The organism is Undibacterium sp. GW821-FHT11H02 (assembly GCF_058808015.1).
The window spans coordinates 3,519-118,861 of record NZ_JBXARG010000015.1; the positions used below are offsets into that span (position 1 = coordinate 3,519).

General features: G+C 46.3%; 94 protein-coding genes and 1 riboswitch (1 of these 95 only partly in view). Of the genes, 47 read left to right on the forward strand and 47 right to left on the reverse strand.

The genetic code is table 11. From position 1 onward, the window contains the following. Positions 1–2,515 (forward strand): autotransporter family protein (locus AC1RR2_RS14770; RefSeq protein ID WP_493223030.1); only part of this gene is annotated, 2,515 nt, incomplete at its 5' end. 397 nt (positions 2,516–2,912) lie between these two features. Here AC1RR2_RS14770 and hslO read toward each other — a convergent pair. Beyond that, on the reverse strand, positions 2,913–3,839 hold the full coding sequence (gene hslO, locus AC1RR2_RS14775) for an Hsp33 family molecular chaperone HslO (protein WP_493223031.1): 927 nt from the start codon (positions 3,837–3,839) through the stop codon (positions 2,913–2,915). Positions 3,840–3,887: 48 nt separating this feature from the next. Further along, positions 3,888–4,421: a gamma carbonic anhydrase family protein gene (locus AC1RR2_RS14780; RefSeq protein WP_493223032.1), complete on the reverse strand. Its 534-nt coding sequence runs from the start codon at positions 4,419–4,421 to the stop codon at positions 3,888–3,890. 88 nt (positions 4,422–4,509) lie between these two features. On the opposite strand from AC1RR2_RS14780, the gene AC1RR2_RS14785 reads away from it, so the two are divergent. From AC1RR2_RS14785 to AC1RR2_RS14830, 10 genes are all read left to right on the forward strand, one after another. Then, positions 4,510–5,385, forward strand: a complete 876-nt coding sequence (locus tag AC1RR2_RS14785; RefSeq protein WP_493223033.1) for a ferritin-like domain-containing protein — start codon at positions 4,510–4,512, stop codon at positions 5,383–5,385. Between the two features lie 43 nt (positions 5,386–5,428). Next, positions 5,429–6,436, forward strand: a complete 1,008-nt coding sequence (locus tag AC1RR2_RS14790; RefSeq protein ID WP_493223034.1) for a flagella assembly protein FlgT middle domain-containing protein — start codon at positions 5,429–5,431, stop codon at positions 6,434–6,436. Positions 6,437–6,642: 206 nt separating this feature from the next. Continuing rightward, positions 6,643–7,524, forward strand: coding sequence for an alpha/beta fold hydrolase (locus tag AC1RR2_RS14795; RefSeq protein ID WP_493223035.1), 882 nt, complete (start codon positions 6,643–6,645; stop codon positions 7,522–7,524). Positions 7,525–7,771: 247 nt separating this feature from the next. Continuing rightward, positions 7,772–8,377 carry an RNA polymerase sigma factor gene (locus AC1RR2_RS14800; RefSeq protein WP_493223036.1) on the forward strand — a complete coding sequence of 202 codons (606 nt, stop codon included), beginning with the start codon at positions 7,772–7,774 and terminating at the stop codon, positions 8,375–8,377. Between the two features lie 48 nt (positions 8,378–8,425). Continuing rightward, positions 8,426–8,962 carry a hypothetical protein gene (locus AC1RR2_RS14805; protein ID WP_493223037.1) on the forward strand — a complete coding sequence of 179 codons (537 nt, stop codon included), beginning with the start codon at positions 8,426–8,428 and terminating at the stop codon, positions 8,960–8,962. Between the two features lie 116 nt (positions 8,963–9,078). Beyond that, positions 9,079–10,269 (forward strand): hypothetical protein, encoded by a 1,191-nt coding sequence (locus tag AC1RR2_RS14810; protein WP_493223038.1) that lies wholly within the window; start codon positions 9,079–9,081, stop codon positions 10,267–10,269. Between the two features lie 162 nt (positions 10,270–10,431). Then, complete coding sequence (locus tag AC1RR2_RS14815) at positions 10,432–11,673, forward strand: cystathionine gamma-synthase family protein (RefSeq protein ID WP_493223039.1); 1,242 nt, start codon at positions 10,432–10,434, stop codon at positions 11,671–11,673. A 37-nt stretch (positions 11,674–11,710) separates the two neighbouring features. Continuing rightward, positions 11,711–14,242, forward strand: a complete 2,532-nt coding sequence (locus AC1RR2_RS14820) for an ABC transporter permease (protein ID WP_493223040.1) — start codon at positions 11,711–11,713, stop codon at positions 14,240–14,242. 151 nt (positions 14,243–14,393) lie between these two features. After that, positions 14,394–14,792 (forward strand): group II truncated hemoglobin, encoded by a 399-nt coding sequence (locus AC1RR2_RS14825; protein WP_493223041.1) that lies wholly within the window; start codon positions 14,394–14,396, stop codon positions 14,790–14,792. Between the two features lie 69 nt (positions 14,793–14,861). Then, a complete protein-coding gene (locus AC1RR2_RS14830; RefSeq protein ID WP_493223042.1) occupies positions 14,862–16,319 on the forward strand; it encodes a DNA recombination protein RmuC in 1,458 nt (485 codons plus the stop codon). A 118-nt stretch (positions 16,320–16,437) separates the two neighbouring features. Here the strand turns inward: AC1RR2_RS14830 and AC1RR2_RS14835 are convergent, their stop codons facing one another. The 5 genes from AC1RR2_RS14835 to AC1RR2_RS14855 all read right to left on the reverse strand — a co-directional run bounded on the left by AC1RR2_RS14835 (position 16,438) and on the right by AC1RR2_RS14855 (position 21,951). After that, entirely contained in the window at positions 16,438–17,127 is a 690-nt protein-coding gene (locus tag AC1RR2_RS14835; protein WP_493223043.1) for a hypothetical protein, read from the reverse strand. A 185-nt stretch (positions 17,128–17,312) separates the two neighbouring features. Next, positions 17,313–18,926: a diguanylate cyclase gene (locus AC1RR2_RS14840; protein ID WP_493223044.1), complete on the reverse strand. Its 1,614-nt coding sequence runs from the start codon at positions 18,924–18,926 to the stop codon at positions 17,313–17,315. A gap of 42 nt (positions 18,927–18,968) precedes the next feature. Continuing rightward, the gene (locus AC1RR2_RS14845) at positions 18,969–19,427 is read right to left on the reverse strand and encodes a hypothetical protein (protein ID WP_493223045.1); all 459 of its coding nucleotides are present in this window, start codon (positions 19,425–19,427) and stop codon (positions 18,969–18,971) included. A gap of 7 nt (positions 19,428–19,434) precedes the next feature. Further along, on the reverse strand, positions 19,435–20,703 hold the full coding sequence (locus tag AC1RR2_RS14850) for a hypothetical protein (protein WP_493223046.1): 1,269 nt from the start codon (positions 20,701–20,703) through the stop codon (positions 19,435–19,437). Positions 20,704–20,913: 210 nt separating this feature from the next. Next, positions 20,914–21,951: an NADP-dependent oxidoreductase gene (locus AC1RR2_RS14855; protein ID WP_493223047.1), complete on the reverse strand. Its 1,038-nt coding sequence runs from the start codon at positions 21,949–21,951 to the stop codon at positions 20,914–20,916. 159 nt (positions 21,952–22,110) lie between these two features. Here AC1RR2_RS14855 and purU point away from each other — a divergent pair, with 159 nt between their 5' ends. The 3 genes from purU to AC1RR2_RS14870 all read left to right on the forward strand — a co-directional run bounded on the left by purU (position 22,111) and on the right by AC1RR2_RS14870 (position 27,869). Beyond that, positions 22,111–22,977 (forward strand): formyltetrahydrofolate deformylase, encoded by an 867-nt coding sequence (gene purU, locus AC1RR2_RS14860; protein ID WP_493223048.1) that lies wholly within the window; start codon positions 22,111–22,113, stop codon positions 22,975–22,977. Between the two features lie 37 nt (positions 22,978–23,014). Next, positions 23,015–23,557 carry a YaeQ family protein gene (locus AC1RR2_RS14865; protein WP_493223049.1) on the forward strand — a complete coding sequence of 181 codons (543 nt, stop codon included), beginning with the start codon at positions 23,015–23,017 and terminating at the stop codon, positions 23,555–23,557. A 370-nt stretch (positions 23,558–23,927) separates the two neighbouring features. Then, the gene (locus AC1RR2_RS14870) at positions 23,928–27,869 is read left to right on the forward strand and encodes a two-component regulator propeller domain-containing protein (RefSeq protein ID WP_493223050.1); all 3,942 of its coding nucleotides are present in this window, start codon (positions 23,928–23,930) and stop codon (positions 27,867–27,869) included. 61 nt (positions 27,870–27,930) lie between these two features. Here AC1RR2_RS14870 and cysK read toward each other — a convergent pair whose 3' ends face one another. Then, positions 27,931–28,905: a cysteine synthase A gene (gene cysK / locus AC1RR2_RS14875; protein ID WP_493223051.1), complete on the reverse strand. Its 975-nt coding sequence runs from the start codon at positions 28,903–28,905 to the stop codon at positions 27,931–27,933. Between the two features lie 380 nt (positions 28,906–29,285). On the opposite strand from cysK, the gene AC1RR2_RS14880 reads away from it, so the two are divergent. Beyond that, a complete protein-coding gene (locus tag AC1RR2_RS14880) occupies positions 29,286–30,065 on the forward strand; it encodes a DUF4349 domain-containing protein (protein WP_493223052.1) in 780 nt (259 codons plus the stop codon). A 71-nt stretch (positions 30,066–30,136) separates the two neighbouring features. On the opposite strand, the gene AC1RR2_RS14885 is transcribed toward AC1RR2_RS14880, so the two are convergent. Continuing rightward, complete coding sequence (locus tag AC1RR2_RS14885; protein ID WP_493223053.1) at positions 30,137–32,641, reverse strand: penicillin acylase family protein; 2,505 nt, start codon at positions 32,639–32,641, stop codon at positions 30,137–30,139. A 310-nt stretch (positions 32,642–32,951) separates the two neighbouring features. Between AC1RR2_RS14885 and AC1RR2_RS14890 the strand changes: the two genes are divergently transcribed. Together AC1RR2_RS14890 and AC1RR2_RS14895 are read left to right on the forward strand one after the other, a co-directional pair. Then, positions 32,952–34,748, forward strand: coding sequence for a DUF418 domain-containing protein (locus tag AC1RR2_RS14890; protein ID WP_493223054.1), 1,797 nt, complete (start codon positions 32,952–32,954; stop codon positions 34,746–34,748). A 93-nt stretch (positions 34,749–34,841) separates the two neighbouring features. Continuing rightward, positions 34,842–36,611, forward strand: a complete 1,770-nt coding sequence (locus AC1RR2_RS14895; RefSeq protein ID WP_493223055.1) for a DUF418 domain-containing protein — start codon at positions 34,842–34,844, stop codon at positions 36,609–36,611. Between the two features lie 91 nt (positions 36,612–36,702). Here the strand turns inward: AC1RR2_RS14895 and AC1RR2_RS14900 are convergent, their stop codons facing one another. The 3 genes from AC1RR2_RS14900 to yjgA are packed head-to-tail and all read right to left on the reverse strand — an operon-like array spanning position 36,703 to position 38,601. Next, a complete protein-coding gene (locus tag AC1RR2_RS14900) occupies positions 36,703–37,380 on the reverse strand; it encodes an alpha/beta hydrolase (protein WP_493223056.1) in 678 nt (225 codons plus the stop codon). 5 nt (positions 37,381–37,385) lie between these two features. Further along, complete coding sequence (gene mog, locus AC1RR2_RS14905; RefSeq protein WP_493223057.1) at positions 37,386–38,015, reverse strand: molybdopterin adenylyltransferase; 630 nt, start codon at positions 38,013–38,015, stop codon at positions 37,386–37,388. Continuing rightward, positions 37,993–38,601 carry a ribosome biogenesis factor YjgA gene (gene yjgA, locus AC1RR2_RS14910; RefSeq protein ID WP_493223058.1) on the reverse strand — a complete coding sequence of 203 codons (609 nt, stop codon included), beginning with the start codon at positions 38,599–38,601 and terminating at the stop codon, positions 37,993–37,995. The genes mog and yjgA overlap by 23 nt, the downstream gene beginning before the upstream one ends. Positions 38,602–38,678: 77 nt before the next feature. Between yjgA and pmbA the strand changes: the two genes are divergently transcribed. Next, on the forward strand, positions 38,679–40,031 hold the full coding sequence (gene pmbA / locus AC1RR2_RS14915; protein WP_493223059.1) for a metalloprotease PmbA: 1,353 nt from the start codon (positions 38,679–38,681) through the stop codon (positions 40,029–40,031). A 155-nt stretch (positions 40,032–40,186) separates the two neighbouring features. Continuing rightward, entirely contained in the window at positions 40,187–41,272 is a 1,086-nt protein-coding gene (locus AC1RR2_RS14920) for a TRAP transporter substrate-binding protein (protein ID WP_493223060.1), read from the forward strand. Between the two features lie 112 nt (positions 41,273–41,384). Here AC1RR2_RS14920 and AC1RR2_RS14925 read toward each other — a convergent pair whose 3' ends face one another. The 3 genes from AC1RR2_RS14925 to argH all read right to left on the reverse strand — a co-directional run bounded on the left by AC1RR2_RS14925 (position 41,385) and on the right by argH (position 45,166). After that, positions 41,385–43,052, reverse strand: coding sequence for a TRAP transporter large permease (locus AC1RR2_RS14925; protein ID WP_493223061.1), 1,668 nt, complete (start codon positions 43,050–43,052; stop codon positions 41,385–41,387). Positions 43,053–43,065: 13 nt separating this feature from the next. Next, positions 43,066–43,650: a TRAP transporter small permease subunit gene (locus tag AC1RR2_RS14930; protein ID WP_493223062.1), complete on the reverse strand. Its 585-nt coding sequence runs from the start codon at positions 43,648–43,650 to the stop codon at positions 43,066–43,068. Positions 43,651–43,765: 115 nt separating this feature from the next. Beyond that, complete coding sequence (argH, locus tag AC1RR2_RS14935; RefSeq protein WP_493223063.1) at positions 43,766–45,166, reverse strand: argininosuccinate lyase; 1,401 nt, start codon at positions 45,164–45,166, stop codon at positions 43,766–43,768. 357 nt (positions 45,167–45,523) lie between these two features. Between argH and AC1RR2_RS14940 the strand changes: the two genes are divergently transcribed. From AC1RR2_RS14940 to AC1RR2_RS14950, 3 genes are all read left to right on the forward strand, one after another. After that, positions 45,524–46,573 (forward strand): sensor histidine kinase, encoded by a 1,050-nt coding sequence (locus AC1RR2_RS14940; protein ID WP_493223064.1) that lies wholly within the window; start codon positions 45,524–45,526, stop codon positions 46,571–46,573. 11 nt (positions 46,574–46,584) lie between these two features. Further along, positions 46,585–47,415 carry a LytR/AlgR family response regulator transcription factor gene (locus AC1RR2_RS14945; RefSeq protein WP_493223065.1) on the forward strand — a complete coding sequence of 277 codons (831 nt, stop codon included), beginning with the start codon at positions 46,585–46,587 and terminating at the stop codon, positions 47,413–47,415. 72 nt (positions 47,416–47,487) lie between these two features. Then, positions 47,488–49,332 (forward strand): sensor histidine kinase, encoded by a 1,845-nt coding sequence (locus AC1RR2_RS14950; RefSeq protein ID WP_493223066.1) that lies wholly within the window; start codon positions 47,488–47,490, stop codon positions 49,330–49,332. On the opposite strand, the gene AC1RR2_RS14955 is transcribed toward AC1RR2_RS14950, so the two are convergent. From AC1RR2_RS14955 to kbl, 3 genes are all read right to left on the reverse strand, one after another. Then, positions 49,329–50,711 (reverse strand): L-serine ammonia-lyase, encoded by a 1,383-nt coding sequence (locus AC1RR2_RS14955; protein ID WP_493223067.1) that lies wholly within the window; start codon positions 50,709–50,711, stop codon positions 49,329–49,331. The genes AC1RR2_RS14950 and AC1RR2_RS14955 overlap by 4 nt on opposite strands. A gap of 82 nt (positions 50,712–50,793) precedes the next feature. After that, entirely contained in the window at positions 50,794–51,744 is a 951-nt protein-coding gene (locus AC1RR2_RS14960) for an NAD-dependent epimerase/dehydratase family protein (protein WP_493223068.1), read from the reverse strand. Between the two features lie 131 nt (positions 51,745–51,875). Then, a complete protein-coding gene (kbl, locus tag AC1RR2_RS14965) occupies positions 51,876–53,099 on the reverse strand; it encodes a glycine C-acetyltransferase (protein WP_493223069.1) in 1,224 nt (407 codons plus the stop codon). A 182-nt stretch (positions 53,100–53,281) separates the two neighbouring features. Here kbl and AC1RR2_RS14970 point away from each other — a divergent pair, with 182 nt between their 5' ends. Beyond that, positions 53,282–53,869 carry a helix-turn-helix domain-containing protein gene (locus tag AC1RR2_RS14970; RefSeq protein WP_493223070.1) on the forward strand — a complete coding sequence of 196 codons (588 nt, stop codon included), beginning with the start codon at positions 53,282–53,284 and terminating at the stop codon, positions 53,867–53,869. Positions 53,870–53,982: 113 nt separating this feature from the next. Here the strand turns inward: AC1RR2_RS14970 and AC1RR2_RS14975 are convergent, their stop codons facing one another. Together AC1RR2_RS14975 and AC1RR2_RS14980 are read right to left on the reverse strand one after the other, a co-directional pair. Then, positions 53,983–55,998: a CHAT domain-containing protein gene (locus tag AC1RR2_RS14975; RefSeq protein WP_493223071.1), complete on the reverse strand. Its 2,016-nt coding sequence runs from the start codon at positions 55,996–55,998 to the stop codon at positions 53,983–53,985. Continuing rightward, entirely contained in the window at positions 55,998–57,533 is a 1,536-nt protein-coding gene (locus AC1RR2_RS14980; protein ID WP_493223072.1) for a metallophosphoesterase, read from the reverse strand. Before AC1RR2_RS14980 ends, AC1RR2_RS14975 begins: the two co-directional genes overlap by 1 nt. Positions 57,534–57,863: 330 nt before the next feature. Between AC1RR2_RS14980 and AC1RR2_RS14985 the strand changes: the two genes are divergently transcribed. The 6 genes from AC1RR2_RS14985 to thrC all read left to right on the forward strand — a co-directional run bounded on the left by AC1RR2_RS14985 (position 57,864) and on the right by thrC (position 66,265). Next, entirely contained in the window at positions 57,864–60,260 is a 2,397-nt protein-coding gene (locus tag AC1RR2_RS14985; protein ID WP_493223073.1) for a GMC family oxidoreductase N-terminal domain-containing protein, read from the forward strand. 50 nt (positions 60,261–60,310) lie between these two features. Further along, a complete protein-coding gene (locus AC1RR2_RS14990; RefSeq protein WP_493223074.1) occupies positions 60,311–61,567 on the forward strand; it encodes a metallophosphoesterase family protein in 1,257 nt (418 codons plus the stop codon). 42 nt (positions 61,568–61,609) lie between these two features. Continuing rightward, positions 61,610–62,668 carry an alpha/beta hydrolase family protein gene (locus tag AC1RR2_RS14995; RefSeq protein WP_493223075.1) on the forward strand — a complete coding sequence of 353 codons (1,059 nt, stop codon included), beginning with the start codon at positions 61,610–61,612 and terminating at the stop codon, positions 62,666–62,668. 9 nt (positions 62,669–62,677) lie between these two features. Then, on the forward strand, positions 62,678–63,550 hold the full coding sequence (locus tag AC1RR2_RS15000) for an acetoacetate decarboxylase family protein (RefSeq protein ID WP_493223076.1): 873 nt from the start codon (positions 62,678–62,680) through the stop codon (positions 63,548–63,550). 23 nt (positions 63,551–63,573) lie between these two features. Further along, positions 63,574–64,536 (forward strand): patatin-like phospholipase family protein, encoded by a 963-nt coding sequence (locus AC1RR2_RS15005; RefSeq protein WP_493223077.1) that lies wholly within the window; start codon positions 63,574–63,576, stop codon positions 64,534–64,536. Positions 64,537–64,792: 256 nt separating this feature from the next. Further along, positions 64,793–66,265, forward strand: coding sequence for a threonine synthase (thrC, locus tag AC1RR2_RS15010; RefSeq protein ID WP_493223078.1), 1,473 nt, complete (start codon positions 64,793–64,795; stop codon positions 66,263–66,265). 134 nt (positions 66,266–66,399) lie between these two features. On the opposite strand, the gene AC1RR2_RS15015 is transcribed toward thrC, so the two are convergent. Further along, the gene (locus tag AC1RR2_RS15015; RefSeq protein ID WP_493223079.1) at positions 66,400–68,736 is read right to left on the reverse strand and encodes an ATP-binding protein; all 2,337 of its coding nucleotides are present in this window, start codon (positions 68,734–68,736) and stop codon (positions 66,400–66,402) included. Between the two features lie 742 nt (positions 68,737–69,478). On the opposite strand from AC1RR2_RS15015, the gene AC1RR2_RS15020 reads away from it, so the two are divergent. From AC1RR2_RS15020 to AC1RR2_RS15050, 7 genes are all read left to right on the forward strand, one after another. Beyond that, positions 69,479–69,832: a PilZ domain-containing protein gene (locus AC1RR2_RS15020; RefSeq protein ID WP_493223080.1), complete on the forward strand. Its 354-nt coding sequence runs from the start codon at positions 69,479–69,481 to the stop codon at positions 69,830–69,832. 132 nt (positions 69,833–69,964) lie between these two features. Then, positions 69,965–70,186, forward strand: a riboswitch (cobalamin riboswitch). A 205-nt stretch (positions 70,187–70,391) separates the two neighbouring features. Further along, positions 70,392–72,254 (forward strand): TonB-dependent receptor domain-containing protein, encoded by a 1,863-nt coding sequence (locus tag AC1RR2_RS15025; RefSeq protein WP_493223081.1) that lies wholly within the window; start codon positions 70,392–70,394, stop codon positions 72,252–72,254. 27 nt (positions 72,255–72,281) lie between these two features. Beyond that, positions 72,282–73,304 (forward strand): FecCD family ABC transporter permease, encoded by a 1,023-nt coding sequence (locus AC1RR2_RS15030; RefSeq protein ID WP_493223082.1) that lies wholly within the window; start codon positions 72,282–72,284, stop codon positions 73,302–73,304. Beyond that, a complete protein-coding gene (locus AC1RR2_RS15035; protein WP_493223083.1) occupies positions 73,301–74,083 on the forward strand; it encodes an ABC transporter ATP-binding protein in 783 nt (260 codons plus the stop codon). Before AC1RR2_RS15030 ends, AC1RR2_RS15035 begins: the two co-directional genes overlap by 4 nt. Then, a complete protein-coding gene (locus AC1RR2_RS15040; RefSeq protein WP_493223084.1) occupies positions 74,080–75,423 on the forward strand; it encodes a cobyrinic acid a,c-diamide synthase CobB in 1,344 nt (447 codons plus the stop codon). The genes AC1RR2_RS15035 and AC1RR2_RS15040 overlap by 4 nt, the downstream gene beginning before the upstream one ends. Before the next feature lie 24 nt (positions 75,424–75,447). Further along, positions 75,448–76,893 (forward strand): cobyric acid synthase, encoded by a 1,446-nt coding sequence (locus tag AC1RR2_RS15045; RefSeq protein ID WP_493223085.1) that lies wholly within the window; start codon positions 75,448–75,450, stop codon positions 76,891–76,893. A gap of 276 nt (positions 76,894–77,169) precedes the next feature. Further along, positions 77,170–79,413, forward strand: coding sequence for a TonB-dependent receptor plug domain-containing protein (locus AC1RR2_RS15050; protein WP_493223086.1), 2,244 nt, complete (start codon positions 77,170–77,172; stop codon positions 79,411–79,413). Positions 79,414–79,560: 147 nt separating this feature from the next. On the opposite strand, the gene AC1RR2_RS15055 is transcribed toward AC1RR2_RS15050, so the two are convergent. Then, the gene (locus AC1RR2_RS15055; protein ID WP_493223087.1) at positions 79,561–80,052 is read right to left on the reverse strand and encodes a pilin; all 492 of its coding nucleotides are present in this window, start codon (positions 80,050–80,052) and stop codon (positions 79,561–79,563) included. A gap of 224 nt (positions 80,053–80,276) precedes the next feature. Here AC1RR2_RS15055 and AC1RR2_RS15060 point away from each other — a divergent pair, with 224 nt between their 5' ends. Continuing rightward, complete coding sequence (locus AC1RR2_RS15060) at positions 80,277–81,401, forward strand: C1 family peptidase (protein WP_493223088.1); 1,125 nt, start codon at positions 80,277–80,279, stop codon at positions 81,399–81,401. 119 nt (positions 81,402–81,520) lie between these two features. Here the strand turns inward: AC1RR2_RS15060 and cydX are convergent, their stop codons facing one another. Genes cydX through AC1RR2_RS15085 form a run of 5 tightly spaced genes read right to left on the reverse strand, consistent with a single transcriptional unit; the run spans position 81,521 to position 85,342 of the window. After that, the gene (gene cydX, locus AC1RR2_RS15065; protein ID WP_493223089.1) at positions 81,521–81,679 is read right to left on the reverse strand and encodes a cytochrome bd-I oxidase subunit CydX; all 159 of its coding nucleotides are present in this window, start codon (positions 81,677–81,679) and stop codon (positions 81,521–81,523) included. Between the two features lie 35 nt (positions 81,680–81,714). Further along, positions 81,715–82,854 (reverse strand): cytochrome d ubiquinol oxidase subunit II, encoded by a 1,140-nt coding sequence (gene cydB / locus AC1RR2_RS15070; RefSeq protein WP_493223090.1) that lies wholly within the window; start codon positions 82,852–82,854, stop codon positions 81,715–81,717. A 31-nt stretch (positions 82,855–82,885) separates the two neighbouring features. Next, on the reverse strand, positions 82,886–84,484 hold the full coding sequence (locus tag AC1RR2_RS15075) for a cytochrome ubiquinol oxidase subunit I (protein WP_493223091.1): 1,599 nt from the start codon (positions 84,482–84,484) through the stop codon (positions 82,886–82,888). A gap of 39 nt (positions 84,485–84,523) precedes the next feature. Next, positions 84,524–84,760, reverse strand: a complete 237-nt coding sequence (gene cydP, locus AC1RR2_RS15080; protein ID WP_493223092.1) for a cytochrome oxidase putative small subunit CydP — start codon at positions 84,758–84,760, stop codon at positions 84,524–84,526. 12 nt (positions 84,761–84,772) lie between these two features. Further along, on the reverse strand, positions 84,773–85,342 hold the full coding sequence (locus tag AC1RR2_RS15085; RefSeq protein WP_493223093.1) for a GbsR/MarR family transcriptional regulator: 570 nt from the start codon (positions 85,340–85,342) through the stop codon (positions 84,773–84,775). A 201-nt stretch (positions 85,343–85,543) separates the two neighbouring features. On the opposite strand from AC1RR2_RS15085, the gene AC1RR2_RS15090 reads away from it, so the two are divergent. Beyond that, positions 85,544–86,113, forward strand: a complete 570-nt coding sequence (locus AC1RR2_RS15090) for a hypothetical protein (protein ID WP_493223094.1) — start codon at positions 85,544–85,546, stop codon at positions 86,111–86,113. A 25-nt stretch (positions 86,114–86,138) separates the two neighbouring features. On the opposite strand, the gene AC1RR2_RS15095 is transcribed toward AC1RR2_RS15090, so the two are convergent. After that, complete coding sequence (locus tag AC1RR2_RS15095; RefSeq protein ID WP_493223095.1) at positions 86,139–87,068, reverse strand: EamA family transporter; 930 nt, start codon at positions 87,066–87,068, stop codon at positions 86,139–86,141. A 151-nt stretch (positions 87,069–87,219) separates the two neighbouring features. Continuing rightward, positions 87,220–87,528: a DUF1272 domain-containing protein gene (locus AC1RR2_RS15100; protein WP_493223096.1), complete on the reverse strand. Its 309-nt coding sequence runs from the start codon at positions 87,526–87,528 to the stop codon at positions 87,220–87,222. Positions 87,529–87,916: 388 nt separating this feature from the next. Between AC1RR2_RS15100 and AC1RR2_RS15105 the strand changes: the two genes are divergently transcribed. The 4 genes from AC1RR2_RS15105 to AC1RR2_RS15120 all read left to right on the forward strand — a co-directional run bounded on the left by AC1RR2_RS15105 (position 87,917) and on the right by AC1RR2_RS15120 (position 93,325). Continuing rightward, the gene (locus AC1RR2_RS15105) at positions 87,917–88,735 is read left to right on the forward strand and encodes a TatD family hydrolase (RefSeq protein ID WP_493223097.1); all 819 of its coding nucleotides are present in this window, start codon (positions 87,917–87,919) and stop codon (positions 88,733–88,735) included. A gap of 15 nt (positions 88,736–88,750) precedes the next feature. Further along, a complete protein-coding gene (locus AC1RR2_RS15110; RefSeq protein ID WP_493223098.1) occupies positions 88,751–91,222 on the forward strand; it encodes a DNA internalization-related competence protein ComEC/Rec2 in 2,472 nt (823 codons plus the stop codon). Then, positions 91,179–92,108, forward strand: coding sequence for an alpha/beta fold hydrolase (locus AC1RR2_RS15115; RefSeq protein ID WP_493223099.1), 930 nt, complete (start codon positions 91,179–91,181; stop codon positions 92,106–92,108). The genes AC1RR2_RS15110 and AC1RR2_RS15115 overlap by 44 nt, the downstream gene beginning before the upstream one ends. 287 nt (positions 92,109–92,395) lie before the next feature. Beyond that, the gene (locus AC1RR2_RS15120) at positions 92,396–93,325 is read left to right on the forward strand and encodes a lipid A-modifier LpxR family protein (protein WP_493223100.1); all 930 of its coding nucleotides are present in this window, start codon (positions 92,396–92,398) and stop codon (positions 93,323–93,325) included. 7 nt (positions 93,326–93,332) lie between these two features. Here AC1RR2_RS15120 and AC1RR2_RS15125 read toward each other — a convergent pair whose 3' ends face one another. From AC1RR2_RS15125 to AC1RR2_RS15155, 7 genes are all read right to left on the reverse strand, one after another. Next, positions 93,333–93,938: a sigma-70 family RNA polymerase sigma factor gene (locus AC1RR2_RS15125; RefSeq protein ID WP_493223101.1), complete on the reverse strand. Its 606-nt coding sequence runs from the start codon at positions 93,936–93,938 to the stop codon at positions 93,333–93,335. Between the two features lie 119 nt (positions 93,939–94,057). Continuing rightward, positions 94,058–94,513 (reverse strand): group I truncated hemoglobin, encoded by a 456-nt coding sequence (locus tag AC1RR2_RS15130; RefSeq protein ID WP_493223102.1) that lies wholly within the window; start codon positions 94,511–94,513, stop codon positions 94,058–94,060. A gap of 54 nt (positions 94,514–94,567) precedes the next feature. Next, a complete protein-coding gene (locus tag AC1RR2_RS15135; RefSeq protein WP_493223138.1) occupies positions 94,568–95,377 on the reverse strand; it encodes a DUF3034 family protein in 810 nt (269 codons plus the stop codon). Between the two features lie 421 nt (positions 95,378–95,798). Beyond that, positions 95,799–96,533, reverse strand: a complete 735-nt coding sequence (locus tag AC1RR2_RS15140; RefSeq protein ID WP_493223103.1) for an anti-sigma factor — start codon at positions 96,531–96,533, stop codon at positions 95,799–95,801. Then, positions 96,530–97,096: a sigma-70 family RNA polymerase sigma factor gene (locus AC1RR2_RS15145; protein WP_493223139.1), complete on the reverse strand. Its 567-nt coding sequence runs from the start codon at positions 97,094–97,096 to the stop codon at positions 96,530–96,532. The genes AC1RR2_RS15140 and AC1RR2_RS15145 overlap by 4 nt, the downstream gene beginning before the upstream one ends. 365 nt (positions 97,097–97,461) lie before the next feature. Further along, positions 97,462–97,806, reverse strand: a complete 345-nt coding sequence (locus AC1RR2_RS15150; RefSeq protein ID WP_493223104.1) for a terminase — start codon at positions 97,804–97,806, stop codon at positions 97,462–97,464. A gap of 53 nt (positions 97,807–97,859) precedes the next feature. Further along, entirely contained in the window at positions 97,860–98,471 is a 612-nt protein-coding gene (locus tag AC1RR2_RS15155) for a GNAT family N-acetyltransferase (RefSeq protein WP_493223105.1), read from the reverse strand. A 305-nt stretch (positions 98,472–98,776) separates the two neighbouring features. On the opposite strand from AC1RR2_RS15155, the gene pyrG reads away from it, so the two are divergent. From pyrG to AC1RR2_RS15180, 5 genes are all read left to right on the forward strand, one after another. Then, on the forward strand, positions 98,777–100,414 hold the full coding sequence (pyrG, locus tag AC1RR2_RS15160) for a CTP synthase (protein ID WP_493223106.1): 1,638 nt from the start codon (positions 98,777–98,779) through the stop codon (positions 100,412–100,414). A 33-nt stretch (positions 100,415–100,447) separates the two neighbouring features. Next, the gene (gene kdsA / locus AC1RR2_RS15165; protein ID WP_493223107.1) at positions 100,448–101,302 is read left to right on the forward strand and encodes a 3-deoxy-8-phosphooctulonate synthase; all 855 of its coding nucleotides are present in this window, start codon (positions 100,448–100,450) and stop codon (positions 101,300–101,302) included. Between the two features lie 255 nt (positions 101,303–101,557). Further along, the gene (gene eno, locus AC1RR2_RS15170) at positions 101,558–102,841 is read left to right on the forward strand and encodes a phosphopyruvate hydratase (RefSeq protein WP_493223108.1); all 1,284 of its coding nucleotides are present in this window, start codon (positions 101,558–101,560) and stop codon (positions 102,839–102,841) included. Between the two features lie 91 nt (positions 102,842–102,932). Continuing rightward, positions 102,933–103,259, forward strand: a complete 327-nt coding sequence (gene ftsB / locus AC1RR2_RS15175; RefSeq protein WP_493223109.1) for a cell division protein FtsB — start codon at positions 102,933–102,935, stop codon at positions 103,257–103,259. A gap of 421 nt (positions 103,260–103,680) precedes the next feature. Beyond that, entirely contained in the window at positions 103,681–103,869 is a 189-nt protein-coding gene (locus tag AC1RR2_RS15180) for a hypothetical protein (RefSeq protein ID WP_493223110.1), read from the forward strand. A gap of 547 nt (positions 103,870–104,416) precedes the next feature. On the opposite strand, the gene waaC is transcribed toward AC1RR2_RS15180, so the two are convergent. The 11 genes from waaC to rfbB all read right to left on the reverse strand — a co-directional run. Continuing rightward, positions 104,417–105,403 carry a lipopolysaccharide heptosyltransferase I gene (gene waaC, locus AC1RR2_RS15185; protein ID WP_493223111.1) on the reverse strand — a complete coding sequence of 329 codons (987 nt, stop codon included), beginning with the start codon at positions 105,401–105,403 and terminating at the stop codon, positions 104,417–104,419. A gap of 291 nt (positions 105,404–105,694) precedes the next feature. Beyond that, on the reverse strand, positions 105,695–107,071 hold the full coding sequence (locus AC1RR2_RS15190; protein WP_493223112.1) for a phosphomannomutase/phosphoglucomutase: 1,377 nt from the start codon (positions 107,069–107,071) through the stop codon (positions 105,695–105,697). A 140-nt stretch (positions 107,072–107,211) separates the two neighbouring features. After that, positions 107,212–109,110 carry a polysaccharide biosynthesis protein gene (locus AC1RR2_RS15195; RefSeq protein ID WP_493223113.1) on the reverse strand — a complete coding sequence of 633 codons (1,899 nt, stop codon included), beginning with the start codon at positions 109,108–109,110 and terminating at the stop codon, positions 107,212–107,214. A gap of 31 nt (positions 109,111–109,141) precedes the next feature. Then, complete coding sequence (locus AC1RR2_RS15200; RefSeq protein ID WP_493223114.1) at positions 109,142–109,702, reverse strand: sugar transferase; 561 nt, start codon at positions 109,700–109,702, stop codon at positions 109,142–109,144. Between the two features lie 25 nt (positions 109,703–109,727). Next, entirely contained in the window at positions 109,728–110,687 is a 960-nt protein-coding gene (locus AC1RR2_RS15205; protein ID WP_493223115.1) for a UDP-glucose 4-epimerase family protein, read from the reverse strand. A gap of 9 nt (positions 110,688–110,696) precedes the next feature. Then, positions 110,697–111,509: a glycosyltransferase gene (locus AC1RR2_RS15210; protein ID WP_493223116.1), complete on the reverse strand. Its 813-nt coding sequence runs from the start codon at positions 111,507–111,509 to the stop codon at positions 110,697–110,699. A 43-nt stretch (positions 111,510–111,552) separates the two neighbouring features. After that, entirely contained in the window at positions 111,553–112,884 is a 1,332-nt protein-coding gene (locus AC1RR2_RS15215; RefSeq protein WP_493223117.1) for a flippase, read from the reverse strand. 1 nt (position 112,885) lies between these two features. Then, complete coding sequence (gene rfbD / locus AC1RR2_RS15220) at positions 112,886–113,836, reverse strand: dTDP-4-dehydrorhamnose reductase (RefSeq protein ID WP_493223118.1); 951 nt, start codon at positions 113,834–113,836, stop codon at positions 112,886–112,888. Beyond that, a complete protein-coding gene (gene rfbC / locus AC1RR2_RS15225; RefSeq protein ID WP_493223119.1) occupies positions 113,833–114,390 on the reverse strand; it encodes a dTDP-4-dehydrorhamnose 3,5-epimerase in 558 nt (185 codons plus the stop codon). The genes rfbD and rfbC overlap by 4 nt, the downstream gene beginning before the upstream one ends. 9 nt (positions 114,391–114,399) lie before the next feature. After that, complete coding sequence (gene rfbA, locus AC1RR2_RS15230) at positions 114,400–115,284, reverse strand: glucose-1-phosphate thymidylyltransferase RfbA (RefSeq protein ID WP_493223120.1); 885 nt, start codon at positions 115,282–115,284, stop codon at positions 114,400–114,402. A gap of 49 nt (positions 115,285–115,333) precedes the next feature. Beyond that, positions 115,334–115,343 carry the end of a dTDP-glucose 4,6-dehydratase gene (gene rfbB, locus AC1RR2_RS15235; RefSeq protein ID WP_493223121.1) on the reverse strand. 1,052 nt of this gene lie beyond the right edge of the window, so 10 of the gene's 1,062 nt are visible here — the last part of the coding sequence; its start codon lies off the right edge, out of view; its stop codon occupies positions 115,334–115,336.

A 115,343-nucleotide genomic window follows, 5' to 3' on the forward strand; every position in this document is an offset into this window, starting at 1 on the left:
GGCCAACAGTAGTTCAAACAGTATTCTCCCCATAATTACGGGTAGTGCTACCAGTATCGCGGTAGTAGGTACAGCAGCGCACGGTACTGTTACAGTGAGCGGGATGGGCTTGATTTATACGCCGACAGCCGCTTATGTTGGTAGCGACAGCATTACGATTACGGCGACAGGGGCAGGTGGAACTTCAGCATCAGCGACGATTAGCATTACGGTGAATCCATTGCCGCCTGTGGTCAGTGCAAGTAGTGTCACTGTGCTGACCAATAGTAGTTCGAATAGTATTACGCCCGCCATTACCGGTAGCGCCACCAGTATTACGGTGACAGCGACAGCAGCACACGGTAGCGTTGTGGTAAACGGCATGGGATTAACTTATACACCCGCGGCCGCATATGTTGGTAGTGACAGCATTACGATTACGGCGACAGGGCCAGGTGGTACTTCAGCACCAGCGACGATTAGCATTACCGTGAATCCTTTACCGCCTATGGTCAATGCAAGTAGTGTCACCGTGCTGGCTAACAGTAGTTCGAATAGTATTACGCCCGTCATTACCGGTAGCGCCACCAGCATTACAGTGACAGCGACAGCAGCACACGGTAGCGTTGTGGTGAACGGCATGGGACTAAGTTATACACCCGCGGCCGCGTATGTTGGTAGTGACAGCATCACAATTACGGCGACAGGGCCAGGTGGTAGTTCAGCGCCAGCGACGATTAACATTACGGTGAATCCATTACCGCCTGTGGTCAATGCCAGCAGTGTCACCGTATTGGCTAACAGTAGTTCGAATAGTATAACGCCCCTCATTACTGGTAGCGCTACTAGTATTACGGTGACAGGGACAGCCGCGCACGGTAGCGTTGCGGTGAGTGGTATGGGATTGATTTATACGCCAACAGCAGGCTATGTTGGTAGCGATGCCGTCAGTATTAAAGCGAATGGGCCGGGTGGCGTGTCGGACCCTGTGACTATCTCAATTACAGTGCAAGCTATTGCCAATGCCTCAAATAACGTGATCGTTCAGGTCAATAGTACAGCCAACAATTTACCTGTAATGAGTTTGCCTGGGACGGTGAGTCTAAGTATTATTTCTCAGCCAGCACATGGCACTTTGACCCATAATGGAATGAGCTTAAGTTATTCACCTGCGACAAATTATGTGGGCTCTGATACGGTAAGTTATTCGCTATTAGGTAGTAACGGCAGTTTTGCTTCTGCCACGATTACTATCTCGGTGATTGCAGCGGCACCCGTTGTGCGCAATGCGAGTTTGACGGTCGAGGCTGGACGAAGTGGGGTCATTGATCTGGCGGGATTAATTTCTGGTCCTATTTTCTCGGGAGTCAGTATCAGTCTAAACAGCCCGCCCGCGCATGGCGTAGCAAGCGTGAGCGGTACGCGAGTCACCTATACGCCAGCACCAGGTTATATAGGCGGCGATAGTCTGAACTTTACTGCGAGCGCAATCGGCGGCGTTTCAAATGTTGCGCAATTAGTCATCACGGTGGTTCCTCGTCCCGATCCGTCTAAAGATCCAGGCGTACTAGCCGTATTCGCGGCGAATGCTGCTGCAGTACGTCATTTTGAACAGACTCAAATAGAACATTTTAACGGTCGGATGCTAGAGCTGGCATCGCAGGCTGCCGCTTCAAAAACGGATGAGAAAAATGAGCCTAAGAAAGATTGTGGTCCGCTTGCTATGTGGGTGTCTGGCTTGAATAGCGTTGGTAGTTATCGCAGTGCAAACGGTTTGAAATACACTACCATGGGATTTAGCGCTGGTGCTGATCGTTGCTTTGGTGGTGGCCAAACGCATATCGGTTTTGGTTTGGGTTATGCCCGCGATCATAGTGAGTTTGCACGCAATCCTTCCTTCATGACGGCAACCGCGAACACTGCTGCAAGTTATCTCACGACACAATTATTTCCCTCGGTGCGTTTCTCATTCATGTTGGGTGCGAACAAAATCGAAGACCGTTTCGGTCGCCAGGATAGCAATGATATGTCTATGGCCTTTGGTCAGTGGAAAGGAACGCAGATGATCAGTTCGGGTTCGGTTAGCAGCGATTTTAGTTTTGGCAAAATCATGTTGATGCCGTATGTACGTCTCGATATGACAAAATTGAAGCTAGATCCGTTTTCAGAGACTGGCACTGGGGCTTATCTTTTGCATTACCATGAACAGACGATGTTAAGTCAACGAAGTACAGTCGGCTTCACTAGCGAGATGAAGATCGCTACAGCATGGGGCGAATTGATACCGCGCTTGAAGATGGAATTCCAACGTGATTTTGCGCGTAGGGATAGCTTGAAAATAAATTACATCGATATGCCAGATGCGATTTATTTGATCCCTAGCAATGATATCGATAGAAGAATGTTATTGCTGACTTTAGGCGCAGATATGACGTGGAAAAACGGCATAGTCACGATTTTCACTTATACGCATGCTGATGCAAATGGCGGCAATAAAGCGAATCGTTTTAATGTGCGCTTCTCCTATCAGTATTGATGGCACTTGATTGAAAATAGTCCACATAAAAAAACAGTGTGTATTAGGGCCTGTTAACATTTAAATCGGGAGATGCGTTCAAGCAAAAAGGTGTGATGGCAAGGCGTAGTTCGCCGCCGAGGCTGATGCCTCGGCAAGAGCTGCAACGCTGTCCATCGCGCCTTTTGGCTTGAACCCTTCGGGAATGGGTAAAACGGGCACATGGCGTTGTTGCAAGTCGCTTACAGTGCTCGCACTGCGGCGCGCCTTGACGCCTAGCCCTGTGCCCGTTTTTCCGCATTCGCACTCCCAATTTAAATGTTAACAGGCCCTAAAGTTCGACCGAGCTTTAATACACACTACATAGAGGAGACCTCTCCACAACTGTCGCGAGGTCTTTAGAAACGGGGAATAAAACTTAGTGTTTGCTACCCGTTGGTGTTACAACGCCATCCACCAAAGTACTAGTGATAAATAATTGAGCACAGTCAACCGGATCGAATCCGTAATGTTTACCGCAAAAATCGCAATTGATATCGAGTTTATCTAATTCGGTAATTGCTGTTTTAATTTCTTCTTCACCCAGCATTTTCAACATATTCCCGACTTTTTCACGCGTGCAATTGCAATGAAATTGAGGATGCTGCAATTCAAAAACGCGCAGAGTTTCTTCCCAGAACAGACGATTCATGAGGGTGTCGATATCGGTATCTAATAATTCTTGCCGTTTCACCGTACTGCCTAAGATGACGGCGCGATTCCAGGCTTCTGTTTCATCTTCTACGCTAGATTCTGTGCCGCCGATTTTGGGTAGTTTTTGTAACAGTAAGCCACGCGTCACCTGATTATCTGCTGCTAACCAGAGCTTAGTGTCGAGCTGTTCTGAGCGCATCATATAATTTTCAATCACGGTTGCAATTGATTCGCCATCTAAAGGCACGATACCTTGATACGCTTGTTGTCCCGGCATTTTGTCGTTTGGATCTAAGGTAATTACGAAACGTCCTTGACCGTTCTGATGAACTAAATCACCCAAGCTAGCATCATCAGCAATCTCAACATCCGGCGCTAATTTTGCGGTTGCACGCATACGCATTTGCGCGTCACATTCAACGACCAGTAAACGTACTGGACCATCGCCATGTATTTGCATGATCATGGTGCCATTGAATTTTAAATTGGCACTGAGTAACGCCGACGCTGCCAGTAATTCACCTAATATCGTTTGTACCGCTTTAGGATAAGTCTGATGCGATAAAATTTCGCGCCAGGTATTCGGTAACTCGACCAGCTCACCGCGTACACCGGCGTGTTCAAACATAAATTTTTGCAGATTATCTTTCACTGTATTTCCTTGATTTTTTATGATGAGTTCTATGACGATTACTCAGTATCAATGCGCAGTATCAATGCGCTTTAATTGGGTTTTATATTCTTGTGCACGACGCACATAGTTTTGTGTGTTGGCTTGCATTTGCGCGATGGCTTCATCGCTGAGCGTGCGGACAACTTTGGCTGGCGAGCCAACAATCAGCGAATTATCAGGAAACGCTTTGCCCTCGGTGACTAGTGAACCGGCTCCGACCAGGCAATTTTTGCCTATTTTCGCGCCATTGAGAATTACCGCCTGTATGCCGATCAGACTACCTTCCCCTATGCTGCAACCATGTAACATCGCTTGATGTCCGACCGTCACATTCTTGCTAATGGTTAAGGGAAAACCCGGATCAGTATGCAAAACACAAGATTCTTGTAAATTGCTGTTTTCCCCGATGTGAATTAACTCATTGTCACCACGAATCACGGTGCCGAACCAGACGCTGGCGAACGCGTCGATTTTTACTTTGCCTATAATTTTTGCACTGTCGGTGATGTAAGCACTGGGATCAATGTCGGGTGTGACATCGCCTAATTGATAGATTGCCATGTTGCTTCCTATGAAACTTCTAAAGAGGAGGGCGGTAAATGCCGTAAAATAGTGGACTTAAATAATCCGTCATTTTACCGCCCTCCGCATGATTTCACCGACCTCACCAGAATTTTCTTCCTCAAATGACGACAGCACTCAGGGAAATGTTGATCGCGACTCAACGCAATTTGAATTGCGATCAGCTGCATTGGTATGCTTGATCGAAGCTGATGCCCGTAGCAAAGCAGCTGCTGTACTGGCATTACGGCAAGCGTATTTGGCGCAGCAATTGACGCTGAATGTCAGTGCACGATTGCTTGCGCCAGCTGAAATACCGGGGCGGCCATCAAGACCGGAGTTGGTACCGCCTCTTGGTGTCAAGCGCCGTGCCATGAACACTTTAGAAGGGCGCGCTACTTTAATTCATGCTCTGGCGCACATTGAGTTCAATGCCATCAACCTGGCCTTAGATGCAATCTGGCGTTTCGCTGATATGCCCGACGCGTATTACAGCGACTGGTTGCAAGTGGCTCAGGAGGAGGCGTATCACTTTAGCTTACTGGCCGATCATTTAGTTACATTGGGCTTTGAATACGGCGATTTTCCTGCGCATAATAGCTTGTGGGAATTGGCCGAACGAACTCAGGACGATGTGCTGTCACGTATGGCATTGGTCCCCCGGACGATGGAGGCCCGCGGACTGGATGCGACACCTGCCTTACGTGCCAAAATTGCACAAGCCGGTGATCAGGCCGCCGCTGAAATTTTAGATATCATTCTGCGTGATGAAATCGGACATGTGGCGATAGGTAATCGATGGTTTGCCTATTTATGCGAACAACGTCAGTTAGAGCCGATAGCTTGTTTCGCACAATTAGCTGCACAATTTAGAGCACCAACTTTGCGCGCACCGTTTAATGTAGCAGCGCGTCTTGCGGCGGGTTTTACGCAGCAAGAGCTTAGTGCTATGAATATTAGTTAGTATTAACAGTACAAGCCGATTTAGCAAAAAAAGGATAATAAGAATGTCTCAATATCGCGGTTCTTTTACATGGTCAAACACGAGCTTTTTTCAATTATTAAAAAGTGCTAGTCGATTTGTCAGTCGCGTTTTTGTGCTAAGCACTTTGGGAGCTACACTTTTAACACTGAGTAGTTGCGGCTTATTTTCCAAACCGCCAGCCCCCAAGCCGGCAGCAGAGCGAGTATTGAAAAAGAAAGTCGTGATGACGGGCTTTGCTGTCAATGTGGCCTCACAAGTGCAAGATCTTGACGATATCGCTCAGGGTTTTCCTCGTGAAATGCTAAATCGCCTGGAACGCAGCGGTAGTTACATTGTGCGCCAGTCACCGAATCTTTTATCTTTCGATTTAAAACAAAGCGCTCCGACTGCAAAAATGGTGCAGCAAGTCGCGGCTGAAAATGATGCGCAATTTGTGATCTCGGGTGAAATCAGAAATGCCGGTATCCGCAGCGATAAAAAATTCCTCGGCCTATGGGAAAGCCGGAATCGCCATATAGAAGTCGAATTTAATATTTATGATGGCTTGAGTGGCGCTTTTATAAGTCGTCATTTGCTATATCGTCCTGCGGATGATGATAGTAAGGTCGGACGCGACAAGCCTTTTGGCAGTGTCGCCTTCTATGCGACTAGTTTTGGCAAGGCGGTTGATGCAGTGATCGAAGAATCGGTGGCATGGATACGCAAGGATTTGGCGCCATTTCCTCTGATGGCGAAGATCATCAAAATCAAAGACAAGCAAATTATTTTTGATGCGGGTCTAAGTTCTAACATCATCGTGGGCGATCAGGCTTTGGTGGTATCCGATTACGATCAATTGCCGACTTTGGGTCTAAGTGCTCAGCAAGCCCGTCCTTTGCAGTATGGCATTCCACAAGCGAGCATGGGCAAGATGAAAGTCGTACAGGTGCAATTGCCATTTGCGGTGGCTGAGTTACTGGAGGACCAGAGTAATAAAACGGTGCAGGTGAAAGTAGGTGATTTTGTGCGATTTGATACCCTTGCCTACTGATAGTTACACAGTGGGCGGTAGCAGCGTTTGAATAGCGGCGATATTCATGTGAACGCGATGATGGACTTAACAAGAATGAGAAGGCAGCCGATTTATGTCAAAGTAAATCGGCTGCCTTTTTCATTAAAAGCGGGTCAAACAACAAAATGCTGCAATAGCGTATAATAATCGAACGGTCGTTCTATTTTTATCTTTAGGTCAATATTATGAAATCAAGTCACTCTGAATTCGTCTCCCTGCGTGGATTGAACATGCATATACGCCATTGGGGTAATCCCGATGCACCGTTGTTGTTTATGCTGCATGGCTGGATGGACGTGGCGGCCTCATTTCAATTTGTCGTTGATTGTCTGGCGCGTGATTGGCATGTTATCGCACCCGATTGGCGCGGTTTTGGCTTGACTGAATATCCAAAAGTAGAAAGTTATTGGTTTCCTGATTATGTTGCCGATCTGGATGCGATTTTGCAGCACTATTCACCTGAGCATGCAGTCAACTTGCTAGGACATAGTATGGGCGGAAATATCGCTATGCTGTACGCAGGGGTGCGCCCAGAACGCATTGCCAAATTGATTAACCTGGAAGGCTTTGGCATGCCGATGACGCAAGCCAAACAAGCACCAGGGCGTTATAGAAAATGGTTGGAAGAATTGCGTGAAGTGCCAAGTCTGCGCACTTACGCAAGTGTAGAAGAAGTAGCGGGACGCTTGCAAAAAACCAATCCGCGTTTGCCCGATGAGCGCGCAGCGTTCTTAGCGCAGCATTGGTCTAAGCAAAATGCACAAGGCGTTTGGGAATTGCTAGCTGATCCGGCACACAAAAATTCCAGTCCTATTCTGTACCATGTCGATGAAGTCCTGGAATGTTGGCACAATATTGCAGCACCCGTATTGTGGGTGGAGGCCAATGACACCGATATTTGGCGTATGATAGGTTCTAAAGAACAGGCGCGCGCCGAGATCGATCGACGCATGCAATATGTGCCTAAGATGCGCACAGAAATAGTGATGGACGCGGGACATATGTTGCATCATGATCAGCCAGAAGTTTTAGCAACACTGATAGAGGACTTCTTATTGGGTGATTGATACCGTTCTGGTGAATGCGTAGCGCTTTCAAGCATGTAGCGATAATTCGTTTAAATAAATTAAAAGCAACAAAAACCGTCAAAGTGTTTTTGTTGCTTTTTTTATTTCAGCGATTTTTTTTCGTTCTTTTAGCGATATTTGGAACTTTTTATGCCTTACTGAGGAATAGACGTATAAAACAAATTTGCGACGGAATGGCAGCTTAAGTTGTGCGAGACGACGTTACATAAAAAAACTATAGTGAAGCATGGATGATTTGATTTCTGATACCGAATTAATGCGACAGATGCGTAATGGCGATAAAAACGCTTTTGCCGTCTTATATCGCCGTCATCATGCTGCCTTATATCGTTATGCAGTCCTGCGTTGTGGCGCAAGCGCGATTGCCGCAGACGTGGTGCAAGACGTGTTTATCGGTTTAATGACGGATCAGTACAAATACGACGCCTTAAAAGGTCAATTGCATTACTTTCTATTTGGTGTGGCGCGTAATGTGGCGATGAAACATGATAGTGCCTTGCAAAAAACAGCAAGCGCGCTCACTGAATTCGAAGATGATGAGGATCAGGATACGCTAAGCGAAGTTATTTGCGAGGACGCTGCACCATTGGAGCGTTTGATGCGTGATCAAATGGCTGAAGATTTGCGGCAAGCAATCGCCAGTCTGGCACCGCATTATCGGGATGTGTTGATACTGTATGAGCTACATGAAATGTCTTATCTGGAGATTGCCGATATTTGCCAGATTAATGTAGGCACGGTGCGTTCTCGTTTATCGCGCGCTCGTCAAGCACTCGCGGAACGCCTAAGCCAGTATCGTAGTGGATATGCAGTAGATGCGCAGCGCGCTTGATGCAAATCCAGACAACAAAGAAATAATGCATAGTAATTGGAAACTGTAATGAAAAATTTTGATGAGACAGAAGCTATTTTTAAGCCCTATAAACGGGCTTTGCAGCAGGAGCTGGCGTCTTTGGAGGCACCTGCTTCGCTCGAGCAGACATTATTGGGGGCGTTTGAACAACATTTTCCCAAGCGTCCTTGGTATCGACGCTGGCAGGAATTTTCTTGGCAATTAACAAGCGGTTTATGTGCATGTCTGGTAGTCGTGGTGTTGGTGTTGAATCAGACCTCGCCTGTGGCATTGATCGCAAATAAGGACACAAATCAGGACACAAGTCAGGATGTAATTTTGGATAGCAGTGAACTTCAAGCTAGCTATGAAATGCATGAAGAGATACCTTTTTTGGCGTTGAATTCCGGTGCAGAAATTTTGAAACAGGATGATATGCGTATTGTTCGGGCGCAGATTCCGCATTCGGTATTGGCGACTATGGGCGTGACCGTGAATCCTGAGGTGGCAAATTTAAGTTCTAAAGCCGAAGTCTTGGTCGGGGCTAACGATGAATTTTTAGCGGTAAGGTTTTTGCCCAATTAGGCGAAATTGTTTGCTGGGTAGCTTGTGTAACGGAGTGCTGATTGAGTCAGTCGATTGCGTCAGCTGATTTAGTGAGCATGTTTAGGCTTAATTAAAGAAAAAAGGATGGTGTGAATATGAAACAATTAGTTATCAGTGCAGCGATTGCTGCTGCAATTTTGAGTTTGCCAGTCAAAGCGATCGATCGTTCAGATCCAATATCCGATACTAAGATCAGCAAAACGATTGCTGTCGACACTACTTTGGCATTTAACCTAGTATTGGATAATGAGCAGGACAAAGAAAAAGTTGAGGGACGAAAAATAGAAATTGAGCGTAGAGTAAATGGCTCGGGAGAAATGATATTTGCCAATCCAGCAAGTGGCATGAATTTCTTCCGTTTCTCAGGAAAACTGGTAAAAAATGCACCCTATAGCGCAGAGGTGATTTCTGAAAGTCAGCAAAAACTAGCTGACGGCAACGTGATTTCGAATAAGAGCTCGACGCTGACTTATCGCGATAGCCAGGGACGTACCCGCGAAGAAATTCGTGATGCGAAAGGTGAACTGCGTGAAATTATCATTAACGATCCCGCGGAAGGCCATATTATTTTGAATCCTAAAACCAAGGTGGCTACCAAGCTCATGGGCAAAATGGCGATGACATCTAAAATAAGTGGCGAACCTTTGAAAATAGTGACGGAAAATATCACGCGTTCAAAAGATGGTAAGGATATTGTCGAGTTGAAAATGACCGCTGGCGACGCCAAAGATACTGAGCGCCATGTGATAGTTCGTCGTGTAGAAAAAGCAGGTGCAGAAGCGAAAGCCGGCGACAATGAAAAAACATTGACAGTCAATGTGCTCGGTCAAGAAAACGGCCGTCAATTGGAGTTTGTCATGCCTGGCATGGCAAGCGGCGGTGCGATGAGCACTAGTCTGGTCAACGTCTTTGGCGATGCTAAATGGGCGAGCAAACGCCAAACGAAAGCGCTTGGTAGTAAAGATTTTGATGGCATCAAAGCAGAAGGGAAACAGAGCAGTTTTGAGATCCCGGCCGGTGAAATTGGCAATGCAAATCCTATTGTAGTGACAGACGAAACCTGGCATTCACCTGATTTGCAGATTACGATTTATTCAAAACACAGCGATCCACGCTCTGGTGACAGAATCTATCGCTTGAATAACATTAAACGTGATGAAGTTGCAGCTAGTATGTTTGCCGTACCGGGTGACTATAAACTGCGAGATATCGCCAAAGATCTCAAGGATACAAAAGAAATCAAAGAAATTCGGATTAAACGTGAAGACAAAAAAGAGAAAGAGTGATTAGAAACTTGCCTCTGTCAAAACAAGAAAAAGCGAACCAGTCTTTTTGAGGTTCGCTTTTTTTATCGTTGAATTGATAGCGAAATCGATCGCACTTGCAGCAAATTTGGCGTTAGCTGTTAAACTCTTCTTTTGTCTCGATTTCTGCAGGTAATTTTAGCGATGAATACTCCAAAATCCTTGGGTTTTACTACCACCATTTTGCATAACGACCGTCAAAAAGACATAGAGCACGGTTCTCCCCATAAACCTATTCATACTTCAGTCACTTACGGCTACAAGAATGCGCGTGATTTGGCCGAGGTATTTCAAGGTAAACAATCAGGTTACCGCTATGGACGTCAAGGTAATCCCACCGTTTCTGCCTTAGAAGACAAGCTGACGAAGATGGAGCAGGGTGTTGCCAGCATTTGTTTTGCAACGGGCATGGCGGCCATAGGCGCGGTGTTTCAGGGTTTGCTGCGTTACGGCGATCATCTCGTGTCTTCACGATTTTTATTCGGCAATACCAATAGCGTATGGCAAACCTGTGCCGAGCAAGGCATGGAGTTGTCATTGGTCGATGCCACGGATGTTGCCAATGTTGCCGCAGCGATTAAATCCAATACCCGCATGGTGTTTGTGGAAACCATTGCTAATCCACGTACCCAAATCGCCGATTTAAAACGCATAGGCGACTTATGTCGCGAACGCGGCATTTTGTTTGTGGTCGATAATACGATGACCTCGCCTTACTTATTTCAACCCAAAGCGGTGGGCGCTGGCTTAGTGATTAATTCCTTGACCAAATCGATTGCCGGTCATGGCAATGTTTTAGGCGGTGCAATTACGGATACGGGTTTGTTTGATTGGGCCAGCTATCCCCATATCGCTGCGAATTTCCGTAAGCAAGCACCAGCGCAGCAAGGCATGGCCCAATTGCGTGCTAAAGCCTTGCGTGACTTTGGTGCTTCGCTGGCACCCGATGCGGCGCATCAGATCGCTGTCGGCGCAGAGACACTGGCTTTGCGTATGGAACGTGAAAGCCTCAATGCATTGGCTTTGGCGCAGATGTTAGAAGCTGATCCACGCGTCGCCGTCGTGCATTATCCGGGTTTGCCTTCGCATCCCCAGCACGCACTGGCGAGCGAATTGTTCCGTGCTTATGGTGCCTTGTTCAGTTTTGAATTGCAGCCAGAGATTGATTGTTTTGATTATTTGAATCGCTTGAATTTAGCGATCAACGCCACCCATTTGGGCGATACCCGTACCCTGGTGATTCCGGTGGCGCATACCATATTTTTTGAAATGGGCGCGGAGCGGCGGGCGGAGATGGGGATTGCCGATTCCTTGATTCGGGTCTCAGTTGGGATAGAAGATACCGCCGATTTGTTGCATGATTTTGCACAGGCTTTAGCGGGCTGATTTTTACTCAGGTCCGCCACCACAATTTAGGAGTCTTATGTTTTCTAGCATTTTGTCACTCTCTCTGAAAATGACGCAACGCGATTGGCGTGCTGGAGAGCTGCGTTTTCTTTTGGTTGCTTTAATGGTGGCGGTTGCCTCTTTATCGTCCGTCGGTTTTTTTGTAGATCGTCTGCGTAATGGCTTGAACCGCGATGCGCATCAGGTATTGGCCTCTGATTTATTGATCAGTTCGGCGCAAGCGCTGAATCCAGATTGGAAAACAAAGGCGCAACAAGCTCGATTGCAAGTGGCGGAGACGGTGGTATTTCCTAGCATGGCATTATCGAGCGGCTCTAATGGTAGTAATGGGAGTAGCGACACTGGCATGGCAAAATTGGTGACCTTAAAAGCGGTTACCAGTAATTATCCTCTGCGCGGCAAGTTGAAATTGAATCAGGCGGATAAAGAAGTCGTCACCAATGAAATTCCAAAACGCGGGACGGTATGGATAGATCCCGCCTTGTTTGGCAGTTTAAAAGTCGCGGCGGGAGATCTGATTACGCTAGGAGAGCAACAATTCACGGTGGCAGCCAGTATTGCCTCTGAACCCGATCGTGGCTCAGGTTTTTTGAGTTTTTCACCGCGCGTCATGATAGCGATGGACGATTTGGCTGCGACTAAATTAATTCAGGATGGCTCGCGTGTGACTTATCGTTTGTTATTGGCAGGCGATAAATCAGCCATCAAAGAATTCCAGGCTTTTTTAGAACAGGAAATTCAAACAAAAAGCCTGAAAGGCGTGCGCCTGGAAACCATAGAAAATGGCAACGAACAAATGCGCACCACTTTGGACAGAGCGGAACAATTCTTGTCTATGGTGAGTATGTTGTCCGCCATGCTGGCGGCTGTTGCGGTGGCGATGGCGGCACGTCGATTTATGCTACGTCATATCGATGCTTGTGCCATGTTGCGTTGTCTTGGTTTAACGCAAAACCAGGTCACGGTGATGTATTTGTTTGAATTTTTAGTGCTGGGTGTCATAGGTAGTATCGCCGGTGTGATGCTCGGTTTTGCCGGACATTATGTGTTGTTGGAATGGTTGGGAAAATTAGTGACGAATGATTTACCATCTGCGAGTTTTTTACCTGCTTTGCAAGGATTGGCGATTGGCATTTTGTTGCTGATCGGTTTTGCGATGCCGCCGATTTTGCAGTTGCGTAATGTGCCGCATAACCGCGTTATACGACGTGAACAAGACGCGCCACAAGCATTGACCTTAGTCACTTATGGCTTGGGTTTGGCGGTATTTGTCGGTTTGTTGCTGTGGCAAACCGGTGACATCAAAGTAGGGCTGATGGTGGCCGCAGGATTTTTGATAGGCATGCTTGGGTTTGCGCTGATCGCCAGATTATCCATGATGGGTTTAAAACGTCTACGCAATGTCGTCAATCATTCAGCATGGCGTTTTGCGATTACAGCACTACAGCGTCGCCCCGGTGCGACTGTGGTACAAGTGGTGGCTTTGTCTTTGGGCCTGATGGCATTGCTACTATTGACCGTAGTACGTAGTGATCTGATCGCAGCATGGAAGCAATCGACACCCGCTGACGCACCGAATCATTTTGTGATCAATATTCAACCGGAACAAAAAAGCGAGATCGCCAAACGTTTGGAGAAATTCGCACAACCACAAATTTATCCCATGATACGTGGACGTCTGATTGAAGTGAATGGCAGCCTTTTGAAACCGAATAGTTATCAGGATGAACGTGCAAATGGCTTGGTGGAGCGTGAATTTAATTTATCCACGATGAGCGATTTACCTTATCTGAATAAAGTTGTAGCAGGAGAGTGGTTTCAAGATAGTCGTGCTACGGAACCTGAAGCTTCAGTGGAAGAAGGCTTGGCAAAGACTTTGAAATTGCAGTTAGGCGATAAGATGACTTTTGATATCGCGGGACAAAAAATCACGGCAAAAATCACCAGCTTGCGCAAACTAGATTGGGGTTCGATGCGGGTTAATTTCTTCGTGGTGATCAACCCCAAAGCGATGCAGAATATGCCGCAGACTTTTATTACGGCTTTTCGCATTCCTGATACGAATAAGCAATTTGCAAATCAATTGACGATGGATTTCCCCAATTTGACCGTGATGGACGTAGGGGCAATTTTGAAGCAGTTACAAGATGTATTGGATCAAGTCATCACCGCGGTTGAATTTCTGTTTTTGTTTACACTGGTTTCTGGTGTCTTGGTATTGTACGCCGCCTTGGCAGGATCGCAGGATTTGCGCATGCGTGAAGCCGCTTTATTACGAGCATTAGGTGCAACGCGTCAACAACTGTCACAAGCGCAGTGGATAGAATTTTTGCTGGTGGGCAGTGTCGCAGGTGCATTGGCCGCGAGTGGCGCTTCCGCCATAGGTTGGGTATTGGCGACTTACTCTTTTAAATTCGCTTGGACTTTTTCACCTCTGGTTTGGGGCGCTGGTATTGTTGTCGGTGCGATTTGTGCTTTGATCGGTGGTTGGTTGGGTTTGCGTAATGTCTTGAATCAACCGCCTTTGCTGTCGTTACGGAATAGCTGAACCTACTTATTGGGAAGAAATGTTGACTATTTAGTCTCATGAATAAGGGTCACAAAATAAACCCCTCAACGCCGAGACGCAGAGGCGCTGAGGAGCGCAGAGAAAAGCGAAGATTTTAGTGTTTATTAAATTGAACGAGTAAAACAGTTTTATGGAAATTGAAGAAGAGAAATCAAACTTATATGCATTGATTGGTGGTGCGGATAAATTGCGCGAGATGGTCGACAGGTTTTATGATCTGATGCAGTTGGAAGCAGAGTTTTCTGGCATCAACGCGATGCATCCACAACCGAACGACAGCTCGCGTGATAAGTTGTTTTGGTTTTTATCCGGATGGATGGGGGGACCCAACTTGTATATAGAACAGTTCGGACACCCTCGCTTACGCGCCCGTCATTTACCTTATGCGATAGGGGTCGCAGAACGTGACCAATGGTTACGTTGCATGGCTTGGGCCATGCAAGATGTCGGTATTGAAGAGGGCTTGCAAGAACACCTGATGAGCTCGTTTTATCAAACGGCAGACTGGATGCGGAATACGCCGGGGTAAAGTAAAAGACCTTGAAATGAGTTTCAAATTCGTTTGAAATAGACCGATAAATTTAAGCGTTCAAATCCAATGACCACGATAGAAATCACTCTGATAGTCGGTATGGTAGTCATCGTACTACTGCAAATTGCTATGTTGTTCCGTAAACAAAGTAGTGGTGACACACAACTGCTAACGCAACTACAGACACTTCAAGCGCAATCACAACAAGCGCAAGAACGCAGCGAACGTAGCTTACGCGAGCAAGTACTATCCACTGCGCAAGCCACTCGTCAGGAATTAGGCGGTAACTTTACGCAGTTTCAACAAGCGCTGGCCGCACAACTCACCAGCGTCGCCACGTTACAAAATAATCAAATCGATGCGTTCTCTCAGCAATTGGTTAAGTTGAATGAGACCAATGCCCAGCAACTAGAACAAATGCGCCAGGCCTTGACGGTCCAAGGGCAAACGGCGCGGGAAGAGCAAAGCGTGAGTTTGAAACGTTTTGCTGACACCTTGAATCAGACCTTGGCCAGCATGACCGAATCGAACGCTCAGCGTATGGGCGAGATACGTACCACTTTGGAACAAAAGATACAACAACTGCAAGCGGACAATGCAGGCAAGTTGGAAGAAATGCGCAAAACGGTTGATGAAAAACTTCACGCAACGTTAGAGCAGCGTTTGGGTGAATCGTTTAAGCAAGTGTCTGAGCGCCTGGAAAAAGTACATCAAGGCTTGGGCGAAATGCAGCAATTGGCAATCGGTGTCGGCGATTTAAAACGGGTACTAACGAATGTAAAAACTCGTGGCACTTGGGGTGAAGTACAGCTAGAGATGGTGTTGGAACAAATGCTGACCCCTGATCAATACGGTAAAAATGTAGAGACGGTTCCCGGTAGTGGAGAGCGGGTTGAATTTGCGATCAAATTGCCCGGCAAAGAAGATGATCGTGCACCTGTGTGGATGCCGATAGATGCAAAATTCCCGAAAGAACAATACGAACGTTTGTTAGATGCGGCAGAACGTGCTGACGCCGAAGGTGTAGCACAAGCAGGTAAAGAATTAGAACGCGCGATTCGTAATGAAGCGAAAACGATAGCCGAAAAATATCTGTCGCCGCCATTGACGACCGATTTTGCGATTTTGTTTTTACCGACTGAAGGCTTGTACGCTGAGGTCATGCGCCGTCCGGGTTTGGCCGATGAACTACAACGCACGCATCGCGTTTCTATCTCAGGTCCGTCAACCTTATCCGCGCTATTAAACAGCTTGCAAATGGGTTTCCGTACTCTGGTATTAGAAAAGCGCTCCTCAGAAGTCTGGCAGGTTTTGGGCGCTGTTAAAACTGAATTTAGCAAATTTGGCGACGTCTTAGCCGCCACCAAAAATGCCCTGGTCAAAGCCGCAGACAACATAGACAAAGCAGAAGTCCGCACCCGTCAAATGACACGTAAATTGAAATTGGTCGAAGCCTTACCAAGCGATACTGCGCAAAGTTTGTTGGGCTTGGATGAGGGTGTTGCTGACGATGGTGATAGCTGAATTAATCAATGGATGTCATTTAAATGTTGCCTTTGAGGCATTACTCTCGCTCTAAAATAAACTTACTCCCGCAAGCGGCGACTGCGATAAGACGCCCTAAATAACTGAGCGCAAACGCCTACTTACAATGATCGGTTGCCGCCTGATAAGCAACCACCAATAAAGACAATATGCTGCCACCTTGGCGTAGACAATCTGGTTTCGCTGCGCGATTGGCAGCGCCTTGAAATTGTTCATATTTGCTGGCGGGTGTGTTGATCAAAGTCTTATTGCTGGCATCTGCCATTTTTTGTATATCGGACTTACTCGCCTCGTAGGCGGCGCGGATTGCTGCGCTGTTGGGTTTGCCCAAATGAATGCTGGTTTTGCCGCTAGCGCTGAATGTGGGTTCTTGAGTCGCGGTGTTTGCTAAAGGATCTGCTATCGCAGTTTCTTTCACAGTTTCGTTCGTAGTTTCTTTGTTGATGCTTGTAATTGAAGTGGCTGGCTGTTCCCTCATCACGCCGTCAATCGGGCGTTGTTTGCTGATTGCTTTCAAGGCGACTTTATTGGGAGCGATTTTCTTTGGTGTATTTGGTGTGACTTCTATTTTTTGCGGTGCTGTAGTCGTTTTTGCTACGCTGATCCAGCTCAAAAAAAGTTGTTTGGAATTGCCCAATTTGTCAGGTAGATTATTGGGGACGAATTGCTGATTAAATTGCGCAAAGAACGTCAGTGAAATGAGTATCGCGGCAACGGCGGCAAAGCTGCGTTCTTGCTTTGTTTGTGGTTGCCAGTTCGTTCGATGCGTGAGCAAAATTTCAGACATAGAGGTATGCATAAGCTAGATTAAAAGCTAATTCGAAAGCTTAGCTGCATTCCTTTGATTCGACTAGTCGTATTTTTCGGTATTATTTGCTACGACGCTGGGTAGCACGAGAAGAAGCTTTAGGATTTTTGATTTGCCTTGTTAAGTGCTGCACATGTCTACACTGAAGGTCGTTCAATTATATTTCAGTCACTCTCAGCATAAATTCGGTATTGATTTTTGCCGGATTTTTTTGCCTGATACATGGCTTCATCGGCTTGCAGCATAATCGCGCTTTGATCGTAGTCGGGCGTATTGGCGAGTGTTATCCCTACGCTCGCACCGATTTGAATGGCTTCTGTGTTTTCAAAAATTATAGGCTGTGCGGCCGATGTGACGATTTTATCGGCGATGTTTTTAACTTTTGCCAACTGATCGATATCTTTCAGGATGACGATAAATTCATCGCCTCCGACACGGGCAATAAAATCGGATTTCCTGACGATTTTACTTAGCAGCTGGGTAAAGTGACACAGCACTTTGTCGCCAATGTCATGGCCGAATTGATCATTCACTTCTTTAAATCCATCGAGATCTATCATCAGCAAATAGAAACTGTCGATTAAGCCGCCGTGCATTTCAAAATGGATGCGCGTCATGGCTTTTTCAAAACCAAGTCGATTCCCAATTCCTGTCAAATGATCAGTTACTGCTAATTGGGTCGCCGACTCTTCAATTTGTTTTCTGTCGGTGATATCGTTGACTAGTCCTTGTAAAACACCATCTTCGACCGCACTGATTACCAGATTGATCCATTTTCTTTGTGGTGGATTGCCTACTTCTATCATGAAATCTTCGGAGGCAACATATTCTGCATAAGTTGCATTGTCCAACATGCTTTGCAGGCGTAGCGCATATTCTTCCAGATTCCGTACTAAGCTATCTTTGATATGATTTACATCGGCGTCGGTCGCAATGGCAAACAGGCGCAAGTAAGCAGGATTGGAAGAAATGACTTCACCATTCGACTTTAGGAGAAAAATCCCGGTCTCAGAGTTTTCAAAAATGGCCTGAAATTTTTTCTCTCCAACCTGATGCCGTATGCGTAGCTCTCTTTCATCTTCCAGTAGATTAAATAACTTAGAAAACAAGGTATTCACGTCTCTGACCAACTGACCAATCTCATCTTTTTCATTGCCTGGTGGCAGCGGTAAACTGGCATTGGCATTCGGCGGCAAGTGATGTAGACGATCCGAAATAGTTTTGATGGGACGGGTAATCATGAACATGACGACACAGACCACGGCGCCCGCCATAATCAGCGCTTGCAATATTAAGAGATAGGCGGTGATGCGTGCTTTGTTATTGATTTGCCCGCGAATAAAAGAAAGATCTGGCGTCAGTTCTATCTCACAGACGGTTTCTTTGGGATTAAATGGCGAGTAAATGAGCCGTTGTATGAGTAGCGTAGACTTGGTTCCTAAGTTCAAGACACCATTGTGTTGAACACTTTTGTTTTTACTTAGCTCCGCAAGTACTTGTTTATCAGAAAAAATTTTGATACTGGCGACATCTTCGTTTTTGAGCAGACCTTGTCCGACTTCTTTGGCCAGATTGGCGTCAAATAAATAGCAAGCGATACTGACCGTATTCTCTACTGTGCTGAGTAAAGTATTCATACGGTTTTTCACTAATTCTTGTTCGGTATTGGCTTCCCACGAGTAAGTAAACGCCGCAAAAATGCCGCCTACAAATAGTGCGATGGTCAATACCACTACGCTGCTTCGTATAACGATACTGGTGCGTAGTAGTTTCAGCATGGTTGATAGTTGGCGAAGGTGAAAGGAGATAGTAGGGGGAGCTCAACGCAAAGGATCAAAAACGACTTTAACACGCTTGTCGATTTTTTTTCTATCGATGTAAGCGATCGCGCCTCGTCGATTACTGACAATCTCGATCGCTGCTTCCTGACTCGTCACTTGTTGCGGTGGCGAACCTTGGCCTGAGAACATGAGCCGTGCCCAATAGGAGCTTATTTCAGATAACTCCTTATTTACCATAACGCTATAGAAATTGGCTTTCTCGGCGATGGGATTTTCTAAATCTAAAGGCAGTGCGTTGATACCAGATGCTAGCTTACGATTGCGCCCCATATACACATTGATCACTTCATCCTTACTCATCTTGTCTATACCGGAATGTAAATTAGCGATCACGACAAAATCACTCGCAGCCGAACTTTTGGCAGCCAGAGTCAGCATACCAAGTGCGGAAAAAATGATGAATAATCGTCGTTGCCGGTGCATGATCGTCGCGTTCAACGTCCGCTCAATTAAAAATAAAATTAAAAGTGAAACTGATGATATTACTCTTACCGTCCCATGAATCTTTGGATGATCTGACTAGCAGTCTTCGTGTGTTTTGGATGTGATCTAACTGAATTCTCAAGTCACTACTAGTGCTAAGGCTATAGCGCAGCCCCAAGGATTGTGAATCCTGTGCGCTCTGGGTATTTATAGAAATGTCATGAATGGCGGAATTAATCGCGTCAAATTGTGGATTAACTCCTGCTGGTAAGCCCGCTGATAGTGGTTTAAGTAAAATGGGGCGTGTCTTTGCGATGGTGAAATAGGGAGTCCATTCCTTCATACGATAGCCTGCCGTAAAAAATGCCGATTCATTAGAGCTGAAACCCGAAGTTTGTGATTTGAGTCGGCTGTACATGAGTTGTGCTTGCAAAGGGCCTTGATCGTAGACTAGTCCGGCTGACAGATATTGGATTTTCTTGTCTTTAAATGAGATATCTTGTGCAACCGCCGGTAATGCGGGATTGATCGCCGTTAATTGCGGCGACCGCAGAGTGTCCAGGAAGCTTACTAAGCCACCAAATTCCTTGTTGAATTTGAGTTGGGCTAGGCCGACACGAGCGAGCCAATGTTGAGATTGAAATTCGAGATGCCCACCAATTAGCTTTGATCCTTTTAAGGAAAAAAAATCATTGGGCAAATTGGTTAGTATTTCTTCTGTTGCCTGACCGGCAAAGAGTTTGATCTTGGTTTGGCCATAGCCATCGTTGATCTTATAGACTAGGTCAGCACCATTAATATGAGACAGAATCAAACTCCCAAAATATTCGACCGGCGGGCGCACCCATAAATAGGAGTAGGCAACATTGCGTGAATCGGCAAGCGGGTAGACGTCAAAGCCGAGGCGACCTGCGCGCAGGTCGAGTTCATCTGTCGGTGAATATTTTGCAAACAGCCAGCTCACCTCGGGACGAAATCCACGATAACTGCGGCGAGTCACGACTTGAGCTGTAAAGTCCAGATTGTCACTGGCAGTGGCTGAGATTTGTAAACCAAGTAAAGAATCGATACCAACATCGATGCGATGACTGGCACCGACACCTTTGGTTTGTAGCAGGTCACGCAGGTAGTCGAATTCCCGGCTTGAATTATAAGCAAGACCTACAGTGCCGAAACCACTGAGTTTCAGCGCATTATCCTGCTCGGCAACTTGAGCAGTCGCATTTACAGAATAGGCCGCACTTAAGAGCAAGAGGCTGGAAATGCAGCGCCGTAGAAAAAAATCCTTCATAGGACCTCATTCTGAACTGAAAGACTTAGTGATGGCATTTCGCCAAAGAAGTGTCCAAGTGTCTCAATCCATATTACACAGGTGCAATACGGCTTGCAATCTCTAATTTTGCTGTCGTGATTGAATACGACATTGTTTTTATTTTGAAGTCAGGTTTCACAAAGCTGACTTCAATTTGCAGCTATTTGATGTGTGCGTGCTTATTCGGTTTTACAGGGGATCACTCACTTGCAAGATCAGTTTGCCAAAGTTTTTACCCTCAAAAAGCATCATCAAAGCCTCGGGGAAATTGTCTAAGCCTTTAACAATATCCTCACGTGTGTGGAATTTTCCCTCTGCCATCCAGTGACTCATTTGTTGTACTGCTTCAGGATAACGCTGTACATAATCAAATACCACGATGCCTTCCATACGCGCCCGATTGACCAATAAGGATAGGTAGTTAGCGGGCCCTTTGATTTCTGAAGTATTGTTGTACTGCGAGATCGCGCCGCAGATAATGATGCGGGCTTTGCGATTGATACGGGTTAATACGGTATCCAAAATTTCACCACCGACATTGTCAAAATAAATATCAACACCATTGGGACAATGCTGTTTGAGACCCTCTTTTACCACGGTGTTTTTGTAATCAATACAAGCGTCAAAGCCTAGTTCATCGACAACAAAATCACACTTATCTTTACCACCTGCGATGCCGACCACTCGACAGCCAAGTTGTTTGGCGACTTGACCAACAGTCTGTCCGACTGCGCCTGCAGCGCCCGAAACAACAACAGTTTCACCTGCTTTCGGTTGCCCTACATCTAATAAGCCGAAGTAGGCGGTCATGCCTGGCATTCCCAGCGCATTCAGATATTTGGGGAGCGGAGCGAGCTCTGGATCGACTTTGTAGAAGCCTGCATAGGGATGATCTGCCGCGCCTTGCCAATATTCTTGTACTCCGACACTGCCAGATACGTAATCGCCGACCTGAAAACGTTCGGACTGTGAAGCCACTACTTGAGCGATACCACCAGCGCGCATGACTTCGTTGATTTCTACCGGGCGAATATAGGATTTACCGCCATTCATCCAACCACGCATTGCGGGATCTATCGATAAATATAAAGTTTTTACCAAAATCTCACCGGGCTTTAAGTCCGTGATGGCTTCTTCGGTATGCAACCAATCACTGTCTTTCGGAAATCCTATCGGGCGGGCAGCTAAGCGTATCTGGCGATAGATAAGTGGCGCAGTTATAGACATCGAGGAATCTCCAAAGTGAGGGGTAAGTCGGTGACTATACATGAATAAGTACGAGTGTGCTTTTATTTTGCATTCGCAATAAAAACAGCTTGAACATGAGACAATGTTCCTACTTTTGAATTCCTTTCTATCCCTAACCTCGATCATTTACAGAATTTTATGCGTCCTGAATATATCCTGACTTTGGCATGCCCGGATGAACGCGGCATTGTGCATAGTGTTTCCGGTTTCTTAGCGACTCATGGTTGCAATATTATTGATTCGGCACAATTTGGCGATGCGCACTCGCAGTTGTTTTTTATGCGTGTGCATTTTTCGCTGGATGATGCAGCGATCAGCGATCTAGGTTTGCGCGCCGAGTTTGCCGAAGTGGCAAAGGGATGGGAGATGGAATGGCAGCTACATGACGCGCATCATAAGCCAGGTGTGGTTTTGATGGTGTCAAAAATAGGACATTGCCTCAATGATCTTTTATTCCGTTACAGAAGCGGTTTATTGCCCGTAGAGATTAAAGCGATAATCTCGAACCACACCGATTTTTATCAATTGGCGGCTAGCTACAATATTCCTTTTCATCATCTGCCTTTGGCGGCTGGTGCCAGCGCCGAAGCAAAAGCTGTGCAAGAACGTAAGGTCTTGGATGTGATTGACGGCCATCAGGCTGAGTTGGTGGTGCTGGCGCGTTATATGCAAATATTGTCGAATGAGATGTGTCAGGCACTTAGCGGGCGTGCGATCAATATTCATCATTCCTTCTTACCTAGTTTTAAAGGTGCCAAACCTTACTATCAGGCGCATGACCGTGGTGTGAAACTAATCGGTGCGACAGCACATTTTGTGACTGGAGATTTGGATGAAGGTCCTATTATCGAGCAAGACGTGGAACGTGTGGATCACGCCATGGATCCAGAAAAGCTGACTGCAATCGGGCGTGATGTTGAGTGCGTGGTACTGGCACGCGCAGTCAACTATTTTGTAGAACATCGCATACTTTTAAACGGTCATAAGACCATAGTTTTCAAATAAATTCAAATAAATTTAAATAAACCTCAACAAAATAACAATGGCACTTAAATCAACTATTTATAAAGCAGAACTAAATATTTCAGACATGGATCGCGGCTATTATGCCGACCATAGTTTGACGATCGCCCGTCATCCGTCGGAGACGGATGAACGCATGATGGTGCGCGTCGTGGCATTCGCAATTCATGCCACCGAGCGTTTGGCATTTGGCAAAGGCATCTCCGATACCGAAGAACCTGATTTCTGGGAAAAAGATTACACCGATGCGATTTTGTTATGGGGCGAAGTCGGGCAACCAGACGACCGTCGATTATTAAAAGCCTGTGGACGTGCAGAAAAAGTAGTGGTGTATAGTTTTGCGCATGCCAGTAGCATTTGGTGGAAACAAATTAATAGCCGTTTAGACCGCGCTAAGAATTTATGTGTGAAGAATATTGCTTCTGAAACTAGTCAGGAGTTAGCCAAAATGGCGCAACGCACGATGCAGCTGCAATGCACGATACAAGATGGACAAATCTGGTTGTCGGCCGGCGATCAATCCGTGCAAATTGATTTGGAAACCTTCAAAGACTTTGGCTAAAATTTTAGGGTTGTCGTAAATTGGTAGTGATTTTCCTCAGTCTATTTCATTGTTGTTCAAATCCTGCCTACAATACATAAGCTAATAAGAAAACCGATGCAACACGAATACCTGGGCTGAACGCGTATTTGTGAAGTAAGCACAAAGAAATAAGCTTCAATACCTCAACGAGTGATGTTATTCAGTGGGATTATTCGGATAACAAGCTTAATCCTTACGGTCGCACCGGATAGGCGGATCGATGAAACGCTACAGTATTTTATTGAGTGCTGTGTTATTTCACTACTGCCTCCGGCTGCGCGCTCAAATTCTCTCCTTGCTATTTTCAGTACTACTTTTCATCGGTCTTGTTTGTACCCAGATAAATGTAGTGGCACGCGCCGACTCAATTCAATCCCTGCGCTTTAGTCATCTGACACAAGAACACGGCTTACCTAGTAGTAGCGTCATGAGCATGCTGCAAGATAAGCAGGGATTTATGTGGCTGGGTACGGCGAACGGCTTGGCGCGCTATGACGGACGCCAGATTAAAACATTTGAATATCAGGAAAAAAACCCGGCAAGCATCAGTAATCCCTTGGTTACGGCATTACTTGAAGACGATGATGCTGTGCTATGGGTAGGAACGCGTTCTGGCTTTGATCGTCTGGACTTGCGTACCGAAACAGTACAGCGCCAAGAGATACCGTCTGACCTGAGTCTACAAAACCGGCGTGTTAGTGGCATCGTTGCAGGACCCAACAAGAAGATATGGGTCGCGACCTACGGCGGCCTTTACCTATTCGATACCAAAGATCGTCAATTCTCATTATGGAAGTCGAGTGATACTCGTTTGCAAGGGCGGATTTTTGTGATTATCAGTGATGGGAAGGGCGGTGTTTGGCTGGGACAAGGAAATCATGTTGCCCATATTGAGCAAACGGGTCAATTGGGCTTGGTTTTTAGTACGATAGACACCGTGACTGCAATGGAAAGTAGTCCCGTAGATTTGCAAGTTCGTAGTTTGGCTTTTGATACCCAGCAAAGATTATGGGTAGGTATGGAGAGTGATTTGCAGATCTGGCAAGTGGACCAAAATCGTCCGCGCCGCGACCCCTTGCGCTATCAGTTTGAGTTGGATTCTGTCGTTGTACGGGCCATCGTGCGCGACAGTGAAGGCGCAATGTGGATAGGGCAAGGCGGGCAAAGTGGGATCAGTAAATGGGTAAATGGTAGTCAAAAAATTACCCAATATCGACATAGCCGCGCCATTTCCAGTAGCCTTAATTCAGGTGCAGTGCAAAGTGTGATGCAAGACAGTAATGGGAGCTTGTGGATAGGTACCAGTGATGGTGGTGCCGCACAGGCAGATTTACGCAGCAAGCGGTTTAGCTTGTATTTGAATGAGTCCATAGATGACAAGAATCTGGCCTCGCCAGTGGCGATGGCCATGAGTTTCGCTTCCGGGCATATGGCTTGGATAGGTACCTATAGCAATGGCTTAGTACGCTTAAATTTAGATAATGGCGAGGTACAGAAGGTTCCAGATAGCGTGATGCCACTATCAAAAATTAAAACACAATTACTGGCATCCGACGGCAAACTATGGATAGGTGGTGACGGCGGACTTTATGTCTACGATCCTCAACGTCAATTGAGCCAAGAAATCGCCCTGAATAATCAACTCGCTGCGGGCGCCTCTATCAGTTCTCTGGTAATCGATCATACTGGCGATCTGTGGGCGGGAAGCGCCTTAGGTTTGTATCGAATTAAGAATGCGCAAGGGCGTGATGTATCTGCCCGCTATGAAGCAAAAAATTATCGTAACGATAGTAAGGTAGAAGGTTCTTTGGGACATGATGTGGTCGATAGCTTATTGCTCGATGATACTGGTCGACTATGGGTCGGAACCAAAGGAGGCTTGTATCTATGGCGACCTGCGACCGAAAATTTTCTTGCCGCGATTCGTCCCGATAAATTAGTGCCGCAACCAGAAAAGTTAGCAATACAAGCCATGCGACAAGATCAGAAAAAAAGATTTTGGTTGGCAACCGAAGTCGGTTTGTTTGATATGACAGAAAACAATGGCATATGGCAATTGCGTTCCTGGTCGCAGGCTAAGAATATGCCACAAGCCGGATTTGATTCTATACAAGATGCCTTGAATGGCGAGATCTGGTTAGGCAATGACCTTGGTTTAACTCGTTTGATTCCAGAGCAAAACCTCGCGCGTTTTTATCCAGCCTTGACGCATTTTGGTGCAGGTATTAATTTTGGAGCCAGCGCACGGGGTCCTGATGGTAGTTTGTATTTTGGAACGAAGGGCTTGATTCGCTTTTTACCTGAGCAGTTACGCGATAACTTGCGCGCGCCCAAAGTTGTATTGAGCGATATTCTCATATTTAACCGCTCATTACATTCCGCAGCAAGCACAAGAAATACAGCAAATCAGACCGAACAAAACCAGCCTGATGGCGGTAATAGTTATTGGCGCAAATTAGTGAATCAGCTCAGCGGGCGAAATCCCGAACACGCCAGTTTGGAAGAAATCGGTGTCACAGGCGCCTTACATTTGGCACGACAAATCAGACTCACTCATAAACACGCGATGGTGAGTTTTCAATTATCTGCTTTACAGTATTTCAATCGTAATCAAAACCGTTATGCCTGGAAGCTGGAAGGTTCGGATGTTGATTGGATCGAAGGTTTGGGTGAGCAAGGAACTGCAACGTATACGAATTTAAATCCTGGGCGCTATCAATTGTTCGCCAAAGCGGCTAATCCCGATGGCGTCTGGAGTGATAGTACTCTACTGCTGGAGGTGGAAGTCTTGCCGCCATTTTGGCGTACCTGGTGGTGGTATGCTGTTTTATTTTTGGCTGTCTTTGCCAGCATCTTTATGATGTATCGTTTGCGCGTGAAGAGTTTTAGAGCCAATCAAAGTTATCTTGAACATGAGGTGGCAGCACGTACTGGCGAGGCGGTAGAACAAAGAGAGATTGCGGAACGCGCGAAGCAAGATATAGCCTTGCTGAGTGCGATGGGGCGCGAGATCACCGCCAGTCTGGATTCCGCCATGATCCAGCAAGTCTTATTTCAAAACGTGACTAAGCTGATTGCATCCATGTCGTTTGGTATCGGCATGGTGGATTGGGGCAGGCGCCAAATTGAGTTTCGTTTTGTGGTGGCAAATGGAAAAACAGTGGCGCCTTATCAGCGTAGCTTGGATGCACAAGAACAGCCTTCATCAATCTGTGTCTTAAGTGCTAAAGAAATTAAAATCGATGAATGTCAGATTGATAATCGCATGCAAGACTCGGTTAATCGAGAAAATGCAGAATCAGGTATCTTAGGTTTGCGTCATGTCGATGGAAGTGAACCACCGTTGGCCAAGTCGGGCATATTTGCCCCTATGATAGTGAAATCTAAAGTCATAGGCGTACTGTGCCTGCAGAGCGATCGCAGTCATGCTTTTACCTCCCGCGACCTGGACATCTTACGCACGCTCGCTGCCTACGCTGCTATCGCATTCGACAATGCCGATGCTTATCAATACTTGCAAATGACACAGGCGAAGTTAGTGGAACAAGAAAAGCTTGCGGCGCTAGGTTCGCTGGTCGCAGGCGTCGCACATGAATTGAATACACCACTGGGCAATAGCTTATTAACCGCCAGTACGATGCAAGAAATGAGCAGCAAGTTCTTGGCAGAAGTCGAGACCGGAAAGATGCGTCGTTCTAGTCTAGATGTCTTTGCCCGCGCCACCGAAACTTCTAGCACGCTGCTTGTTCGGAATTTATCGACGGCATCGGATTTGATTACCGGATTTAAACAGATCGCTGTCGATCAAACCTCCGATCAGAGACGGCAGTTCAATTTGAAGACCGTCAGTGAAGAAATCGCTTTGACCATGTCGAACCGGATAAAGCGAGAAGAACATGAGCTAAAAATTGACATGCCCGAAGTGATATTGATGGATAGCTATCCAGGGCCGTATGGACAAGTCTTAAGCAATATGATCATGAATGCGATAGTGCATGCCTTCGACGGCCGCAAGCATGGCATGATGAACTTGAAGGCAGAATTTGTTAATGACAAACAAGTGCGGATTATTTTTAGCGATGACGGTCATGGCGTCAGTGAAGCGAATTTGAACAAAATTTTCGATCCGTTTTTTACCACGCGTTTAGGACAGGGCGGTAGCGGTCTGGGTCTGCATATCTGCTATAACATTGTTTGCTCGGTATTAGGTGGCAGCATAGACGTGCGCAGCACCATTGAGAGCGGCACCAGTTTTGAGATCATCTTACCTCTGACAGCGCCACAACGTTAGCACTATGCCTCAAAGGCTTGTCGGTAAGGGTGTGTCGCGCACACCCTAGTGAATCCATTCATCAAGCCGCGATACCACTCGCATCAAAATAGCCATCAAACAAAATCGAACTCAAATAGCGTTCACCTGAGTCCGGCAATATGACTACGATGGTTTTGCCCGCGTTCTCGGGCAACTTGGCTAAGCGAACCGCCACAGCCGTCGCTGCACCACAAGAGATGCCCGCCAAAATGCCTTCTTCTTTTGCCAAACGTTGGGCATATTCGACCGCTTCTTCGTTACTGACTTGTTCTATCAGATCCACTAAAGATAAATCCAACACGTCCGGCACAAAACCGGCACCGATACCTTGAATTTTATGCGGCGCAGGTTTGATTTCCTGGCCCTTACGTTTTTGTGTCAAGACCGGACTTGCCGTCGGTTCAACCGCGACGGTCAAAATCGCTTTAGCTTGGGTTTGCTTGATGTAACGCGATACGCCGGTAATGGTGCCACCTGTGCCAACTCCGGACACGAAGATATCGACCTGACCTTCAGTATCTTTCCAGATTTCCGGTCCCGTGGTTTTTTCATGAATTGCTGGATTGGCTGGATTCTTAAATTGCTGTAACAGTACATAACGATCAGGATCACTGGCTCGAATTTCTTCTGCTTTTGCGATCGCACCATTCATACCTTTGGCGCCTTCTGTCAAAATCAGTTTTGCGCCGTAGGCGACTAATAATTTGCGGCGTTCTATGCTCATCGTTTCGGGCATCGTCAAGGTCAAGGGTATGCCTTTCGCTGCAGCGACAAACGCCAGCGCGATACCGGTATTGCCGCTGGTTGGTTCTATCAATTCTTTACCGGGTCCAAGCAATCCACGTGCTTCAGCATCCGCCACCATCGCAGCACCAATCCGACATTTCACCGAATAGGCAGGATTACGACCTTCAATCTTCGCCAGCACAGTCGCACCAGCGCCGTCCGTAATGCGGTTTAATTTAACTAAGGGAGTACGACCGATAGAATCGGCATTATTTTGATAAACAGGCATAAGTTCCTCAATGCAGTAGGGGACTAACAGGGATGTTGAGCATAAGCGAGTATGCAATAAGTTCAAAAGACTATAAGCGCATATTCATATATGGATTTGATGGGATTAGGGTGGCGAGCTCGCTGAGTAATGGGGCGTGTTTCAGGTGTTTTGATTGAATCGCTAAAGCTTGAAGTGTTGGTTTTACAATGCTGACATTCTTCAAAACTTGCGAGTTCCCTGTCACTGTAAAAATGCATTCCTGTAAATAGTATTTGTGTACAATGAGCGCAATCTACTTAGCTATTTTGTGTATAAGGCAGCGCTTAAGCGCACAGTTTAGCTTTGAAAAAAATGGTTTTGTGTTGATCGATATTGAGTCGTTTACCTCGGGATAATCAATGAAATTTAATTTGCTAGTCTTAATTCTCATAGTTAATTTGACGGCTTGTGCAAAGAAGGAAGACACTGGCGGCGTAGTTTCAACGCCACGAACAAATTCAGCTGATAAAGCCACTAATCGATATCTAGCCTACCAGCACGCAATTACCGTGGATACGGAAGAGCAAAAAATATCGGCTGTTTTTGAGTCTGTACAAAGCAAATGTCGTAGCGCCACTGATGAGTTTTGCGAGATATTGGAGTCTAGACTAAGCACTGGTCAGACTGCCTCAGCTTTCTTGAAATTTCGTGCCAAACCAAGTGGGATACAGAAGCTAATTGCTGCAATAAGTAAACACGCCGAAGTATCTGAGCAATCTAGCTCTGCTGAAGATCTCGCCAGCCCAATTTCTGATACTACGAAAAAACTGGAAATGCTAAAGGACTATCGTTTAAAACTTGAAGCTCTGCGCGACCGCGCTAAGAACGATGTCGATGCCTTGATCAAATTGAATAAAGAACTTGCGCAAGTTCAGAGCGAACTTGAAGCCATCAACGGAAAACATATCCATTTGATGCAGCGGGTGGAGACCGAGGTACTGATGGTGACAATTCGATCCGTGCAGAATCAATCATTTTGGCGCCCAATTGCAATCGCCATTACTGACTTTGGCGGTAATCTTTCTCAAGGGATCTCGGTTGCGATTACCGGTGTTGCTTATCTAATTCCCTGGACACTGTTATTGATGTTGATGGCATGGGCGGGGCGCAAATTTTGGCGTCGATGGAGAGCACGGTAGTACAAGGGCTTAGTTTTAAGCCCCGCTCATGAATATTTGTAGTGACGCCTAGCTAAGCCTTGGTCGTCACTCTATTTAGCCGGCAGCAAATCAAAACGTTGCCTGGTATTTTCTTCCACCGCCTTACGGGAATATAGTAGAGGGAAATAGTCACCTTTGACCCATAACTCGGCGAGATCTCTGTAGTGCGGACTCGCCGGATCACCGGATTGTCCTGGCGTATTGATGGCGCGTGAATTATCCCAATTGCCGACGTCGATCACGACGCGAAATGAAGGACCATTCAATTGTACGAAGTCTTGCAGGCGGTAGCTGGATTGATTGACCGTATGCGCACTGCCACCGCGTGGCAGATTGCCTACGTCGAATTGAGCCCGGGTATTGGCATCCACAATTGCAGACATCGCATGTTTGAATGGGGTTTTTTGTAGCTTACCCCAGCGCCAGTGTTTGCTGTCTTTGCCCTGTAGGCGTTCTAAACCTTGATAGGCCAGGCTCAAACTGCTTAAGAGTAAATCGTCGCGCGTCGCGCCTGCGATTTTTGAAGTAGACCCAAATTGCGCAGGCAAATGATTGACGCTTTCCAAATGTTGTAGCATGCGCGTCATGTCTGGCATGCTGGTGACTAGTCCAGCCTGGCTTCCTAACATAATATTCTTGTAGGCAGGAGCCAGGGTTTGTGTCAGCCAGACTTGAAATAAGGCAGCGGCGGGCGAATCGGCATGTTCAAAGTAATCCCAGTTTTTGAAAACCGCCAAGGCTTTTTGTTGGGTAACATCGTCTGTTTTTAGTCGGCTAGTTAAGCTCACTAAGCGCTTTGCGGGTAAGGAGAAAACATCATTTTGCAGGAGCATAGAGTCCTCTATCGAGATTTTTCTATTTTGCCCCAAAACCTCGGCTATACGTGAGTAGCGCGCGGGAAGTGGCCATTCAAACCCAAGCTTACGATTTTTTTGTGGATAGTTATTGGGCAGATTCATTTCGTTAGCCGACGCGAACCAAGCTGAGTGCGGGTTGTAGCTAGATGGCAGCTTGTCGCCCGACAGAAATCCCGACCATTCGTAACGTCCATCGCCTGGTACCGGCAGTAGCCCATCCCAATTATTTCGTATTGGTGTCATACCACCGGGTGCCCAGCCTATGTTGCCTTTGGTATCGGCATACACTTGATTCAGCGTTGGAGCGCCCCAGTGCCGCATGGCTTTTTTAAACTGCAAGAAGTTATTGGCGCGCATGTATTCGACACTGCCAAAATAGGGCGCCATGCCTGCTTGCAGCCATGCTGTTCGCACCGCGAAGGCACGATTTTTGTCAGACTCTATATAAATCACCGGGCCATGTCGTGTGAATGGCAGATCGACTTGTTGATCCGCTTGACCTTTGATTTTAAAAGTCTCGTTGTGCTGAGTAAAATTTTCCCATTTACCTTGGTATTTGTACTGCTGAGGATTCGCAGGATTGAGTTCGTAGACATATAAGTCTTCCTGATCGATCGCCATAATCGTCAAGCCAAATGAGATATTGCCGTTGTGGCCGATAGAGATACCGGGCAGTGCAGGCTCGCCAGCGCCGATTACATCCAAACCCGGTGCGCTCAAATGGGTGATGTAGCGCAATGATGGCGTGGAGTAGGCACGATGCGGATCGTTCGCCATAATAGCGCGCCCGGTGCTCGATTTAGCCGGTGCGATTACCCAATTGTTACTACCCTCCTGAGTCTCCAAGGCCGAATCATTGACCTGCATAGTGAGGGGTGTCGGCTGGACGGTTTGGCTTACACGTTTGCTATTGGCATCGAAAGTGACATTTTGCGTTGCCAGTGTGAATTGACGTAAAACGTCGTCGGGTAAGCAAGGATCTAAACCTGCCGGTACTTTCGTTTTCCAGCCATGACTTAAGCTTTGTCTGACTTCATCGAGCGCCAGATTACCTGTGCAGGCCAATCTGGCACGCGCCACTTCAGATGTCAGGTTACGCGTCAATCCATGACTGCGTATTCGCACCACATCTTCGACTTGCCATTTAGCCGGTTGATATTGCATGACTTTAAACTCAGGCGGCAATGCTTCTGGGTTCCTGCTTAAGTAGTCAATATAGGCATTAATTCCGGCGACGAAGCTCTTACTTAAAGTCTGCGCCTGAGTTCCATACGCGGCCCATTCTAGCGCCATATCGCCTCGGTACAAGAAAGCGCGTGCCGCTTTATCTTGCTCTATGTAAGATGAGCCAAACACTTCAGCGAGCTGTCCCAGACCACGTCTGCGCCACAAGTCAATTTGAAATAAACGATCTCTGGCCACATTGAATCCTTGGGCAAAAAAAAGATCCGCTTCGTTTTCAGCATAAATATGCGGGACACCCCAGTTATCAACCAAGATTTGGGCTTTGCTTTGTAGACCCGCTAGTTGCCAGCTTTGTTTGATATCTGTTTTGGCAGAATTATTTTGTGCGCTGGCTAGGCTTGGAAATAGAATCAGTAATAGTGCCAGGTGCAGTGTGAATCGTCGTGCCGGCTTTGCAATCGACGGCTTTTTAAAAAAATTTCTGTTCACGGCTAGTGGGCTTGATCTTGGCATGATGGCTGTTCTTTTCGTATCGCAATGGTGTGGCGTGTTTAGTGATCTTGAATGCTTGTTTAGCGCCACTGGCAGATCAGTGATAGTACTTGTGTTGTGGAGTAAAAGGGGGAATTAAATTGATTTCGTTCCTTGATTTACGCAGTTCGTCGCATTTCTTTGTTTTTAACTAAGTTGGCGCGTAGCATAGAAGCTTGCTAAATGTATTTGAAGTAATTGGATTTATTCAATGCTGATCAAATGAGATTGTTTTTCAAACTAAAATAAGACTGTACAAATCTGACCGCTCTGGTCATGGAAAAGGGGAAAAATGGAACACAGCTTCGATACTAAGGCGGCACCTGCCGCCGATGCGCCAAGCGCAAACTTCGTCCCGGTGGCCGCCAGTGAGCGGATACAAGCCTTGGATGTGGTCAGGGGATTTGCTTTAATTGGCATCTTTTTCATGAACATTGAGTATTTCAATCGCTCTTTTTTAGATTTTGGGACGGGCATACCGCCAGGTACTCACGGGATCGATTGGCTTGCCACCTATTTCGTTAACTACTTTGTTGCGGGTAAATTTTGGACTATTTTTTCCCTATTGTTTGGTATGGGATTTGCGGTGATGTTAAGCCGCGCTGAAGAAACAGACCGACCCTTCATTAAGCCGTATATCCGTCGAATTATCGCTCTCGCGATCTTTGGGTTTTTACATAATGTCATGCTTTGGTATGGCGATATTTTGCTCAGTTATGCTTTCACCGCTGGTGGTTTGTTGATCATCTTGTTTGGTCGCTGGAAGTGGATTTTGCTGAGCATTGTTGGTCTCGTTGGTTTCTGTTTCATTCCTGGTATGAATTCCTTTGGTGCGGTGGTTTCTGGTATCGCTTACATGGGCTTATTGGGTTTGTTTATTCGGAATGAAAAACAGGTCAACATGTTTGGTAAACAGATGCCGTTGTTTTCCGTTTTGTTTTTAGTTGTTGGACTCTTAGTCGGTTTGGCCGCATTGGCATGCTGGCTTGTACCTGCTATGAAAGAAGGTCGTAATCCTATGACCGCGATGGCATTTGTATTCTTGACGATTGCTGTTTTGTCTGCTCGTTATCATCAACCAGCAACAGCCCGTTTTTGGCGCGCCGGCGTTTTGATTTATTGCTTGCCATTTTTGATTGGTACCGTGTTTGGCATCATTGCGTATCAACAGCCTGTTAGTAGCGTGTTTAATTCGCCTGAAGCGGTTCAGCTTGCAGCACAAAAAGCACAAACCAAAGCTGCAGAAGAATTGAGTAAAAAGACCGCAACAGCAGAGGTCAAATCAGTACCGAGTGCAAAAGCAGAAGCGAAAAAAGAAGACCCTAAAGTAGTGAAAACTGACGCGCAAAAGAAAATAGAGCGTGACGCAGATTCTATTAATTATATTCAGGAAAATAGAATTAAGATCGCGAAGGATGTCGAGGTCTTGAGCCATGGTAGCTATTGGGATACCGTCAAGCAGCGTTTTGATCGACTCATGGAAGGGCCTTTTAATCCTGCAGGTATGGCATTTGAAGCGATCGCTTTGTTCTTGCTTGGCTTGTGGTTTGTGCGCGCTAAGATAATTACCAAGGCTGCAGAGCATTTACCTTTGTTCCGCCAGATTGCGATCTTTGGCCTGCCTATCGGTTGGGGTTTAAGCGTATTGGCCAGCAGTATTGCGGTGAGCCATGTACCGGGTGTCTCCGGTGATGGCTGGCAGTTGTCCCAGATGCTGTTGAATTTAGGGAATTTGCCGACATGCCTCGCTTATCTTAGTATCGTCGTTTTGATGTTGCATAGTAATTCTGTGTTCTCCAAAATCAAAGTACTCGCACCTTTTGGCCGTATGGCACTGACCAATTATTTAATGCAATCCTTGATACAAGCGAGCTTCTTTTATGGTTGGGGATTGGGACATTTTGGTTTAGGTCGTGCACAGCAATTAGGTTTTGCGGTCGGTGTGATCTGCTTGCAAGTGTTGTTTAGTCACTGGTGGTTGGCACGCTTCCGTTATGGCCCTATGGAATGGGTATGGCGTGCCGTGACTTACTGGCAAGTTCCTGCGATGAGAATTAGTCATCGTTCTTTGCACCCCCAAATGGGATAAAATTGCCTATAAAGCTAATTTGTAAGGCATAATCAAAAAAGCGCTTTGATGCAGATCGAAGCGCTTTTTAATTTAGTCCAGGTGAGGGGATATATGCAAAACGACAGTACAACTGCAGTCGATCAGTTACCGACAATATCTGAGGGCAGCGTATCTATACCTGATGCGCCACCAGCCTTAGTGCCGGTATCAGAAAAAGAACGCATTGCCGTCCTTGATGTAATTCGTGGTTTTGCGCTCATCGGCATTTTTTTGATGAATATTGAGTTTTTTAATCGCGCCGTGGGGGAATTAGGCGAAGGCATGCCAGCCGGATTGAGTGGTCTGAATTGGTTGGCGAGTTATGTCATAGCGTATTTCGTCGCCGGTAAGTTCTGGACCATATTCTCGCTCTTATTTGGCATGGGCTTTGCCTTGATGCTGACACGCACGGAGGCGAAGGGTCAGGATTTTCTTACACCTTATTTTCGTCGCTTAATTGCCTTGGCGATTTTTGGCGTGTTGCATCATATTCTAATTTGGCCTGGCGATATCTTGTTTAGTTATGCTATTGGCGCGGCTGGCTTGTTGCTGATCTTGTTTGCAAAATTGCGTTGGATATTTCTGGCTGCCATCGTTTTAGCTCTGTTCGCTTTCGTTCCCTTTTTAAATCAGGTCGGCGCTATCGCGGTGGCATTGACTCTACTTGGTGGAATCGCTTTTTTAATTCGCACTGAGGCGACGATTAAATTTTTTGGTAAAACCATGCCCATCACGGCTGCCGTATTGTGCGTCTTGGGTGGGATTACTTTGTTAATTAGCATGGCTGGTTTCTTGGTGCCAGCGATGAAGGACTTGCGTGGCGTAATTTTTTCCGCAGGATTCTTCTTCCTACTCGCGTCAATATTGACGCGTACTCATCAGCCCAAAGAAGCGCGTCCCTGGAAAATTGGCAGTTTGCTTTACTGTACTTTGTTTATCTCTATGATTATCGGTGGCGGATTTGAGTATTGGGGAGGCAAAGAGACGCCCGCGCCTGTCAATAAAATGGAAACGCAGACCGCGAATACCGCGGCAGCTTCAAATACGTCCGCTTCAAGCTCGGCGAGCAAGTCTGTAACGCCAAGTGCTAGCGGCCCTGTGGATCAAAGTGATGCTGCTAAGCGCAATGCAGCATTAGTGGAAAAAAAGAAAAAACAACTGGAGCAAGAGAAAAAGAAAGAAGCTGACAATCAGTTGGAAGTACAAATTCTGACTAAGGGAACTTATTTTGACGCGGTGAAATTTCGGGCCAAAGAATTTGCTGAAAATTGGACGAATGTGACGATTTTTAGCGTGTTGATCAATTGTATGTTCCTGATCGGTTTTTGGTTTGTGCGCTCTGGGATTATGGATAATACGCAGGCGCATCTGCCTTTATTCAGAAAACTCGCACTGTTTGGTCTACCCGTCGGAATAGGTTTGGGTATCGCAGGTAGTTTGATCACGACCGCACCGGTCAAAGGATTGGAAAATGATCCATTTACCTTCGCCACCGGGCTTCTTTATTTAGGAAATCTCCCTGCCTGCTTAGCTTATGTCAGTGTCTTGGTTTTGATGTTCAATAGTTCAGGCGTTTTGGCGAAAGTAAAATTGCTGGCACCATATGGTCGCATGGCACTAAGCAATTATCTGTCGCAGTCGATTATTTGTTCCGCGTTTTTTTATAGTTATGGCATGGGCTATTACGGTATGCAACGTGCGCATCAAGTGGTGTTTGTTTTGGTTGTGGTGATTTTGCAGCTGATGTTTAGTCACTGGTGGTTGAGTAAATTCCGTTATGGACCTATGGAGTGGGTGTGGCGCGCCGTGACGTATTGGAAGCTGCCCGCGTTCAAAATTTAATAAAAACTAGCACCGGTGCGGACGACAGCGCCAGCAAATAAAAAAGGCTTATTTGAATTCAAATAAGCCTTTTTCTTATAGCTGACAAAAATTATTTTAGGACTTTACGCAACCAATTTCCTATATCGATAATTTCATGTGGCGATACTGAATGCTGCATCCAGTAGTCATGCCATTCAATCGTATATCCGAGGCTGAGCAAGAGATCACGTGATTGTTGTGCACGTTGGATAGGGATGACTGGATCGACCGTTCCGTGCACTAAGAAAATAGATGTGGCTTGATTTGCAGCGTGACGTTCAGCTGCGACTTTATCCGCCAGTGGAACATAGCCAGACAAGCCCATGATGCCTGCTAGTTTTTGCGGATGACGTAAGCCAGTCTGCAAGCTCATTGCACAGCCTTGCGAAAATCCAGCCAGGACGATTTTGTCGGTAGGGATACCACGCGCATTTTCGCGTGCTATGAGTGCTTCGATTTGTTGCTGTGACAGGCGCAGGCCAGCTTCATCTTCGCGCTTATTGATATCGGTGCCGGCAGCGGCGATGTCATACCAAGCGCGCATGATGTAGCCACCGTTTAAAGTGACTGGAATCTGCGGTGCATTTGGAAATACAAAACGAATCGCTGGGCAATCTCGCAAATCTAATTCTTTTACGATAGGTACAAAGTCGTTGGCATCGGCACCTAAGCCGTGCATCCAGATCACTGCGGCAGTTGGATTGCTGCCGCTTTCGATTTCTACGGTTTCTAAGAGTTCTGTCGTCATGAGGATTATTCTGGTGTTTTTACGCGCAATGCGGATTTAGGGCGGAATACTTTGCACACAGCCTCATGAGTTTCCACATAGGGACCACCAATCAAGTCTATGCAATAAGGCACTGCGGCGAAAATACCAGCGACCAACTGTTTGCCATCGGCGTCTTTTAATCCTTCTAAGGTTTCTTTGATGGACTTAGGCTGGCCTGGCAGGTTCAAAATTAAGGCTGCGTGATCGGTCGTTTCACGTATCACTGCAACTTGGCGCGACAAAATCGCCGTCGGCACAAACTGTAAACTAATCTGGCGCATTTGCTCGCCAAAGCCTGGCATTTCTTTAGTCGCCACAGCTAAGGTCGCTTCCGGCGTGACGTCGCGTCGTGCTGGACCGGTGCCGCCTGTGGTGATCACCAGGTCGCAGCGAGCCTGATCGACTAAGTCAATTAAAGCTTGTTCAATCGCCGGGCGCTCGTCAGGAATTAAACGCGTTTCCATTACCCACGGCGTGCTCAGTGCGGCGCCGAACCACGCTTGTAATGCAGGCAGACCTTGATCTTGATATACACCGGTGGAAGCGCGATCAGAGATCGACACCAAGCCTATCTGCAAAGCACGATCTAAATCAGTTGTCGTCATCTTCTGCATCTTCGTCGTTTTCTGCATCGTCGTCGGATGCATGAGCGGCTTTGTTTTTGTTTTGGATTTCTTTCAAGATCTGGAAGATTTCACGATAGGCTTTTGGTGGTTTGTTTTCTGCTTGTTCTTTGCGTGCATTGCGAATTAAGGTGCGCAAATGTTGAACGTCGAGTTCAGGATTTTCTGCCATTAATTCGGTCAGAGCCTCGTCTTTCGTCAATAACTTTTCGCGTTTGCGTTCTAATGAATGCATCGCAGCAGTTTCAGACTTGGAAGCACCTTTCCAGCTATCGATAGTCTTTTGAATCAGCGCTACTTCGGCTTCATCTAAAGTGCGCATCTTTTTGCCAACGTATTGCATTTGGCGACGACGACCTTCGTGGTTGGTGATGTTCTGGCATTCCAGAATGGCGTCACGTACATCTTCTGGCATAGGAACGCGTTTGACGCGATCGCGTGCAGAGTCCACTAACTCTTGCCCCATTTTTTGCAGAGCCGTCATTTGACGCTTGAGTTCGGATTTGGATGGGCGGTCGTATTCTGGTTCAAACTCGTTGGACTGATAGCCGCAAGAGCCTCGATTCGGATTTGGCATTGGTAAATCTTCTATAAACTTATTGAAACGACTGCTATGATACTCTCTTTATCCTTTCAGCTAAAGAAACAGAAGCTATGTCTAAACCAGTTTTTACCCATACTCAGGATCAATTTAAACAAATTACCCAGGATATGTTGCGCATTGCCCGTGACAAAGGTGCAACAGATGCGGCGGTAGAAGTCAGCGAAGGTGGTGGTTTGTCGATTAGTGTACGTAAAGGTAAGGTCGAGACCATAGAGCAGAATCGCGACAAAGGCATAGGAATAACGGTTTATGTAGGTAAGAAGCGCGGAAATGCCAGCACTTCTGATTTTTCTATTAAGTCCCTTGAAGATACAGTCGAAGCAGCTTACAACATCGCTCGTTTCACCGCCGAAGACGATTGCGCGGGTTTGCCTGATGCCGAGATGCTAGAAATGCATCCTCAAGATTTAAAGTTATTTCACCCCTGGTTAGTCACTGCTGAAGAGGCGATAGAGCTGGCTTGTCGCACCGAAGCAGCGGCCTATGCCGTAGATAAACGGATTACGAATTGTGAGGGTGCCAGCGTTCATGCGCAACAATCGCATTTTGTGGCGGCCAATTCTCGCGGCTTTGTGGGAGGCTATCCATTTTCCCGTCATACGATTTCGGTGGCGCCGATTGCGGGTAAGGGCTCTAAGATGCAGCGTGACGATTGGTATACCTCACATCGCAATCATAAGAAAATGGCGACACCCGAGGCGATAGGACATTATGCCGCCGAACGTGCTCTGGCGCGTTTGAACGCCCGTACCATCGACACGCGCAAGTGCCCGGTTTTGTTTGAAGCACCATTGGCTGCGGGCTTATTGGGGGCTTTTGTACAGGCGGTTTCCGGTGGTGCTTTGTATCGTAAATCGACCTTCTTGCTTGACACGCTAGGCAAACAAATTTTCCCGAATCACATTCAAGTGTTGGAAGACCCGCATCTGCTTGGTGCAGTTGGTTCCTCACCATTCGATGATGAAGGTGTTAAGACTTTGAAGCGCGAAGTAGTGACGAATGGTGTTTTAAATGGCTATTTCCTGTCAACTTACTCAGCCCGTAAATTGGGCATGCAAACGACCGGTAATGCCGGTGGTTCACATAATCTGAATTTGACTTCAAGCCTGACCAAGCGCGGCGATAATTTTGCGCAAATGTTAAAGAAAATGGGCACGGGTTTGTTGGTTACCGAGTTGATGGGGCAGGGTGTGAATTATGTGACCGGTGATTATTCTCGCGGCGCATCGGGCTTTTGGGTAGAAAACGGTGTGATTCAATATCCGGTCGAGGAAATCACGATCGCTGGCAATATGCGCGAGATGTTTGAAAATATCGTCGCCATTGGTAATGATACTTTGACGCGTGGTACCAAGACGACGGGATCGATTTTGATAGAAAGCATGACCATCGCTGGCAGTTAGATTTTTGCAGCTATGCCTCAGCATGGTTGGCGCATAAGCATGCAAGGAATTTTTTGCGCATTTTTGTATCAGAACTGTGATTTATTTTGACTCTGACCTCAATCCAGACTTAAACCCAAACTTTAACCTTTAACCATACTTAAAACGGAGATCGCATGGAACGTCGTTCATTTCTAAAAAAAGCGGCTGTAGGTACTGCTGCCGGGGCTGTTGCTGCACCAAGCTTAGCCGCAGATTTGCCTACGCTTAACTGGCGTCTGGCATCGAGTTTTCCCAAAAATCTCGATACTATTTATGGCGCTGCAGAGACTTTTTGCAATCGCATTAAAGAATTGACCGATGGGAAGTTCAATATACGTCCCTATGCCGCACCTGAAATCGTTCCCTTTAACGCTGTGTTGGACGCGGTGAAAGATGGGACGGTGGAAGTAGGACATACTGCTTCCTATTACTACTATGGTAAGGATGCAACTTTCGCTTTTGATTGTGCGGTGCCATTTGGTATGACCTCTCGTCAACAAACTGCCTGGATGCTGCATGGTAATGGTATGAAGTTGATGCGTGAATTCTTTGCTGAGCATAATGTGGTGAATTTCTTAGGCGGGAACACCGGTACACAAATGGGCGGTTGGTTTCGCAAAGAAATCAAGAGTCCCGAAGATCTCAAAGGATTGAAGTTTCGCGTAGGTGGATTTGCCGGTAAGGTGTTGGCAAAACTGGGGACGATCCCCGTTCAGGTTGCAGGTGGTGAGATTTATACCTCACTAGAAAAAGGCGCGATCGATGCGGCAGAATGGGTAGGCCCGTATGATGATGAAAAACTAGGATTTAATAAAGTTGCTAAGGTTTATCATTATCCAGGCTGGTGGGAAGGTGGTGCGCAGCTCTCTTTCTACGTTGGTAAAAAAGAGTGGGATAAATTGCCGAAACTGTATCAAGCGGCAATCGAAACGGCGAGTCTGGAAGCGCATGTGAATATGCAAGCCAAATACGATGCCCGCAATCCTTCTGCTTTAGCGCGTTTAATCCAAGACAAGACCATCTTGAAGCCTTTCCCGCAGTCCGTGATGGAAGCCTGCTTTAATGCAGCGCAAGAGACGTTTAGCGAAGAGGCAGCCAAGAATCCTAAGTTTAATAAAGTCTATCTGGATTGGGTGGCTTTCCGTAATAATCAAGGCCAATGGTTTAATGTCGCCGAACAGTCATTTGCCCGATTTAGTATGGCGCGTAAGTTGAAGTAAGTAAATTTTGATTCTAAAAAATAGCTCAGTGAATTAATTTTCACTGAGCTATTTTTTTGTCCGCATACCAAACCTGATCAATTAGTTTTAGCAGTAACTGACACAGCAGGTCTTACAGTGAATGGGCTGGAGATGTTTGGGTGTCTCTCAATTCATCAAGCGAATTTTCTTTTGGCAAATCAAATGAAGGCGCAGGGGTATCGTCCATCGGGGTGCTGATGTCTAATTGAATCTCTTCTTTTTTGGCTTCCACACTATCGGTAGACACTAACTTGGGAAATGCGATGATCAAGCCGACCATGATAATTTGTATCAATACAAATGGTATTGCGCCCCAATAGATATCGCTGGTTCGTATCGCTTTAGGTGCAACCGAACGCAGATAGAACAAGGCAAAACCAAATGGCGGATGCATAAACGAGGTTTGCATATTCACGCCGAGTAGCACGCCGAACCAGATCAAGTTAATACCTAGTTTCTCGGCAACTGGACCCACCAAAGGTACCAAAATAAATGCTAATTCAAAGAAGTCGAGGAAAAACGCCAATACGAAAAACAAGATATTGACTACGATTAAGAAGCCGATCTGACCGCCTGGCAAACCGGTCAACAGATGTTCTACCCACAGGTCACCGTTGATGCCGCGGAAGACCAAAGAAAAGACAGTAGAGCCGATCAAAATAAACATCACAAAACATGACAGGCGAGTGGTGGAGTCCAAGGCTTGCTTGGTCAATTTAAGATCGAGCCTGCCGTTTAATAGCGCCAAAAGTATCGCGCCGCAAGCACCCATGCCGCCACCTTCCGTTGGGGTGGCTATCCCAAGGAAGATTGTACCCAATACCAAGAAAATGAGGGCTAGGGGAGGGATTAAAACGAAGACCACTTGTTCTGCCATGCGCGACAATAAACCGATTTTGAATTGGCGATTAAGGAAAGCAAGCGCGAATGCGAAACCTATGCCTACGGTTGCAGAGAAAATGCAGACTGCATCAAATGCGATCTCGGGATGTTTAGCTTGATAATAGCGTGCAAATGCAAAGCTGGCGCCGGTTGCCGCTGCCATCAGTAATGTGAGTGAAATAATGCCACTATCGCCGTTGGCTTGACGTAAATTACGCGCCTCCAGCGGTAAGGCTGGCACCCATTTCGGACGAACTATAGACAAGATGAAAATGTAGAGCGCGTACATTGCGGTGAGCAACAAGCCAGGCAAAAATGCGGCTTGGTACATATCGCCAACGGAGCGCCCCAATTGATCCGCCATCACAATCAATACTAATGAAGGTGGAATGATTTGTGCCAGAGTGCCAGACGCTGCAATCACGCCTGAGGCAACTTTCTTATCGTAACCATACTTGAGCATAATTGGCAGCGAGATTAAGCCCATAGAGATCACAGAAGCGGCAACGACCCCAGTGGTCGCCGCTAACAGGGCGCCAACAAAAATAACCGCATAGGCGACGCCACCGCGTAAAGGACCAAACAACTGACCTATCGTATCAAGTAAGTCTTCCGCCATGCCGGAACGCTCTAGTATCAATCCCATGAAGGTAAAGAAAGGGATGGCGAGTAAGGTGTCATTCGACATAATGCCGAAAATGCGGTTGGGAATAGCTTGCATGAGCTCAGGTTTTAGCAAGCCCAATTCTATCCCGATAAAACCAAAAACTAAGCCGTTGGCAGCTAAAGCGAACGCAACAGGAAAGCCCGATAGCAAGAAAATCACTAGGGCGGCAAACATGATAGGCGCCATATTGGCGATCAAAAAGGCAGTCATCACTAGTCTCTTTTTATTTTATTTGGTTGGCTTCTTTGATCGCCGCGATTTCATCTTCGGGCGTGACCACGTGTTTTTCGAAAGCACTCGCTTCAACCACGCCGCGTAAAAAACCAAGGCGTTTGATGATTTCTGAAAAACCTTGCAGCAACATCAGCAGAAAGCCCAGAGGGATCAATAATTTTGCCGGCCAGACGATTAAGCCACCTGCATTACTCGACATTTCTTGGTTTTGTATAGAGTGCCAGGCATACGGGACACCCAAGTAGAGTATCAGTGCCACCATAGGGAGTAGGAAGAAGACGAAACCAAACAAGTCTATCCAAACTTGAGTACGTTGCGAAAACCGTCCTGTGATAACGTCTATCCGCACATGTTCGTTGCGCTTTAAAGTATAGGGCGCTCCGAGTAAGAATACGGCAGAGAACAGATACCATTGAATTTCTAGCCAGCCATTCGAGCTATTATTCAAGGCATAACGAACCAGAGCATTGCCACTGCAAATCAAAACGGCTGCCAATAGTGCCCAGCTAATTGCCTGACCTATGGTCTCATTGAGCGCATCAATTTTTTTCGAAATAAATAGTAGAGCCTGCATGTTTTGTCCCCATTGTAGGCGTGATCGTTTTTATGTTGGTTTTGTAAGTGATAAATGAGAACGATGCGGAAGCCTGTTTCGATTTCCGCACCGCTACTTTGCATCAAGCCATCTCTTAGATCGTCGCAATTTGTTGACGCAGCCGGGTAATGGCCAGGCGCACTTGATTCGGGGCTGTGCCGCCGATATGGTCACGAGCTGCAACTGAGCCTTCTAAAGTTAATACTTGGAAGACATCTGCTTCAATCAAAGCAGAGAAGGCTTGCAGGTCGCTCAGGCTCATATCGCTTAGGTCGCAAGCCTTATCCACACAAGTCCTAACCGCGAGCGCAACCGCCTCATGCGCATCACGGAAAGGTAAACCTTTTTTCACCAGATAGTCAGCTAAATCGGTTGCCGTTGCATACCCTTGCAATGCCGCTGCACGCATGGCTTCAGGTTTTACCGTGATGCCAGTTGCCATGTCCGCAAAAATACGTAAGGTGTCAATGACTGTGTCGGCGGTATCGAACAGCGGTTCTTTGTCCTCTTGATTGTCTTTGTTATAGGCTAATGGCTGACCTTTCATTAAAGTCAGTAAGGCAATCAAATTGCCATTGACACGACCAGTTTTTCCGCGCGCCAATTCGGGTACATCTGGATTCTTCTTTTGCGGCATGATGGATGAGCCAGTGCAAAAACGATCTGCAATATCGATAAAACCGACGCGCGGGCTCATCCAAATGATGAGTTCTTCCGACATACGTGAGATATGAGTCATGATCAAGGATGCAGCTGCACAGAACTCAATGGCGAAGTCGCGATCAGATACCGCATCCAAAGAATTATGGCAAACATCGTCAAAACCCAAAGTGCGGGCGACACGTTGACGATCAATTGGGAAGGTGGTGCCAGCCAGAGCAGCTGCACCGAGGGGCAAACGATTGACCCGCTTGCGGCAATCTGTCAAACGTTCTGCGTCGCGGCCAAACATTTCTACGTAGGCCAAAATATGGTGCCCGAATGTGATAGGTTGCGCCACTTGCATATGCGTAAAACCAGGCAATATAGTGTCACTGTGTTTTTCGGCCAAATCTAATAAAGCTAAACGGAAAGCAGCTAACAAGTCCAAAATAGTGTCTATCGCTGCGCGCATATACAGACGGATATCGGTCGCGACCTGATCATTACGTGAGCGGCCCGTATGCAAGCGTTTACCGGCATCGCCAACTAATTCGGTCAGACGCTTTTCGATGTTCAAATGCACATCTTCCAAATCCAATAGCCATTCAAATTGGCCCGCTTCTATTTCGGCGCTGATTTGCGCCATACCGCGTTGAATGTCCGCATAGTCTTGGCTGGAAATAATGCTCTGTGCTTGCAACATTTCTGCGTGCGCCAATGAGCCTTGGATGTCAAAAGCCGCCATGCGATTATCAAAAAATACGGAGGCGGTGTAACGTTTCACCAAATCGGAGACAGGTTCTGAGAAACGTGCCGACCAAGCCTCGCTTTTTTTGGAAAATTGTGATGTCATAGTGAAATAAATTAAGATAAAAAATGAAACTAAGTGAAACTACCAAGAGCAACAGTTGAATTTTTTATACTGACGTCGTTTGCGCTGATTGCGCTGCATTAAGGAACTAACTTAACGAATTATCTAAGTGTGTGATTTTGTCACAGTCCGCCAGTCGTGGCGATGTATCGCCAGCCAGTGTTACTTTGTAGTGTAAAAACGCCGCCGATTATACCGCGAGTCGCTTGTGCTTAAGCGATTTCTGTCGAATTTTGGTCTAAGTTCGCTCAAGTTGAGCTGATTTGGTTTCAAGCTGTGAAGAACACCAGGAAATTTTTTGAGACGAGTCTTGGCGGTTTTGATTTTATGTGGAATGTAATGAATACGTCTTTAGAGCAAAGTAAGCAACGCCAACCGCAGGAAATTCTGATCCCTGATTACTGTAATTTAGGGATACTGATTCGTGTCTTGCTATCCGTGAATATCATCGTCTTGTTATGCTTGTTAGCTAGAGGTCAAGGCTTGGCGCAGAATTTTCGTGATTTTGTAGACACAACGATGTTGGTGGAGTTGATTTGTTTGTTATCGCTGAGTATTTTGTGTGGATTTCGACGCTTATTGGAAAGACAAACGGCGGCTAACTGGATGCAGCGAGTTGTGTGCGGGACCGTACCCGCTATCGTTTGTTTTTTTGTGTTGACCATGTTTATGCGTGTCGATTGGTTCATCTATGGGTTTCCGAATTTGCATTTGGGATTTTCCACCTGTTTGTGTTTTTTTATGGGACTCGGTTATCAACATTATTTTGAACTACGCACCCGCGCTTTTTCGCCTGCTTTGGGTGAAGCGCGCTTGCAAGCCTTACAAGCGCGGATAAGGCCACATTTTCTATTTAATAGTTTGAATGCGGTATTGTCACTGATTCGTACCGATCCTCGTCGGGCGGAAAATGCGCTGGAAGATTTGGCTGACTTATTTCGCGTACTCATGCGCGATACGCGAGATATGAGTACTTTGCAAGAAGAGATTACTCTGTGCAAACAATATCTGGCGATAGAAAAAATTCGTTTGGGTGACAGGTTGGAAGTTGAGTGGCAAGTGAGGTATCTCAATCCCACGGAATTAAGTAGTAGCAAAATTCCTGGATTGTTATTGCAGCCTTTATTAGAAAATGCCGTGCACTACGGTGTTGAACCTGCGACAAATCCTGCTCCGATACAGATATTCATCCAAAAAAGCTTGGATAAAATTGAAATAAAAGTCATAAACGTCTATCATCCTCATGCACAATTGCCTTCGGGAAATCACATGGCATTAGAGAATATTCGTCAGAGATTGAAGCTGCTGTACGATATCGAAGCACAGTTGCACAGCGAGATTGTCGACGATAAATTTGAAGTGAAATTATTATTTCCAGACAAGACTTAAATGGGACGAGCATGAATCGACCAGCTATTTTGATTGTTGATGATGAAGCTCCCGCCCGGGAGCGAATGAAAATTCTGATTTCTGATATACAAGAAACTTGCCCCTGCGATTTGGTCGGCGAGGCATCAGACGGCCAGGCTGCGCTAGACTTATTGGTCGAAAAAAATCCCGATATTATTTTATTGGACGTGCAGATGCCAGGTATGACAGGGATAGAATTAGCGCAGCATATTGCCCTTGCTAACTTGGCAAACACGCCCGCGGTCATTTTTGTCACAGCCTATGATGAGTATGCTTTAAAGGCGTTTGAAGTGCATGCAATGGATTATCTATTAAAGCCAGTACGGGCTGTGCGTTTGGCAGAAGCGGTGCAACGGATTGCCTTGTTACGGGCACAAACGCAAGTTCAAGTAGCTCCGGGGCAATCACAATTCCCCAGGCAGAATCAACTACTCGATAGCTTAAAACCTATCGTCAAAACACGTCAAAATTTTTCTGTATTAGAAAAAAACCGGGTCTTGTTAATTCCCGTGCGTGATGTTTTATTCCTAAAGGCAGAACAAAAATATGTCACGATACAAACCAGAACACGTGCTTATTTAACCGAAGAATCCTTGGTATCAATTGAAGCCGAATTGGGCGAGGTTTTTGTGCGTGCCCACAGAAATGCGCTGGTTGCCCGTGACGCGATTATTGGTGTTGAACGTGCTGTGCATGTGGTTGATGCGGAACATGAAAACGAAAAAAATACCGATTCTTGGCAAGTGATAGTGCGCGAATCGGTCGAGCGCTTACCTATCTCCCGACGTCAATGGCCCGCCATTAAAGCATTGGTAAGATAAGCTTTTGAGATACGAAATCAGTCACTAATCAGTAGTCAAGGACGGTAGCAAAAATCGGAAGAGAGATGCGGCATGCAAGCTGAATTTATCCCTGGTGATGAACTGAGTATTCAAGAAAGTAAAGACAAAATCCGTATCAATGAAGTGGGAGTCAAGCTGCTTTACGGCGTTGCATTGACTGGCATGACGGTTTGCTTGCTGTCCATCATTTTCAATTTCTTTGCAACGCGAGGTGTGGGTAATGGCGGTGCCGTTGCAGGCATTTTTATTACAGGATTTATTATCCTGTTGTTGCGTCGTCAAAAAATCAAGTTGGCTTTAATCTGCATATTATGGGGATTTGCGCTGATCCCTATTTGTTTTGGTTTTTGGACTTTTGGCTTTAGTGCCCCGGGCATTGTTTGTGTGCCGATCTCCGTGATGGCAGCAAGCTGGGCATTATCATTGCGGCATGCGATTATTATGACCGCCTGTGCCTGTGGTGCTTGTATTACTTTCTATATTCTGATTTCGAGACAATTTTTGGTGCCAGTTGAACCGAATTTATTGGTGCGCCTGATTATTTTGGTTGGCTTAATTATCGTCGCATTTTTATTGGGTTTGGTCGCTGTTCGTGTCTTGCGTGTTGAGTTTGCGCGGGTAAATGAGCTCGCAAGTTCTCTTGAGGTGAAAGCGCTCGCACTTGAACAATCTGAAGCCTCGTTTTCTGCTTTATTTTTGTCGAATCCTTTGCCTTCTATTTCAGGTGATGGCGAGGGACGTTTGATCGACGTGAACCACGCTTTTATCAATGATTTTGGTTTTAGCCGTGAACAGTTGATTGGACATACGATTGTAGACCTGAATTTATTTGACAATGAAAACGACAGGCGTATTGTTGCGACCCAAACTCTGGGTAAAGGTGTTGTCGGTCATCCCGTGACCATGCGTCTGGCTGATGGTGAAATTCGCAATTTTCTGGTGAGTACCGCTGCATTTGAATTGCCTGAGGGCTGGCGTTTTGTCGCTTTGTTCTTGGATCAGACAGATAGACTTGCCGCCGAAAAAGCACAAACTACTTTGAATGCCGAGTTAGAGGAGAGAGTCGCAACACGAACCGTTGAATTGAGTGTGGCGCTCGAAAATTTACAGCGTACTCAGAGTGAATTAGTGCAATCGGAAAAATTAGCTTCTTTAGGGTCTATGGTAGCGGGCATCGCACACGAGTTAAATACTCCGATAGGTAATGCTTTAATGGTGGCAAGTACCTTGTCCGATCAACAAAGAGTATTTGAATCAGGTTTAGAGCAAAGTCTGTCGCGTTCTGCGCTTAATCATTTTTTAATGTCAGTGCGTGATTCTGCGGATATTTTGGATAGGAATCTCAGGCGCACTGCGGATTTAATCAATAGTTTCAAGCAGGTTGCGGTGGATCAGACCAGTGAGCAGCGTAGACGATTTAATTTGCATGAGGTTGCACATGAAGTCGTGGTCACGCTCAGCCCAAGTCTGCGCAAAACCACGCATACCCTAGTGAGTGAAGTGCCCGAACATATACAACTAGATAGCTTTCCTGGTCCTTTAGAACAAGTGTTGATGAATCTGACGACCAATGCTTTGCGTCATGCCTTTGATGGACGAGCACAAGGGAAAATGCAACTGACTGCTGAATTATTGGATGATCAGTGGGTGAGAATACGGTTTTCTGATAATGGTGTAGGTATATCTGAACAAAATTTGCAAAAGATATTTGATCCGTTTTTCACCACCAAGTTGGGGCAAGGCGGTTCAGGCTTAGGGCTGAGCATATCCTACAATATCGTCACTGCCATGCTCGGAGGGCGTATTGAAGTGAAAAGTGAACTCGGTGTCGGAACCGAGTTTTATATTGATATACCCTTGACTGCTACCAAGGAGGTAGCAGTCAAGATGATTTAGCAAGCTGCGTGATTGACCGTCACAACGTGTATAGCCAAGCCACCTAAAGAAGTCTCTTTGTATTTTGCCTGCATATCGAAGCCAGTGACACGCATGGTTTCGATGACTTGATCCAGACTGACATGATGCGTGCCATCGCTCTTTAAGGCTAAGGAGGCAGCCGTAATTGCTTTGACGGCACCCATACCATTTCTTTCTATGCAGGGAATTTGTACTAGTCCACCAATTGGATCACAGGTCATGCCCAGATGGTGTTCGATACCGATTTCTGCGGCTGATTCAATTTGCTCATTCGTGCCGCCCAATGCCGCAGTTAAGCCCGCTGCCGCCATAGCACAAGCCACACCAACTTCACCCTGACAGCCTATCTCTGCGCCAGAGATAGAGGCATTCTTCTTGCACAGCATACCGATCGCGGCAGCGACTAACATAAATTCACGTATGCCTTTGACTGGATCAATAGGGCGGCAATCTTGGGAATAATATTTAATGATGGCGGGAATAATACCTGCAGCACCATTGGTCGGTGCCGTGACGACGCGGCCGCCTGCTGCATTCTCTTCATTGACTGCCATCGCATATAAACTGACTTTATGCATGCCATCATGTGGCAGGCTGTTGTGGGTTTCATTAGCGGTTAACCAGAGTTTGGCGGCACGGCGTTGTACGTGCAATCCACCGGGTAACTCTCCCGTAATTTTTAAGCCGCGCTCTATGCATGAATTCATCACTGCCCAGATCTTATCCAGGCCGGCGTCAAGTTCTGCTTCGCTGCAATGACTGAGTTCATTGGCACGCAACAAGGCTGCTAAAGATAGTCCAGTACGTTTTCCATGTGCTAATAATTCAGCCATGGTACCGAAAGGGTAGGGGACGCTGACTGCTGGCGCGGTCACCGTGCTGGCATTGCTGTTGAGTTCTTCTTCGGTGTAGATGAAGCCGCCGCCAGTCGAGTAAAAAGTTTGTTCGTGCACACTGCCGTCGACACGCCATAAGCTAAAGCGCAGGCCATTAGGATGGCCTGGTAAGACTTCTTTTTTGTGCCAGAGTACGTCATCTAAAATATCAAAATCAACTTTGACTTTGCCAAGTAAATGCATGACACCAGACCGTGCCAGCTCAGCCAGTTTGTCATCGACGGTGTCGGGTACCACATCTTGTGGTGTTTCGCCCATTAGGCCGAGTAATACGGCTTTGTCAGTGGCATGACCCAAGCCAGTCAAAGCGAGTGATCCATATAAGGCCACTTGCACTTTGTGTGCTTGTTCTAAATTCGGACATTCCAACAAAAAACGACGCGCTGCAATCATCGGTCCAACTGTATGAGAACTAGAAGGGCCGACGCCAATTTTAAACAGATCAAACACACGCATGTCCATGCCAATATTCCTTATTTCGAGACCACAGTAGAAAATGTATTGCGAATGAAACGATCTCTGAATCAGAATACTTTCACTCTGATCAGTTGGTCACTTTCACGTTTTTCAGCATGTCTGTTACCAGTGCAGGGAGATCAATTTCTGCCTTCCAGCCCCAATCTTTGTAAGCGGCTTCATCATTCAAACTTTGTGGCCAACTTGCAGCGATGGCCTGGCGGCTATCCGGCGCGTAGTGTACCTGAAAGTTTGGTAGGTTTTTAGTGATTTCACTTGTGAGTTCTTGTGGGTTAAAGCTCATACCACTGACGTTATAGGAAGAACGAATTTTGATATTTTCCGCAGGTGCTTCCATCAAACTAATCGTCGCACGAATCGCGTCTGGCATGTAAATCATGGGCAAAGATTGTTGTGCTTCCAAGAAGCAGGAGTAAGCTTCACCTTTCAATGCAGAATGGAAAATCGCAATTGCATAGTCAGTGGTGCCACCACCTGGAGGCGACTTGTAACTGATGATGCCAGGATAGCGGATGCTACGTACATCGACATTGTATTTCTGGAAGTAGTACTCACACAGACGTTCGCCAGCTAATTTGCTGATGCCGTAAATCGTGTTCGGATCCATCACCGTGTATTGTGGTGTATTGACGGCTTCGGTGTTTGGACCAAATGCGGCGATCGAAGATGGCCAGAAGACTTTTAAAGGCTTACCAGCTTCACCGCGGATACGTGCTAATTCCAAAATGTTTAGCAAGCCATCCATGTTCAGTGTCCAGGCTTTCAATGGTGCTTTTTCACCAGTGGCGGACAATAAGGCGGCGAGTTGGTAGACCTGGGTGATCTCGTACTTGCTGTGGATTTCAGCCAGACGTTCTGCGTTCAACACATCCACGACTTCATAGATCTTTGCACCATACAGACTGCTTGGACTGATGTCGGCAGCAATCACATTCTCCGCGCCATGTTTGGCGGCCAAAGCATCGACCAATTCGCTACCGATTTGACCGTTCGCGCCGATGACTAAAATACGTTCCATTTTCTTTCCTTACTATTCGATTGACTGTTGTTGCTACAATTTTTCTCGCCGCAGAGGCGCAGAGATCGCAGAGAAAGTATTGAGTTATACCTCTGCGTACTCTGCGACTCTGCGGCTAATGTTTTTTGTATTTACTTAATTAAACCCAATTCGCGACCCGCCTGAGCAAACGCAGCGAGGGCTGTTTGTAACTGTTCTTTCGTATGCGCAGCCGATAACTGCACGCGCACGCGAGCCTGACCCATAGGTACGACAGGGTAGAAAAAGCCTGTTACCAACACGCCGAGTTCATACATGCGTGCTGCAAATTTTTGCGCGACTGGCGCATCAAATAGCATGACTGGAACGACAGGGTGAGTACCCGGTTTAATGGTGAAACCCAATGCTTCAATTTCTTTACGGAAGAAAGCGGTGTTTTCGTGCAAGCGATCACGTAATTCTGTGGATTTGGATAAGCGTTCCAAGACCGCTAAAGACGCGCCAGCAATCGATGGTGCCAAGGTATTTGAGAATAAATATGGGCGTGATTTTTGACGCAAGGTATCAATCACTTCTTTGCGTGCCGCAGTGAAACCACCCATTGCGCCGCCTAAAGCTTTGCCTAAAGTACCTGTAATGATATCGATACGACCCATGACATTGTGATGTTCATGTGTACCGCGACCTGTTTTGCCGAGGAAGCCGGAAGCATGGCATTCATCGATCATGACTAGCGCATCATACTTGTCTGCCAAATCGCAGATCTTGTCGAGTTGCGCGATGGTGCCATCCATAGAGAAGGCCCCATCCGTCACGATGACGCGATGACGTTTGTCGGCGGCTGCTTGTAGTTGTTTTTCCAGATCGGCCATGTCGTTGTGTGCGTAACGGAAGCGTGCTGCTTTGCATAAGCGAATGCCATCTATGATAGAAGCGTGGTTCAAAGCATCGGAAATAATCGCATCGTTTTCATCGAACAGAGGTTCGAATACGCCACCATTTGCATCAAATGCTGCGGCATATAAAATCGTATCTTCCATACCGAGGAAGTCCGCAATCGCACGTTCTAATTGTTTGTGCACAGTCTGTGTGCCGCAAATGAAACGTACAGAAGATAAACCATAACCATATTGCTCAGTTGCTTTGATCGACGCTTGCACTGTCTCTTCATCACCAGATAATCCCAGATAGTTATTCGCACACAGGTTGATTAACTGGCGACCATCGTCACATTGCACTAAAGAACCCTGACGCGATGAGATCACACGTTCAGGCTTATACAGACCTTGTTCACGCAAACTATCCAGATTGCTAGCTAAACCAGTAAAAAAAGAATTCTTCTTGGCGCTCAAGTTTGTATTCACGTCGGTGCTCATGTTTATCTCCTGACAGGAAAGGGGCTTCTGGTATGATGGAAAAAATGCTGAATGTTAGTTCTTAATTTCTAGCTATATCTAAATTTAAGAAAAATTCTTATTTTTAAAAATATTCGATATATCGAACTAAAATTCAATATAACGAATATTATCTATGCTCATTTAATTTTGCAAGCGAAACTATGAAAAAAGTGATTGCACCCGTGACAACACCCGCCGCGCCGCCAGAGGTAGGAGCAACTTTACAGCGTTTACGGCTGGAAAGAGGCTTAACTTTGGAAGACTTATCCCGCACTGCGGGAGTGTCGAAGTCGATGTTGTCACAAATTGAACGTGAGAAAGCCAATCCAACAATTGCTGTGGCCTGGCGTCTGGCGAATGCCTTGGGGATAGGGATCGCTGAATTATTAACATCCGAAACGCCTAAGCTTGATTTGATTCGTATGCTAGAACCGCACGAGACGCCGACCTTACCTGGTGAGCATTCAGGCTATGTCTTAAAAATACTCGGCCCTATGGAGTTGGCGGGGCGTTTTGAGTGGTATGAATTAACGCTTGCACCAAATGGCGCATTGGTGTCGAACGCACATGATCCTGGAACTTCTGAACACTTGACTCTAATTAGCGGCAATATAGAAGTGGAAGTCGACGGCAATAAGAAAAAACTCAAGATTGGTGGCACTGCCCGCTACGAAGCTGACCGGTCACATGCGATACGAAATATGGGTAAGACCGAAGCAAAGGCTTTGATGGTGGTAATTCACCGTTAAGTTTTGTGCCTGAAAACCATGTTTAATCTGAGGTAGGCAAAATTCGTCGCATCGCGCAGCTGCGACTTTCTTGTCAGAAGTAAAGTCGCAGCCGGCGATGGATGTAGTTAGCACTAATGAAAACCGCTCAGTTTGTCATTGCCAGGCAGTCCGGCAATAATGTCTTTCGCCGTTGCTTCTAATTGACGAAAATCGTTTGAAATGACGCCTAGCCAATCGATATAGCGATAGATTTGGCGCCGTGTTGAGTAAATGTGAATAGAATCGCGCCCCATTAATATCGATACCATTTTAGCTGCCTCAACAGCCATAGTATGAAACTTGTCATCAGGGCGTATTTCGCTTAATTGCGGTATCAGCGGAGCTATTAAATACAACTCTGCCAGATAGCCGTATGACCATGCTTTGCTATTATTTTCTTGTGTGGTGATTGCGTTTTTGATGCGAACTTCTGCCATCAGCCATATCGCTAGTATGTCTTGCGGTGCAGTCGATTGAATCGATGTAAGGTTTTGCACCGATCCCAATAGTAAAGTCAGCGACAGATATTGCACTTGCGCCCAAACGCTATCTTTATCCAGTTGATCGGCCTTTAGGTAGCGTCCTCGTGCCTGATCTAAATCATGAATGACTTGATTCTTCTCCTCATCACTCGCCATTTGCCATTTCGGAATGGCATGAAAGCGTAGCTGCGCTTCTCGTTTTTGCGTACTGGCTAGTTGCCCTTGTATTTTTGCTTCTTGGCTTGGATTGGTATCGATCAAGCTCAGTAAGCGTTGCTTGGCTTCTACGATTTTCTGTTTTGCGGCATTCAAATTTTTAGTGAAGGACGGGGTAGTTAGTTTTTCTGCGCGCTTGCTCTGGGCCAAGTACATGTGCAGCACCCGATCCGCATTGCGTAAAGATGCTTCGATGGCGCGATTGGCTTGCGCAATACTTGCTTCCAATAGTTGTTGATCAAAATTTGGAGGTAGTGAAGTGTATGCCGTAATACTTGCCCAGTCATGCGTATCTTGAAAAAATGAATGCAAGCGGCGGCGTAGTCCTACCAAAAGTTTGCGCGGATCTTCGCCCCATAGCAAACCACTGTATAAATCCTGCACCATCATGACCGAGCCACCAAATGAGAGTGGAAATTGGCTGGCGATGACCATAGGTATGCCAGCATCATGTAATGCGTGGGCAATACTGGCGCCGACGCCTGCGACGCTCCCCACATTGCCGCCATTGCAGCTTGCTAGTGTGACTACGGCGGGACGATTGAAGTTGCCAGCTTCAAGATTGCGTGGGGTGCGCAATATCGTTGCCAGGCGTTCTCCAGAAACAATTTCTCGACCGTCATCAGAACTGTCAGAATGAAAAGCCAGCCCGTAGCGATGATCATAGTCGGTGTCTAGACTAAGGCCATGTGCCAGAATATGAATATGCGTGTAGTTTCCTGAAGCGCATGCATGTTCCAAAGCTTGTACCGTCGCATTTGTTATCACGCCTAAATGTTCGGCAACAATACTGCTACGTTCCTCGTTCGACATGTCCTCGGCTAGCGCTAACCAAGGTGTGATTGCATTGCGCAAAGCGAGTAAATGTGCTTGGGCTGGGACAGCTTCTAAACCAGGCGGCGATGCGAATACAAAAAGTATCTTGGGATACTTGGGCCAGACCATACATTCTTCCGGAATTCGACGGGTCTCGCGGGTGATACAAATCGGTGCTTGTGGCTGCAGGGATAAATGTTGACCAGCTCCGGGAAAGCCGCTCGGTGCAATGGCCAGTTCGAAAGGCAATAAGGCTAATTCCGACGAGGACAAAATTAAACGTAAGTGGGTGACGTTTTCCGTATTCTCAGGATGGTCTTTGCAGTGGCGATTTAAGTTGGCGGTCAGCCCGGGAATTTTTCCCAGTAGATCCCCCATCATGCGTGCTGTATCAGTCAATTGAAAACCACGTGATTCCTCCTTCAAGATATAGCTTAATGCACGCAAGCGATACATCATCTGATTGTGTTCTGAAGGGACTTGAAACGATATAGCAGAGTGATTTTCGCACAGTGCCAGATAGTCTGTTAGCGGGGACAGTAATTGATTATGTGCTGGACCGTGGCGTAGTAATTCTAAGGTGATGGTACGCATTAGTTACTCCTCAATTGGCTACCGGAGACGACCTTGAAACCTGGTGCTCCTGGTGTTTTGCTGGTGACATGACGTAATTCGCCGAATACACTATTACCTTCATTAATGATGGCGACGACCGTGCAAAATTTAGAGATTAGGCCTGGCGTCTCATCGAGTTTCGCCATGTTGCCGTTCTTTAATGTGTTAAAGAGCGCTGCGAATTTTTCAGGACTTTGGCGAATTGCAGGTTCTATCTTAATTAAGCGTGCCCAAGTACCGCTATTGAAGTAATAACCGTTCCCTCTTTGTCGTTTTAGTGCCCGCTCTAAATGCGTGTGTCCGGCGATGAGAAAGTCGATATCGCCTTGAACTTCTTTGTCCAGACTGGTGAAGGTATCGTCGATGGCAGTCGGGTCAAAGCTTCTATCTTCGTCTAGTTTGTCTAGCGCCTCACGTAGCACTTCGGAAGGTGATTTGTCTTTGAGCCAATTGATAAATGCGCCGAAACCGCCTAGTTGTTCAGTCTGTTTGCCCTGAACCAGATTTAAGGGATTGATACCTTCTATAGTTTGCTGTTCTGCTGCGAGCAACATGTTTGCTGCATTTTTGTCGGTATTGCTACTGTTGCCCGCGCTGTTGTTGGTAGCGCGCTTCGCACCATTGTTTGGGAAATGGCGATTGATCAGTGCTTGCGTCAGACCTGCATTACTGCTAGCGGCAATTTCAGATTCAGGTACATTTGCTTCTTCTCCTAGCATACCCCTAGGTTTTAAGACTTTGGCTCGCAGCAAAGAACCTGCCGCACCAGCTAAACCTAATACGCTGTCGAGATTACCTAATTGTTTGGGGTCGCAGGCGAGTAAGGTGGGTACCACGCCTTCAGCTTCAGGTTTGAGCAAATCCACAAAAGGGTAATTACGTTTCACCGGATTCATGACATCAATGACCATTTTTGAACCCGCATTCGGAATCCAATTTTCTACTGGACGACCAAACTGATAATCCCGGCTAATCTGCCGTAATTTTTCAAAATCGGCGGGATTCCAAGCATCGACTTCGTTCCCGTGTACACATAGAACAGATTTGTTACCGACATTAGCAAGCACACCGGAACCGTCAAAAATCATGCTGAGTCGTGCACGTGATAGCTCATTATTGTCTGTCAAAATTTCTATCAGACGTTCGCGTACCCAAGGTAATGTTAGTTCCAAATCATGGTTGCCTAAATTGATGATTAATTTGCGATTAGGCGTATTCAGGAAATTTTTTAGTTCCTTGAAAATGGGGCTGAAAGTAGGGTCGTGTAAAGCGACTCTTTCCAGTTTTCTCAGTGCACCATCTGGATCAAAGTGACGCGACGGGGCTTCTGCCAGAAAGTCGATAAAGTCACCATTGATCACTAAGCCAATTTGCTTGGCACTCTCGAGCTGGGTTAGATGCTGAATCAACCAAATCATTTCCGCTTGTGAACCAAAAATCTGGAAGCCTGGTTCTCCGCCAAAATGCAAATCCGAAACGATATACAGTTGGTCGAATTGTAGTGTGGGTTTCATGCTTACCTTTCCTTGACTGGATTCATTTAGCTTGGGATTGACAAAAAACTGATTTCGGCCGTGTTTTTTCGCTTCGACGTGCAGTTGCGTTGCCTTCGGCGCCATGCCTAGCCCTAGGCCTTGAAGTATTGTAAATAATCTACTTTTCTGCCAGTGCTATTTTTTATTTCTGAATAGAGTGTTGTCTTTTGATCGTAAAAATATTAACAATTAAGTATTTGTAATACTAAAGTAGTATTCTCGCAAAGTTATTAATTTTTTTAAGTTAATTTTTAAGTTAATAGCCTTAGCGAATTTTTAAACCAATTGCCACGATGAACGGAGATCGACATGAGTAGAATTGCCTCGCCTATAGACCAAATTGCCCAACATTACGAGGTATTGGTGATTGGCTCTGGTTATGGCGGCGGCATCGCCGCTTCGCGTATGGCGCGGGCGGGGCGCCGTGTTGCTTTGTTAGAGCGCGGCAAAGAGATTCTTCCTGGTGACTATCCAAACACTCTGGTCAAAGCAGCAGAGCAATTTCAGCTTCATGAGCCGAATGGTCATATAGGTTCACGTACCGGTTTATTCGATTTTCACGTGAATGCGCAGCAAAATGTCTTGGTCGGTTGTGGCTTGGGCGGCACCTCCCTAATCAATGCCAATGTGTCATTAGAAGCCAAGCCTTATGTGTTTGATGATGCGCGTTGGCCACTTTCTATCCGTGAGCATCGTGATACTTTGTTGAAAGACGCTTACGCCCGGGCGCGTGAAATGCTGAAACCTAATCCTTATCCAGAAAAAAATGTCGCATTGGCGAAACTGGCGGCACATCAACAATCCGCCGACAAAATGGGACAAGCGAAAGAATTTTATCGCACGCCAATCAATGTGAATTTTGAGACGCTTCCAAATAATAAAAATCATGTCGGCGTCGAACAACACCCTTGTAATAATTGTGGTGACTGCGTTTCCGGTTGCAATAACAAAGCCAAAAACACGACTTTAATGAACTATCTGCCTGATGCTTGGAATCATGGTGCGGAGATTTTTTGTCAGGCTGCGGTCAGTCATATAGAGAAAGCGTCAGATGGTTGGCTAGTGCATTATCAGTACGTTGGAACCGGGCGTGAAAAATTTGATGCGCCGACGCAATTCGTCAAAGCGGACATCGTCATCGTTTCGGCCGGCACTTTGGGTTCGACCGAAATTATGCTGCGTTCTCAGCAAAAAGGCTTGTCTTTATCAGATCAGCTAGGGCAGCACTTTAGCGGTAATGGTGATATTTTAGGATTTGGCTTTAATACGACGCAGAAAATTAATGGCATAGGATTTGGCGACAGTAAACCGGTAGATCGCTTGCCCGTAGGTCCGTGTATTACCTCAGTAATTGATATGCGCGATCAGCCCAAATATGAACATCGTATGGTGATAGAAGAAGGCTCTATCCCGGGGGCGATTGGTAAGATTATGCTGCCTATGCTGTCCGCCACGGGCGACTTGATCGGTAAAAATGATGCATCTGGTTTTATGGCGCGCATCAAACAAAAAGCCCGCTCTTGGTCAAGTTTATGGCGTGGACCTTATCATGGGGCAATTCAAAACACACAAACTTATCTGATCATGAGTCATGACGATTCTAAAGGTCGCATGCTACTCGACGCTAAGGGACAATTACGTATCGACTGGCCGGGTGTCGGCACAGCCGAAAATGTAGAGGTAGGCAATGCTCGTTTGAATGCGGCGACCAAAGCATTGCAGGGTATTTATGTGCCGAATCCTATCTGGAGTGATTTATTTAAACATGCCATCGTCTCGGTTCATCCTTTGGGCGGCTGTGTCATGGGTGAAGATGCAACGCAAGCAGTCGTCAATCATAAAGGCCAGGCGTTTTCTGGAAAGAGTGGTACAGCCGTGTACGATAATTTGTATGTTACCGATGGCTCCGTGATTCCGACTTCTTTGGCGGTCAATCCCTTACTCACCATCTCCGCCATTTCAGAGCGAGCAATGCAATTGCTGGCGCAAGATAGAGGTTGGGTGATTGATTACACCTTACCATCCGCCCCCAAACGGCCGCTTGTGGAAGATAAGTTGGGCATACAGTTTACTGAGACCATGACTGGTTATTTTTCGACTGCCTTCACACAAGCAGCGAGTACGAATTTGCCTGTGTATGAAGAAGCCTATCAACGTGGAAAAACGGATGATTCTGCGATGAGTTTTACAATCACCGTCGACTCAGATGATTTAGAAAAGTTGATTAGCGATCCTAAGCATCCAGCAACGATGGCCGGCACTTTAACCGCGCCCGCTCTATCAGCAAAGCCGATGACTGTGACGCATGGCGTATTTAATCTATTTGAGATTTATCCAGAACAAGTCGGCGTGCGACATATGAATTACAACATGCGTGCAATTGCCGAAGATGGTAGTAACTATTATTTTAGTGCCTTCAAGTCAGTTCCCAGCGACCATAGCCCGTTCAAAATTTGGCACGACACCAGTACCTTATATGTCACAGTTTATCGCGGCAGCGATAAGAGTGGTGAGGTGCTTGGCTCCGGCGTATTACACATACAGCCTGGCGATTTTGTGAAGCAAATGACGACCATGAAAGTGTCGAATGCAAAGAGTGAACAAGAACGACTCGCTGCAGTTGCACGCTTTGGCAAATACTTCGCTGGAGTCTTGTGGGAGAACTATGGCGGTATTTTGGCGGGTAAACATGATGAAAATACTTGAATTTGGATGTTGTGTCGTTTGTCCAATCAACTAATTCTTTCGGAGTCATCATGTCGTTTTCAGAACTAACAAGCATAGTGTCCGGCTTGGAGTCGCAATTAAATGGATTGCAGCAAAGAGCCCATGCCGCACTGGATAAGCTAAAAACGGATTTAGACAATGATCTCAGTGACGGTCTCACTAAACAGGCCGCAATATTAGATTTATTGCAAAGAGCGCACCAGCAAGCGCAGCGAGCAATGCTACCCAACGCGGTGCGTGAGAAAAACGAATTGCCTTGGGAATTAGTGCATGGTCTAGATGCCTTGGGTCTGCTAGATGGTGCCAAGCCTTTGCCCAAAACACCGGAAGAATTCGCCACCTTCGTTCGTTCCGATGGCACTTTGCTTGGTTGCCGACAATGGGAATTGTTAGATCCGCGTTGGGCTGAAGCCCTGGTGGAATGGTTGGAGCACTGGTTATACCGCGCGCCATTTGTGCATAAGCCGGCAGTGTTAACAGTGCCGAATCAACTGCAACTGGCCATCGTCGGTGATTGGGGTACTGGTCCGTTTGAAACGAATGCGCCTTCCAGCAAAATCGCAAATCTAGTGGCGCAACTCAAACCGGATTTTAGTATTCATTTGGGCGATGTCTATTACGCAGGAACAGGTGAGCAAGAGCAAAACAATATGCGAGATTGGCCACAAGGGACGCGTGGTAGCTTTACTTTGAACTCAAATCATGAAATGTACAACGGCGCGTTTGGTTATTTTGCCGAACTTGCCCGTAGTTTTCCTTTGCAAAATGGCTGCAGTTATTTTGCTTTGGAAAATGACTATTGGGTCGTGATAGGACTAGACAGTGCCTATTTCTCCAAGTGTTCAGACATGTATATGGATGGCGTGCTGGATCCCGGGCAACTGGCGTGGTTGGCTCAATTTTCTAAGGATAAGCGTGTTTTGGTATTGAGTCATCACGAAGCGTATTCTGCACTTGGTGACGGTAAGACTGCCTTATATCAACAAGTCGAGCAGGCATTAGGACGGGAACCTGACTATTGGTATTGGGGGCATTTGCATAATGGTATTTGCTATCAAACGATAGGTAATTTCAAAGGTCGTTGCGTTGGGCATGGTGCGATTCCTTATGGTGCCGCAAGTGAACTTGAGGGGGATGAGCGAGTGGTTTGGTTTGAAACTAAACTCGCTGGCGATTCCAATTATCCTGAACGCGTTTTGAATGGCTATGCGGTCGTAACTTTAGATGGCGCTGATTTAAACGAAGCGTTGTTAGGTGAAGACGGTAGCGTGCGTTGGCAGGCTTAAATTCTAAGAACTTTCAGTTGATATTTGAATCAAGGATGCTTTATGACGAAGCAAGTGAATAACGAGTCAAGAAACTATCAGGAACGAGTGATACCTTTTAATGCAGGTGATGGCTTCCCGCTTAATCTAATCAATGTCCGACACGCTACTCAGGCTCCTAGCAAAGGCCCGGTTCTGCTGGTGCATGGTGCTGGTGTGAGAGCCAATATTTTTCGTGCGCCCGTTGAGACCAATATTGTTGATGCTCTGGTGGCTGATGGCTATGACGTCTGGTTAGAAAACTGGCGCGCCAGTATTGATTTTCCGGAGAACGAATGGACGCTCGATCAGGCAGCTTTATATGATCATCCATATGCAGTAAAAAAGATCATTGCAGAAACGGGTGTCACTAGCATGAAGGCGATTATCCATTGTCAGGGATCGACTAGTTTTATGATGTCGGCGGTCGCTGGTCTGGTGCCCGAAGTAGATGTGATTGTGAGCAATGCGGTGTCCTTGCATCCTGTCGTTCCTGCATGGTCCGCATTTAAACTCAATTGGATGCTGCCTATGGTAGCGGCAATGACTAAGTATCTCAATCCACACTGGGGTATCGATGCGCCTACTGTTCCGGCGAAGCTCATTTCTGCTGTGATTAGCCTCACGCATCATGAATGCGATCGTCCCGTATGTAAACAAGTGAGCTTTACATATGGTAGCGGTTTTCCTGCCTTGTGGAGTCACGAAAACTTAAACGAGGCAACTCACGGTGATTGGCTGATACATGAGTTCGCAGCAGTACCTTTGACTTTTTTTAAGCAGATCACACGCTGCGTCCGTGCAGGACATCTATTATCGGTACAAAATTTATCTGATTTGCCGGCTAGCTTTGTTGCCCAAGCACCTAAAACAAAAGCACGTTTCGCATTTTTTGCGGGGGCCGATAACTTGTGTTTTTTACCTGATAGTCAGATCAAAACACATGCTTATTTTGATGGGCTACAAAGTAATTACCACAGCCTGCATGTCATGCCCAACTACGGTCATCTTGACGTGTTTATTGGTAAGCACGCCGCCACCGACATCTTCCCCTTAATTCTCGCCGAATTAGAAAAAAACTAGGAGCTATTTATGTTTGGCATTCCAAAACGCATTAAAGATTACATAGGACGTTTCGCTTTAGTGGATGGTATTCCATTTAAGTTACCCGTCGGTGCGGTAAATTCACCGGCATTGATGGCTGTTTTCCCTATTGATGCAGAAAAAGCCAAAGATTTTTTGCCGACAGGTATACATCCTATGCGTTTGTGGAACAAGGGATTGTTGGTGGTCACGGTGATTGATTATCGCGAAACACCGATAGGCAAATACATAGAATACAGTATCGCGATCGCCTGTACCCATGGCGCCAAGCCAGCACCAAGATTGTTACCCGCGATTTTTATGAAATGGTTTAACACCGGTCAATACGTCGTCGATTTGCCTGTCTCGTCTGAGGTCTCCGTTAAAGGGGGCAAAGGTATTTGGGGCATGCCTAAACATCAAGGTCATTTGAATTTCAAAATCGACCAACAAACTGTCAGTAGTCAGTATGACTTGGATGGAAAATTAGTGACTTATGTAGAAATCGACAGACCCACGAACACCTCATGGCCGATCAAGGTGCAGGCGTCGAACTACTGTTCGTTTCGCGGCATGTTGATGAAGTCGGACATCTTTTTAAATACGAATTTTGGTTTCAATTTATTTAGTAAAGCGAAGGCGCGCTTTGTGATTGGTGACCATCCACGTTTGCAGGCGATGAAAGAACTGAATATCGGCGCTGCGGTGGCGACGGTTTACTTACCTTCTATCACAGCGATATTGGATGATCGTATCGAAAGCTGGTTTCTGACTTTTGATCAATTGCCTAAGAAAGTACCTGAAGGCTTCGAATCGGTCATTAATCTGACGCAGAGCGAAGCCTGGTTATCGCCGCCTGATGCCCCGATTCCACCCCAATAAAAGAAAAGCAAAAGAGAAAATTCATGGCATTAGCACATATTCCCCAGGGCGCCGCAGGGAATCAATCTCCAAGCGAAACTCGAACTTTAACTCGAGCTTTATTGCTGCCTGGCGGTGGCCTTCGTTTATCTTACGCAGCAGGCGTATTGACTGAGATTTTTGCTCACGATTTAAAATTTCAATTGATGGATGGCACGTCGGGTGGCTCTTTGAATTTAGCTATGCTGTTGTCTGGCCTAAGCGTCGACGAGATGTGTGAACGTTGGCGTAGCATGAAGATGCGCAATACGATTTCGCTCATGCCCATCTTAAATTATCTATGGCCACCGCAATTCGTGGCAGCCAGTTCCGCTAAAGGCTTCAGGCAAAAAATCTACCCGCATTTGGGTATTGATTTTGACAAAATCCGTGCAGCAACGGGGGTGCAGGGGAGTTTTAATGTCTGTAATTTTGGCAAAAAGATGAATCAGCTGATTTTGCATCAAGACATTACCGAAGATTTTTTGTTGGCAGGCATGTCCTTGCCAGGTACTTTGCCACCGGTCACGATTAATGATGAAGTCTTCTTGGATTCGGGATTTATTCAAGACGTGAATCTGATGGATGCTGTGAAGCGTGGCGCGAATGAATTATGGCTGATTTGGATCATGGGCAATATCAAACAATATCGAAAAAATCCGATCAATTTATACGTACAGATGTTAGAAATGAGTGCCAATGGCGCTTTGATTAAAGAGCTGCTACAAATAAAAGAAATCAATGCTCGTATTGCCAAGGGCGAAATCGTGTACGGACATAGCAAGCCCATCACCTTACATCTGATTAAACCCGCACATCCTTTGCCACTGGATACAGCCTTGTATACGGGCAGCACGACACATGCACAATTAATCGACATGGGGAAAGCCGATGCGAGGCGTTATTTTGATCAGTTTAAAGCGGAGGGTATGCCTTTTGACCCCGAGATTCTCGGTATGGTGGCTTAGGTTTTATAAATTAATAGACTATAAATAATGCAACTATTGATATGAATTAAATTTTAAAAAGATGACTTTAATTTAATAGGGCGGCATATTCAGATTTGTGCAGAGCAATAAGCTGCAGGAGAATTGTTCTCCCATCGAAAATTCGCCTTAAGTTTCGTAAAAATTCGGTTCTCGCTGAAATTTCTGCTGCATTGCAAGATATAATTAAGAAAAATTTCGACTTCTCTTATTTATCTTCACTTTTTTATTCTCAATCATGCAATACCTGTCTACCCGTGGTTACGCAGCATCCTCTGACTCTTCCGTTCAATTTTCTGAAATTTTATTAGGTGGTTTAGCGCCTGATGGCGGTTTGTATTTGCCTAAGACCTATCCACAAGTGACGCCAGCGGAATTGAATGCATGGCGTGCTTTAAGTTACGCCGATTTGGCATTTGAAGTTTTGCGCAAATTTGCGACGGATATTCCGGCAGCGGATCTAAAAGCGATTACAGCTAAAACCTATACGGCGGATGTTTATAAAAATGCGCGTAGCGACGAGTCAGCTCAGGCGATTACGCCTTTGCGCACTTTGGAAGAGAAGCATGGCAAGAAGTTGGTTTTGCAAGCTCTGTCGAATGGTCCGACGCTGGCATTTAAAGACATGGCGATGCAATTGCTGGGTAATTTGTTTGAGTATGCCTTGGCGAAGAATCATGCGGAATTGAATATTTTTGGTGCGACTTCGGGTGACACTGGCAGTGCCGCCGAATATGCGATGCGTGGAAAAAAAGGTATTCGCGTTTTCATGTTGTCGCCGCATAAAAAAATGAGTGCGTTTCAGACCGCTCAAATGTTCAGTTTGCAAGACCCGAATATTTTTAACATAGCAGTAGAAGGCGTATTTGATGATTGTCAGGATATGGTGAAAGCCGTGTCGAATGATCTGGATTTTAAAACGCGACAAAAGATTGGTACGGTTAATTCGATCAATTGGGCACGTGTGGTTGCGCAGGTAGTTTACTATTTCCGTGGCTATCTGTCGGCGACCAGAAGCAATGACCAAAAGGTCTCTTTCACTGTGCCGTCCGGTAATTTTGGCAATATCTGCGCCGGCCATATCGCGCGCATGATGGGCCTGCCGATTGCACAATTGGTGGTAGCGACAAATGAAAATGATGTGCTCGATGAATTCTTCCGTACCGGTGTCTACCGGGTTCGTAAATCGGCTGAGACTTTTCACACCACTAGCCCATCGATGGATATTTCTAAGGCCTCCAATTTTGAACGCTTTGTTTATGATTTGTTAGATGGAGATACGGCGCGCGTCAAAGCGTTATTTAAGAAAGTGGAGACGGAAGGGGGTTTTGACTTGTCCGGTGCGCCAGGCAGTGACGGCGATGAATTTAAAAAGATCACCCAATTCGGTTTCGCCTCCGGTAAATCAATTCATGCCGATCGCTTGCAAACCATACGTCAAGTCGAAAAAGAATACGGCATTACGGTCGATACGCACACTGCCGATGGTATCAAAGTTGCGCTCGAACATTGGCAAGAAAATGTCACGATGATCGTATTGGAAACTGCGCTGCCAGCAAAATTCAATGAGACCATTCAAGAAGCATTGGGAAGGGATGCCGAGCGTCCAGCAGGCTTTGAAAACATCGAAGCCTTGCCGCAACGATTTGAAGTTATGAGTACAAATGTAGAAACCATGAAAGCCTATATCGTCAAACACACTGGCTTGTAAATCGGTGTAGCAATTCGGTTTATAAAAAAGCGCAGCTAACAAAGGCACTTTGGGATAATTCTCGGAGTGCCTTTTTGTTTGTAAGTACTTCGAGATGACGGATTTTTGGCGGCGTCAATCACCGTCTTTCCTGCTTAGGATGACAAAGGCATGGTGAAATAAAATAAGGAACCTATACCTTCACTTGATTCAAATCCTATTTCTCCATTCATTTGCTGTACCATTTCTTTGCAAATGAAAAGCCCTAATCCAGTGCCTCCCTTACGACGCGTACTACTGCTGTCGACTTGCGAAAATTTCTTAAATAAGCGAGATTGAAATTCTTTGGGAATGCCTTCACCAAAATCCCGTACTGAGATTTTTACGTGGCTAGTTGATTGATGCAAGTGAATTTCGATTTTGCTTTGAGCACGAGAAAATTTGGCGGCATTAGAAAGCAAGTTTGATAGGACTTGTTGCAGACGCATAGCGTCGGTCAATACGGTGCATTCAGGTAGTGCATCAATAATGACAATCTCGACTTGATGTTGTTTGGCGAAGCTGAGATTACTTTCTAGCGCTTGTTGTATCAAAGGCATGATCGGCAGCGCTTCAATGTTGAAAGACATTTTGCCTGCGACTAATTTATCCATGTCGAGTATGTCATTAATAATTAATGCCAATTGCTGTCCGTTTTGTAGTGCAATGCGTATCATGCTGCCCAGTGATTCTGGCAGCGTGCCGAACACACCACCTTCTATCAGTTTTAAAGAACCAATAATCGAAGTTAGTGGCGTTCTTAGTTCATGACTGACGATAGATACGAATTCACTTTGCATTTGCTCCAAACGCTTACGCTCATTGATATCGCGTATGACAATAATGAGTTCGGTCTCATCTTTTTGCTCCGTCGCTGATATACGAAATTCTATGGCGATATTATTACCTTCTTGATCAATGATGCTGCTTTCTCGCATCAGGCAAGGGAGTTGGCTTGCGCCATAGTCTTTGACATCGCGTACAAACTCTTCAATCTCTTCTATAACTTTCTGTCCGCCCAGCAGATGAAAGAAGTTCGTGTTGAGGAAGGCATCGCCGGCTTGTTTCCAAATGGCGATTGCAGCTGGATTGATAGAGCGTAAGTTGCCATCTAGTGTGGTGCTCACGATACCCTCGGCGACGTTGTCTAATATCGTTTGCGTATACTCTGCGCTGGCTTGCAATTTTTTTTCTGCCGCAATACGACGACTGATATCAATAACCTGAAAAATCCAATAAGTTTTTTCTGGCTGTTCATGCGCAATGCGGGCAAGGCTGATCAGGCAGGTGACATGGTGACCCGCCGCATGGCGTAAGGCAAGTTCAAACTGCAGACTATCCTTTTCCTGCTCGACCCATCGTTCGTATAAATGATGAATGGCCAGCTTCTCTGATAATTGGATGACAGGTATTTTCAGTAAGCTGCGTTCGTCATAGCCTAAGATATCGCACAGCATAGGGTTGATGCTGATCCAGTAACCTTCTTCGTTAATCAGTGCCATGCCTTGTGGCGCAGTATTAAATGCGCTCAAAAAACGCTGCTGGCTTTCGTTTAAGGCAAAATAGGTATTAGCCTGGCGCCGGTAAGCCGCAAAAGTACGCGCCAGTAAAAAGCCTAAAAGCGCAGCGAATATCCAGCCCGTTACCCTTTGTGCTAAACCAAAAATAGGAAATGCCTGGTCCTCTTGCATCCTGGTATGTAGTTCAATTTGGCGTCCGGGAATATTGACGTTCAAAGCGGTAGTGGATAGCCGATCTAGGTCTGACTTGCCATAAATTGCGACACTAGGCTCAGCTTGGTCGAGATCGAAAATCGCAAAATCAAGTTGTAATTCTTTTGCTCTTTGTTTCGCAAGCCGAAATACCAATTCCGTATCCAGTACGGTAGTCACCAGTCCCCAGTATTCCTTATTATCCAAAAATACCGGAACACGGTAGGCGAGTGCTAAACCGCCTTGTTTTAATTGGAAAGGGCCGACTAAGGCCGGGCGTTGACTATTGATAATTCGCTCTATGGCCGGCCATTGTTCTGGCACATTAGGAAAATATATGCCAATTGCTGATTCATTACCTGCCAGTGGAATGATGGTTTGAATACGGTTATTCGGCGCTAGCGTGATATTGCGTATGCTGCGTTCTTGCCCCTGGAGTTTGCTTAACCATGGATCAATATCGCTGATTTGATATTGGCCATTCTTGGTTTGAATAAAGGAGACTAAACCTGAAGCAAGATGAATAGTCGCGTTTAATTCTGATTCTATGATGGCGCGAATTTCACCTGAAGCACTGATCAAATGCTGCTGATGAATGCTGGCTTGCCGACGTTGCTCTTCAAATAAAATCAGTTCGGTGGCGATGCCCGTGCCTATAAAAACAATCAGAGGCAGAACTCGTCCTAGCAAACGACGCCCAAAAAATTCGTGTTCTAGGAATCGAAATGTGGCTATAGACATAGATTATCGCTATGGAAAATTAGTTTGATTCAATCATACTCGACTTGATTTGTCCTGCACCTAACTATTTTCTTTTTGAATTTAGAGCGAAATGTTGTATTGCTGCCTGCTTTTCCCGATTTCCTGCATGGCATGGTAGTCGTCACTAGTTTTTCTGACAGCGCAATAGTTTTTATACTTCAAGCTGGGGGCGCGTAGACCGAGTCGCGTAGATCGGGTCGCGCTGATTTTTGAATCATCGATTGATCAGACTAAACCGCGTTTCTTGCAGTTTGCATCAAAGCGGCACGAGCCACTTCAGCCTTCATTTAGGTTTCTCTTATCAAGGCCGTGTTGCTTCCTAGTGCCTGCCCTATACTTTAGGCAAGCGAAAGTGCGCAAATGTGTACAGGGCTGGGCAAGCACTATGGGAAAGTGTCCTTGTAAGGGAGCTTCGTTACGTCAGCGGACAGCATGCTGTCCGAAACAGTGACTGCTCCGCAAGCGGCGCAGAGCGAGTTGTCTACACCATGCACTATACGCAGATGGCAACAACGCCATGTGCCCATTTGAGCCATTCCCTAAGGGTTTCAATCAAAACGCTTGACTAAAATGTATGTCAACAGGCCTTAGGAAATATCGTAAAATATGACATTAATCTCAACGCCATCAGGGTCATTAAGAAGTCAACTTTGGTAGATAGTGCGGGTGTCGCAAACTACTCATTCTTGCTTAAGAGCTCTAGTATGCTTTACTCCTTATTATGTTTGAACTTCGCAAAACGCCTAGAATTAATGTGACCTGGCGTGGTCAAGTCAAGATGGATGACAACAGGCTGGTCCCGATACGTATTATTAACGTCAGTAATAGTGGTTTTTTGTTTTTGAGTCCTAAAGCATTATTGTCTGAACGTGACTATCACATCCATGTTGAAGTGCCGAATATCGATAAGACATCGAGTGCTTTATATCAGCTTAGTTGCGTAGTCGAGCTCACACACAGTGTACTGAGTGGTGAGCAATTTCGTGTCGGCGTAAAGTTTGTGAGTATGTCCAGTATGCATCGCGATTTAATTAATGCCTGGGTTTCTTTGGCGAGCAAGTTTGATCCCGAGTAAGTTTGATCCCGAGTAAGTTAGCAAAACTGCCTACGCGAGATTGTGGGTACTGTATGCGCAATGTCGCAAGTTGATTAGATTAGCAGACATCTAGTCATAATCGGTTTTCCTTGTCCATCCGCCTGATAAACGCTAAAATGCGGGAGTTTTGGTGCTCGCTGACATAATCATGTCGGCGGTTAAACGGGAAACACAATGCAATTGCATACGTGTGCTGCCCCCGCAACGGTGTACAAACGCTTGATCTAGATGTAGGTCATTTAGCCATACTTCGAACCACTGTGCTTCACTGCATGGGAAGGTGTAATGGTGATGTTTGTCAGCCCGGATACCGGCCAAGACAAGTGAAGTATGACGAACGGGAAGGTTCGGCTATGATTTTTCTGGCATTGGTTTTCAAACTAAGCAAATAGTCAATATCAAGCAGACTGGGCACAAGCCCGGCTTTCCTGCATTGTCCATACTTTGTATTCAAGCAGCCAGCGGGGACGTCGGCAGCTTGCAACTAGCTATGTGCGATTTGCATCAGTCTTACGCCTGGCTTATTTTTGAACTTATCATGATTCAACATTACCAACCTCTCATGCTCAGCATCGCTGTGGCATCTTGCTTCACTTCTGCATCCGCATTCGCCCTTACTCTTGAGGATAATGCGGCGATCACCGACCATGTTTTGATCACGGCTACACGTCAAGTACAAGCGGCCAAAGATGTGCTGGCCGATAACGTCGTTATCAACGCAGAACAAATTATGAAATCGGGTGCGACCAGTATCGTCGATTTGCTGCAACAACAGCGTGGCATTGAAATTTCCCGTACTGGTGGTGCTGGCTCTGTGTCGTCCATTTTTATTCGAGGCGCAGCTAATGCTCAGAGCGTGGTATTCGTGGACGGCGTGCGTATTGGTTCTTCCACTGTAGGCGGCGCCACCTGGAGCAGTATTCCTCTAAGTCAGATAGAACGTATAGAAATCGTTTATGGTCCTCTGTCCAGTTTGTATGGTGCGGATGCGATGGGTGGTGTGATTCAACTATTTACCAAAAAATCGGGTCCTAAGGCACGTACCAGTTTGAGTTTTGGTGTGGGCAGTGAAGGTTTGCGCAAATGGGAAGCGGGTGTTTTTGGTTCTTCAGCAAATGATTTTCAATATGGTTTGAATACGGCAAAAGAAAGTAGTGATGGCTTCTCCGCCTCAAAGCCAGGCGCCGGTACTTATACCTACAATCCTGATCGTGATGGTTATACGCAAAAAAGTTTTAATGGTAACTTGTCGTGGAAAGTCGCGACCGATGTCAGCCTAGGCGTGAACTTTGTACAAAGTACTTTGGATGTGGATTTTGATGCCGGACTTACTTACCGCGATCGTGGTCAGCAAAAATTCGATAATGTCGTGAGCTTCGTTAGGGCTAAGTTAGCGAGCAATTGGAACGCCAGTTTGCAATTTGCCCGCACCAATGATCGTGTCTTTAGCGATGCGTCTTACGGTAAGAGCCAGGCCGATACGAAACAGAGTGGTTGGACTTGGCAAAATGATGTCAGTTTCGGCAAAGATGTTTTGCAATTCGTGCTTGAAGACAGGAAAGAAGACGTCAGCACGACGACTAAAGGCTTAGGCGGTAAACGTGATACTTTGTCGTATGCCTTGGCGTATGTGACTAAGTATGAGGCTCATCAAGCGAGTGTCAGTGTTCGTTTGGACGATAGCTCACAATATGGTAAACATGAAACCGGTAGTATCGCGTACGGTTATCACTTGAGTGATGTGTTGCGCGTGAATGCCAGCTATGGCACCAGCTTCCGTGCCCCGACTTTCAATGAACTGTATTACCCGGGTTTTGGCGTGGCATCGAACAAACCTGAAGTCGGTAAGAACGCTGAAATCGGTTTGTTCTACGATGATGCAGTGACACAGCTCAGTGGCGTTTATTACGATAATAAAATCACCGATTTGTTAGTCAATACCAGCCCATGTCCGGTCGAAAAAGCCACGCATTTGTATGGCTGTGCTTTTAATGTGAATAAAGCACGTTTGTCTGGCTTCACATTCGGCGCTTCAACTAAAATCGCACAGTTTAATCTGCGTGCCACGGTCGATATTCAAGATCCTAAAGATGAAACGACGGGCAAGCGTTTAGCACGTCGTGCGAAACAGCATGCGAGTTTCGGTATCGACTATCGTCTATCTGATTTGACTTTTGGTGTGGAAACGGTTTTGTCGGATGAACGTTTCGATGATGCTGCGAATAAAAATCGTTTGGCTGGTTACGGTATCGTCAACGTGGTTGCGACTTATCAAATGGCAGCAAATTGGACGGTATTGGGACGTTGGAATAATATCGCTAATAAAGACTACGAACTGGCAAAAAACTACCGTACACCAGGCTCTAATTTTTATCTGGGTTTGAATTACGGTTTTAAATAAAATCCTCGTCTTAAGCTAAGGAAAACGATGGCAATTGCAAACGCTCAAAAACGCGCCGCATCCCTGATTGTGGGGATGGTATTGCTATCGTTGGCGAGTTTGATTTTTGCATGTGTAATCGGTTCGGTGACTTTGTCAGTCGCTGAATTGTGTCAGGCCTTTGTTGATTTAGTGTATGGAAAAAACAGCACGCTCGCCAGTAGCGTGCTTGATCTGCGCCTGTCACGTGCCTTATCCGGTTTCGTGACTGGCGCAAGTCTGGCGCTCTCGGGCGTGTTGATGCAGGCCTTATTGCGTAATCCTCTGGCTGATCCGTATGTCCTGGGATTATCCGGCGGTGCTTCAGTTGGGGCTTTGGCGACGATCTTATTTTTTGGCCTTGGCATCTGGGTCGATGTCGCCGCTTTTGGTGGGGCGACAGCGGTCGCGCTCTTGCTTTTTATGTTGGCATATCGTGACTTGCGTGGTTCCGGTAGCTCGGAAGGCAGTGCACCTTTGTTATTGTTGACGGGCGTCATCGTCGCTGCTGGTTGCGGCGCTGTCGTCACTTTGCTGTTGTCAATTGCGCCAGATAGTAGTTTGCGTGGCATGGTGTTTTGGATGATAGGTGATTTGTCAAATACCCAGCCGCGTTATTTGTCCTGGGTGATTTTGTTAGTGATCCTAGCCGTGGTAATGAAGCATGCACGCTCGATCAATGTCGCCGCTATGCATGCGGATAATGCGTCGACCTTAGGTATTCACATCGGGCGTTTACGCCAGTTACTTTTTATCTGCGCTGCTTTGTTAACCGCCAGTGCGGTGAGTGCGGCGGGTAGTATAGGATTTGTGGGCTTAATTATTCCGCATGCCTGTCGTTTTGCCTTGGGGCCGGATCATCGCTTACTAGTGCCTGTTGCGAGTCTGGCGGGCGGGAGCTTTTTGGTCATCGCTGACGCTTTAGCCCGCACTGTGGTAGCGCCTCATCAACTACCCGTAGGCGTCATTACTGCCTTGATTGGCGTGCCGGTATTTTTGATGCAGCTGCATCAATTGCGGAGGTCGAGATGATGGCGCTCAGTGTACTTAGCACCCACGCTTTGACTTTGAAAGCCGGCGATAAAATTTTGTTGGCTAATCTCGATTGGCAAGTTCAGGCGGGTGAGTGTTGGTGCGTGATTGGTCGTAATGGAGCAGGTAAGAGTAGCTTGCTGCGTTGTCTTGCACGATTGCGTAACAGCGAATCTGGATCGGTACAATTAAGTGGTAAAAATTTACAGGAGTGGGGTGTAGAGGCACTTGCGCGCGAACGTTCGTTTTTATCGCAATCGCGGACAGATGCTTTTGCTTATCGCGTCATAGAAACCGTGCTGAGCGCACGCCATCCTTATCATGACACCCATTATTGGGAATCAGAACAGGACCAAGACATAGCCATGCAGGCTTTGCGTTTATTGGACGTGGCGGAGTTGGCGCAACGGGATGTGCGCAGTTTGTCGGGTGGCGAAAGACAAAGGGTAGCGATTGCGGCTTTGCTAGCGCAAGATGCGCGCTTGATGTTATTGGACGAGCCTGCCAATGCTTTAGATCTCAGCCATCAAGTCAGCGTGATGCGACTGCTTGCTAGTGAATGCGTGGAAAAAAATAAGGCGGTCGTGATGGTTAGTCATGATTTGAATTTGTCATACGGCATTGCGACCCACGCCTTGTTAATGATGCCAGGTGGTGCGTTTATATCCGGTGCGAAAGAGCAAGTCATGACGGCACAGAATTTAAGTCTTTGTCTCGGTCACCCTATAGAAAGCTTTGTACATGGTGAACAGACTTTATTTTTGCCTAGCTCAAGATGAAAGAATACAGGATTAATTTGTATGGCAGTAAGGCAGTCTCAAACGCTATTTCAGCACCCATAGTCATGGTGTCGGCCATTGCATCGGGTCAGGGTAAAACAACGGTGACTGCGGCAATAGCACGGCATCTACTGAATCAGGGTAAGCGCGTGCGGGTCTTTAAGGCAGGCGCAGACTTTATTGATCCTATGATACTTTCGCAGGCATGTGGTGCGCCTGTTTTGTCCTTAGATTTATGGATGTTGGGTTTGCCTGCATGCCGTCGCCTGCTGGCGCAAGCCGCTGCCGAATCCGATTTTGTTTTGATCGAAGGTGTCATGGGCTTATATGATGGCACGCCGTCTTCAGCGGATTTGGCAAATGCTTTTGGAGTTCCTGTGATGGCAGTGGTGGATGCCTCGTCTATGGCGCAGACGCTGGGTGCGGTCGCGATGGGTTTGCGTGATTTTGGCCCGGTTAAGATGGCAGGCGTGATCGCTAATCGCGTTGCATCTGATGGGCATTTACAGATGATTAAAAGTGCTTTGGGGGATATTCCTCTCTTAGCCAGCTTGTCACCTCAAGACCAGGTTCTGCCAGAACGACACCTCGGTTTGGTGTTTCTAGATGAAGTTGTTCACCTAGATAAAATACTGGATCAATTGGCGGCACAAGTGCAGTTGCAAGATGACCAATGGGCGCAATTACCTGTCAATCGTTTCATCGCAGAAGAAATGTACGCTGTGGCTTTGCCACGCTTGTTAGAGAATAAAGTGATCGCGATTGCGCGCGATGCTGCGTTTGCGTTTTTATATCCAGCGAATTTGACTTGCCTGCAAGAGATGGGCGCACGTCTCGTGTATTTTTCTCCTGTGGCGAATGAGCCAATTCCTGATCAGGCGCATGCCGTGTATTTGCCGGGCGGCTATCCAGAATTACATGCGAAGAGTTTAAGCGAAGCACATATATGGATAGCATCAATACAGGCTTTTCACGCGGCACAAAAACCGATTTATGCGGAATGTGGTGGTATGCTGAGTTTGGTTGAAAGTCTGAGTGATAGCGTCGAGCAGAGTTGGTCTATGGCAGCTTTGTTGCCCGGTAAAATTACGATGCAAAAACGTCTTGCTGCTTTGGGGATGCAATTCATGAAAACCAAGTTTGGCGAGTTACGTGGACATACTTTTCATTACTCTACGTTTGAATCAAGTTTTCCGGTAGCTGAGTGGACAGTACGCCAACGCAATCAGGAACAAGGTGAAGCTATTTATCGCAAGCAGGGTTTACATGCTTCGTATTTTCATGCGTATTTTCCATCCAACCCGATTGCCAGCGCGGCCTTCTTTTTGCCGCCACGATAACTTGTAAAATTAAGTGATATCGCAATGAAAATTCAAACTCTAATGGTGCAGGGCACGACCTCGGATGCTGGTAAAACTACAGTGGTCGCTGCGCTGTGCCGACTCTTGCAGCGCGAAGCTTGCAAAGTCGCGCCGATGAAGCCGCAGAATATGGCACTCAATAGTGCCGTAACGGCGGATGGTGGAGAAATTGGCCGGGCACAAGCCTTGCAAGCACAAGCCGCAGGTGTCGCACCACATACTGATATGAATCCTGTGTTGATCAAACCTTCATCGGATACCGGTGCGCAGATCATCGTGCATGGCAAAGTGCGGGCCGATATGGATGCTCGTGATTATGATCAGTACAAGACCGTTGCGATGTCGGCGGTGTTGGCGTCTTATGCACGTTTGCAAGCGCAATACGATGCGATTATTGTTGAAGGTGCCGGTAGCCCCGCCGAAGTGAATTTACGTGCACGTGATATTGCGAATATGGGATTCGCTGAAGCGGTAGATTGCCCTGTCATCTTAGTCGCGGATATTGATCGCGGCGGTGTATTCGCGCACTTTATCGGTACACTGGCTTGCTTGTCTGAGTCTGAGCAAAACCGGATTATCGGTTTTGTCATAAATCGCTTTCGTGGTGATATCAGTTTGCTCGAACCCGGCTTGGAATGGCTGGAACAAAAAACGGGGAAGCCTGTATTAGCGGTGCTGCCGTATTTGCATGGTTTGATGTTAGATGCGGAAGATGCCATCCAAGTGAAGCAAAATAGCACCGGAAAATTTCGCATCATCGTACCAGCCATCCCTAGGATTGCGAACCACACTGACTTCGATGCACTGCGTGCGCACCCCGAAGTTGATTTGCAATTTATTGGCCCCGATCATCCGATTCCGCATGCCGATCTGATTATTTTGCCGGGTAGTAAAAATACTCGTGAGGATTTGGCTTTCTTAAAGCAACGTGGCTGGCAACAAGTTTTGGAGAAGCATTTACGCTACGGCGGCAAAGTCATAGGTATCTGCGGCGGTTATCAAATGTTGGGTCAAATCGTTAGTGACCCGCATGGTGTTGAAGGCAAATCCGGCGACTCTGATGCATTGGGATTGCTCGATATTACAACTGAGCTCACCAAAGAAAAACGTCTGCAGCAAGTGACGGGAACTTGTGCATTCGGTGCCACGCTTACGGCCAAAGTCAGTGGTTATGAAATCCATATGGGTGTCACCTATGCCAGTAGTGATACCTTACCTGCGTTTATCGTTGATGGGGAAGAAGAGGGCACACGTTCCCCCGATGATTTGATACTCGGCACTTATCTACATGGTCTATTCGACCATCCCGAAGCTTGCAAAGCCTTATTGCAGTGGGCCGGCTTGCAGAGCGCGCTAGCGGTGGACTTAAATGCCTTGCGCGAGCAAAGTATTGACAGAGTCGCTGATGCTTGTATTCCTTTGCTGCAGGCTTTGAAGAATCTGCCTTAGGCCTAGGCTTTGCAACTCCTGCCTTGACGCTCATACTGAGCCAGCTACAAAGCTGTATTTTCGTGAACGAGGTATAATCCGCGCCTCGCTTCGTCTGCCCATGTGTTTTGAAATGTAATAAAGCACAACAAATTGCTGACTTATGTTTCGTTTCCCACTCTCTTTGTTGCGTTCTCATTGGGTTTTGTATCAAAGTGTTTCCTTTACGGTATCACGCTGAACTTTCTCCATAAGCGTCAAGTCGAAGCACCATCATTAATCATTTTTGGTATTTATATGTCCTCAGCATCAATTCGATTTCCTTTAGCCTCAATTCCACTAGCGCTTTTGTTGGCGTATGGTTCGAGTGCCATGGCACAACAAACTACAGAAGCAGAAGTTAAAGCGAAACAAGCAGTGCCTGCAAAAGCGACGACGCCCGCAAAAGCTACGACACCAGCCGCGCCAACCGCTGTGCAAAAAGTCGAGATTAGCGGCGCTAAGGGTTATGACGAGCGTCGTCAAGATACAGCAAGTAAAATCGTCGTCACGCAAGAAGATATCGTACGTTATGGCGATACTAATATTGGCGACGTACTAAAGCGTTTGCCAGGCGTGACTATAGGTGGCGTACAAGGCCGTGGTGGTGCGATTCGCATGCGTGGTCTGGGTGCTGGTTACACACAAATTATGTTGAACGGTGAGCCTAGTCCGCCGGGTTTTTCTCTCGATTCTTTGTCACCAGATAATATTGAGCGCATTGAGGTCATACGTTCTGCTACTGCAGAATTAAGTACACAATCAATCGCAGGTGCGATCAATATCGTTTTGAAGAAAGCGATCGTGACCGCACAGCGTGAATTGAAGTTAGGTGCCAGTGAAGAAAATGGGCACTATGGCGCGAATGCCAGTTTGCAGTTGTCAGATAAGATTGGAAAAATTTCTTACTCTATCTCTGGCAATTTGATGCACGGCGATTTTCAGCGTCCTTCATTGAGTGATGAAGTATTCACTAATAATAAAGGCGTTGTCACTTTAGCGCGCCAAACTAAATCAGAAAATGAAGGTACTTTCTCGTCCATCGGTATTTCGCCACGCGTCAATTGGATGTTGGAAAATGGCGATATATTGACTTCCCAAAGTTTTGTGAATGCCAACCGTTTCAATAGCCGCAGCGTGTCTGATACCACGACTACAGTTGGCGAGCGTCCTTTGTTTTTGACAGAAAACAGCAAAAATATTTCGGATAGCACTTCTTTGCGTACGAATTTAACTTGGGTTCATAAGTTAGCAGACAGCGCAAAACTCGATATGCGTTTTGGCGCAAACTACAACAAGCGCGAAAGTGAAAATCTCTCCACCGCACAAGGTGTGTCACAAACATTGTCACGCTCATATAACTCCGCGAGCACGGACAATGGCTTTACTTACGGTGGTAAATACACGGCACCGTTTGTCGAAGATCATGCTCTGGCAGCTGGTTGGGACGGTGGCTTAAGCAAGCGTGGGGATGACAATGTGCGTCGTGATACGATAGTCGGTGCTGGTCCTATCACTCCCTACAACACCAATGAAAACTTTGATGCCAAGGTAAATCGCCTGGCTTTGTTTGTTCAGGACGAATGGAATTATTCCAAAGCTTTATCGATTTATGCAGGCTTACGTTGGGAAGGTATTGATACAACGAGCAAGGGCAATACCTACGCTGAAATCAATAATCGCTCCAGCGTTTTGAGTCCGATTTTGCAGACCTTGTACAAAATCCCTGGTAGCAAAAATGACCAAGTTCGATTTGGTTTGACACGTACTTACAAAGCACCGGACACAGGTAATCTGATTCCACGTCGCTTCTTATCGACGAACAACTCAGCGACCAGCCCTGACAATATGGGTAATCCTAATCTAAAACCTGAACTGGCTTGGGGTATAGATGCTGGTTTTGAACACTATCTGACGGATGGTGGTATTTTGAGTGTGAACTTTTTCTTGCGCCGCATTGATGATTTCACCCGTACTTCTATCGTGAATGATGGCCGCTGGGTCGCTATGCCTACTAACGATGGTTTGGCAAATACACGCGGTGTTGAATTTGATGCGAAATTTCCTTTACGTACTTTGATTGATGACGCACCGGCAATCGATTTCCGCGCTAATTTGGCCTTTAATTCATCGACCGTGAATTCGGTACCTGGTCCGAACAATCGTCTAGATGCACAAACACCAGTCAGTGCCAATTTTGGTTTGGATTATAAATTGGATGATGTACCTTTGACTTTGGGTGGTAATTTGAGCTTTCAAAGCGCCGGTCCGGTGCGTATCTCGGTGAACCAAAGTAGCTATGGCATTCCTAAGCGTGTGGTTGATGTTTATGCCTTATGGAAGTTTGATGCGAAGAGCAATTTGCGAGTCGCATTGGGTAATGCTTTACATCAGGATAATATTTCTTCAAGCACATACACGGATGCAACGGGTTCTCTGGTTCGTTCTAACAAGACGCCAACCAATGTCGCTGTACGTGTGAACTTTGAGTACAAGTTCTAAAGTGTCGTTGAATTGAGATTTGATTGAAGCTCGACTGATAAAAAATGCCGCCGAATAGACCTGGTTTATTCGGCGGCATTTGTTTGTTTGGCTTTTCTTTCTGCAGCTTTTAGTGGCGCTAAAAAAGTAGTTGCGATTGGGCGTTGCTCACTTCTTGCCACGAGCTCGGCACATGGGAGGCAGATGTTGCTTTTCCACAGTAGTGCGGTTTGAACCTTTAAGTACCATCTTTTCTGGCGCTTCAGCATCAGCACATACCCATGTAACAGGTACCACTGGCGCATCCTCTACGACAGCCGGGCGTAGCGTTAAAATTTTGCCTTTTAAAGCGCCATTGGCGCGATTGCCAAAAGTGATGTGTATTGCCCCATTTTCCACTGCCACGCTCTTGACCATATTGCTGACGATTTTATCTGGCACTGGAATTCCCGCTGCGGCATTGTCGACTGGCATAATTTGTTCAGTTTTCCATGCAATCGCGATCGGCGTTTTGGCTATCTCGGTTAACGGCATGGTAGATTCAATTTGCTCACGAATAATCTTGAATAAGTAAGACGGCAATGCAATCGCGGCCAAGATCGCGATGATCGCGACCGCCACCATCACTTCCAATATGGAAAATCCAAATAGCTTTTTCATCGTAGTCAATCCAGTTTGTGTGAATGAGTAGCTGGAATTTTAACAAGGAAACTGTCACTACAAGCAAATTGTTGTTGGTAACGCTAATTTCTTGAAATGCGCTTCCTTGAACTTTAGTTCCACAGGTTTTTATCCATAGAGTTTTCTCTTTAGTGGGCTATTCATCAGCGCTTGATGCCTTTATCATGACACTTTTTCCACCCTTCACAATAAGAGCAATAGACATGAAAAAAATGAATACCATGGCATTGATCAGTGCGCTATGTTTGACCTCCGTTGCGGCTTTGGCGCAGCAGGTCGCACCGGCAAGCAATGCTTCTACGAATGTCACTAAGAAAACTTTTACGATAGAAGTCGAGGCGCAACGCACCTCCGCTAAGGATCAGGCCAGAACCAATACCTGCTGGAATTTTGCTACAGCGTCTTTTATGGAAAGCGAAGTAGCGCGTTTGGGCGGTAAGTTAATCGAGTTGTCAGAAGTATTTGGCGTGCGTCACGCTTACCCACTCAAAGCCGATGCGTATCTGCGCGTGCAGGGTAAAGCGACGTTTTGGGAGGGGGGGAATAATCATGATGCCATGGAGATGTTGCGCCTTTATGGTGCTGTGCCTAAAGTGAATTTTACGGGCTTGAAAGAGGGCGAAACCCGTCTTGATCATGCTGAATTGGCTTTGACTTCCAAAGCCTTCCTTGATGCTGTGATTAAAGGCGGTCGCCCAAGTAAATCCTGGCGTGCTGCATTTAATGGCATCCTGGATGCCTATATCGGTAAGCCGCCTGAGAATTTTATTTTTGAAGGTAAGCTGTACACGCCTCAAACATTCCGTGATCAGGTCTTAAAATTGAAACCAGAAGACTATGTGGAAGTGACGAGTTTTAGTCATCATCCGTTTTATCAGCGCATGCGCTTAGAAATTCCCGACAACTGGTCACACGATAATCGTTATTTGAATGTGCCTTTGGCTGATATGGAACGCATAATGACGAATGCTCTGAGCAAGGGCTTTAGTATTTCCTGGGGCGGTGACACCAGTGAAAAAGGCTTTAATGTCAAAGAAGGTTATGCCATGCTGGAAGACGATGCTAAAGAAGTGACGCAAGCCTCGCGTCAAGAAGCTTTTGATGACTGGCGTAGCACCGACGATCACAGTATGCATATCGTTGGCTTGAGTAAAGACGAAAAAGGTAATCAATTCTTTTTAACTAAAAATAGCTACGGCGCCAGTAGCGGCCCCTTCGAAGGGCATCTGCACATGAGTAAAAATTACGTGAGAATGAAGACGATTTACTTCATGGTACATAAGGATGCGATTCCGGCAGATATTCGTGGTAAAGCGGGCATAAAATAATCGACAGCAAATACTGATCGCTGGCAAGAAATTGCAAGGAGCACCGATTATGATGGAATGCCGTTCAGATCATCTTGCAGAGCTTAACTGAACGGCATTACACCATTGGTGCTCCTTTTTTATTGAGCTTCTTCGTCCTGCCGCGACAATTCAAATCGCTCTTGCGTCGCGGTCTCGTCGCGCTCGCCAAACGCATAGTTTGCCTCTAGCCACATGACATTAATAATGCCAAAAGCCAGTGCCAAGCCTATGCCTAATATCCAATTGAAATACCACATAAAGACTCCTGATTTTGTCTGTAATTTATTCTTGCTTAATAGGCAGAATGCTGGTGATCTGCAATGTGTTGTTCATCAATCTTGCCGCGCATGACTCTATAGATCCAGGCGGTGTACATCATGATGATAGGTAAGAAAATCACGACCACCCAAAACATGATGCCCAAACTCTTATGACTGGCGACCACATCCCACGCAGTCAAACTGCTATTCGGATTGATGGAGGAGGGCATCACAAAGGGAAACATAGACAAACCCGCCGTGAGAATAATCGTCGTGACCACGACCCCACTGGCGAGAAACGCGCTGACGGCATAACCACGTATCGTTAAAAAAACACTTGCGATTGCCGCGATGAAGGCACTGGCAGGGATGCACCACAACCACGACCAACGTGAGTAGTTATCCAACCATGCGCCCTTAGCTTGGCTTACAATTTTTGCGACCGGCATAAAAGCAGAATTAGTGTCTGGCATACTTACAATACGAAATCCTTCCACCTGATTTGCAATCAACAATCCGCCCATCGCAAAACATAGCACGGTCATGCCAGCGGCAATGACCAGGCTGCGCTTGGCACGCTGTGCCAATGCGCCATCCGTCTTGGTGATTAAGAATGCCGCGCCATGCATGCACAACATCGCTACGCTTAAAATGCCCGCGAGTAAACCAAATGGATTGAGTAATTCTATGAAGCCACCTTGGTAGGCCAGACGCATATCGCCATCGTAATAGAAAGGTACGCCAAGCATTAGGTTACCAATCGCAATGCCAAAGATGAGTGGTGGCACAAAGCCACCTACGAATAAGAGCCAATCCCAAGTAGAACGCCAGCGAGTATCCGCGATTTTGCTACGGTAATCAAAACCGACAGGGCGAAAGAACAGCGAAAACAAGAGCAACATTAATGCGATATAAAATCCTGAAAACGCCGCTGCATAAGCGAGTGGCCATGCCGCAAACAAGGCTCCGCCGGCAGCGATGAACCAGGTTTGATTACCTTCCCAAGTAGGTCCTATGCTATTGAGCATGATGCGTCTTTCCACATCACTTTTTCCTATGATGGGTAGCAGCATGCCGACACCAAAGTCAAAACCATCCATTAAAGCAAATCCGATGAGCAATACCGCAACGAAGCACCACCAGATAATTTTCAGCGTTTCATAATCAAACATACGATGTCCTTTTCCTATATTTTTTGAGTGCTTATGCTTTAGCTACTGATTGAGGATCAACATTTTGTGTCTGCTCGAAATGATATTTTCCGGTATGTAAAGCGCTAGGTCCCAGTCGCGCATATTTGAACATCAGATAAAGTTCCACCATCAAGAGCAGGGTATAGAAAATGACAAAGCCGCTCAAACTGAAATACAGATCATTGACAGTACGCGTAGAAGCGGAAAGATGGGTTGGTAGCACACCTGCAATCGTCCAAGGCTGTCTGCCGTATTCAGCAACGAACCAACCGGTTTCTATCGCCACCCAAGGTAAAGGAATACTAAACATCGCTAACTTGAGCAGCCAGCGATGTTTGGCTAAACGACGGCGTATTAAGAAATAAAATGAAACGCTAAAAATGAAGAGAAATAAGATGCCTAATCCGACCATCAGGCGAAATCCTAAGAACAGTGGCGCCACTTTGGGGATAGAGTCATTTGCGGCTTTGGTTATTTGTTCCGGTGTGGCGTCTACCACATTGTGGGTGTACTTTTTGAGTAGCAAGCCATAACCTAAGTCGGGTTTTAGTATGTTGAATTCCGCACGTGTTTGTTCTAATGCATCACCTGTGAGCGTGCCGGATTTGAGTTGGGTCAACTTGGCATAGGCTTGCATACCATTGATGATGCGTAGGCGATTTTCTTGTTTTAGATCCTTGATGCCGGTGACTTGGGTATCGGTAGAGCGGGTCGCGATGATACCCATCAGGTAAGGAATTTTGATTGCATAATCAGTGTGTTCTTTTTCATCGTTGGGTAGTCCAATGACAGTGAATGGAGCTGGCGCTGGCTCGGTATGCCATTCTGCTTCAATGGCGGCAAGCTTGACCTTATTGACTTCACCGGCGGTATAGCCAGACTCGTCACCTAAGACGATGACTGAGAGCGTGGACGCTAAACCAAATGCCGCAGCAATCGCGAAGGAGCGAATTGCAAATGCCGTATCGCGCGCTTTGAGTAAATAGTAAGAGGAGACGCCTAAGACGAATAGCGATGCCGCCACATAACCGGAAGCGACGGTATGAACAAATTTAACTTGTGCGACAGGATTGAAAATGACTTGTGTCATGCTGACCAATTCCATGCGCATGGTTTCATAATTGAATTCTGCGCCGACTGGATTATTCATCCAGCCATTCGCGATTAAAATCCAAAGTGCGGATAAATTAGAGCCGAGCGCGACCAAGAAAGTGACGCCAAGATGTGCTTGCTTGGACAGGCGGTTCCAACCGAAAAACATCAGTCCAACAAAACTAGACTCTAAAAAGAATGCCATCATGCCTTCAATCGCCAAAGGCGTTCCGAAGATGTCGCCTACATAGTGCGAGTAGTAAGACCAATTGGTACCGAATTGGAATTCCAAAGTGATGCCGGTCGTGACACCCATAGCGAAATTAATGGCAAATAGCTTGCCCCAAAATTTGGTCATGTCGCGATAAATCTCACGACCTGTCATGACATAGACTGATTCCATGATCACCAATATCCAAGACAGTCCCAGTGTCAGCGGTACAAATAAAAAGTGATACATGGCGGTAATCGCGAACTGCAGTCGTGACAGGTTGATGACTTCTTCTATGGGATTCATGGTGTTCCTCTACTCGATTTAAACGGATATCAATAGGTTTTAGTTTGAATTTTGCCTGGGCGGCCTTGGCTGAGTGGGGGCAGACAATAGATGTTGTTCAACCACAGGTGTCGGTAGGCGCATTTTCTTGGTGCTTGGCTGTGAGAAGAACAGCTTCCATAAGACAAAAATGGCGATTAATTTCAGACCAAGAATTAGACTGATTTCTAGCCAAAGTGGAAGCCCGGTATGGCTACTTTTTTTTGTGATTTTTCTTAAGATAGCTAGCATGCTCATCTCGCCACTTTTTTATGAGTTGTCGTCTTTTTCTGCGTCACTAAAACGGAATTTGTCGCGGATATCGAGTAGCTTGCCAACCTTAGCACCCATCTTCATCAAGGAGGCTAAGGTTTCTGGAGAAAGACGTTGCACGTCGTCAAACCAAGATGTCGAAAGTTCGATCAATTGATACATCTCACGCATGCGTTCTTGCGCTAGTTTGTCTTCTTCCGATGCTGGGTTTTCTAATAAAGCGTCACGCAGCATGGATAGAGTCGGTTCAATTTCGCGACGACGACGCTCTTCAAGCAAGGCTTTGAAAATGTCCCAGATGTCCTTAGGTGGCTCGAAATACTCACGTCTGTCACCTGGTTTATGCATCAATTTCACCAAGCGCCAGGCTTGTAATTCCTTAAGTCCCATGCTGACATTGGAACGCGAGAATGAAAGATACTCAGCTATTTCATCGGCATTGAGGGGTTTGCCCAAAACGTAGAGCAGGGCATACATTTGACCGACGGTGCGATTAATACCCCAACGGCTGCCCATTTCGCCGAAGTGCAAAATGAAGCGTTGGGTGAGTGGGCTTAGGCTTTCCATGATTTTCCTTATTTTTAAGTTGCTTACTACAATTGCTGATATTTCTGAATTTTCACGAATTACTGAAATTATAGAAGGTTTAAAAAAATCCTGCTGACTACCACTCAGAATTCGATTTAGGCTGCGAGCCGATGTTGCGAGGTTTATAATTCCTCGACGACGATTTCTTATTGTGAAGTGACTATTTTTGAAAGCTCTACCATGTCTAAAACAGCTTCCGTTGATGCCAACTACCGTTTCATTGCGGCTTATAACGAGGTGAACGCCCGCATCACACAAAGACAGCAAGCACTGGCTTTGTATGTCACCTTGGTAGTCAGTTTGTTGGCGGCACTGGTCGCCTTAAAATCAGGTGAGACGCGCGGTGAAGTGCCAGTCGAATGGTTGATGCTAGGTTTTCCCGTCGCATCACTGAGTCTGGCATTCTTAAATTACAAAGCAGAAAGGGCGATCACGAATTTGCGCCGCTTCTTGTCGGCTTTGGAGCAATTGGGCGACGCCCATGAAAGCTTGCCTAGCTATAACACCCATCAAAAATGGGCGATTGGTGCGAATAAGGCGCGTCGTTTTCACGACTATGCCTCCGCTGTGCTCGTTGCCGGTGGCAATCTGATCGGCCTTGGCGCCGTCGTGAAAATTTATCCGCATCGTGTCGCCGAAAGCTCAATTGCTTTGTGGTTGTCGATCTTGATTGCACTTGCTGCCGTGCTGGCAATTCTGCTCAGCCCTCAATGGGGCTTTACACCAGATTCGGACGAAGTGAATGACTAAGGAAATTGCTGAGCAAATGATTGGATTAGCGCTGCTCAGATTTTTTTGAATTGGCCCAAGCGGCCATGAGTTTGTAGCCAAATACGTTGAATAAAAGTCCCATCATGACCACGATAGCACCAATAATTTGGGTCATATTTAAGGCCTCATCCAACAATATCCATGCAGAAGATAATCCAACCACGGGCACCAATAAAGTCATTGGTGCCACGACATGGGTGGGTAAGGTGGTCAGTAATTTTCCCCATAGTGTATAGCCAATTAAGCTGGCAGCGCCCGATAAGTAGAGTATCGCCAATATTGAGTTGACATCGATATTACGTAGGCTGCTTAAGACGATATCGCTGCCATCAATCAGGCAGGACATGAGTACAAAAGGAATGATGGGAAGCAGGGCGCTCCAGGCCACCAGATTGAGCACGCCGACTTGGCCCATCTTTTTACTGATGATATTGCCGCCAGCCCAAGACAAGGCTGCGCATATGGTCAGAATAAATCCAGCCAGGCTAACTTCGCTTGCGCTGCCATGTACACCCATGCTGGCACTACCGAGCAAGGCCAAACCAATGCTGGCTAACAGCATGCCGAGTACATTGCTGATCTTGAGTTTGTCTCCGAACACGAGTGCGGACAATCCTACCGTGAAAAATGCCTGAGCCTGTAAGACCAAAGAGGCCAAGCCAGCTGGCATACCAACGGCAATCGCAGAAAACAGAAATGCGAATTGCGCAAAACTGATGGTCGCGGCATAAGCGATCAGCCATTTAAGTTCGACTTTCGGCCGGGCTAAAAAGAAGATGGCTGGAAAAGCGACAAATACAAAACGCAAAGCGCCCAGTAGCAGAGGCGGTATGCCTTTCAATCCCACTTTAATGACGACAAAATTCATGCCCCATAAAACAATCACGATGAGGGCGGTGATTAAATGCCGTGCACTAAGTTGGGTTTGGCTCATGATAATGGCGGCGCAATGGTGTGAAGTTATTGTGAATCAAACGAAAGGCGAAAGAGCTAGCCGCAGAGGCGCAGAGGACGCAGAGAAAGACCAAAAACAAGTTTTTCTTTTGCGCCACTGTGGCGAGGCTTCCTTGGTTTTTCACCTTGTTTTAGCGTAAGTGTGCCGGAATAGTTTCAAGGCCTTTGATAAACGCTGCATGCACTTCAGGGTCAACAGGCTTGAATACGCGTTTAGTGCTGGCAGGATTTTTGCCAAGGAAGTTCTCGTTTCTTCTGTTTTGTGCGGGACGAATCGGACGAGGTGTAAAACCACCGCCACAGTTAGGGCACACATTATGTAAAACCTGTTCTACGCAGTTGACACAGAAGGTGCATTCGTAAGAACAAATTTGTGCATCAGTCGCATTTGGCGCTAAATCTTTGTTGCAGTGTTCGCAGTTGGGGCGTAGTTCTAACATGGCGGCATCCTACTTAATGGGGAGATATTGGGAGCGATGTACTAAGCTTAACACAGAGGAAAAGAGGTGGTTTTCTGAGACGAATTTCCTTATGAAGATTGTCAGCTTGCAAGGGCAATTGTAAGAAGCCGAAATCTAAAGCATGTGGCGAAGTAGCGATAAAACCATTCAACACAGAGACACCGAAGGAAAGGAGAAAAACCGAAGAAATATCGAATTTTCTGGTTTTCTCTACGCTATCTCGCTAGCTCTGTGTCTCTGTCTTGAGTGGTTTTGCTTTCGGCTTTGTGCGATTGTCCTGGTCGCCTCGCCTCCTGAATGAGCACGCTACTGTAGAATGGATTCATCGCAAAATTTAGTTCAAAATTTAAGAAAGTAATCTGACACTATGTGGATAGACAGTCATTGCCATCTTGACGCCAGTGAATTCGGGACACAAGCTGCCATCTTGGCGGACGAGGCCGCACGTATGGGCGTCTCTGCAATCGTGATACCTGCTGTGCATAAATCAAATTTTGACAAAGTCCAGCAACTGGCATCGCAAAGGACAGATTGTTTTTTCGCATTAGGTATACATCCCATGTATGTCGCGACTTCGGTGGAACAAGACCTACTATTTTTACGCGAAGAAATAGCCCGTTTGCTCAATGATCCCGTGGCCGGAAAACGTTTAGTTGCTGTGGGTGAAATTGGTTTGGATTTCTTTGTCCCTGCCTTGACTATTTCACCGCTAAAAGAGAAGCAGGAGTTTTTTTATAGCGAGCAATTAAAAATAGCGCGAGATTTTGGTTTGCCCGTGTTGCTACATGTGCGAAAATCACAAGATAAAATATTAAAATTTTTGCGACGTATTCCCGTTCAAGGCGGTATTGCACACGCTTTTAATGGCAGTGTGCAGCAAGCGCAGCATTTTATTGATCTTGGATTTAAATTGGGCTTTGGTGGTGCTATGACTTTTACCCGCGCTTTACAAATTCGACGCCTCGCTAGCGAACTGCCGATCAGTAGCATCGTCTTAGAAACCGATGCACCAGACATAGCACCACGCTGGTGTCATCCCGGGATCAATACGCCAGGTGAGTTAGTGCAGATAGGTCATGAGTTTGCGAGTTTACGTCAGCTCACTTTGTCAGACGCCGCACGGCACACTAGTGCGAATGTGCTGTCCGTCCTGCCACGCATGGCAGGACAAGTCATTCTAAGTTAGGCGATAGTGCGGCTGGTGCTGATCGGTTTTGCGGTTGGAGTCGCGCTGTTGCAGCAACAGGCGCAACTGCTGCCAGTGTGGGTGTATTTAACCGGTCTGGTCTTTCTATCTTTGTCGTTAGTTCTTGGCATGCAGTCAAAGATATTGAAGCGCTCAATAAAACGAGGCTTACCAATACTGTTTGCAGGATTGCTGGGATTTTGCTGGGCAGCACTTTATGCGCATTATTATTTAAGCCAACAATTACCGCCCGCATTAGAAAACCGTGATCTGCAAATTATAGGTGTCATCGATAATTTACCCAAGCACGTACCGCAAGGCCTGCGGTTTAATTTTTTGGTCGAGAAGTATCATAGCAAGGTAGCGCCTGCGGGTATTGATGCGACGACCTTAGATAAACTCCCCGATAAACTAGCCTTGGCTTGGTTTGATCAGCCTTCGAATCCCATTGCGGCTAAGGATCTGCGCCCCGGGCAGCGCTGGCAATTGACCGTGCGTTTAAAACGACCGCATGGGAATGCCAATCCAGATGGATTCGATTATGAGGTCTGGTTGTTAGAACAGGGCATACGCGCGACAGGCTCAGTACGCGATAGCACAACTGAAAGTGCAGCATCTGCGTCCAATCAACTGCAGCAAGAGTTTGTTTGGAGTCTGCATAATTTGAATCAACGTGCACGTTTTCATTTGCGCGAAAAAATTATGTCTAGTCTGGGGGAAGCAAGCTACGCTGGTGTGATCGCTGCCTTGGTGATCGGCGATCAAAGAGATATTGCGCAAAGCGATTGGCAGATTTTTAATCGCACAGGGATAGGACATCTAATTTCGATTTCTGGTTTGCATATCACTATGATTGCAGGCATTTTTGCCTCGCTGATGTATTACTTGTGGCGGCATTCCTTTTTTACCCAAGCACAATTGCCATTGCGTTTACCTGCACCTAAAGTGGCGGCAATTGCTGGCTTGGTAGCTGCTTTCATTTATGTTGCCTTAGCTGGTTTTGGCGTTCCCGCACAGCGTACGCTTTGGATGTTGATGGTAGTGGCGCTTGCAGTCTGGAGTGGACGTACTGCCAGTATTAGTCATATTTTATGTATCGCCTTGGGATTGGTATTGCTGCTGGATCCCTGGGCGGTATTGTCACCAGGTTTCTATTTGTCGTTTGCGGCAGTCGCTGTTTTGCTCTTTGTTTCTTTGGGACGCTACACTTTTTCTGCGGAGCTTGATGATGAACCGCAAGCCGCATCTAGCTGGCAAATCAGATGGCAGGGCATTCAGGAGAAGTTGCGCCTAGCTGGTCGCGCACAATATGCAGTGACGATGGGACTACTGCCTTTGAGCTTACTTTTGTTCGCACAAGTTTCATTGATCAGTCCGATTGCAAATGCCGTAGCTATTCCCTTGATCAGTTTTGTAGTGACGCCTTTGGCTTTGTTGGGCAGTATTTTGCCCGCACCAGTTTCTGTATACCTACTGACGCTGGCACATGAATTGGTGAGTTTATTGGCGCAGTTCTTAAGGTTCTTGAGTAAAAGTTCTTGGGCGGTCTGGAGCGCACCTATTCCGACTTGGTGGATGTTTGCTTTGGCAATGATAGGCGTGCTTTGGTGTTTGATGCCGCGCGGATGGCCTTTGCGTTTTCTCGGTGTGATTTGTTGCATGCCTATGCTGTGGCAGCCTGTCAGCGTGCCTGATACTGGGGATATGCGAGTGACGGTGTTTGATGTCGGCCAAGGAAGTGCGGTCTTGATCGAGACTGCCAAGCACCGCCTGCTGTACGACACGGGGCCGGGTTTTTCTGTAGAAGCGAATACGGGAACCCGAGTTTTGCTGCCCTATTTTCAAGCGCGTGGCATTCATCAAATTGATCAACTCATGATTACTCATAGTGATAGTGATCATTCGGGTGGCGCTTTGAGTTTGATACAAAATCTGGACATTGATCTGGTGTCGTCTTCCTTGGTACCTACCCATCCGATAGTACTAGCTGCGGGTCAACATCAGCGTTGTCAGGCAGGACTATTGTGGAATTGGGATGGCGTACAGTTTGAAATCTTGCATCCAGTGCCGGTGATTTATACCAGTAGCAAGTGGAAGACCAATGCATTAAGTTGTACTTTAAAAATATCGACAAAAACACATAGCTTGTTACTAGCGGGCGATATTGAAGCAATACAAGAAGACGAACTAGTGAATAGCATTCCCGAGAAACTGAAGGCGGATGTGTTATTGGCACCGCATCATGGCAGTGCTACCTCATCTACCTCGCCATTTTTACGAGCAGTCAGACCCGAGTTCGCATTGTTTCAAGTTGGCTATTTAAACCGGTATCATCATCCCAAACCTGAAGTCATGCAACGTTATTTAGATTTTGGAATAAAGCCTCTAAGGACGGACACGAGCGGTGCAATCACATTACAATTTGGCAGTGCAATAACGGTGAATGAATATCGCAAAGATCATGCGCGATATTGGTACTCACGATGAGACTTACTTCACCCAGCATTTTAAACTTAGCCTTATTAAACTTAATATCAATGTGAAGCTGCAAGCTATGTCCAAACCAGTAGTCCATTTTTGCCACGGCAATAGCTTTCCCGCCGGGACTTATCGTCAGATGTTTGAGCAGTTGCAGCCGCATTATGAGATTCATGCTTTAGACATGCATGGACATAATTCCGACTACCCGGTCACTGTCAATTGGCCGTTTCTGGTACAAGAGTTGATAGATACGCTAGAGGAAAACTATCAAGAACCCGTCATTCTACTTGGACATTCCTTGGGCGGTATTCTGTCCTTGATGGCTGCAAGCCGTAGGCCTGATTTGGTGCGCTGCGTGTTGATGATAGATTCGCCCGTGGTGACCGGCTGGCGTTCTTTATTCCTCAAGACCTTCCGTGCTTTAGGTCTGTTAGAAAAATATTCACCAGCACAATTCTCAGCGAAACGCCGTATGCTCTGGCGTGATAAGCAAGAAGCTTTCGAACATTTTTCATCAAAAGAAAAATTTGCAATCTGGCCGCCGGAAGTATTGCAGGACTATATTGACGCCGGGATGCAGCCGCATCCCGAGGGTATCAGCTTAAAATTTACTCGTGAAATTGAAACTGCTATCTACCTGACTTTGCCCGGTAATTTGGGTACGATTGCACGTCATGGTCTCAGTGTACCTATCGGTTTTGTCGGCGGCACAGAATCGATAGAATGCCGTCAAGGCGGACTCGATGCGACACGTAAAATGTGTGGTGACTATTTTGTACAACTGCCAGCGGGGCATTTACTACCTATGGAAATGCCAGAGAAAACCGCCCAAGCCTGCCATCTGATGATACAAAGATTGTTAGTGCAAAGTCCCAAGCAAATCGCTGAGTGAGTAAGTGAATTTGACTTCATAACGCAGTTTGTCCAACTGGAATACTCGCGTAGAATTGGAGGCTTATTGAACCCAAATTTTCCATTAGACGCACTTACAGTGCTATTTGCGTGCTGACAGCGCATTTTCGGCCATTTTTGTTGCTCTTCGTTGCCAATAGCCAGCTATTGGCGCCTCCTTCGCATCAAACCTGTCTCGAAAAGTGCATCTGTCATCATCGCAAATCCTAATGGAAAATCTGGGTTGAATTAAATATCTTGCTAATTGCTTACATTTTTCATTTGACTATGCGTACATCCCTCACTACTTCCATTGTCTTGCTCTTCATTAGTACTCAGGCTCAAGCACAAAATTTTTACCCTTCGATACAAGAGTACCAACGAGTACAGGCGCAAGGTCGCACTAGCCTGACTCTGGATGTGGAAAATGATAGCTTGCTGCTCAATCGAGATGATGGTTTTTACACTAGCGGTAATCATTTGATCGTACGTCAATTTTTGCTCACACCACAACACAGTACAACTTATGCTTGGTATGTCGGGCAAGATTTGTACACGGCATCGGATATTAAATTACGACCAGGACAGATTAATAAATTTGATCATCCCTACGCAGCCTGGTTGTATGCGGGCCTGTTTAAAGAAGTTCAATTTGCCGATGGCAGTGGTACAAAACTGGGTATGGAACTTGGTTGCTTAGGCCCCTGTGCTGCAGGTGAATGGACACAAACGAATTTGCATAGATTGTTTAATCAACCCTTGCCACAAGCGTGGAGCACCCAGCTAAAGCAAGAATGGGGCGCGGTGTTAAATGCAGAAGTCAGCCCAGCCGCATGGAAGTTGAGTACCGAATCAGATCTGGGTACGCGCTTTAAAGCACGTGTCGGCAATATCTTTACCGATGCGAAGGCTGAAATAACATGGCGTTATGGTCGACTCAGCGGCAGCGTGGATGCGCCAGGTAGTTTTATTTTTAGTCGCGCAGAATTAAAACTAGTAGGCTATAACGCTAGTTTGCAAGGTGGCTATTTCCGCGACCAAGAATTAGCCGTTAACCCTAACCGCTTGGTTCCTGAAATCGAATTCGGTTATCAATATCGAGGTGACACTTGGGGATTCTATGCCTCAGTATTACGTCGCGGCTCTGAAATTAAGGAATTGTCGAACGCAAAAGGCGCACAAAATTTCGCCAAGTTGCAATTAACGTATGGGATGTGATGTTAGCTTAGTGCTGCAGATGCACTAGGGCGCTACGCAAAGCATGGCGCGCCCGGTGTACTGAGACCATCAAGTTGTTTTTGCTGATGCCAAGTTCTGCACATATTTCTGCACTATCAAATTCCATGCAATCCGACAAGGTAAAGGCGCGTGCATATTTGGGCGGTAAGTCATGTAGCGCAATTTCTAAATTCGAAAAAAAGTTTTTTTGCTCAAGTTCCGCCAAAGGATTTGATTCGGTACACAAGCTACTTTGTGTAATGCCATAACGAATACTAGAAAATCCTTCTTGTTCCGCGCCTATCGTCGCACTATCAAATAAATCTTCTTCCACTTTATTGTTCATATGTTTTGAGTAGTGAACGCAGCTGCGGGCACTGCTACGAACGCTGCTACGAAAGTCATCAATGATTTTAAATTTTAGAATACTGATCACATACGTCGATAAAGACGATTTACCTGCATAACGATCCGGGTTTTCTAAAACAGCTAGTAGCGTCTCTTGCACGGTGTCCTCTGCAATAGCCTCATCATGGATTCGTTGTCTCGCAAAACGCAAGAGCTGCGGACGCAGGGCAATTAATTGTTGATGAAAGCAGAGATTGTTCGCCATAGCTAGATTATTTTGAAGTCGTGTATTGAAAATTGAGAGGCTTGGGGATGTTCTTATTTAAGGAAACTATTTATGAATCAAGTTATCGAGTAAGAACATCGCCCAAAGAAGCAAAATAATTATTTGCTGACAATCGGACGTTGCATAGGCGCGAGTTTGGCGACTAATCGATTGGAGATTGACGACGGGATATCGTTCTTTTCCATTGCCATCTGTAAGTCTTCTGCCAGAGCATTGAAGTGGGCATTGCTAATTTCCATGCCTTGATGGGCTTCGTACATATCACGGCCTTTGTACTGACATGGGCCACCTGCCAACTCACAAAATTGTGCGACTAATAATTCAGAAAATTCTTCTTTTTTCATTTTGGAAAAGAAGTGAGCGATACGTTGGTCCGCCAAAATCATAGGAACAAAATCATTGACGATTTTGGTGATGCCTTCTTTTTTACCTAAGCCTTGATAAATGCTGTCGTCCTTGTCCATGTTTTGGGCGTTTGCGGAGAGACTGGCGCACAGGGCAAAGCTTGCTATCGTCAATATTTTTGCGAAGCTAGTTACAAGTGAATTTTTCATGATGGTTTCTTTCTATAGATTAGTTGATGTGCTTACAAGCAAAAAGTGGTGAAATCAAAATCCAGCTTGCAGTGAGAGGTACCAGCCTCGTTGTGTTTTAGGATTAAAAATAGTGATGTCGCCCAGTTGCACGTAGGCGGCAGTGACCGAGAAATTCTTGGTAGGGAAATAGGCGACAAAAACATCAGAAAAATCTTTTTCGTTATCGACGCCCAGATTGCGTGGTTTCATTCTGTACTCGGCTCCGACCACTAATTTGCGATTGATCAGATACGCAATCGAGCCTTCAAGTTGCGCTTGGTACTGGTCTTTCTTGTCACCGCCAAAACCGAGTAAACCCATTTGATTCGCTTTGGTGGCGCGCAAGGTGCCATTGACTAAGAGACTTTGTGCCAGATAGATCTTGGTTGCAGAGACATAATAGTCAACGCCTCGATCGTCTTTCGCACCTAATTGCTTGACATTAGTGACGCCAAGCGCACCCAATCCACCTATACGCGCATCGCGTTTGTATTGCACACCAGCGGCAATCTGCGGCATCCAGCCTGTCTGGTCATATACGGCGTCGCCCGCTAATTTGACTTTAATGCCAAAAATATCTTGTTTCAAATTGAGCGCGTTTAAGGGCGCGAGGCTGCCAGTGAATTCTTGTTTGGCGAGTGAAAATTCAACGCGATCCGCAATTCCTATCGCAGCACCATAGGTTTTTAAACTGTAATCTTGGGTATTCGCCTGAGTGTAATGAACATTAGCGCCGTAGCTATCACGTGTACCGTAGCCAGTAATCAAAGCCCAAGGCGTTAAGCCACCGCCACCGGCTCCCTCAACTTGACTGACACCACCGGTAGCGGTCAGTTTGCCCATATCTGGCGTGAGTGAGGTTTGTGCATGTGCTGTTTGAATGCCTAAACTTATGCTGGCGAGAAGAATAATTTTGCCGGCTTTGCTGCTGGTGCGGTGTGAAATACGGTCAGAAATGAAATGAGGCATGGTGACTCCCTAAGTTGTGCTTATTGGTAATGGCGCGTTATGGTGCGAATACATATTCCAGACAATGATGGTTAATTCGACTTGCTTAGGCAATTTTGCTTAACTAATGATTGCTGTTACCAACTTATACGAAGAGCGTTTGAGAATGGATTCAATTATTTTTAAAAAAAGTCAAAAAAATTTGAAATTAATTGAGGATTCATTTTTGGGAAGACTATTGGATGATGAATAAAAAATATCCCTACTTCTAAGGTAGAGAGTAGGGATATTTTAGATATTGTTTATACAAGCTTTGTTAAACTGTTTTCAGCCAATTACCTTTAAATAAGATAGGGCCACTAGGTTTTTCAGGGTTGCCCGAACCACCTTTAGGTTCTAGCGAAATTGCCAGGAGTTGAGGCGTATCGTTAGTGAGTCCTTCTGGTAAATTAATGCGTAAAACCTCAGCGGTCGTATTTGCTGCGTTGGTAGCTTGATCGACCAGTCCCAAGGATCGTACTTTGCCTTCTTTAGAGATAGACCACAGTTCTAAACTCTGATTGCTGGCTACTTGCGGTCGGTTGACGAAACGCAGCAAGACCTGACGACGTTTGCTATCGCTGGATATGACAGCGACCGGCTGAGCTTTATCATCGGATAAGGTCGCCACATACATCTCCGTTGACAGACTGCTGTCTTGTGGTTTGAAGACAAACGCCGTCATTAAAATGAGGGCCGCACTCGCAAGCATGCTAAGGCCGCGCCAAAATCGCAATTCATGCAGAAATTGGAACAAGGCTTTCTGACTGCGCTCAGCACCGAGTTTGAGTTGCTTTTCTATATTGCGCCACACTTGGGCTTGCGGCACTTTGGCCGTAGAAAATTCCATCATCGGCATTAGATGAGCTTGCCATTCTCTGACAATTTGTTGTAAATGCGGATCGCTTTGTAGCCAGGTAGTAAAGCGACGACGTGCGCCGCCACGTAAGGTGCCGAGCACAAATTCGGCAGCTAATTTATGCTGCAGGCGCTGCTTATGTTGAATATTCATGCCAACGCTCCTTTGGTTAAACACACTTTTAATTTTTCCAAGCCGCGACGTATCCAGGTTTTGACCGTGCCCATAGGCAGTTGCATTTGCTCTGCCACTTCGCTATGGGACAGATCGTGGAAGTAGGCCAAACTCATGGCTTGTCTATGCAGGCCTTCCAAGCGCGACATACAACGGGCCAAGGATGCTGCATCTTGACTTAGCTCTAATGCCTGGATAGGTGTTGCATCTTGGCTTTCCATTGCCTGCCAGATTTCTGTTTCAAATGCATCGGTATCGTAGCTGACGTTAAGATGCTGACCATTATTTAATTTGCGTAGCAAATCAAAAGCGCGGTTACGCACTATCGTCGTCATCCAGGTCATTGGTGAGGCGAGGCTGGCTTGATAGCTGGATGCGTTGTTCCAAATGTTGACGAAACTATCTTGCAAGACTTCTTCTGCCAATTCGCGTTGCTGCAAAATGCGCATGACAAATCCAAATAATTTGGGGGAGCTGACTTCGTATAAAGAATGAAAAGCTTGCGCATCTTGCTTGGCGACTGCCAGCAGCCACAAGTGCATTTGCCCGGGATCTAGGGCCTTGGTTCGGGTCGATAAGTTTGACAATGGAATTCCTTTTTACTTGAGTTAGGTGAGTGCCAATTTGTACAAACAGGACGGTGCGAAGTCGAGTCTTAAAGTGTTTGTGCTAACTTATACGTAGAAAAAGCTTTAGCGGATGCAAAAAATCATAAGGGCTTGAATTTTTAGCAAAAATTTTATGCCGGATTTTACTTTTTTCACCTTTAGATTAACTAAAAATCGATTTTATTTGCTGCCTTATTCTGGTTCATTTGTGAGATTAAAAGGCGAGCATTTTTGTCACGATAGGGTAAAGCTGAGTGTTGGGTTGTACCTCGTTTGACTATTATTTTACTGTGAAGAATTTAAGAAGATGCCTGTAAAGCACGCCACCAGGCACCAGTCATTACAAAGCGTGGGAAATTTATCCATTGTTCGACGAGCAGACGAGAGGCCGCATTAAAAGGGCTGCTAAACGGTATTGATGGCTGTGCTTCTCGTTGATGTCCTACAGCCTGCAATGCAATAGATAAACCCATGCCCGCTAGAGAAAACAGTGCGAATAAATACTGGCCATTGACCACACTATAAATTAGATAGATATTGGCACAAATAAATCCCGGTACTAGCACAATATGTAAGAGTAGGTTAAGGCGAGAACGATGAAATTCCGTATAGCCCTGCCATTGCCATTGAATAAGTTTGAGCATGATGATTACTTTCTTTTACGTTTTTTTGTGGTCTTTTATTTCATTGTGATGGCTTAGATAATATGACTAAATATCCAATAGTCACGTGATTCGCCACGTACGATGCGGTACTTTTTTAGATGGCCTTCGAGATTAAAACCGCACTTTTCCAAAACTCGTCTGGAGTTAATATTATTGTCCAATACCGTTGCCTGTATGCGTTGAAATTGGGCATGCTGATGGGCCCATTGCGTCAATGTCCTACAAGCGCAAGTGGCAATGCCTTGTCCCCAAAACGCTGGATTCAAATCATAGGCGATTTCCGCACTTTGATTCACTTGCGAGATAGTGTGAAAACCTATCGTACCTATGAGCTGATCGTCGTGTTTGTTGGCAATCGCGAATTTAATCTGTGCCGCGGGATTAGACCAGTCGGGTCGGTGAATAAATTGCTGCAAGTCGGCAGGTGAACTGACATTCCAACTCGTGCACTGACGAATTTCCTCTAGTTTTAAGTACTCGTACCAGGAAACTAAATCGGCGGCGCACAGGGGGCGTAATTCTATAGAGGGCGCTGCCGCATCCGGAAAGTTCAGTGCCGGCAGGGTTTTGTGGTCAAACACCTCATGCAGATGGGAAGTGTTCGGTAATAAGCTGCTAAGATGGTATTTTCCAAATATGGACATAGTTCCTCTCTTCAGAAGTGAGTAGGCGTAGCTTAATATTATGGCATGACGACAAGCTAGCAACTCTCGTATTTTATGGATTAAATTAATTCATCAAGCCAGTTCGCAATGAATGGTTTTAGTCATATTGATGAGATTGTCGCTTTGCATAATAATTACCGTGATTTTAATTAACTGCTTAGAAACTTTCACTTTAAGCTAAGTAGGCGACGTGACTAGAAAAAATCTCCCCCGCCCGCGTGCCATCAAGGGCGTCTTGAGGTATAATTCGAATTTCCCGCTTGTGCCGTCTGGCACCTTCTGCAATGACTAAGTTCGTATTCGTTACTGGGGGCGTCGTCTCCTCTCTAGGCAAAGGCATTGCCGCTGCCTCACTCGCTGCTATTCTTGAATCGCGCGGTCTCAAAGTTACCATGCTCAAACTCGATCCTTACATTAATGTGGATCCGGGTACCATGAGCCCATTCCAACACGGTGAAGTATTCGTCACAGATGACGGTGCTGAGACTGATTTGGATTTAGGACACTACGAGCGTTTTATCACCGCCAAGATGAAGAAAGTGAATAACTTCACGACCGGCCAGATTTATGAATCCGTGATTCGTAAGGAACGCCGTGGTGAATATTTGGGCAAAACTGTTCAAGTTATTCCACACATTACTAACGAAATTCAAGAATACATCCATCGTGGCGCAGCTGGTTTTGACGTCGCTTTAGTTGAAATCGGTGGTACGGTGGGTGATATTGAATCCTTGCCTTTCTTGGAAGCAGCGCGCCAATTGAGTTTGCGTGCAGGCCGTAATGCTGCTGCTTTCGTACATTTGACTTTGGTACCATTCCTCGCGTCTGCTGGCGAATTGAAAACCAAACCTACCCAGCACAGCGTACAAAAATTACGCGAAATTGGTATCTTCCCAGATGCCTTATTGTGCCGCGCTGACCGTCGTATTCCGGATGATGAACGCGCAAAAATTTCCTTGTTTTCCAACGTGGTTGAAGAAGCGGTGATCTCTGTATGGGATGCCGATACTATCTACAAAATTCCACAAATGTTGCATGATCAAGGCTTGGACAAAATCATTTGCGACAAGTTGGGCTTGAATCCAAAACCAGCCGATTTGTCCATGTGGGACAAACTTATCTATGCATTAGAAAATCCAAAGCAAGAAGTTACCATCGGCATGGTTGGTAAATATGTTGACTTGACTGAATCGTACAAGTCGCTAACCGAAGCTTTGCGTCATGCCGGTATTCATACCGAAAGCCGGATGAATATTGAGTATGTCGATTCTGAAGAAATCGAAGCGCACGGCACCAAAGCATTGGAAAAATACGATGCGATCTTGGTACCAGGTGGATTCGGCAAACGCGGCGTAGAAGGTAAAATTTTGGCAGCACGTTATGCGCGTGAAAACAAGATTCCTTACCTCGGCATTTGCCTCGGTATGCAAGTCGCCTTGATCGAATATGCGCGTAATAAAGCGGGCTTGGCGATGGCGAACTCGACTGAGTTTGATCTGGAAACCGAGCAGCCTGTCGTTGCCTTGATCAATGAATGGCAAAGTCACGACGGTAAAGTCGAAACCCGTGATGAGAATTCTGATCTCGGTGGCACTATGCGTTTAGGCGCACAGACTTGTGCAGTCCAGCCCAATACTTTGGCATCTGACATCTACGGCAATGTCGTGACTGAGCGTCATCGTCATCGTTACGAAGCGAACAATCATTACCTGAAGCGCGTTGAAGATGCGGGTCTGGTCGTGTCAGCGCGCACACCAACCGAAGACTTGTGCGAGATTATTGAATTGCCAAAGAGCGTACATCCTTTTTACTTAGGTGTGCAATATCACCCTGAGTTTAAGTCGACACCGCGCGATGGTCATCCACTGTTCACTGCGTTTGCAAGAGCGGCAATCGCTCATAAGCAAGCGCAACAAGCGTAATTTTCAAGCGATATTAGCTTAAAGGAAAACAGCATGAAATTATGTGGATTTGACGTTGGCTTGGATCAGCCTTTCTTTTTGATCGCCGGCCCTTGCGTGATTGAGTCGCATCAAATGGCGATGGACACGGCGGGTGCGTTGAAAGAAATTACAACTGAATTGGGTATCCCTTTCATTTATAAATCTTCTTTTGATAAAGCGAATCGTTCTTCCGGCACTTCTTTCCGTGGCTTAGGCATGGAAAAGGGCTTGGAAATCTTGGCGGACGTGAAAAAGCAATTGAACGTCCACGTCCTGACCGATATTCACGCCATTGAGGAAATTAAGCCAGTTGCAGCGGTCGTCGATGTTTTGCAAACGCCAGCTTTCTTGTGTCGTCAGACCGATTTCATTCAAGCTTGTGCGCAATCTGGTAAACCGGTGAATATCAAAAAAGGTCAGTTCTTAGCGCCACACGATATGATCAACGTCATCGCAAAAGCGCGCCTAGCTGCAAAACAAGCAGGGCTGCCGGAAGATAATTTCATGGCCTGTGAGCGTGGTGTTTCTTTTGGCTATAACAATTTGGTGTCCGACATGCGCTCATTAGCGATCATGCGTGAAACCAATTGCCCGGTTGTATTCGATGCGACGCATTCCGTACAATTGCCAGGTGGTCAAGGTACATCGTCGGGTGGTCAACGTGAATTCGTGCCAGTGCTGGCGCGTGCTGCGGTAGCGGTGGGTATCTCAGGCTTGTTTATGGAGACGCATCCAAATCCGGCACAAGCGATGTCTGATGGTCCGAATGCAGTTCCACTTGGACGTATGAAAGAATTGCTCGCGACCTTGTTAGATTTAGATCGCATCGTCAAGAAGAACGGATTTTTAGAATCTAGTTTTAATTAAGACTTAATGCCTCGCAAAGCTGAATGGCTTTGCGAGGCAAATTTTTATCATCGGTTTCAAAGTGTGGGTAGATGATGATCGCTTCAAAACCACAAATGTGTTTTGAAGAAGAGGGCAGGTGCAGACAAAACGAGAAACTCGATTTGCGCGCGCAGTTTCTACAAGATCGAACCCGATAGTTTGTGATTTTCGCACCAGACTTAAAGCCAATATTTTTGTTATTTGATTGAATTTTGATTGTTTAGGAGAATTTGCATGAGTGCTATCGTTGATATTATCGGTCGTGAAATTATTGATTCACGCGGCAATCCAACTGTGGAATGTGATGTGTTGTTGGAATCTGGCGTGATGGGTCGTGCTGCTGTACCTTCAGGTGCATCAACCGGTTCCCGCGAAGCGATTGAATTGCGCGATGGTGATAAGTCCCGTTACATGGGCAAGGGCGTTTTGAAAGCCTGCGAAAACATCAACACAGAAATCGCAGAAGCGATCATGGGTTTGGATGCGAACGAACAGGCTTTCTTGGATCGCACTCTGATCGATCTCGACGGCACAGAAAACAAAGCACGCTTAGGCGCTAATGCGATGTTGGCAGTTTCGATGGCAGTTGCTAAAGCCGCGGCGGAAGAAGCTGGTTTGCCTTTGTATCGCTATTTCGGCGGCTCCGGCGCGATGCAATTGCCAGTGCCTATGATGAATGTGATCAACGGTGGCGCCCATGCTGACAATAATTTGGATTTGCAAGAATTCATGATCATTCCAGTTGGCGCACCAACATTCCGTGAAGCGATTCGTTACGGCGCAGAAGTGTTCCACAGCTTGAAAAAAATCTTGCACGACAAAGGTTTGACGACTGCGGTTGGCGATGAAGGCGGTTTCGCACCATCGGTAGAGAACCACGAAGAAGCGATCAAGTTAATCATTCAAGCGATCGAGGCAGCTGGCTACACACCAGGCACACAAATCGCATTGGGCTTAGATTGTGCAGCGAGTGAATTCTATAAAGATGGCAAATACCATTTGGAAGGCGAGGGCTTAACTTTGTCTTCAGCTGACTTCACTAACTTGCTGGCGACATGGGTCGACAAATATCCTATCATCTCTATCGAAGATGGTATGGCGGAAGGCGATTGGGATGGTTGGAAAATCCTGACCGAAAAACTCGGCAAAAAAGTTCAGATCGTGGGTGATGATTTGTTCGTGACGAACACCAAGATTTTGAAAGAAGGCATACAAAAAGGTATCGCTAATTCTATCTTGATCAAGATCAATCAAATCGGTACTTTGACTGAAACTTTCGCAGCGATCGAAATGGCAAAACGCGCTGGTTACACTGCCGTGATTTCACACCGCTCTGGCGAAACAGAAGACAGCACGATTGCTGACATCGCTGTTGGTATGAACGCTTTGCAAATCAAAACGGGCTCTATGTCCCGTTCTGATCGTATGGCAAAATACAACCAACTGTTGCGTATCGAAGAAGATTTGGGCGAAATCGCTAGCTACCCAGGTCGTGATGCGTTTTATAATTTGAAGTAATTGGCATACCGAAGTTAAAAAAGGGGAAGATGACTTCCCCTTTTTATCGTTGTAAAATTTTTTTGAATTGTTTATCTTGGTCTAAGATCACATGCGTCTAATTACCATCGCCTTACTAGCTTTGTTAGTCCTGATCCAGTATCCACTGTGGTTAGGTAAAGGCGGCTGGCTGCGGGTTGGTGAGTTAGACAAACAAGTAACCGCAGCGCGGGTAAAAAACGACGGACTAAAAGAGCGCAACGCTAAATTAGATTCCGAAGTACAAGACTTAAAAAACGGCACGGCGGCCGTCGAAGAACGCGCCCGTTTCGAATTAGGCATGATCAAGAAGGACGAAATCTTTGTGCAGATTTTGGATGCCGGAAGTCAGCTTGAAAGTAAGCCGCAAGTTATTAAATCTGCTGGTAAGAAGAATTAATTAGAGTCATTCTTTGTTTTACCTGCAATCTCTAAGTTCTACGATTTATTGATGGACTCAAAATTTTTGAGTTGGATGCGATCGAGCAAGCAATCGACTATAGAGTTCCTACCATCAATGTAGGAAAACAAAATGCACGATGTTCCGCATTAATGGCGCCCAATCATTTGATCACAATAAACACAGTCTGCACCGCTAAAACCGTCAAACTGTATGTCTAATCAAAATATAGAAATACAAGCAGCATCCATGCGGCTTGCAAGCGCAATGAAACAATTTGTTTTTTTGGGTATGTTCGGGTATCTTTTCATTTTGTCAAATTAAATCACGTTGGGCCATGACACTTAGCGAACTGATCGAACAATTCGGTGACCTTTCTGACGACGCGACAATTTTCGCTGAACGGATCGACGGATTTTTCATGCCCAATTCAAGGGCTGCTTCGATTGCAATTCCCGAACCACTTACTGCTAAGCCCATTCGTGGCGTAGCGGCTGAACTAGCCCCTGGTTTAGAGTATTTCTTAGAGGTTTTTATCGCTCGAGAAGTCCTTGAGGATTGGATCGAAAACCATGGAGGTGCTCGACCAACGATAGATCAGACTCTGTAAAGAATTATTTACTATGCTGAAAACGATGCGTAGCTTGAGCCGCAATTTGGCTAACACTGCGCTCGTTCGGACTGGCCGGATGCACTGCCATTTCTTGTTAATTCGCTGGCGGCCTGTCGCACAGTTTGAACCCTAGGCCTCCCGATGAGCCCACGCAATTCTTACTACTTCAAATTGGCTTGTTGGATGGTCGCGTCGCTAACTGCGGTAGAGGTTGTTCAAAGTAATGTTGTTGTTGCAATCGTAACGATGATCGCGTGTGTTGTTCTCGGTAGTTGGTTCTTACGCCGCTTGGAATGCCCGCGTTGTGGTTCTTCGATTGCTTTGTACAGCTCAGCCGGAGGTCTTCCTTTGTCTCATTGTTCTGTCTGTGAGCTTGATTTGAGGCTTCCGTTCAAAGGAAAACCATATGACCAAGCATAACGGGTCTATTCCTGCGGATGCCAGCTGGTGCCGTTGAACCAACACGTCGTTAGACACGATATGCGTCGGATAGCCGTCAGCGATCTGACGGCCATTTTAATATCCAGTTTAAAGAGTAGTCATCTCAATTTTTATCAGTAGAAAGCAATTTTTCAAATGCAATCTCAACTTCAGCCACACTAGGCGGTCTTCCTTTATCTCCGAGGTTGATGATTTTATCTGACCAGTTTCCTTCCGTTTTCCATTTGGGCGAATCGCAGTAAATTTCTATGGTGGGTGTTTCGTAAGCTGCAGCGATATGGACTAGGCCCGTGTCGACGCCTATGACTAAAGCGGCGCGTTGAGCAAGTACTGTTGCTTCTTGCATAGAGAGCTTAGGCAATACTCGGGCGTTGGGCATGTGCTCTGCCATAGCTTCTGCTTCCATTTTTTCTGCGGCAGTTCCCCAAGGAAGCAAGATCGGCCAGCCCGTTACTTGTAAATCTCGTGCAGTGCTTATCCAGTTATTGCGTGACCATTTTTTTGATTCGCCTGCGGTGCCATGAAAGAACACGATGTAGGGTGTTGCTGGCATCCACTCAGGTTGTAAATCCAATTTTTGTAAACCGAAACTGGCGGGCGTATCGATTTGATAATTAAGCGCGCCAGCGGCAACCAAACGTCCACGTAAGACTGCGTGAGTGCGGCGGTCAACCGGGATGCTCAAGTCATGAAAAATTCTTGAAATACCTTCATAGCCTGAGCCTTCCGTACCATTGGCTAATCCGATTTTTTTGCCATTCGGTGCTTTGCGCGCCATGCCCATGATGATGCCGGTTTTTAGCAAACCTTGGGTATCAAAAATAAAATCGTAAGCTTCTTCACGTAGTGTGCGGTAGAAATGTTTGATTTCGGCGCGAGTTTCTTTGTTGCCCAAACTTTTACGCCAACGTCTTTGCGCATAGGCGATGACCTTGTTGACTTTGGGTTGCAGCTTGACCAGATTAACGTAGGCTTCTTCCACCACCCAATCAATTTGTGCGTCAGGGTAGTAGGCTTTGATGTCATCGACCATGGGCATGTTGTGGAGTACATCGCCTAGCGAAGAAACGCGGATCAGAAGGATTTTCACGGTGAAGAATTGATTTGATTTATAAATAATGACGGTCAGCTATTGGAATTCTGCTTGTGTTTACTCTCTTCTCCCGCGAGCGGGAGAAGTGCAGGGGATGAGGGACGTCGGGCAGGTAAAATGATGTTTCATCTGTACATCCTAAATAGAACGAATGACATTAAATATACGTTTCGCCAACCTGAACTACCCTCACCCCAACCCTCTCCCGCCTGCGTGATAGGGAGTTTTATCCCTATCTCGACTTGTGTAGATACTTATGGCCTGCTGGAGAGCGAATGTCACAAATTTCTAGTAGGGCAAAACCGCATCCGGCTTAACAGCCAAAATCGCCGCTTTCAACGCTGCCTGTATCCTCGCCAATGCCTCTGAAGTCTCCGCTTCAAAGCGCATGACGATGACGGGTGTTGTATTCGATGAGCGCGCTAAGCCGAAACCGTCTGGATATTCAACACGTAAGCCATCAATATTAATGATCTCGGTCGATCCGGGGAAATTCGCATTCTTTTGCATCTCAGCGATGATGGCAAAGTTCTCGCCTTCGTTTAATTTCAATTGCAATTCTGGCGTGCTGGTCGATTGTGGTAATTCATTGAGTGTGGCTGACATGTCGGCAACTTTGCTCAAAATTTCTAATAAGCGCGCACCAGCATACATGCCATCATCAAAGCCATACCAGCGATCTTTAAAGAAAACATGGCCACTCATTTCGCCACCGAGTGGAGAGCCAGTTTCTTTGAGTTTAGCTTTGACCAGCGAGTGACCCGTTTTCCACATCAAGGGAACGCCGCCGTGGTTTTTGATCCAGCTCGATAAATGACGAGTGCATTTCACATCATATAAAATTTGCTCGCCGGGATTACGGCTTAAGACATCGGCGGCAAACAACATCAATTGGCGATCAGGGTAAATGATTTGTCCATCTTTCGTCACCACACCGAGGCGATCACCGTCACCGTCAAACGCTAAGCCAATTTCAGCATCGGTAGTTTGTAAGCAGCGGATCAGATCTTGTAAATTTTCTGGATGTGCGGGGTCGGGATGATGATTCGGGAAATTGCCATCAACTTCGCAAAATAATTCTGTCACTTCGCAACCCATCGCGCGGTACAAATCGCCTGCAAATGCACCAGCGACACCATTGCCACAATCGATTGCAATCTTGATTTTGCGTGTGAGTTTGACATCGCTAACGATGCGTTCCTGATACGCAGCTTTGATATCGTGCGTGCTGTAAGTCCCTTCACCAACAGCGAAGTCTTTTGCCACGATTCTGTCATACAGCGCTAGTATGGTGTCGCCATAAATCGCTTCGCCTGCCAGCACCATTTTGAAACCATTGTAGTCAGGTGGATTGTGACTGCCGGTCACCATGATGCCGGATGTCGCGCCCAAGACATGGGTGCCAAAATACACCATAGGCGTAGCGACCACACCGAGATCAATCACGTTGATGCCAGTGGCTTGTAGACCCATGGCTAGAGCGGCTGTCAGTGAAGGGCCGGACAAACGACCATCGCGACCTATCACGACGGTCTTCTCACCTTTAGCCAGTGCGGCGCTACCAAAGGCTTGACCTATCGCATAAGCGACGTCTGCGTCTAAGGTCTTATCAATAATGCCGCGAATGTCGTAGGCTTTAAAAATACTTTTGGAAAGGAGGGACATAAAATTCACCTATAAAAAATAATTTCTTTAAAACCTCTCAACACAGAGGCACAGAGACACTGAGAAAGAGCAGGAGACAGTGAACAATAATATTTTCTCAGTGAATCTCTGTGCCTCTGTGTCTCTGTGTTGAGGGGTTCTTATGTTCTGTTCTTAATCTGCCAAATAAAATCTTCAATACCGCACTGAGGCTGATATTCAACCACCAATTGCTGTATCAGGCTACGTACTTTTTCGTAATCAAAATTGCTGCATGCCAGGTCTAATTCTTCTAAGGCTGCTTGTAAATCTACCCAAGCTAATTCAGCTTCTTGGGCGCGCATGATCAGAGGATGTGTGGTGCGTTCAACATTGTCACCAATCAGCAATTCTTCGTACAGCTTTTCACCCGGACGCAAACCGACTTCACGGATTTCTATCGTGCCTTCTGGGTGATCTGCCGACTTCACTTCTAATCCGCACAAATGCACCATGCGACGCGCTAAGTCGATGATGCGTACTGGTTCGCCCATATCGAGCACAAATACGTCACCGCCTTGACCCATCGCGCCAGCTTGCAAAACCAATTGCGCGGCTTCTGGTATGGTCATGAAGTAACGGGTGATTTCTGCATGGGTTAAAGTAATCGGCCCACCTTGCATGATTTGCTTACGGAATAGTGGAACGACCGATCCCGAAGAGCCTAGCACATTGCCAAATCTGACCATGCAAAATCGGGTAATTTGTTGACGGCGCGCATTCGCTTGCAAGATGAGTTCGGCTAAGCGCTTGGTCGCTCCCATCACATTGGTGGGGCGTACGGCCTTATCGGTAGAGATCAAAACGAATTGTTTAACGCCCGCATCGATCGCCGCTTGTGCCAATTTATAGGTGCCGAAAACATTATTGCGTATGCCTTCGATAGGATTATGTTCGACCAGCGGTACATGTTTGTATGCGGCGGCGTGATACACCGTATCAATTTCGAAGCCACGGAAAATTTTATCGAGCTTGGCGCTGTCGTGTATTGAGCCTAAGAAAGGTTTTATCTCACATACCAATTGCAATTGATCGCGTAGTGCTGATAATTCTTGCTCGATTGAATACAGAGAAAATTCTGACATTTCCAAAAGCATCAGACTCTTGGGTTTTTGCCGCAAAATCTGTCGGCATAATTCTGAGCCTATGGAACCGCCCGCGCCACTGACCAGTACATTTTTATCGGTGATGCAGGTGGCTAGCAGTGCCTCATCTGGTTCGACTTGATCGCGTCCTAGTAAGTCTTCAATCTCGACATCACGAATATCTTGCACGCGCAATTCACCGTTAATCAAACTCTTGATAGAAGGTGTGACTTTGACGCGGACTTTGTAATTTTCTAGTTGATCGAGAATTTGCTTTTGTTTGGCTTTAGAAACGCTGGGCAAGGCGAGCAAAACTTCTTTAATGCCGAAATTTTTGACTAGCTGTGGAATCGCTTCAACGGCATAAACTTTGATGCCAGCAATCGAAGATCCATGCATCGTCTGGTTGTCGTCAATGAAGGCAATGCAATCAAGTTCATGTCCTGCGCGCAAAGCATTCGCGAGTTGCATACCGGCCGTGCCAGCACCATAGATCGCGATTTTGATCGCATTCGGATTGCGTCTGAGCCCACCGAGGTAAGCGCGTGCAGCTAATCGACTAGCGCCGACATAAAGTATGGCGCCCGACCAGTAGATGACAAACACCGCACGTGAGATCGCCGTCAGCTGCAACATGAAGCTGAGGAATGCTAGTGCTAGTACAGACAGCGTTACACCAATCACGACGACGCTGACCATCTTTTGATCGATATAGCGTATGACGGCGCGGTACAAACCTATCTTGATAAAAATAGGAATTGCGAACATAGGTACTGCTGCGATCAACCAAGCGTAATGTTTGAGTAATTCAAGATTGACCGTTTCATAGCGCGTCAATATCGCCAGAATAAATGCCAGCGGTAAAAAAATAGCATCCACCACGCCAGCAATAATTTGCTTATGTAGCCTTGGGAGATTGATTAAGGTGTGCATCATGTTGGAATGGTCGTTTTAATTTGTGTACACACTAATGGGTGACGCCATCACGCTTAATCACTTTAAAGAAAGTGCGGAACAATATTTTAATATCCAGTAACAATGATTGATGCTGCAAGTAATAAGCGTCTAATTCGACTTTTTCCGGAATCGGTAATTCATCCCGGCCGTTGATTTGCGCCCAGCCTGTTAAGCCGGGAACGATGGTGTGAACTTGTTTCTCGGTGCGCAGTGCAATCAAATCTGCTTGGTTGTAGAGCGCTGGACGTGGACCGACGAAGCTCATATCGCCTTTAATAATGCTCCACAATTGTGGTAACTCATCAAGGCTGGATTTACGTAGAAAAGAGCCGACCGGTGTTAAGTATTGATCGGGATTTGTCAGTAAATGTGTTGCTACCGCTGGCGTATCGATCAACATAGAGCGAAACTTTGGCATTTTAAAAATCTGATTGTAGCGACCGACGCGATCTGACCAATAGATGATGGGGCCACTTGATGTCAATCGCACCATCAATGCAACGATGATGAATGGCACTAGTAGAATAAGGGCAGCAATGAAGGCGAGGAGTAAATCGGCAAATCGTTTCATAAATACGAACTTTCGGTTTCTATTTTTATTCGTGGTTGGTTGATACTAAGCTGGCAGCACTTTCGCGTAAGCCTTGCTGCACGGAATACGGCGGCGCCCACTGCATATGGTCGCGTGCTTTACTGCTATCGACGCTTAAGGACTGACATAGACGATCGGCGATATTTTTTTTGCCGATTATCGTGGCAGCAAAATTAATTAAAGCGGCAGGGAAGGGCAGCAAACGTGACGGTACTTCTAATGCCTTTGCAGCTTCACGCAAGAGTTCCGTGGTCGATAAATCGTCACCGTCAGAAATTAAAAAGACCTGATTGTAAGCCCGCGGATTTTGCACACAATGCAAAATGAAATCAGTCAGATTTTTGACAAACACAAAGCTACGTTGATTGTGGATACTGCCTAAGGGGAGGGGAATTTGTTTCTTGACCCAAATTAATAAACTTAAAAAGTTGGCGGCAACCCCTTTGCCATACACTAAAGGTGGGCGAATTATCGTGATCGCCATACCAGTACGCTGCCCCAGTTCCATTAAAGCTATTTCCGCTTCTTGCTTGGAAATGCCGTAAGGATCACTTGCTTGCGGTTCATCATTTTCGGAAAATGCTTTTCCCATTGCAGTCATCTCACCATTTACTTTGATAGAGCTAAGGTAGATGAATTGATTGACACCATTCGCCGCCGCTTGTTCTGCCAAGCGTAGCGTTCCATACAAGTTGACCTCACGAAAAGCAGCCAGTGGATCAGTCTCAGTATCGTTCATTACGTGCACCCGTGCGGCGCAATGGATGACGGTGTGCACCTCAGTCAGATGCGCTTGCCAATCCGTATTGCGGTCGATGGTACCAATAACAGGTGTATTTAAGTCCGATGATGGACCGCCACTTCGTACCGGGCAAACAACTTCGCGATTTTGCGCCAAGGCCATTTGCAATAAGTGAGATCCGACAAAGCCCGTTGCACCAGTGATGAGTATTTTATTTTTCATGGTGGATAACTAGCTTGGCGAACGTCGCGCGCTCTTACCTGAGTAGACCGCGTTCAGACGTAGATAGCGACGTAGCAGAAACTTGGAAAAGCTATGGAAGAACCAGAGCGCGTGCCGGGAGAAAATATTCCGGTTCTTATGTGCTGCGGTATGAATCGCTTTTAAGTGCGGATAATAATGTACAGCTTGTTGATGATAGCGGCGAGCACGATAGCAGATGTCGACGTCTTCAAAGTACATGAAGTAACTGGGATCAAAACCGCCCAGTGCCTGATACAGTTCTGGCCTAAATGCCAGAAAAGCACCGGATGCCCACTCCACAGGTATATCGTTCACCGCCGCAGCTATCCGGTCTTTATCGTAAGTTTCGCTGAAGGTATTTACTAAGGGCATCTTGACTATGGATAACATGCCAGGAAAGTGGCGGATGTTTTTATCGGCTACGCGCATAGCCTGATCACGATACAAGTTCAGGGTGGCGATGGCGTGACCAGATTGCTGCATTTTTTCTGTGAGTAAAAATACGGTTTCCGCGGTAACGCTAATGTCTGGATTCATCACCAAAAAAATATCATCAGTTTGGAATCCGGTTTTCTTTTGTATCAGGTCGAATAGATAATTATTGTTCTCGCCAAAACCCAAGCCGGCATGGTCATCGGTATAAAAAATCTGATGTTGTGCGCAATAGGCTTTCAAACTAGCGGCCGGCTTATTGTCTTTAAGCCAGATAGTCAAGCGCACGCGCTCATCCAACAAACCACCTAGTTTGCTGTCGATTAATAAGTCTTCATGACCATGGCTGATAATGGCAACATGAATCATACGAGTGATCTCGTCGGTTTCATTGTTGCTAATGGCGATTGCATCATGATGCGCATTCTTTATCCTGCATAGTTTGTTTGAACAGACGCTGCGCCGCAAAATGCAAAAGCACCCAATCCACAGAGACGCGACATACCCAAGCAAAGGCTGCGCCGATTAAGCCAAATTGTTTGGTCAGTACGACCAACAAAGCCATGTAGAAGAATAATTCAAAGACATGAAAGAGTGCGGTCGTCTTGGTATTTCCGGTCGCATGCAGCAGGGTATATGGTACTACAGCGATGCCATTAATAAAGGTACCAAACACTAATACGACAGTGATAGGAAAGGCTTTTTGTGCGAATTCCGGTGAAATCCACCAGGCAAAGCCGGGATAGGCGACAAGTAGGGTCAATAAACACAAACCCGCCATGATCTTAGCCATGCGGCGCAGATTGGCTGAATAAGACTGATGCAAGTCGCTGCGCGAAGCGATCGTCGCAAATACGGGCATTAAGGCTCCACAAATTGCAATCGGTATCATCAGTAAGCGCATCAAGCCTTCTTGTGGGATCGCGTACTCCGACAATTTATCGGCACCGACTAGGGCACTGACAAAGAAACGGTCGCCATACACCATCAGCGGGCTGACGATGCCAGTTACGGTAACCCAAAAACCATAGGAGACCAGCTGTCGAATTTGTAGTTTGATGCCGCCAAAATCCTGTTTGATCGTGGCCAATTTATCGCGAATGAATAAGTAATGCTTGAGCTGAAAACATCCATACAGCACGGTGACTAATCTTGCCAATACCAGATATACCGTAATCATCCACAAGCTTGAGCCATGTAGCATGATGGACAGCGCAGGCAGAATAAACATACAAAATCCTAAGAAGATTTTATTAATGTTGGATTCTTTAAATTGCCCTAAACCTTCGAGCGCACCGCGCATACCGCTGGTGAGTGTGGCAGGAATCACACCCAACGCTGTTATCTGTAAAGCGATTTTTGTATCGTGCTGCCATGCGGGCGTAATTTTTAGCCAATCGTGTGCCAGCGGATAAGCGAAACCCATGATCAATAAAAATCCCAGAACCCCGGTCACTGCCGTGAGCAGTAATCCTGCTTTTAGAATATGGTGAATCGCGAATCGGCGAGTTTCTGGCAAAGCATCTTGCATCGCTGTCTGCAAGCGGCTCACTTCATAGGTGAGGGCACGTCCAGCACCGAAATCAAAAAAATTGAAATAACCTATCAGTGCCCAAATTAATGTCAAGACACCAAAACCTTCAGCACCTAATTGCTGCAAGGTGTAAGGAATGCAGGCGCCGGCTGCCAATAAAGGAGAGCCGCTACCAATCAGATTCCAGATGGTGTTTTTTTTGAGTGACATATTAGTTAGCTGCGCCCGCCGATTTCACTGACGATGCGATAGCTCGCAGGCAGTTTTGCAAAGCTAGATCCCAGTCCTGTATTTCAATTCCAAAATGTAGGCTAAATTTGCTTTTGTCGAGGCAGGAATTTGGGGGTCTTTGCGCCGGTGTTGGGTAATCTGAACTCGGAATGCCTAGTATTTTGGGTAGCGTAGCGTTCAGTAAACCGAATTGGGCCGCGTATTCGACAATACGCTGGCTAAACTCACACCAATTGGTATAACCGTTTGGCGTTAAGTGATAAATACCTTGATGTGCCTGCCACCATGCTGCTGGTGTTCGTGCTTCAGCATTTTGCAATTGCAGAATAACTTGTTTGACTGCATCGCTTAAAAACAAAGTAGAGCTTGGGGTGCCCCATTGATCGTTGACGATATTGAGTTCGGTTTTTTCTTTTGCTAAGCGCAAAATCGTTAGCAAAAAATTCTTGCCAAAATCGGAATACACCCAGCTGGTACGAAAAATTAAATGCGCGCATCCGCTTTTTACAATCGCTTGTTCACCTGCCAGCTTACTCGCACCATAAACATTTAGCGGCGCACAAATATCTTGTTCTATGTAAGCTGTACGATTACCATCGGTATCTGACTTGTGACCATCAAATACATAATCGGTGGAAAAATGGATCAAGCCTATGCCTAGTTTGTTTGCTTCCTGAGCGAGAATAGCCGGTGCTTCCGCATTGACACGAAAGGCTAGTTCACTTTCTTTTTCTGCCAGATCGACCGCTGTATACGCAGCCGGATTGATGATCAAATCGGGTTTGCATTCTTGAATATAGGGTGCGATGGACGCAATATTCGACAGGTCTAGCTCAGCACGTTGCGGTGTAATGATTTCAGCTACATCTTGCAGCGCTTTCGCTAAACTACGACCAAGTTGACCGCTGGTACCCGTCAACAAAATTCTCATGCGAAAACCTCAGCGTCGGCCAATAATTTTCCTAGCTGATCTTTACCCGACAAAGATGGCCTTCCATTGACTATCCCTTCAAGCGGCCAATTGATGGCCAATGCAGGGTCATTCCAAAGCAAACAGCGCTCATGCTCTGGTGCCCAATAATCGGTCGTCTTATAGAGAAATTCTGCATACTCGCTGGTCACGATAAAGCCATGTGCAAAACCAGGTGGTATCCACATCTGGCGGGAATTACTGGCGGATAAAATTGCCGCTGTCCATTTGCCAAAATTGGGCGAGCTGCGACGTACATCAACGGCGACATCGAATACTTCACCAGCAATTACGCGCACTAATTTGCCCTGTGCTTGTTGAATTTGATAGTGCAAGCCACGTAGTACGCCCTTGGCTGAACGTGAATGATTGTCTTGTACAAACTCAGTGTTCACACCGGTACAAGCGGCGAAGGTTTTTGCATTAAAACTCTCGTAAAAAAAGCCGCGTTCATCGCCAAATACTTTGGGTTCTAAAATCAAGACTTCAGGTAAATCCGTTTGAATGATATTCATGGGGGGAGCTTAAAAACTTTTGTGATTCAGCAGGCGCAATAGATATTGGCCGTATTCATTTTTCTTCAAAGGCTGTGCCAAGTCTTCTAATTGAGCCGGGCTGATATAGCCCTTGCGGAAGGCGATTTCTTCGGGACAGGCGACTTTCAAGCCCTGACGTTTTTCTATCGTAGCAATGAATTGGCCCGCTTCCAATAATGAGTCGTGTGTGCCTGTATCCAACCACGCCATGCCGCGACCCATTAATTCGACTTTGAGCTGCCCTTGCTGCAGATAGACATTATTCACGTCAGTGATTTCCAATTCACCGCGAGCCGATGGTTTGATATTCGCAGCAATATCGCAAATCTGCTGGTCGTAAAAATACAGGCCAGTCACGGCATAGTTTGATTTTGGTTTGAGTGGTTTTTCTTCTATGCTGAGTGCATTGCGTTGATCGTCAAAATCCACCACACCATAGCGCTCAGGATCATGGACGTGATACGCAAACACGGTTGCGCCATCTTGATTATTGTCAGCGCTACGCAGCATGGCTTCGAATTCATGTCCATAGTAGATGTTATCGCCCAAAATCAGGGCAGAGGGTGAGTTAGCAACAAATTCTTTACCAATAATGAAAGCTTGTGCCAAACCATCCGGTGACGGCTGTACCGCATAACTGAGGTTGATGCCCCACTGTGAACCGTCACCGAGTAATTCTTGAAAGCGTGGTGTATCTTGTGGTGTCGAAATAATTAAGATATCACGCATACCAGCTAACATCAGTGATGTCAGCGGATAGTAAATCATAGGTTTGTCGTAGATCGGCAATAATTGTTTTGATACTGATTTGGTGACTGGATATAAGCGTGTACCGGAACCGCCTGCCAGAATAATGCCTTTGCGTTGTGCCATTGTTATCTCTTGTGTTTTGTACTTTATGTTGGTGCTAATTGGGTACTAATCAGTTTTTT

Bases quoted from the DNA above. Each gene is read 5' to 3' on its own strand.
- AC1RR2_RS14780 (WP_493223032.1), bottom strand. From the start codon at position 4,421: ATGGCAATCTATCAATTAGGCGATGTCACACCCGACATTGATCCCAGT.
- AC1RR2_RS14785 (WP_493223033.1), top strand. From the start codon at position 4,510: ATGATTTCACCGACCTCACCAGAATTTTCTTCCTCAAATGACGACAGC.
- AC1RR2_RS14790 (WP_493223034.1), top strand. From the start codon at position 5,429: ATGTCTCAATATCGCGGTTCTTTTACATGGTCAAACACGAGCTTTTTT.
- AC1RR2_RS14795 (WP_493223035.1), top strand. From the start codon at position 6,643: ATGAAATCAAGTCACTCTGAATTCGTCTCCCTGCGTGGATTGAACATG.
- AC1RR2_RS14800 (WP_493223036.1), top strand. From the start codon at position 7,772: ATGGATGATTTGATTTCTGATACCGAATTAATGCGACAGATGCGTAAT.
- AC1RR2_RS14805 (WP_493223037.1), top strand. From the start codon at position 8,426: ATGAAAAATTTTGATGAGACAGAAGCTATTTTTAAGCCCTATAAACGG.
- AC1RR2_RS14810 (WP_493223038.1), top strand. From the start codon at position 9,079: ATGAAACAATTAGTTATCAGTGCAGCGATTGCTGCTGCAATTTTGAGT.
- AC1RR2_RS14815 (WP_493223039.1), top strand. From the start codon at position 10,432: ATGAATACTCCAAAATCCTTGGGTTTTACTACCACCATTTTGCATAAC.
- AC1RR2_RS14820 (WP_493223040.1), top strand. From the start codon at position 11,711: ATGTTTTCTAGCATTTTGTCACTCTCTCTGAAAATGACGCAACGCGAT.
- AC1RR2_RS14825 (WP_493223041.1), top strand. From the start codon at position 14,394: ATGGAAATTGAAGAAGAGAAATCAAACTTATATGCATTGATTGGTGGT.
- AC1RR2_RS14830 (WP_493223042.1), top strand. From the start codon at position 14,862: ATGACCACGATAGAAATCACTCTGATAGTCGGTATGGTAGTCATCGTA.
- AC1RR2_RS14835 (WP_493223043.1), bottom strand. From the start codon at position 17,127: ATGTCTGAAATTTTGCTCACGCATCGAACGAACTGGCAACCACAAACA.
- AC1RR2_RS14840 (WP_493223044.1), bottom strand. From the start codon at position 18,926: ATGCTGAAACTACTACGCACCAGTATCGTTATACGAAGCAGCGTAGTG.
- AC1RR2_RS14850 (WP_493223046.1), bottom strand. From the start codon at position 20,703: ATGAAGGATTTTTTTCTACGGCGCTGCATTTCCAGCCTCTTGCTCTTA.
- AC1RR2_RS14855 (WP_493223047.1), bottom strand. From the start codon at position 21,951: ATGTCTATAACTGCGCCACTTATCTATCGCCAGATACGCTTAGCTGCC.
- purU (WP_493223048.1), top strand. From the start codon at position 22,111: ATGCGTCCTGAATATATCCTGACTTTGGCATGCCCGGATGAACGCGGC.
- AC1RR2_RS14865 (WP_493223049.1), top strand. From the start codon at position 23,015: ATGGCACTTAAATCAACTATTTATAAAGCAGAACTAAATATTTCAGAC.
- cysK (WP_493223051.1), bottom strand. From the start codon at position 28,905: ATGCCTGTTTATCAAAATAATGCCGATTCTATCGGTCGTACTCCCTTA.
- AC1RR2_RS14880 (WP_493223052.1), top strand. From the start codon at position 29,286: ATGAAATTTAATTTGCTAGTCTTAATTCTCATAGTTAATTTGACGGCT.
- AC1RR2_RS14885 (WP_493223053.1), bottom strand. From the start codon at position 32,641: ATGCCAAGATCAAGCCCACTAGCCGTGAACAGAAATTTTTTTAAAAAG.
- AC1RR2_RS14890 (WP_493223054.1), top strand. From the start codon at position 32,952: ATGGAACACAGCTTCGATACTAAGGCGGCACCTGCCGCCGATGCGCCA.
- AC1RR2_RS14895 (WP_493223055.1), top strand. From the start codon at position 34,842: ATGCAAAACGACAGTACAACTGCAGTCGATCAGTTACCGACAATATCT.
- AC1RR2_RS14900 (WP_493223056.1), bottom strand. From the start codon at position 37,380: ATGACGACAGAACTCTTAGAAACCGTAGAAATCGAAAGCGGCAGCAAT.
- mog (WP_493223057.1), bottom strand. From the start codon at position 38,015: ATGCAGAAGATGACGACAACTGATTTAGATCGTGCTTTGCAGATAGGC.
- yjgA (WP_493223058.1), bottom strand. From the start codon at position 38,601: ATGCCAAATCCGAATCGAGGCTCTTGCGGCTATCAGTCCAACGAGTTT.
- pmbA (WP_493223059.1), top strand. From the start codon at position 38,679: ATGTCTAAACCAGTTTTTACCCATACTCAGGATCAATTTAAACAAATT.
- AC1RR2_RS14920 (WP_493223060.1), top strand. From the start codon at position 40,187: ATGGAACGTCGTTCATTTCTAAAAAAAGCGGCTGTAGGTACTGCTGCC.
- AC1RR2_RS14925 (WP_493223061.1), bottom strand. From the start codon at position 43,052: ATGACTGCCTTTTTGATCGCCAATATGGCGCCTATCATGTTTGCCGCC.
- AC1RR2_RS14930 (WP_493223062.1), bottom strand. From the start codon at position 43,650: ATGCAGGCTCTACTATTTATTTCGAAAAAAATTGATGCGCTCAATGAG.
- argH (WP_493223063.1), bottom strand. From the start codon at position 45,166: ATGACATCACAATTTTCCAAAAAAAGCGAGGCTTGGTCGGCACGTTTC.
- AC1RR2_RS14940 (WP_493223064.1), top strand. From the start codon at position 45,524: ATGAATACGTCTTTAGAGCAAAGTAAGCAACGCCAACCGCAGGAAATT.
- AC1RR2_RS14945 (WP_493223065.1), top strand. From the start codon at position 46,585: ATGAATCGACCAGCTATTTTGATTGTTGATGATGAAGCTCCCGCCCGG.
- AC1RR2_RS14950 (WP_493223066.1), top strand. From the start codon at position 47,488: ATGCAAGCTGAATTTATCCCTGGTGATGAACTGAGTATTCAAGAAAGT.
- AC1RR2_RS14955 (WP_493223067.1), bottom strand. From the start codon at position 50,711: ATGGACATGCGTGTGTTTGATCTGTTTAAAATTGGCGTCGGCCCTTCT.
- AC1RR2_RS14960 (WP_493223068.1), bottom strand. From the start codon at position 51,744: ATGGAACGTATTTTAGTCATCGGCGCGAACGGTCAAATCGGTAGCGAA.
- kbl (WP_493223069.1), bottom strand. From the start codon at position 53,099: ATGAGCACCGACGTGAATACAAACTTGAGCGCCAAGAAGAATTCTTTT.
- AC1RR2_RS14970 (WP_493223070.1), top strand. From the start codon at position 53,282: ATGAAAAAAGTGATTGCACCCGTGACAACACCCGCCGCGCCGCCAGAG.
- AC1RR2_RS14975 (WP_493223071.1), bottom strand. From the start codon at position 55,998: ATGCGTACCATCACCTTAGAATTACTACGCCACGGTCCAGCACATAAT.
- AC1RR2_RS14980 (WP_493223072.1), bottom strand. From the start codon at position 57,533: ATGAAACCCACACTACAATTCGACCAACTGTATATCGTTTCGGATTTG.
- AC1RR2_RS14985 (WP_493223073.1), top strand. From the start codon at position 57,864: ATGAGTAGAATTGCCTCGCCTATAGACCAAATTGCCCAACATTACGAG.
- AC1RR2_RS14990 (WP_493223074.1), top strand. From the start codon at position 60,311: ATGTCGTTTTCAGAACTAACAAGCATAGTGTCCGGCTTGGAGTCGCAA.
- AC1RR2_RS14995 (WP_493223075.1), top strand. From the start codon at position 61,610: ATGACGAAGCAAGTGAATAACGAGTCAAGAAACTATCAGGAACGAGTG.
- AC1RR2_RS15000 (WP_493223076.1), top strand. From the start codon at position 62,678: ATGTTTGGCATTCCAAAACGCATTAAAGATTACATAGGACGTTTCGCT.
- AC1RR2_RS15005 (WP_493223077.1), top strand. From the start codon at position 63,574: ATGGCATTAGCACATATTCCCCAGGGCGCCGCAGGGAATCAATCTCCA.
- thrC (WP_493223078.1), top strand. From the start codon at position 64,793: ATGCAATACCTGTCTACCCGTGGTTACGCAGCATCCTCTGACTCTTCC.
- AC1RR2_RS15015 (WP_493223079.1), bottom strand. From the start codon at position 68,736: ATGTCTATAGCCACATTTCGATTCCTAGAACACGAATTTTTTGGGCGT.
- AC1RR2_RS15020 (WP_493223080.1), top strand. From the start codon at position 69,479: ATGTTTGAACTTCGCAAAACGCCTAGAATTAATGTGACCTGGCGTGGT.
- AC1RR2_RS15025 (WP_493223081.1), top strand. From the start codon at position 70,392: ATGATTCAACATTACCAACCTCTCATGCTCAGCATCGCTGTGGCATCT.
- AC1RR2_RS15030 (WP_493223082.1), top strand. From the start codon at position 72,282: ATGGCAATTGCAAACGCTCAAAAACGCGCCGCATCCCTGATTGTGGGG.
- AC1RR2_RS15035 (WP_493223083.1), top strand. From the start codon at position 73,301: ATGATGGCGCTCAGTGTACTTAGCACCCACGCTTTGACTTTGAAAGCC.
- AC1RR2_RS15040 (WP_493223084.1), top strand. From the start codon at position 74,080: ATGAAAGAATACAGGATTAATTTGTATGGCAGTAAGGCAGTCTCAAAC.
- AC1RR2_RS15045 (WP_493223085.1), top strand. From the start codon at position 75,448: ATGAAAATTCAAACTCTAATGGTGCAGGGCACGACCTCGGATGCTGGT.
- AC1RR2_RS15050 (WP_493223086.1), top strand. From the start codon at position 77,170: ATGTCCTCAGCATCAATTCGATTTCCTTTAGCCTCAATTCCACTAGCG.
- AC1RR2_RS15055 (WP_493223087.1), bottom strand. From the start codon at position 80,052: ATGAAAAAGCTATTTGGATTTTCCATATTGGAAGTGATGGTGGCGGTC.
- AC1RR2_RS15060 (WP_493223088.1), top strand. From the start codon at position 80,277: ATGAAAAAAATGAATACCATGGCATTGATCAGTGCGCTATGTTTGACC.
- cydX (WP_493223089.1), bottom strand. From the start codon at position 81,679: ATGTGGTATTTCAATTGGATATTAGGCATAGGCTTGGCACTGGCTTTT.
- cydB (WP_493223090.1), bottom strand. From the start codon at position 82,854: ATGTTTGATTATGAAACGCTGAAAATTATCTGGTGGTGCTTCGTTGCG.
- AC1RR2_RS15075 (WP_493223091.1), bottom strand. From the start codon at position 84,484: ATGAATCCCATAGAAGAAGTCATCAACCTGTCACGACTGCAGTTCGCG.
- cydP (WP_493223092.1), bottom strand. From the start codon at position 84,760: ATGAGCATGCTAGCTATCTTAAGAAAAATCACAAAAAAAAGTAGCCAT.
- AC1RR2_RS15085 (WP_493223093.1), bottom strand. From the start codon at position 85,342: ATGGAAAGCCTAAGCCCACTCACCCAACGCTTCATTTTGCACTTCGGC.
- AC1RR2_RS15090 (WP_493223094.1), top strand. From the start codon at position 85,544: ATGTCTAAAACAGCTTCCGTTGATGCCAACTACCGTTTCATTGCGGCT.
- AC1RR2_RS15095 (WP_493223095.1), bottom strand. From the start codon at position 87,068: ATGAGCCAAACCCAACTTAGTGCACGGCATTTAATCACCGCCCTCATC.
- AC1RR2_RS15100 (WP_493223096.1), bottom strand. From the start codon at position 87,528: ATGTTAGAACTACGCCCCAACTGCGAACACTGCAACAAAGATTTAGCG.
- AC1RR2_RS15105 (WP_493223097.1), top strand. From the start codon at position 87,917: ATGTGGATAGACAGTCATTGCCATCTTGACGCCAGTGAATTCGGGACA.
- AC1RR2_RS15115 (WP_493223099.1), top strand. From the start codon at position 91,179: ATGAATATCGCAAAGATCATGCGCGATATTGGTACTCACGATGAGACT.
- AC1RR2_RS15120 (WP_493223100.1), top strand. From the start codon at position 92,396: ATGCGTACATCCCTCACTACTTCCATTGTCTTGCTCTTCATTAGTACT.
- AC1RR2_RS15125 (WP_493223101.1), bottom strand. From the start codon at position 93,938: ATGGCGAACAATCTCTGCTTTCATCAACAATTAATTGCCCTGCGTCCG.
- AC1RR2_RS15130 (WP_493223102.1), bottom strand. From the start codon at position 94,513: ATGAAAAATTCACTTGTAACTAGCTTCGCAAAAATATTGACGATAGCA.
- AC1RR2_RS15135 (WP_493223138.1), bottom strand. From the start codon at position 95,377: ATGGGCAAACTGACCGCTACCGGTGGTGTCAGTCAAGTTGAGGGAGCC.
- AC1RR2_RS15140 (WP_493223103.1), bottom strand. From the start codon at position 96,533: ATGAATATTCAACATAAGCAGCGCCTGCAGCATAAATTAGCTGCCGAA.
- AC1RR2_RS15145 (WP_493223139.1), bottom strand. From the start codon at position 97,096: ATGCACTTGTGGCTGCTGGCAGTCGCCAAGCAAGATGCGCAAGCTTTT.
- AC1RR2_RS15150 (WP_493223104.1), bottom strand. From the start codon at position 97,806: ATGCTCAAACTTATTCAATGGCAATGGCAGGGCTATACGGAATTTCAT.
- AC1RR2_RS15155 (WP_493223105.1), bottom strand. From the start codon at position 98,471: ATGTCCATATTTGGAAAATACCATCTTAGCAGCTTATTACCGAACACT.
- pyrG (WP_493223106.1), top strand. From the start codon at position 98,777: ATGACTAAGTTCGTATTCGTTACTGGGGGCGTCGTCTCCTCTCTAGGC.
- kdsA (WP_493223107.1), top strand. From the start codon at position 100,448: ATGAAATTATGTGGATTTGACGTTGGCTTGGATCAGCCTTTCTTTTTG.
- eno (WP_493223108.1), top strand. From the start codon at position 101,558: ATGAGTGCTATCGTTGATATTATCGGTCGTGAAATTATTGATTCACGC.
- ftsB (WP_493223109.1), top strand. From the start codon at position 102,933: ATGCGTCTAATTACCATCGCCTTACTAGCTTTGTTAGTCCTGATCCAG.
- AC1RR2_RS15180 (WP_493223110.1), top strand. From the start codon at position 103,681: ATGCCCAATTCAAGGGCTGCTTCGATTGCAATTCCCGAACCACTTACT.
- AC1RR2_RS15190 (WP_493223112.1), bottom strand. From the start codon at position 107,071: ATGTCCCTCCTTTCCAAAAGTATTTTTAAAGCCTACGACATTCGCGGC.
- AC1RR2_RS15195 (WP_493223113.1), bottom strand. From the start codon at position 109,110: ATGATGCACACCTTAATCAATCTCCCAAGGCTACATAAGCAAATTATT.
- AC1RR2_RS15200 (WP_493223114.1), bottom strand. From the start codon at position 109,702: ATGAAACGATTTGCCGATTTACTCCTCGCCTTCATTGCTGCCCTTATT.
- AC1RR2_RS15205 (WP_493223115.1), bottom strand. From the start codon at position 110,687: ATGAAAAATAAAATACTCATCACTGGTGCAACGGGCTTTGTCGGATCT.
- AC1RR2_RS15210 (WP_493223116.1), bottom strand. From the start codon at position 111,509: ATGATTCATGTTGCCATTATCAGCCATGGTCATGAAGACTTATTAATC.
- AC1RR2_RS15215 (WP_493223117.1), bottom strand. From the start codon at position 112,884: ATGTCACTCAAAAAAAACACCATCTGGAATCTGATTGGTAGCGGCTCT.
- rfbD (WP_493223118.1), bottom strand. From the start codon at position 113,836: ATGAGAATTTTGTTGACGGGTACCAGCGGTCAACTTGGTCGTAGTTTA.
- rfbC (WP_493223119.1), bottom strand. From the start codon at position 114,390: ATGAATATCATTCAAACGGATTTACCTGAAGTCTTGATTTTAGAACCC.
- rfbA (WP_493223120.1), bottom strand. From the start codon at position 115,284: ATGGCACAACGCAAAGGCATTATTCTGGCAGGCGGTTCCGGTACACGC.